This window comes from Lysinibacillus sp. NPDC096382, from assembly GCF_044762845.1.
Taxonomy (GTDB): Bacteria; Bacillota; Bacilli; order Bacillales_A; family Planococcaceae; genus Lysinibacillus.
The window spans coordinates 1-115343 of the sequence record NZ_JBIWFC010000012.1 but is presented as its reverse complement, the minus strand read 5'-3'; the positions used below and the strand labels follow the sequence as shown (position 1 = coordinate 115343).

The following is a 115343-nucleotide window of genomic DNA, read 5'->3' as shown; positions in this document are numbered from 1 at the left end:
TCTTCTTTAACAGCTTCTGCTTGTTCACTATCAAATGTTGCTACACGTTTAGCACCAATGTAACGAGAACCCCAATAATAAGGATCATCTACATTTGAGTAACTAACACCTTTACCTGTTTGTGAATGGATCATTTTCCCGTCACCAATGTAAATAGCTACATGCGAAACACCTTTACCACTAGTATTGAAGAATAGTAAATCTCCAACTTGAAGATCCTTCTTTGCTACCACAGTACCTTGTTGATATTGCGAGCCTGAAGTACGGTTTAATTCAATACCTAAATCTGCAAAGACTTTAGTTGTATATCCTGAGCAATCGAGCCCTTTAGTAGTTGTACCTCCATAAAGATATGGAACACCTAAATATTTTGACGCTGTATCAGTTACATCAGTTGTTGTGGCTGCTTCAGCTTTATCTATTTGAGTTGTTGTAAATAACATGAAAGATGCAAAAATCGGTAATAACCATTTCTTTTTCATATATTCGGTATACCCCTCTCAGAACTTTTTTTGCCTATAAATAGACTATCATAAAAGATGCTATTTTAACTTTTCAATTGTGTAACGGTTTTTAAAGCACAAAAAAACACTGATATACCAACGTTTCGTGGTTTATCAGCGCTAAAATATGGGTTTTAAATAATGGATAATCGGGATTTTTGTAACATTCCTGTAATATTCGCTACGCTTTGTCACAATAGATTACAGATTTTAGTGAATTTTCAATTTTTAGGGATCATCACCAAAACGTGTGGTTGATTTCCGTTCCGACTGGGCGCTTTGTTGCTGCCGCTTCGCTTTCGCACAGATAAAACATTACCGCTGACGCTTCGCTTTCGCGCAGAGCAGAGCTTCCTGGGGGCGTCCGATGAGCCGCTTTTGGTGTTGCTGTCGCTACGCTTTCGCACAGAAAACATCCGCTGCGCTGCAGGGTCTCGGGCCAACACGATGTTGGTCACGAAGGCGTTATCACAGGATGTGATGCTTTTAGCCTTCGTTCCTCTATCGCTGATCCCCGAGGAGTCGCCCAGTCTCCACTCCAATCAACAATTTACATAGTAGACGTTTTAACAAAAGTCATCCACAACTTTTGGTGATGAACCATTTTTAGTTGTTAAATATGCGCATTTCCGATTCAATTTTCCGTTTTATGATGTAGGGCTCGCGTGGTATTTAATTACCTTTCGCGGGTCATTCTTTTGCTTTGCGAGGGGATTTGCCTCTGCTTTGCGACGATTCGCCTTTGCTCCGCAAGTATTGGCATATGTTGAAATTGGCCGCTAAAAGTGTGAGTTGCGCCGCTAAAACCCGAAATTCCGCCGCTAACCAAGTAAGGAACGCCACTAAAACTTGAAATTCCGCCGCTAATTGGCCTATGCCCCGCGAGTATTTGCCTATGCTCCACAGGGATTCGCCTTTACTCCGCAAGTATCTGCCATTCTTTGCTCCGAGGGTATTCTCATGCTTCACGCGGGTCCCTTCTTCGCTTCGCACATTCTATTGACTAGAAAATAACTGCACCCAATAGTAATATCCATTGCTATCAACTGCAATTGCTACCCCGGTATTTGTGTAATTTTCTCGTAAAATATTTTCACGATGTGCTGGTGAAGCCATCCATGCTTTGACGGCAGCTTCGGGTGTTGGAATTTTTCTTCCTATATTCTCTCCTAAGCTCGTATATGGATAATCGAATAATGTTGCCAAATCCCAGGGCATACCGTAGTAAGGGGATTCGTGCTCAAAATAATGTCGATTCACCATATCCTGTGCCTTAATAACGGCAATTTGTGTTAAAGCTGCATCATAGTTAAGGGGGGGGAGCTTTCTTTTTTGTCGTTCGACGTTGACTAAACGTATTACATCATTAGACATGGTTGGTGAAAAACATTTTGTCGGAATATAAGACTTGGATAAATAATCGTAGGCTACCTCGAGATTTGTTACCTTCGTTGAAAAGTCGAGACTTCTTTCAACCAAAGAAGCAAATTGCGCACGTGTTACCAATCGATTTGGTGCAAATTGCTGTGCGTTAATCCCTTTAATAACACCAACATCTGCAAGTGATTCAATATAGTCTTTTGCCCAATGTCCCTCCTTAACATCGCTAAACTTACTATGATTTTGAGAATCGACTTCAATTTGATACGCGAGTGTTAACATTTTGGCAATTTGTGCACGTTGTAAAGGTGCATCAGGGTTGAAGCAATCACCATTTTGTAATATCTTTAATTCCACTAAGGCACAAATTTCTTTATAGTACGGATGATTATCCGATAAGTCCGTAAAATTAGGAGTGTAATTGGTATCCAGTTTTAGCTTCATGGAACGAGCAATTGCAGCGGCAGCCTCTGCCCTAGTAATCGGTTGTTCTGGTCTAAAGAAGCCATCCTGATAATTTGTCATATAATGCTTTTCTAGCATATGTTCTATTGAGCTTTTTGCCCAATGTGATTGTGAAACATCTTTTGCAATATTAGCTGCCAATACTTCTTCAGATGTGTTTGTCAGAGGCACAGCATATGATGTAGTCAGCAAAATTAGAGACATACCAACAACACTAGATACTTTTTTAAACATAGCTATCTCCTCCTTCGTTTAATTATGTATAGTACTCTAATGGCACAAATTCCCCACCACATGTTTTCCTAACGACCAAATTAGGGATCGTATCCAATTCAGTATACTTATGTTTGATTTCCCTCATGGGGAATAAAAGCACTGTCACCATTCTAATGCAGTTTACACCCAACTTTGGTTGATGCGACACCTATATTCCATTATTACCTAATTTTACCTTCAGTGTTTCAAAAAAACCACTCTAAGATTGAAAATAACTTAAGAGTGAGTTTTCCCATTTATTCAACGCTAATATATAGAAATCGTCTTCAGTTTTTTGCAAAGTGCGGTATAGGAATAAAGCCATTTGACCGCGTCGAACATCTGTATAAGGTGAAAATGTAGTCGCACTAGTTCCTTGTGTAATCCCATAATTTAATAACGTTTGAATATACCTATTAGTTTCATTTTCTTTTGTAAAATCTGAAAAAGGTGCAGATAATGTTGTTGCCTGCTGTAAATTAAAGCCGATTGTCAATATCTTTGCCATTTGACTTCGATTAATAAAATGATCTGGATTATAATTTGTACCTTTTTGAATAATACCCTTTTCAGCAAGCGCGGCAATATGCCCGTAATATTTATGAGAGGTCGGTACATCACTGAAGCCAGGATTTACTACATTTTTTGTCTCCAATTTTAGAGCTTCAGCCAAAAAGTATGCCGCTTCCCCTCGTGTTAAATTTTGATAAGGACTAAACGTAGTCGATGTTGTCCCAAATACAATTCCCTGGCTATATAATTCACTAACTGCCTTGTAAAGTTCAACTTCACTTCCGCTATTTTTTATATCTGTAAATGGCATTGCAGCTGCTTCCGCAGGCATGGCTGCAACACAGGGAACAACTAGTGCCGCGGTTGCAATAGCCCATGTTTTATGTACCTTCTTAGTCGACGAATGAACGCTTCCTTTCCTTATTATAAAGAAAGAAAAGAGGGACCTGCCCTCTCTCCTTAAATTAGACCTAATGTTTTTAAGTGATCTTGTAAAATACGATAATTATATACTAAATCCTGCTGCTCAAGAGTAAGTGCGTCGTATAATTTTTGTGCAGCCAGTACTTTCTTTTCAAACGTTTTAGCGTCTGGGTCCAGCTCACCAATCGCATTCACCACTTTTAACACTGCTGTTACATCTTTTTCTGCTTTCTTTAAAGCATCGTAGTTAAGAACTTGTCCTTTTACTTTAGAGTCTAATGCTTTATATGCAGCAGAAGCATTCGCTACATCTTGAATATATGTGCTAGAAGCCGGATTAAGACCAGCTATAATCCCAACAATTTTCTTTACTTCACTCATATTTTTCTCAGCTTCAAGCAAAATATTGTAATTAGATACTCTTTGCTTATCTACAGTACTTAAGCTATCGTAATCTTTTCGTACAGATTCTATCATACCAAAATACAATTTGTCGCTTGGCTTTAAGGCTGCAATACTTTGATAAACTTTAATAACGTTATCTAATGAAAGAAGTAGCTGCTCGTTATAAACATATCTACGTTGAGTGGCAGTAAGATTATCATATGCTTTTAACACCTTTTGATATTGGCTGTCCATATTTTTCGATGTCATCAGTTTATCAATCTCATTGACAACACTAATGACAGGCTTAATAATTTTTTCTTGCTCTTGCAATGTTTTATAGTTTTCAACCGCATATTGTTGATCTTTTGGTAATGCATTATATGCTGCACGTATCTCTTCAATACGTTTAATATATTGATTTGCCGGGACAGTCGGAAGCTCATCAATCATACGCTGTACATTTCCTGCACCTAAGATGCTTGCTTCAGCAGCTTGTAATAAATTGTAGTTTGTCACATATTGCTGCATATCCTTACTTAGAGCATCGTATAGTGCTCGAGCTTGTACTGTATCTGCATTGAACGTTTTACTAGAAGGCTTTAACTTGCCTATTAATTCAATCACTTTAGCAGTTGGCTCATAGCTTTGTAAAATAGCAATATTTTTGACATATAGCTTTTGGTCTTTTGTCAGCTTATCGTACGCTTTTCGCGCTGAGTTTACTTGACTGACAAATTTACTTGTGCCCGGCTCTATACCATCGATTTGCACCATAGTATTTAAAATTGTTTTTACTTCTTTTTCACGATCTGTTAACACCTTCACATTAGAAACAAGCTTTTTCTGTCCTGAATTTAGTTTATCGTAAGCAACGCGAGCATTCATAAGCTTCGTTAAATAATCTGGATCATTAGGCACTGCCTCATCTATTAATGCAATAACCGTATGTGCAGATTTCAGCTCAGTCTCAGCTGTGACAAGCTTTTCATAGTTTGTGACAACTTTTTGCTTTTCTGGTGGTAATGCATCGTAATTTTTGCGCGCAGAATCTAAATCATTTAAAAATGTTTTACTTGTCGGTTTCAATGTTTCAATCAAGCCTATTAATGTAGCAACATCCTCAACTGCTGTTAGCTGATTGTAGTTTGTTACGCGTTTTTGTGAGGCAGAGTCTAATGCATTATATGCCTTACGTGCTGCCAAAACCTTTTTTGTATAATCCTTATTTGCTGGATTTAAAGCTGCAATTGCATTAATAACCTTCACAACATTGGCATTATTTTTTTCATAAGTTGTTAATGTCTTCGATTGTGTTACTAATTTTTTTGCATTTTTATCCATCGTTTTATATTCTGCAGACATCGCTGCTACTTTCCCTACAAACGTAGTATCTGGCTCATTAGCTAAAGCGATAACACGATTGTCGAAATCTTTAGCTGTTGTAATATAGCCATTCGCGGTTTGAAGAGCAGGATAATTCGTTACAAGTTGTTGCCCGTTAGATGATAGTTTCCCATAATCTGCAGTTAACTGTGTCACTACTTCCGTATATGTTTTTTGCGATGGATTCAAAGCCATGATGCGTGTCACAATATCCATCGCCTCTACTTGATCCTTCAACGATTTATAGTTTTTCACATATTCACGTTTTGCAGGATCTAGCTTTAAGTAAGCAGTATTAGCAGCCTTCGCTTTTGTAGTATAATCCTTTGCAGTTGGGTCTAACTTTTCCACTAGCGCAATTACTTTATCAGCTGTAGATTGGTTGGCTAACACTTCTGTATATTTTTTGTATGGTGTAACCGCTGCACTATTTGGATTATGCGCTATAACAATTTTCTTTTGGTCAGCTGTGAGCTTGTTCAGTTCAGTCGTTATGCCATCTGTAATTTCCTTAATTTTAGTAGCATCAGAATTTGGATTACTTAGGGTTAATACAAGAGTTTCTAATTGTTTAACTGTTTTGTCTACTACAGTTGCATCATCAACCATTTTTAAAAGTTTCGCAATATCTGCCCCGTTACTTTTGAAATAAGCAATGAGTGCAGCCCCTTCAAAATCATATTGGAGGGATTTACCCGTAACATCTTTAACTATAGCTCTAGCCTTATTGTTGGTTGCAGTATTAACAGCACCTTTAAATGTTTGTTGAACATATAAATAAGTTTTATCAGCATCCGTTGCACCTAAAAATGTCTGATATCTATTCCATGCATCATTAACATCCTTAATGAAAGTTTTACTAGTATAAGAGATACCCTTAATACTTGTACCAATGTTCTTAAGATCGCTTAATAAAATTATTTGTTTTTCTATATAGTTGTATTTAGCTGTAATAAATTCGATTTCATCAACGTCAAAATTATCGCTTAAAAATGCTAAATCTCTTTTGGCAGCAGCCATTTCTGTCGTTGTCGATTTTTCAGATAGTTTTCCATATTGTGCAATAGTTTGTGATTTAGCGTTTGCATTTGTTGCTGCTATATTCACATTAGCTACTTGATTTTCCTGAGAGATTGTTTGAGGTTGCCCTTCTTGAGCATTGGCAATCGCCGTCGGAGTTAGTAATAGACTTGTTATTACACCAATCTGTATTTGTTTCTTCAAAATGCCCACCCTTTCTTTTATATAGGTAAATAGATATGTATCATTTATTTCTAATTTGCTACCTTTTGTATCGGTGCATTTTATCCTATTTCAAGCTAATCTATTAAAGAAGCTTATCCTCTTCACTAACAGAATTATTTTTTAGATTGAATAGTCTTTTTATAGGAAGTTATTGTTAGGATACTATATAATTGAATTATGTGCATTGTTCTGGAAGAAATTTTGGCAAAAGATGACTAATTGCGAGTAAAAATGCTATAGACTTTAGACGAACAAATTTACTACCTAAAAGAATATGTGCCGCTGACGACAGTTATCGTGTAAAAACGAAGCTTAGAGGAAACAGCGCTCGTCTGTTGAAAGCGCTACTCTATATATACTTGCACCTTATATTTTCCAGAAAATATTTTGTTGAAAACATTACTCAAATTAGCGAATAAAAGCTTTGTATAATTGTCTAAAATAACGATTAAATTTTCTCTTTTTCGAGGGAAATCCATGAAAAACTCAGCATTTCTACTATATTATTTTCCAGTAATTAGATGTATACTACAACTTTACGATTTAATTTACGAGAAAGGGAGCTATATATGTTTTATCAATATAAATTTTGGCACAGCTTAATGCATCCCACTTATTTTACCCAAGCTGTTGAGCAAGGAGAACTAAGAGGATATAAAAAGCGATCCTTCGCCGTTTTTATACTCTTTTTGCTTCTATTCGCCGTTCGTGAGTTTTGGGGCATGGGTACTGAAAGCTTAACAACCTTATTTGCATCGAATCATCCAACTGAATACTATACAGCCCGTTTATTATCAATGGTTGGGGTTATTGCCTGGGGAGTTATCTATTATAGCTTCCATTATTATGGCGTTACATACTTGTTACATCTATTAACAGACATTCCTTACAAATGGATTCAGAAGGTACAACTTTATGTAATGGTATTTTTACTTATTGAAAAGACAATTTTATTTGCTGTATTTTATGCTGTTGGTTACACTACTAACTTCTCGTTCTTCTCACTTGCACCTATAGCTCAGCAAGTAATTGATAAGGATTATGTACTATTTGCTATCAACCAACTAACCGTAGCAACTGTATTAACAATTATTGTACAATACACGTTCCTTTCAAAATGGGAGGAGTGGTCAGATCGAAAGGCATTATTAGCAAAAATTATTGGTCTTTATGTAGTAATGGCTATTTTTATCGGAATGATTAGTGTGTTACCACTACAAGAATGGATTACAAGGGGGTTAGGATGATGCGCTTTATTAAATCCAGACCTTGGACAAGTTTAAGTATTATTGTGATAGCGTTATTAATTGGTGTAAATGCTTATTTTGTATTTAAGGATGATAGTAAAGTAGCAAGATCCTACTTTATCAATGAATTCCAAAGAGCTACACCTAGTGATCGTGTAGAAACGGTTGAAAAGGATGCGATTGTTGCACCAACACAAACCTATACGATTTCAGCAGATGCGAAAAATCTTGCTGCAATAGATGTAACACGTGGACAGGAAGTACATGCCAATGATTTACTAGCTACCTACAAAACAGAGGAAGTTGACGGTGAATTAGCAAAGCTTGAGGCTGAACGCACTGCTTACGAAACTGAATTAAGTGATTTAGAATCTGCTTTAGCCGATATAGAATCTGAATACGGTGGAGGCAATGACCCAAAAAGCTCTATTAATACCGACCAAATTAGTGAGAAATTAAATGTCTCTGTTAAATTTGAATTAGGTCAGCAAGCTTCTCCATCAACTGCAGTGGCAATACTGAACCGTCATATTGCAGAGACCAATCGTCAAATAGCTTTAATGGATGCACAAATTGGCCAAATTAAAGCGCGCCAAGGTGTTATTTGCCCAGTAGATGGTGTAATCTCAAAAATCACTGAAGAAGCTGGTGCGGTAACATTTGAAATCTATTCATCTGAAAAGTCTATGCTTGCCTACTTATCCGAGGATGAATGGCAAAAGGTTGAAGATGGACAAACCGTTAGTTTTAAACTGCCGCATAACGACGATGATCTATCTGGTATTGTCTTTCAAAAACAAATGATACCAGCAAATAAGGAATCCCTTTGGGCAAATGAACTAGCTAAGTCTGCAAAGCTACCAAAACCTACAAGCTATGAGGTAATACTGCATCAAGATGACATACTAGAAAACATTCCATTTTCAACTGTCGGTAAAGCTTCTATTACCGTAAATCAGGCATCCAACGCGCTTAAGGTGAAATCCGCATGGGTGAAGGCTGGAAAGAATAATAAACATAGCGTTTATACGATTGATGCAAATGGTAAAATACGCCTTGAGGATATCGAGGTTGCCTTTAAAACGGCAGATTCTACGATCTTTACAGGCTATATGGATGCTGGAACACCTATTATCGCAAATGAACAACGCAATATTTTAGCTCGCTCCTTCCGTTCAATACCTCTTAAAAAAATCGAGTGGCGAAATTTTAAAGAGATCGGTTGGAAAGACTACGTAAAATATATTGTCTTTTAGTATATAAAAGCCTCCCCGCATGAAAAATTTGGGGAGGCTTTTGTGCTGTTAGCGTCTTTTTGATGTTTATCAGCGATTTATCTGGTTTTATCAGCGATTCTTTGATGTTTATCAGCGATGTTGTCTTTTCTACCGGTTTCTTAATTAAATGATGAATTCTCCATTTGTTCTTGTGTCACTAGTTCATAGTTCATTGCTGCTATACCACTTACCTCATGGATCATGCCATGTACATATAGTTTCTCACCATTTTCTCCATTCAGACGGACAGAAAAAGCAGAATTACCTTTTCCGACTCTTTTTACAGTGACACCATCTGCTGAAAGCTCGACATCAACTATTTTATGATCATGCATTGCACCTGTGTATTGCTCAATTTTGAAATCTTTCACCTTAAAGCCAATTTCACTTTTTGGAATGAACGCACTGCTTTTTTCAATCGCTGATGTTGAATACAATCCATAGCCATCAGATTCTGCATGGATACCTACACGTACCGAATGTCCTTTATTATCAGAGAAAGTCGCAATATAGTCACCTGCTTGCAATAACGACAGCACATAGTTACCGCCCTTAGGAATCGATTGTTCATCCCAGCCATCAAATTTATATGGCTTATAGCTGAAAACTTTATCACTAACAGCTTGTCCAGCAGCTGTAGTTAGCTGAATATTTTTCGGATCAAAGCCTAAATCTTGCTCAAAAATCAGTGCTGAGCCAGGTGTCACTTCATCTGTTGGTTGGCAGTTAATTTGTAATTTTCCATCTACTTTTGTTACATCAATTTTATATTTTTGCATTTCGACGATTTCATAATTTTCATCATGATCAATATTGTAGCCAACCAGCATGAAATAGCCCGATCCCTCTTGTAACGCCTCTATCTTCATATCGTTATTTGTTCGAAGAATACGGAAGAATTCATGCTCTCCATCTGGCGTTAGATTATCGTTAGAATAAGCATCAATATTAGTTGAATTAAACTCCTGTGCAGTAAATGTTTGGGTCACTCGTTTAGCCTGCATAGCTTCAAGACGATGAATAAATAACGCAAGCTGCGAACGATTGACAGTCTCTTTTAAACCAAAAGTAGTTGGTGTAATCCCCTTCGTTATATTATTCTCAAACAATGGAGCGACTGCGTAATAAGCATCTGAATATTTTACAATATCCTTAAATGGTAATGTCCGACCAATAGTAGATTCTAAATGATATGCCGTTGTTAGCATTCGCGCTAATTGTTCACGTGTAATCGCTTGATTGACACCGAAGGATCCGTCAGCAAACCCTGAGACAATCCCTTCACTTTCTAAGGCTGCTATGGCCCCATAATATTCATCGCTCGGTTTTACATCTGTAAATTGTGGGTCCATTACATTTTTAGTATCCAGCCCTAGAAGACCTGCTAAAATCTTCGAAGCCTGTCCACGCGTCACATCAACGAATGGCTTAAACGTGCCATCAGCATAACCTTTAATAATTCCGCGTTCAGCTAAATCCTTTACCGCTACACCATATTCCTTCGTGTAATCAACATCAGAAAATTTATCTGTTGCCTGTGCAGTTGGTACTACTACAATCGCACTTGTCGCTAATGCAGCAACTATTGCCCCTTGAAATAAAGTATGCTTCTTCATCACCAGCTCAACCCCTTAACATATTTTGTCTATCATACTATTATAATACGTATAAGGGAATCCAAATATTTCATAATCTTCAATTATGAAGAGTTTCTTTTTTCTATCGAATGTTAGGGTGAGGCACTGTGTGAAGTCTCATCTATTGACTACCAAGTTCATCGGTTCGAGATATATTTGACATTTTTGTGATTTTATTTAGCGTTACGACTTTTCTTTCCCTCATTCTCCCTCTTTTTCCGTCGTTATCACTCTTTTATCCATTACCCCTGCTCATCTAACCATCGTCTTAATTTTCCTCATAAGTAAAAAAACAGCGGAGAGTTCGATTTAACTCGAACCTCCACTGTTTAAAAAATATTTTTTAGTTTTTGAAGTCTTGTTTAGCTGTAACTTTTACAGGAGTTGCGCTTTGACCACCAATGTTTACACGAGCATTGAATACGTCTCCAGCTTTACCTGTAGCAGATGCTGTAGCTGTACCGTTATTGCTGAATACTACTTCACCAGAAACTTTAGATAAAGTTAGTGTTGCAGCAGCAGTTGGAACACCGTTAAATACAGCTTGGCCTTTAACTACGCCAGTAGCATCAGCTTCAGCAACAGTTGCCATTACGCCGTATTGGTCAGTAACAACTACGTCAGTTAATTTGAAGAATGCATCTAAGTCGAAGTCAGCAGCTACATTGTAAGAAGAAGTTGTTACGAAGTTAACAGCGTCACCATTAATGTATTGTTGAGCTTTACCATCTTCTACTACAGCTACTTTTTCTACTTTAGGAGCAGCTTTAGAGAGTGTTACTTCTTTCACGATTTCTTCACCAGTAGCATTGATTGTGATTGTTACTTTTGCAGTTGCAGTTTTAGCATCTTTATCGAATTCTACTTTAGCTGCATCATCAGTAGTAATATTACCATCTGCAACGTTTGTAAGAACTGCAGATTTTACTGTGTAGTCAGAACCTGCTTTAAGTGTAACTTCTCCACCATTAGCAGTTACTGCTTTCACTACGATGTCTTTGCCATACTTATCCGGAATTACTAAATCTGCTTTACCAGCTTCTTTTTCAGTTACGTAGATAGGTTTAATATCTTCTACTTTATAAGAAGTGAATGAGCTATCTTTTACAACTGAGAATTGTTTAGAGTAAGTGCTTGCTTCAATTGCAGTATTACCCTCTTTTACAAGTTTGAATGTTACATTAGCAGTTGTTTTAGTAGCGCCTGCTTTGTATGCTACTGTAATTTTGTTGTCAGCAGCACCGATTTTACCTGTTACTTCGAATGGTGCATTTTCATCTGTAGATGCTTCGATTGTGTATTTTGCTGTTGCAAGTTTTGCAAGAAGCTCATCAGTTGAAATAACTTGACCGAATTGATCTTCAACTACGATGTCTTTTGCAGTGATTTCTACTTTTTCACCAGCAATTTCACGGATAGCTGTGCTCACTTTGCTATTTAAGCCAGTGATTACTTTTGGTGCAGTTGTAGATTTAGGAATAACTGTTTGAGTTGCAACTTTACCAGTTGAAGATGTTACAACAACAGTTACTGGTGTGTTTTCTTTTACGTTAGCGCCTACTACTTTTGCATAAAGCTCGCCATCTTTTTCTACTAAAGATCCACCAGTAATAGAGATACCTTTAGTACCATTTAATACAGTAGTATCCTTAATTGAATTACCTTGTTTGTCTGAAACAAATAATGGGAATAGGATGTCTGCTTCAGCAGTAACAACTTTTGTTGGTGCGCCTAATGTAACTGAATCAGCACGTACACCTTCAGCAACTTTCACTGTCGCTTGTCCATTTTTACCAGTTGCTTTAGCGATAACAATTACGTTTGTTTCACCAGTTGCCACAATATTCTCAACTGGAAGAACAACTACATCTTTGCCTTCAATTGTTTGTTTTTCAAATTCACCGAATGTTGCAACAGCTTGGTTTGTATTTGTTACTAGAACTTCATCTTTTAGACGTTTTACGTCAGTAATTTCTTTACCGTATTGGTCTTTTACAGTAACAGGAAGATAGAATTTATCTTTTGCTAAAGCAGTATCTTCAGTTAAAGTTTTGCCATCTTTGTTGTAAAGAGCACCAATTGTTACGTCAGATGCTACAGTTTTTGCAGAAACTGTTACAGTTTGTGTTGTTGTAGTTGCAGTTGCACCATGGATCACTGTAAGTACTACTTTGTCGCCTTCTTTAAGGCCATCTTTAGTGATTGTAATAGAGCCGTTCGCATTTGGATCTGCCTTAGCGCCTGCTGCAGAAACTGTTAATGATGAAGCGTTTAATTTTGTAATATCTTCACCGTATTGGTTTTTAATTTGGTAACCGATTGTAGCTGTATTTGTATTGTCGATTAATGGAGCTACTTCACCAAGGATTTCAATAGAAGAAACTTTTTCGTCTTCTGTTTTCACCGAACCAGTTAGTGCTTCATCTGTAAGACCAGTTACGTTTACAGTGAATTCACCTTTTGTAATTTTGCTTGTTAATTCAATTGTTGCAACTGTTTTATCTTCGTTCCATGTAATAGAAGAGAAGTTAGATTTGAAGCCATCTTTTTTAAGCTCAAATTTAGCTTTTTCAGTTTCAACTGGTTTATTGAATGTTACAGCTAAAGTTTTTGCATTTACTGCATCAACAGATTTTACTTTTACCGCAGTTACATATGTAACTTCAGCAGAATAAGTTTTGCCATCGATAACGAACTCTACTTTAGTTTCTTTGTTTTCTGGAAGTGGAGTTGGTAATGTTACCGTATGTTTTTTGTCATCAGAAAGTGTTACTTCTAATGTTGTTGCATCTACAACTTTAACTTCTTTAACAGTTAAAGATGCTTGTTCACCCATAGTAATTGTACGGTGTAAGAATGATGCAAATTGACCGCGTGTTACTGAGTTTTTAGGATTGAACTGTTGTATAGTTTTAACGTTTGTAATACCAGCATATTCTAACGCGATGATTGCTTCGCGATTTTCTGTAGCTGTAGCTTTGTCTAAATCAGTGATAACTGATTCGAAGTCAGCATCTTTGTAATCAGCTACTAAATCTATGTTATAAACAGTTTTGATAGCACGTACTAAAACAACTGCCATTTGCTCACGGCTCATGTTATTAGCTTGCATTAATTGGTTATTTGAACCTTTGAATACGCCAGCATCTTTAACAAGTGCTGCATATTGTAATAACTCTTTGTCAGATGTTGATGTTGGTAAATCAGTGAAACGAGCTTTTGTTGCATAGTCTGCAGGAATTTCGTAATTTTCTGAAACTAACCATTTTCCTAAGAATTTAGTTACATTACCACGAGTAACTACAGCATCCGGTCTGAATGTGCCGTCTGGGTAACCTGCTACGATTTTAGCGTCTGCTAATGCTAAGATAGCGTCCTCATGGTCATTATCTTTAATATCAGAAAAGCTTGCTGCGCTTGCTGCTGGTACGATTGCTGATGCTACTAGGGCTGCTGATGCTGCGCCTACAACCCATTTACTATATTTTTGTTTCATATGAAATTACCTCCTAGATAAATTAGCCAATATTCATGACTACGACTTCATTATAAGAGTACGAGATGATAAATTTCAAAATGAAATACCTGGAATGAAAATTGTGGTAATGCTTTAGTTCTAAAGGTTTTTAAACCATAATTTGTATAAATATTGTTATTGCTACCATCCTGAAAATTAACAGACAAACCTTACTGCGACAAGGAAAATATACCATATTACCCATGTCATTTTTACCATCCAAATTTCTACAATTTTCGACTTTCAAGCAATAATTGATTAAAAACCATTAGTGAACAATTCGTGAACTCATGTCACAATTATGTAGGTAATTTATTCTTGTATTTCCTATATTCTATTATATTTTTCCATAAGTTTTATATATTATTAGTTTTTTGGTATATTACATAAGCCATTTTTCGTTCAGAAATTGACTTATGAATTGGCACTTTTTAATCAGCAATTGCAGTTGTTCTATCAATATTTGGTATTTTATCAGCGATCTTCTTGAGATTATCGTTGTCATAGCTTTTTAGCGATTCTAAGCTCTTTATTAGCGATCTTCTTAGGGGGTATCGGCGATTCTTGCTTTTTATCAGCGATCTTCTTGGAGATATCAGCGATTCTTAGCTTTTTATCAGCGATCTTCTTGGAGGTATCAGCGATTCTTGCTTCACGGGCTTTTAACACGGGGCGTGCTGGACATTTATAGCATGGGGTTCTTATTATATTAATTTGCTTTGAAAATGGGGCTTATTAAAATGGTTGGAACGCATGCCTCGTATCGTATGCCATATTCGTGAATCTATTGAAACTGCGGAATGGTAGATGCTATCGGCGATACTTCTATTCCTAGCGGTGCATCCCTATTTGCTATCGGTGAAACAAAAAAAGCAGTGATTTCTATAATTAAAGAAATCACTGCTTTTCCTATGCGGTACGCTTTTTTATTCTCCCAATTACAAACTGACTAAATGGAAGCATCGAAATTAACTTCGTCACCGTAATACAAACGATTAGCGCCCACAACATTAGCAATGGCACTCGCACAAGCGTACTATTAAAATGATCCACAAACCATCCTGTTGATATCCGCAGAACCTCCCAATGAATGAGATAGATCATAAACGCATATCGACTTAGCAATTGAACCGTTTTCGTATAAGGTAGCGACTGCCCCCAGGCAATTACCAACAAGGCGATACTTATAACAAGCGGTATTAAATCAAGTCGTCTCGAATGCGTCTCTGTATAACCGAGCTGCAGACGGATATATAAAAAGGTAGCAGATAACACGAACAACACAACCATCGCGTAACGATACTTTTTCGCAAGCGCAGCAATCTGCGTATAATACACACCCATCGCATATGCTATCGCAAAATAACCAAGCCAGCCCGTAAAGAGTAAACGCAACATGAGATCATTCTCTTCAAAAAATGGATATGGCAAGGCAATCAATGAATGATGGATTAACATAATCAGCACACATAACGGTAAAAACCAAGCCATAGACCATTTAAAACGCTTCATCAACGTAAAGACTACATATAACTGCATCATAACCACAACAAACCAGCCTACAAACCCACCGTAAACAACATTACTGACAAACTTTTCCCATACTAAGCCATTGTGATAAATTATCTCTACAATTACAGAATCAAGTATGGCCCACATTAAATATGGTAGAAAGATATATTGAATTCTATTCGGCCAAAAGTTATTCGGTATTTTAACCTGATAACGATTCGCCAAAATTAAAATAGACAACAAAATAAACGTCGGCGTTGCATAACAGAGCGCAATCCGTAAAAACAGATAAAACGACTGCTCTGGCTCTACACCTACCTCCATAATAATCCATGAAGAGGTGTGTAATAATAAGATAGACAAACACGCCACCACACGCAGTAAATCCCACTCTTTGATCACTAAACATTCTCCTAAAACTATTATATCTCATTTAAGTCTGTCATAGTTTGTCGATCAATGCAATGGAGATACTTGTTATCTATGCTATAATGAGGGGATATATTAAAGAGAGATAGATTAGCAAAATAGATATATTTAATAGAGAGATGAAATCGTCGATGGAGGAAGTTTTAAGCGAATTAAAGCAAATCAATCAACGTCTTGATTCAATGAGATTAGAATTTGAGATAAACAAACGCCACTTAACTTTGAAGTGGCGTTTTGAGTACTCTTCTCTATCAGAAAGTAATATTAAAAGTTTAAGTCACTGCATTAACAGTACTTTCCATCACCAAATCTTCTCCACCCATTCAGGATGGTCTATAAACGGATTTCGATTGCCTTGGATATCGTAAATTCTTTCATTTCTTTGTTTTTCATATTCATCTATAGGATCTTGCTTGTGCCATTGTAAAAGAACAGAAAGTTTACCGTGATAGGGGGCTGTTCCATTATTGACTTTATCGTTTAATTCAAGATCAACCTTATCTCCAAGCTCATAACGAGTTGCCATATATAATAATATGCGTGCTACATCACCTTTTACGCGATTAGGTGGTTCGAATGAATCTGAATCTTTAAAGCAGCCATTACAGCCAGCGACTGGACTGCCCCCATTGTCAAAGTCTAAATTTCCTCTTGAACTATTAACTTGTACATCGGTTGCGCGTAAACGATGGATATCTGTTCCGGGTCCTTTGCTTGTCCCAAAGTTTCCGTGTGATTTTGCCCACGTATGCTCTCGGTTCCAGTTTCCTACATTGCCGCCACTGTTTGTTTTTGGACTAGATTTCCCAGCATAAAATAAAATGATATTATTCGGATTATTAGGATCTTCATCTGTATACTTTAAAGCATCCCAAACATCATCATAAGAAAGTACCTTTTGTTCAGAAATGATATCATGAAGAGCCTTTTTTAGTGCTTGACCTTCCTTGTTATAGGCTCCAGCATAATAATCATTAACAATCACTGTAACGCTGAAACTTGTCGTGACACTTTTCTTGCCATCAGATGCTGTAACGCCAACAATATGACTACCCTCATCTAAATTGAGTACTAATAACTTTCCACTTATAGTGCCCTTTGTAGCCGTAAATGAAAGTTTATCACCATCAGAATCGGAAAAATGATCTGTTAAATCAATTCGAATTTCCTCTCCAACAGCTACAGTTTTGTTTGAAATCGGATTTTTAATGATTGGTTGTTTGTTTTCTGAAGGCAAAGAAGGATCCACAATGGGATCCCCCTTCGAATTTGTAAATTTAATTTGTTCAGGAGCTGCGCCCTTTTTATAGATTATCGATTGTATATCTATATTTTCAGCGCCTCTTATTTCACTGACATTTGGACCTTCAATTGTGAGTGTTTTCACGCTATTGCCTTTAAGGTCGATAATCATCCCTGCTTTAGCTGGACTAAGGAAAACATCAGTCGTCTTAAAGCCTTCTCCATGTAGTTCCGCATAGGCCCCTTTTAAGAAAACACCTTTTGGAATAACAGATTGAGCATCTAAATGCACTGCCACACTAGGTTTATTTATTGTCAATTTCTTTGTTTTGAAGTTCTTATAGTCATATACTATTTCAGGCTGAATCGGTTCAACAGTTGAACCTTTCTTAACATCGATTTGTACCATTACAGGATCATGGTCACTTGCACGACCAGCTATGTCCGTGAAATCAGCGTTAATATGAAGGATATCGACATCTGTTTTTTCTGCCAAATTGTTTGACACTAAAATATGGTCTAATACTTGTGAGTTCCCCTGATAAACATATGTGTAACGATCCGAAGCATCCACTTTATTAATCATATTTGTCATCAATTGACCTTCATGGATTTTAAGAGCATCAGCGAATTGGTAATCATTAAAATCACCTAAAGAAACAATATTTGCATCTGGATTTTTTGATTTAACGTCCTCAACAAAATTATAAACAATGTTGGCGATTTTTTTACGTTGCCCTTCACTTCCATACTTTGGAGGCTGAATCGCACCAAATAAAGGAGTATCTCCATTTTTAGAATTCCAATGATTTGCGATAACAATTACATCTTCACCTTGAAATTCAAATTGTGCTGCTAAAGGTTTACGGCTACTATTAAACGCTTCATTTGCCGGATCAATTCGACCAGGGTTCAATGTTAATTTCCCATCTTTATAGCCAACTGCTGTTGTAGCATCTCCTGATGGCATACCTTCTTTCAGCTTAACTCGCTTTGGATTATAAAGGAAACCAACTCGAATATTTGCATCCGGTGCTCCACCGTCTTGATTGTTGATTGGATCGATATTAACATACTGATACTCGACACCACCGACACCTTTAATAGCATCAATTAATCTTTTATAACTTTGATCCGCTTTGGAATCTCCTGCAGAGGGTCCGTTATTATCCTGCACCTCTGTTACGCCGACAATATCGGGGCTGCCCATATCAATACCAATTGCTCTTGCTAGTTTTCTCGCTTTATCATCAGTTGTAGAAGTTTTGTTATTAGAGAAGTTCTCCAAATTATACGAGGCAATTGTTAACTTATCTTCTGCCTTTACTATTTTCGTTGTTTCTGGTGCTGTATTACCTTTTTCATAAACTGCCTTCATCTCATCTAAAGAAGCATAGATTTTAAAGTTTTGATAGGAATAGCCAACGATTCCGGTAATTGGCCCTTTAAATTTATCACCTGTAGCCACTTCAAAATCACGTGCAGCGCCATTCGGTTCTAGTCGGAATTGAATTCTGTTCGGATTTGCATTTTCTTTCTCATACAATACCCCACCGTGAATTGTGTCCGTTGATTCATCCTCAAGTACTGTTACTAAATCTCCATGCTCCTGTGGTGCTACCGCCTTCACGTTGCCAACTTCTACTCTCATACCTTCAATACTTTCCCAAAAATCAATAGCATCAATTGTTGGATTAAAAATTTGGAGTTGATCACTGTCGATTTGACTAAATGACATTTTTAGCTTATCGATTTCAATTGCTTTTGGTAAAGCTACACTACTTTTAATAACTTCTACTTTTCCATCTTGATCGTCACGCACATTAATTTGAGTTGTTTTTAAATCTGTTTGCTGCCTATCATCATAGCCATCGTAAGCATATTCGCTTACTTTACCTTTAACAGATACTAAATCCCCTACCTTTATTGGCCATGGTTTCTTTCCACTGTACAGAAAAATTCCTTCAGAAGTATTCGGATCATGATCAGCCAATTCATCTGGCGTTTGAATCGTATAATACCAATTATTATTTAACGTAAATGAATAAGTTACGATTCCTTCAATTCCTTCAACTGTTTTACCATCAAATGTTGAAGCATGCCCCGCACCTTGAATATCATGAATTTGTAGTTGATCAGCAATGCGATAATCAAATGTAGTTATTTCGCTATATGTGCCATCTTTCGCTTTAACTATTGCTTTTAAAGTCGTATTTTTGCTAATTTCAATTGGTGTCTCATATTTAAGACTTTTATCAGTTGGCACCGTGCCATTTAATGAGTAATAAATTTCTGCATCGGCTGTCGGTGTTGTTAAAGTGACTGTTGTTTTCCCAACGAACGTCCCACTTCCAGGAGATGCGCTTGCAGGCTTTAATGCTGAACTATCCACTACAATATCTGCTTTTGATCGAGGAATTACTTGATAGTCTTTATCGAATTGTTGAACAATACCAGTGATAGATTCATAGTTTGTACCGACAGCTAGATCTAGCGAATTTGTTTCATCTCGTACGAGGAAATTCGTTCCGTCATTAGCAGTAAAGTTTGCCCACCCCGCCCCTTGTTGAACATCTGTGAGCGTAACATTTTTCACTGTTACTAACTGTGATTCGCTATCTTCATTTACTTGAGCACCTGTTACTACCTTTGGAGAAGGTACACCTGCATTTTCAATCTTTTCAACGATTGTAGCACCATCTAATTGTAGTAGCCCACGATAGTCAGCTAACTTACCTTTTAAAGTAACTTCATCACCGATAGACATAGCTAAACTAGTAGGTCTTACGGCAATACCACCTGTTTCGTCTTGGACGGAGAACGTATTTTTCAAACCTGCTGCAACTCTACCTTTAATAGTTACAGTTTCACCTACTCCTTTATTCCGAGCTTCTCCAATTGAAAGAATTCCCGGTGCTTCAGGGTCAACAGGCTGACCTGAATCAATATCCATAACGTGCTGCCCTAAATTAGAAAAATCATCTACCGGATATGAAGTCCATTCTAAAGCTGCATTAAATGGATCCTCCATATTTGTATCACCCAAAAAGACTGAACTCTTCCTTACTAAAGTTACATCTTTAGCAAAATCCGCTGAAGGACCAACTTGTCCAATGGAATCAACTATTTCACCAGCTTTCCTTAAAACGACTGGATCATTTCCATTAAAATTAATAGCAGTTGAGTTTTCTAGATTTCCTTTTGCTTTAATGTTAGGCGCTGCATCTTTATGATATAAAACATAAGTAGCTCCGCTTTCTAGAGTACCCGTCAGATTCACTTTATTTTTCGCGGTAACTTCCCCGTTCGTATGAAGCTCTAACGTATAATTGCTTAAATCAACCGCGTTACCTGTACCATTATATATTTCAATGGCTTTATTGAAGGAGCTTCCTTCTATATACTCTGAAATGATTAAATCCTTTGCTAATGTTTCAGCTTGTACAGTGAGTGGTGCTACTGGTGCGGCAACACTTGCGACTAGAGTTGTTGCTAAAAAGACGTTTATCGGCTTCTTCCAATTCTTCTTTGACATCCAGTCAATTCTCCTTTCAAATTTAGGAAAGTTAGTTTTTAAAATGCAAAGTCTTCTCTCTACAAAGAGAAGACTTTGCAAAAGAATACAGGGTTGTTAAATTGGTACATATGTCGTTTGAATGCATTAACAAGTAAACTTACTTTTGCTATCCCCTCCTTTTCCCGTCTCTCTCTATCAAGGCTGTCTCTACAGCCATAAATAGCCGAACTATTCAAAACATATTTCCTCACTCATATATATGTAAACATATTATTATTAATTCACTATTTTAATAGTATTTATATTATGTTAAAAAGTTGTAATATCAAGAATACGTATTTACTACAGGGAATTTAATAATTTAAAACGAATTATTAACACATAAATACAAATAACACTCTAATAAGGAGCCAATTTATCTTATTTGCTAAATTTTAAAAAGGACAAAATACTTTTATATCAAAAGAAATAGAATCTTATGGTGCCGTAGCCCAAAGTTAGAGTGTGTCAAACAATCGGGGCGCTGTTCAGAGCTAAAAAATCAAACATTGAAGTATTTTTTATATAGTAAAATATAGAAAAAGCGAAACAACTAGAAACCATTCATGAAAGCCAACACCGCATTATTGGACTAGTATCAGCACGGTCAACCTATCATTAGGCTAAGATGGAAACGATTACAATATACAATAAACGCCCACTTCAAATTGAAAATTGAAGTGGGCGTTTTGTGAACTCTTCTAAAGTTCTCACTTAATAAGGAAAGAGGAAGTATCACAAGTTTATTCTGTATATCACTTTCAGTTAATTATTTTTGACTGACAGATCTAATGGGGAATTGCCTAAATAGAAAAAGCCCTGTAGGAGATTTTTCTCCCACAGGACCATATTATAATCTAACTAATAATTTTAAATAGAATTATTTAGTAAGAACAGTAGATGTTTTTACAGTGTTACCACCAGCATCTTTAAGGGCAGCACCATTAAAGTTGATAGCAGTTAGAGCTTTATCTACTACTACTGATGCATTATATGCATGTGATACAGTAATAACTTTTTTATCTGCGCTAACTGTTGCTACTGTACCATTAACTTGTGTTCCGTCAACAGTTAAGATTACAGCGTCATTAGCAGCTAAAGCTACAGCGTCAGAGAATGTTAATGTTAAAACTCCGTCAACTGCTGTAATTTCTGCTTCATAACCACCTGCTGTTGTACCATTAGCTACTGCTACATCAGTACCTGCTACTGCTGCTGTTGCTGTAACTACTTTTTCAGCGCCAGTCAATGCATTAACCGCTGCTGCTACTTCACCTTGTGTTGTATTAGCTGCAAATGTAACTGTTAATTCTTTATTAGTTGCATCATATTTAGCTTCAGCTTTACCTGCAGCTGGTGTACCTGCTTCAAGTTTAACTGCAATTCCATTTCCGTTACCATCTGCAGCATCTGTTGCAGTAAATGTAACACCTGAAACCTCAACACTACCTTTAGTACCTGGAATACCTACTGCTGGTTTACCTTGTTTTGCTTCAGTAGTGATTTTAGCTGAGTTTAATACAGTTGCTGATACTGATGCGTTGATAGTATAAGTTGCTTTTGTTTTACCATCTTTTGCAGTTACTTCTACTGTCCAAGTAGCACCATTATTAGCAGTTGTTGCTGCCGCTACTTTTGCACCAGAGTTTGTAGTAGTCACTACTACATCTTCTGCTTTAATAGTAGTTAAATCTGTACCAACTGGGAATACTACATTATAAGTATTACCTGCTCCAGTTGCTGCAACATTTTTCACTTTAATAGATGATACTGAAGTATCTTCTTCTCCAACTGCAATTGTATCAGCTGGTTTATCTCCACCATTATTAATAGCAAGAAGATAGATTGTTACAGTATTATCTTTTACTTCGTAAGTTGCTTTTACACTTGAAGTTGCATCTTTAAGAGTTTTTACAAGTTGCTCTTCAGAAAGTGGTGCACCATTTACATTTTTATATACATATGTTTTACCAGTTTCACCAGCATATTTTACTGCCTCTTTATCACCTTTATTATCAGTGAATACAACAGTTTTCTTATCAGTATTGAATGATTTGATATCGCCAGTAAATAAGTTAGTTACTTCAGATGTAGAAGTAAATGTAGCTGTTGCTTCTTTAGCACTGAATGCAAATTCTTTTTCTACTACGTTATTTACAATTTTCTTAGCAACACCTGTAGCTAGAACTTTAACTGAAGTAGATTTATTGTCTTTTGCTTTAACTTCAATTGTACCATTATCAGCAATTACAGAAGTAATACGATTTGGAGGAATTTCCGCTGTTTTTACTTCTTTATTGTAAGTATATGTTACTGTAAGGTCGTTAGCACCAGTATTTTCAATTGAATAAGATACATCTTGAGTTGTGTATCCAGAGTTTTTCATTGTTTTACCGCTTTGGTTCACAAGAACTACTTCAAATTTTGCTGGATCATTACCAACGAATTTAGAATTTTCTTCATTTTTGCTATCTTTAGCAACTAATTTAGATCCATCAATAGTTGGAGCTTGGAAGTAAGAAATTGGTGCGATCGCTGATGGCTCACCTTTATCTAAAGTACCAACTTTTCCGCTTTGATAGTTAATGTCAATCCAAACGATTGGTGTAGCATATGAGTTTACTTTGTCATTACCAATAACGAAAGTTGCTTCACCTTTTGAGTCTGTTTTAACCACAATTTGTTTAGCGTTTTTATCGTATTTATCTTCATAACCTACTTGTTTACCATCTTCTACTTTAACAAATTTAGCGTCAGTAGTAGTTGAGATAACGCCATCAATATCTTCGTTAAATGCAACATTTACAGTTTCATTTGCTGCTAATTTACCGTTTTTATCTTTAACAATAACTTTATATTTACGTCCGTTGTCATATCCAGTAGCAGCTTCTTCACCACCGTCACGAGTTACTTCAAGAACATAATCAGCTTGTAATGCACCAAATTTCACTTTTGGAGCTGTTGTTTGTAATGCATCAGCATTGTATTTTTGAGATGTTTTACCAGAAACTGTTTCACCAGCAAATACAACAGGAGTTACTTCAGCATTTGAACCAGTCATAGTGAATGTTGCTTCACCTTTAGAATCTGTTGTAATTTGAGCAGCAGTAGTATTTGAGTTATTAGTTTGAGCTACTCGAACACCATTAATAGTAACATCTTGTAATTTATCAACAGTTACATCAATGTTTTCTTTAACAGAAACATTCAATGTTTTACCTGATACTGGCTTACCAGTTGCTGGATCTTTATAAGTTACTTTGTAAACTTTGTTAGCACCGTTGTTAACAGTAGCACCTGTAGTTACTTCAGTAATAGCGATTGTTGTATCAACAGCCCAGAATACATAGCCTGTAGAGAACTTAGAACGATCGCCGTTTGCATATACAGTTACTGTATCGTTTGTTGCAGCATAACGAGTGTAAGAGTAAGTAGCGATACCTTCATCGTTAGTTACAGCTTCAATTGTTACAGGAGCTTTTACTCCGTTTGCATCACCTGGGATGAAGAATGTTACTGGAATTCCAGCTTTAGAAGCACCTTCAGCTACAGTAACTTGTGCTTTAAGAGTTACTTGCTGACCAAGTTTACCTTGAACTGATTTTTCAACTAAATCAACTTTAGTTGGGATTACAGCGTTAACGCCTTTGAATTTACCGATTTCTTCGCCGCCAAGAGATACAGTGTACTCTTTGTCAGCTGTTTGAGGTGCAGTAGTTAAAACAACAACTTTTTTGTTAGTTAATTTTACAGCTGCGTTTTTAACTTCTAGATCTTTGATTTCGAAGTTAAGAGCTTGTACGTTGTCAACTTCTTGATCAAATGTTACTTCAACAGTTGTGTTGTTGATAGCTTTTACAGCAGCTTTTGCATGAGATGGTACTTCAAGTTTCATTGTACGATCTAAGAAAGAAGCGAATTGAGCACGAGTGATTGTGTCGTTTGGTTTGAATGCTTTACCTGGTAGTGTAGCTGCTTTTGTTAACTCAGCATACTCTAAAGCAGTGATTGCTTCACGTTGTTCTGTATTAAGACCGCCTAAGTCAGAGATTTCGCTAGTGAATTTAGCATCTTTGTACTCTTTAACTAGATCTACGTCTTGGATTTCTTTGATAGCACGAACTAAAACGATTGCCATTTGTTGGCGTGCCATGTTTTGTGAGTAGTTTAAGTTGCCGTTTGCACCATTAAATGCGCCTGCATCTTTAACAAGTGCAGCATATTGCACTAATTCTTTATCAGCAGTTGTTACTGGTAGATCGTTGAAACGTTGTTTTGTATTCCAGTCAGCTGGAATTTCATTACCTTCAGTTTCTAACCAGCGACCTAATAATTTAACCACTTGACCACGAGAAACATATTGGTCTGGTTTGAATGTGCCATCTGGATATCCTTTGATGATACCAGCGTCTACAAGAGAGCTGATTGCATCTTTGTGAGAGTTACTATTTGGTACATCTGTGAAACTTGCTGCAGAAGCCACTGGTACGATAGCTGATGCTACTAATGTAGCTGTAGCAGCTGTTGCTACGAATTTTTTGTATTTCTTTGGTTGGTTAGCCATAGAAAAATTTCCTCCTCTAAGTTCATAAAATATGTCTCTACTACAAATACATAGAAATGCAGTAAATAAACAACTACACATAAAAGTATAGTTGCATACCTAAAAGTTGTCAATCATATTTTGGGAAAGTTTCTAATTCATTTCCGGAAAAACATGGGCATACAACTCTCTTTTACCATTGTCATCTATTTAAGCTGATTTTTCAAGTATTATTACACATCTTTTCCAACAATAATTCGGTACACGACCCTTATGTATTCAATGTTTTTACATTAATAAACAATTATAGGTCATTAACCCATATTTATTACTATTAAAATTGGTAATTCTTTTTGCTTCTATGGAAAATGTAAGGGCGTAAAATAAGAAGACGTTTCGATGAATGTTCCGTGGGATTTTTGGATAATGCATCTATGTTTTAAGTGTAAAATTATATTTCTAGACACGAAAAAAGCTCAAGCATATATATGCTTGAGCTTTTTTCGCTTGGGCTACCAACCGTTGTTTCCTTGCAGGGAATTCTATTTATTTCATAGAGGAAATTCCTATACAAATACAGTCTAACACTTTCAATTTAAAACGACAATACCAATTTTTAAAATTATTGACGTTTCTTCCTTGCCACTTCCAATAAAAATAATGGAAGTGCAATTTGACGCTTGATACGCTTAGGTTCTTTCATTAATCGATAAAACCATTCAAGGCCAAATTTTTGGAAAATCTCTGGTGCACGTTTAACTGTACCCGCCAGCACATCGAATGATCCACCTACGCCTTGATAAATAGTTGGATGTAATTGATCGCGATTTGCATTAATCCAGTTTTCTTGCTTTGGACTGCCCATCGCTACAAAAAGTAGATCGGGCTGCGCTTCGTTAATGCGGTCAAATACCTTCTTTTCGTCCTTTTCATAGCCGTCCTGTGTGCCGACTATTTTAATAGAAGGAAATAATGATTCTAGTTTTGCTTTGGCCGCATCTGCAACACCCGGTTTTCCTCCGTAAAGGAAAATAGGCTTGCCACGTTTTGCCGCTTCCTCGCAAAGCTTCATCATCATATCGACGCCTGTAACACGTTCACGAATTTGCCCTTTTTGAATTTTGGAAGCAAGAATAACACCAATGCCATCTGGAATTTGAAATTCCGCTTCGTTAAGCAGCTTCTTTAGAGCAGGGTCTTCTTTTGCCTTGATAATCTTTTCTGGATTGATGGCAACAACGAGCGCCTTTTGTTTTGTTTCAATACGCTCGAATGCCATCTCCATTAATTCATCGTAGCCTTCCGTATTGACATTGATGCCAAGTACTGTTTCTTTCATCGGTTTTTCGCATCTCCTAAAAGGTGGAACTGGAAGCCTGCTTCTTCCCATTTATCGCGTTTTAAGCAGTTTTTCGTATCAAAGACGATTTTTGATTTCGCTGTAATTTCTGCAACGTCTAATGCTTTGAATTCATTATGATCCGTTAGAACAACAATGATATCTGCATCTTTTGTCGCTTCTTCTAAGCTTTGTGTTTGTGTAGCATGTTTGTTTTCTTTAATGTGTGGATCGTATGAAATAACTTCTAATCCAAGATTTTGTAACTCGTCAATAACGATTGTAGATGGACTTTCACGCATGTCATCTACGTTACCTTTGAAGGCTAGTCCAAGAACAGCTACTTTGCCACCAGCAATTTTGTTTTGATTTAAGATTGCTTGTGTTTTTTGTGCTGTAAAGCTTGGCATACTATCATTTGTATTACGAGATAAATGAATAATTTGTGCTGTCTCGCCACCTAGCTCAACTAGGAACCAAGGGTCAACCGCGATACAGTGACCACCTACACCAGGACCTGGGAAGTGAACATTTACACGTGGATGATAGTTCGCAAATTTAATCGCTTCCCAAATGTTTACGTCTAACTTCTCTGCTAATTTTGCAAGTTCATTGGCAAAAGCAATGTTTACATCACGATAAGTATTTTCCATTACTTTTACTAACTCAGCTGTAGTGGCATCTGTAAGGTGGATTGTACCATTCACAAATGTTTGATAAAGCTCTTTTGTCATTTGTGCAGACTTGTCATCAATCCCACCAACGATACGGTCGTTGTTCACTAATTCTTCAAAAATACGACCAGGAATTACACGCTCTGGTGAATGCGATACAAATAAATCTACACCAAATTCAAGATTTGCTTTGATTAACTCTGGTAGCATAATGTGCTCTACAGTTTTCGGTGGTACTGTCGATTCAAGAATGACAAGGTCACCTTTTTTCAAGAATGGCACGATCGAAGCCGTAGCTTGACGCACATATTCTAAATTCGCTGTATTATCAGGATTAATTGGCGACGGAACAGCAACGATGAATACGTCCGCTTCCTGTGGTGTCGTTGACGCCGTTAAGAAACCTTCATCTACTGCTTTGTTCAGGCGCTCCTGCAATCCATTTTCTTCAATATGAAGTTTTTTCTCTTGAATACTTTTTACTGCTGCCGGGTTTACATCCACCCCATGTACTTTTATGCCGTGGTTGGCAAACATTACAGCCGTTGGTAAACCGATGTAGCCAAGTCCAACGACACAAATTGATTTAGTCATTCTCTATTCTTCCTTCCGTTTCAAAAACGAGTAGTTATGTTATATGTTCTATAAATGCGTGATGCATTTTGTTCTGCATTATAGTATACATCTTTCCACTGAAAGTGTGAATCAATTTGTTATTTTGAAGCTGTTTTCTGTGTCCGATTAGCAAAAGTTTTGTCGGTTTGTGGAGGTTTGGCGCGTTTATCAGCGTTTTTTTGAGTTTTATCAGCGATTATATTAGTTTTATCAGCGATGTTCAGGGGTTTATCAGCGATTATGCTGGTCTTATCAGCGATTTTCAGGAGTTTATCAGCGATTCATCTATAAACCAGACAATTTGTAACTCGAGTATTTATTAGATCCGCTTCGTGGTAATTGTAATTTTTGTAATATACGTTTTGCTATATGCTCGCTTTCAATCATCAAAAAATCACGACATTCACGATTCGTTATCGTTTCGCCAACAAGCATATAATAATCTTTTAGCGCCTGAATATGAGCATCGCGACACCGATATTGACACATCTGGCAATGCCAACCTATTTTCAATTTCTCCATCCCAAACTCCCCACAGTTTTCACAATAAACACCACGCCGCAAAGCAGAGGCATCAATTTGATAGTAGTGGCAAAGCGGAAATGGTGTCCTGTTCCGCAAATGTGACAAAATAATGGTTTTGATTTCTGTCATTGTTGTCGTCTCTTTACTTTTCTTTAAATGTTGATGCAGAAATATCGGTAGCTCTTTTGCCATTAAAATCGGCAATCGTCCATCCTCTCGATGAATATTTACATTATTAAATGGGAAGACAACAGCCCCATAAATGGGTATAGAAATATGTTGGGTGTCTAAGAAATGTTTCATACCTTGAATATATTGTTCAAGTTGAATTTCAGGATGCGTAAAAACATGAACCTCCCCAGATTCCGATGTACGAATGAGCTGGCGTGGGTCACTTTTAAAATGTACAGTTCCTCGAATATTTTTAATTTCTAATAGAATAATAGCGTTGGGGACAATGAGTAAAATATCAATTTGCATGGGAAAAACAGAGGGAAGTATTACATTGTGAAAAATGTAGCAATCATTGAGCAGTGCTATTTGCTGTAGTTCCTTCATAACATATTGCTCACCAAAATCGCCTGCTTCTTTATTTTTAAGTTCCTGCTGAAAATTTTTATATTGTGGGTGCGTGGGCTGTAACCGAGTCACAAGGGCTTCAAGTCCTTTTGTCAATGGAGATGGTGCAAAGGGTTTTACTAGCAATCAATTCTCTCCTTTTCTATTTGAATTTTAATAGGTTTATCAGCTAGTTTAGGATTCTTTCAGCGATTATAGCATGTCTATCAGCGGTTTTCACTTTTTATCAGCGATTGTTGTACTCTTATCAGCGATGTTCTCTTCTTTATCAGCGATTGTTTCACTCTTATCAGCGATGTTCCTTCTTTATCAGCGATTGTTTCACTCTTATCAGCGATGCTCCCCTCTTTATCAGCGATTATTTCACTCTTATCAGCGATGTTCCCTTCTTTATCAGCGATTGTTTCACTCTTATCAGCGATGTTCACCTTTTTATCAGCGATTATTTCACTCTTATCAGCGATGTTCACCTTTTTATCAGCGATTGTTTCACTCTTATCAGCGATGTTCTCTTCTTTATCAGCGATTATTTCACTTTTATCGGCGACGTTCTCTTCTTTATCGATTGCTTCACTTTCCTCAGCGATTGTCCCACTTTTATCAACAGCTTTCCCTTCTCTTTCAGCGATTGCCCCTCTTTTATCAGCGACTTTCATTTTCTAACTCCCACTAAAAAAGGAATCTCCTTTAGTATCGGGGATTCCTTGTTGTTCCGCTTTCGAGTAGTTTTAGAATCGATTGTGCTTGTTGCATGTGCATTGCTAGTACATATTGGCTTGCTTGCATTAGGATTTGTGCTTTTACCATGTTCATCATTTCTTTTGCGATATCGGCATCGCGAATGCGGGATTCGGCATCTTGTAGGTTTTCTGCTGTGTTTATGTTTGCATTATAGGCGTGCTCTAGGCGATTTTGGTAGGCGCCTAGTCTTGAGCGCTCGCTTGATACACGTTTTAAAGCCTCGTCCATTGTGGAAATCGCTTTGTTGGCGTCGTCACGAGTTGCGATGGATGTCTTATCGTCCAAGCCAAGTGCTCCAGCCCCCATATTGCCAATATACAGCTCGATACTTTGGCCTGCGTTGGCACCTGCCTGAATTTTAATACCGTTTGTAGCATATTCCCCATCTAGTAATGTCTTTGTGTTAAACTCAGTCTCTTTCGAGATGCGTTGAATTTCTTTTTTCAATTCTTGAAATTCCTTATCGAGGTTCTCCCGATCACTATCTGTTAAAGTATCATTGCTCGCCTGGACTGCGAGCTCACGCATGCGTTGGATTATATCATGTACTTCATTTAGTGCACCCTCAGCTGTTTGAACAAGTGAAATACCATCCTGGATATTTTTCGCTGCCATGTTCAAGCCGCGTATTTGTGCACGCATTTTTTCGGAAATCGCAAGTCCCGCTGGATCATCCGCAGCACTATTGATGCGGTAGCCTGAAGAAATTCGAAGCATTGCCTTGTTCATTGCACCGTAATGTCTATTCATATTATTTAAAATTGACAACCCCGTTGCTGACCATTTTCCAAGCATCATTTCACCACCCCCATTGTTGTTTATATCGGTCTATGTTAGATTCCTTTAAGTTTTTTGGTAATGTATTCTAATTTAGTAGGTTCTATACATCAATAACTTTTAGTTCATTTTCACATTTTAGACTTTAGACCCATCGATATATAAAAGCACCCGCTTTTCACATATGAAAAGTAGGTGCTTAATTGCAATACCGTGTATTCAATTTTCGAAACCTCCGAGTTGATGGTTCTTTTGTCGTAGAAGTTCAAAAAAGAGATCTTTATTATGATCTAATAATGCCTGGTCTATTAAATTATCAATGTTTTGCTGCTCCAATTCTGTAATGAGCTGATCTACTTCGCCAACAGTCACTGAAGATACAAGTGGTAACTGAGGCTTTGGAGTAGCGCTTTCAAGAATCGGTGCTAGATGCTCATGAACATTTGTAATTAATAATAATTGATATAATGGCAGTCGGATAAAACGATTCCCTTTCTGGAAAACAAATACCTCGGATATATTTTCAATTTGTTGTGTATTCAAGTTGATAATCATCTCTTTACCTTCGATAGGAATGAAATGGAAAATCTCGTTCTCTTTTAAAATAGAGAAATATTGATAAGCAAACACTAGACGTAATTTATCTCCAGTGATTTTTGTGTAAAATGGCTTCATATATTGAACTTGCATCATCCTTATCCCTCCCTATTTATCTGATTATTCAGATTTTAACACAAATAAATTATCTTGTTAACTATCTTCTCCTCGATTTTTTTTATTTCAAATCATTCAGCTTATCATGTACGCATTTTAATCGTATAATGGAAGGACAGTCTTTTTTTCTTCATACTTACACATGCCCACTAGCTATACATTTTGAAAGGAGTGAGGTTATGGCATTGTCTATTGCCCAATTAGCTAAGGAACACCAAGAATTTATCCTTACCAAATTACAGGAAGCTGAACAGGCGTTACATCCTTCCTCTACTGAAGACGAAGAGCTAGTGCGTCGTGCTGTTTTTTCAGTGCGGAATAAATCAGTTGTCTTTGAACGTTTTAATGGAGCAAGTTCTACATTATATGCAAGCGTACAGGATGTCAGACCTGCAACTGTAGAAATTGATTTTGCTAAAGAGGAGCTGCACTGTAACTGTCCTCAGCTGAAATGGTGTAGACATCAGGTTGGCTCATTACTTGCTCTTTATCAGTATTTTGATTCGGTGCAAAATTGGTCAAGTGCTTGGCGCGCTCAAAAATCGGTGCAATTAAAATCATTAGCAGATGAACGAAGTCCAGAAAGCTGGAGATTGATGGTCGATGAAGTCATGAAACGTTTATTGCCACCTGGGCGAATTCTAGAAGGGTATGGCCTATCTGCTATACGAACAGATGCATTGGAGCGACTTCAACGGCATATGCCTTTCGAGCGTGAGTGGCAGCCACTTTATAAGCTATTTATGGAGCTATCGATCTTTAATACAATATGGCGTCATTTAAATGAAACAAAAGGACATTCTTTGGATTCTCCTTATATGAAATATTATATTGATCAAAGTGTCCAATCATTCGAAAGTACATTGACGGAGCTAACAGGACGATCACGACTTTTTGCCACTGATCCATTTTATGATGCGATTCAGGAGTTAGTTCGAGAACTTTTATTGGAACGACAAGGATTATTTGCTGATCGACTACAAATATATATGCTACTTTGGGCAATGCTTTTTTATGAAAAGCCCCGTCGTGAACAGGAATTAGCACTTATAAATAACCTTGAGAATCCTTCACCTGAGATTTCCTTGCAGTCATTGAAACTGCTATTTTATGTGCTGCTACAAAAAGAAAGTTTATTACAGGAAAGCATTGCACATATTGATGGACAACATATGCAGGACCTATTTGAGCTGGCTACTTTTGCAAAACGTGCTGGCGAATCACATGCACAGTCCATTATTTTACGTGCGATGCTACCATTTACCGAAGTCTTTTTACAGCAAACAGTACCAGTTGTAAAACGTGCTCAATATGTAAGGCAATTTCAGCTTTTATACGAGGACATACAGCTTACGGAAGAACAGGAAGTTACATTATATAGTGCATTTGGTGTTTATGGGCTTCAACCGTTTTCGTTCCTTCTTATTAAAAAAGGACGTTATCGTGAATGGGCAGCCCTCCATCAGTTAAATCTCTCCTCCCTTTCTTATTTAGAAATGTGTGGATTAAAAGATGTACTTCAGGTTGCGCCTGCAACAGTATTGCCCTTATATCATCTATATGCCATGGCTGAAATTACACAAAAATCACGTATGAACTATAAGCAGGCTGTACGAATCTGGAAAAGTATGCGCAGTGCAGCAAAGCGTGCTGGTAAAACTGCTTATTTTGAGACATATATGCAAACAATTCGCGCAGAGTATAAACGACTTCGTGCATTACAAGAAGAAATTGAGAAAGGAAACTTAGTATGATGACTATAAATGCTCCTTCCCCGTTTTCAAAAAAGCAACAGCTTCGTATTCATGCAGCACAGGAAGGATATTTTACGTTACAGGGATATACTGCTGATGGTGCAGCAATGGAAGCAGACTCACTCATTTCTTCATTATTTTTTAACTATGAAGCGAATGTCTATGGTTTATTAACCAATCGCTCAGAACGTACGATTGAAGTTTCAACCTCTGAGCTCCTTGATATTTTTTCACGGCGCTATCTGCATCCTTTTATTGACTGGCAAGGTACGGACACAGAAAGTCAGGTATGGCTAGAAAAAGTGTCTGCTTTACAAACGTATTGGCAGGAGCCCTCGCTCTGGTCACACGCAATGATTGCAGATGATTTTTCCGCGCTAACATTCCCTATAGAAGGTGAAGATACAGCTTTATTAGAAACGGCAGTGCAGCAAAAACTAGCTCAAGTAGGTCTTATACTGTCTGATTTACCAAAACTAATGCCTTTTTTCTTGCGTGGTGGTTGGCCACTAGAGCAGGAACGACAGGCAGGTGCAGTTACTGTCTCCCTACGCTTAGGTGAGCCTGAGGAAGATTCAGATGTTTGGCTTTTAGAAACAGTACTAAGTACGCCTACAGCCAAAAACTACTGGACGCCAGCTATGCGAAAGCAGTCACTACCAATTGCTGATGCTCTACCGGCAAAATGGCAAATGTATGCTGATGCTATTGAACAACAACAAAGACAAATTGTAGATCTTCTTTCTATTGAAGATTTACGTAGCGATATTTTCATCCGCATTATGCTTGACGATTTACAAGTTCGAACATTTTTACGTGAAGATTTAGCAAGATTACAAGCACTCGGCTTTGACGTTGTACTACCGGCTTGGCTAAAGGATTTAAAACAGTCAAAAATGCGTGTTCGCGTAAGTACTGGCAATGTAGCGACAAAAAAGGTTGCTGGACTAGATGATATTTTAACGTTCAAATGGCAGTTTTCTATGAATGGACAGTCCATTTCACCTGAGCAATTTAAAAAGCTTGTAGATGAGAAACGCGAATTCATTCGTATTGGTACAGAATGGTTCCGAGTTGATGCGAACTGGATGCAAGAAATGCGTGCATTGATGCAGCAAGCAGAAGATGAAAGCTGGACCGTTCGCGAATTACTATTCCGTGAACTACCAGAGGATTTATCCTTACCTCTTGAAGAAGAGGATGCCGATGATGCAATGCGAGATGACCCGATTTTTGCATTTGAATTACAAAAATCGCTGAAATCCTATATGGAGCAGCTTCAGGAGAAAAAAGGACTCCCTACTGTACAGGTTCCTACATCTTTGCAGGCAGAATTACGTCCTTATCAGCATGAGGGCTTTGAATGGCTTGTCTTTATGCGAGAACAAAAATTTGGTGCATGCCTAGCTGATGATATGGGTCTTGGTAAAACAGTTCAGCTTATTTCATATTTACTTCATCTTTATGAAACAACTGAGGATACAAAACCATCCATCATTATTTGCCCTACGTCTGTACTAGGCAACTGGCAAAAGGAACTTGCTCGTTTTGCTCCTTCCTTGAGTGTGCATACGCATTATCAGGCGAATCGAGCAAAGGAAGACGCTTTTAAACAGCTAGTAGGAAGAGAAAAACCACATGTAATTTTATCTACCTATGGCACGGTATCACAGGATGCAGAGTTTTTACAGGAAGTAGAATGGGCAACCGTTGTGCTAGACGAGGCTCAAAATATTAAAAATATGCAAACGCTACAATCAAGGGCTATTCGTAAATTACAAGGGACGCATCATATTGCTTTAACGGGTACGCCAGTAGAAAACCGTTTGTCGGAGCTATGGGCAATTTTTGACTTTATCCATAAGGGCTATTTAGGTAGCTTCGGTCGCTTTAATGAAGAATTTATTTTACCGATAGAACGAGATGAGTCTGAGTCACATAAACAGAAGTTACGTGCAAAAATTCAAGCATTTTTACTTCGTCGTACAAAGCGTGACCCACACTTACAGCTTAACTTACCAGATAAACAAGAGTCTCATGAATACTGCCCATTAACAACTGAGCAAGCATCTCTATACGAAGGATATATATTAGAGACGCTCGATCAACTGGAGCAATTAACAGGCTTTCAAAAGAAGGGACGCGTCTTAAAGATGCTCAGTAAGTTAAAGCAATTATGTAATCATCCTGCCTTGTATTTAAAAGAACCTTTCGAGGATGCCGAATCAATGCTTACTCGTTCTACGAAATTAGAACGTATCGTGCAAATGGCTACAGAAATCGTGGACAACGGCGAGCAGTGCCTCATTTTCACACAATATATTGGAATGGGGCAATTACTACAGCATTGTTTTAGTGAACTATATAATATTGATGCACCTTTCTTAACAGGTGCAATGCCTAAGCAGCAGCGTGACCGCTTAGTAGAGACTTTCCAGGCAGGAGATTTTCCTATATTTATCCTTTCCTTAAAAGCGGGTGGAACAGGGCTCAATTTAACAGCAGCAAATCATGTATTACACGCAGATCGCTGGTGGAATCCTGCCGTTGAAAATCAAGCGACAGACCGTGCATATCGAATTGGCCAAACACAATTTGTACAAGTGCATAAGTTTGTTACAATTGGTACTATCGAAGAGAAAATTGATAAAATGCTAGCCCAAAAATCTGCACTATCAGAAGAACTAATTCAATCAAGCCAGTGGTTAACTGAATTAGAAGATGACGAACTTCGTGATTTAATGAAACTCGATTTTTAAAGATGCGAGATGCGCCAAGAGCACAACGTTCTTGGCGCTCTTTTATTTCAGTGGATCTTACTGTTACTTCTTCCCCTACTTACTTCATATATATATTTAGTTGTGTTTAATATGCTCATTGCTGTGCGGTCTTCAGCAATGAACTTCGTTATGAAATGTAGACATCATCCTTTCTAAATCGATTACGGCGCAAGAATAGAAGGAGAATGGCGGATCAGACAACTTGTCCCTTGCCCCGTATGTAACAATTAGAGCTGCTATATTGCTGGCAATTGTACTTCTGCCTCAGGTAGCACAAAATCCTTTAAGCCTTCCTGCTCATCTGGTGGCTTTGGAGGCACAATTGCCCCTTCGCTATCCCTTTGCTTAAGCCGATAAAATCGGACATCTTCTACGACTACTTCTGTTATAAAAACCTTTGTGCTTTCTTCATTTAAAAATGATCTTGATTGAATTCGACCATTCACTCCAATTAATGAGCCTTTTCCGCAATATTTGACGATATGCTCTGCAAGCCTTCCCCATACTGTACAGAGAATAAAGTCAGCATCCACTTCCCCACGACTGTTTTTGTAATTGCGATTAATGGCTAGAGTAAAATGTGCTTGCACGCGATTTCCAGATAAGTGTCGTAACACTGGATCCTTTGTTAACCTTCCGACCAGTCCGACTTGATTCATTGATTCACCTCCTTTGCTTTTGATTGCTCTCATCTTACAAAAATTAATCCAACGTTGGCAAAAGTCGATTTTTATCATTTCCCTTAATTTTTAATCATAAATTGGATATATTAAGCATTTTACTTTTCATGTATTGAAAGATTTTTTGGGCAGAATGCTTTTCGCTGTAATAGCAAATGCTAATTGTTGAAATATGCAATTTCGCTGTTTTTGCAGATTGTGCGAAAACACAGCATTAATCTTATAATCAATGATGCATCGGCATAATTGATGCTGACGCTTCGCTTTCGCGCAGATATACAATGCGTCCGGAATCGGTGAAAGCGCAAGGCTAACTTAGCGGCAGCAACATGAGGTCCGACACGATGTCGGCCATTTCGGTAATGCCACGTGAGCTCCTCTATTTCAGCGGATGTTGAAAAGTGACTTAATACCGCTTCACCTCCCCCCTTTACCTGTCGCTACCAAAACACTTGCGGAATGAAGTAAAACAGAGCTAATTGAATATGTTATACTAAAAAGGATGACCGACTTAGGAGGATTTTACATAATGAAAACATTTAAGATGCTTTCCTTTGACCTTGTCACAAAAGACGGCATGCAACCTTTCCCTTTAGTCGATGGTGTTATTATTAACCAGGAGAATAGCCATCAATCTTGGATTCTCGAACTGTTTATGGACCGTCAATATCGTTCAATTTTTGATGAACTTTTAGCAAATGCTACTGTCTTTAATGTACGTGCGGTTATTTCATTTCCAGATAATGAGCCTGCTCCTTTCCAGGTTGTCGTACATACAGTTCAAGAAATCGGCGAGCACATCTCTGTCCTTTTAAAAGGGACACTAAAGACAAAACGCTCGAAATATGCTGAGCAATTACTAGCCGAATTACTAGTTGAGGGAGTTACGTTAGATAAGCTATTGGACCGTTTCTCACACGGTATGAAAGAACGACCAAAACTCAAAAATGATTGATCTCGATTTAACGATGCAAAAATTTGCATCGTTATTTTTTTATTGGACAGGTAGACTTTTAAGATAAATATACAAAAATTGTGTTTTCCAATTACCTGAAAACGCTCTTCCTAAGAATATTAGTAGTTCTTCGCGAGTGTTCACTTCTCTCCCGCGAGTATTGCTCTCCCACATTAAATGAAAAAAAGAGTGTTCCATTGGATGGAAACACTCTTTTTTATATTATCGCGTTACTTTTTCTTCGACGACCTTTTCTTTAACAACACCGTTTGCATTTGGTACATTATTATAGCCATTTGTACTATTTAAATCAGCATTTGTACCTGGTGTTGTTGTACCTGGTACTGTTGTTGTACCTGGTGTTGTTGTACCTGGAGTTGTAGTTCTTGGACCAGTAGTGCCTGGTGTTGTAGCTTCAGGTAGAACAGTGTTACGGTTAACACCATTAACGTCACGATTGTAAACGTCATTTCTTTCTTCTACTTTCTCAACACCTCGGCGAACGTCGTGTTTAACATTCTCCGCTGGTCTTGTTTCAACAGCTCTGTTTCCCCAGTTACAACCTCCAAGGAATAAAGCAGCAAGAATAATTGCCAAAAATGACATTCTCCACATAGAAAAATCCTCCTTTCTCGATGCTATGTCAACAAATACAATGTGTGTATTTGTGATCCTACATAGATTGCCCGGGAAAGGAGGGAACTATCCGATTTTTTTACAAACTATTTTTGTTTTTCTTTTAACAGTTGTTCAACGTATGCTGCTTCTGCTTTACAGTTGTAGCTATAATTTGTACCTAGCTCTTTTTGCATGGCCTCGATTGTTTCAATTTGCTTAGCTGTTGGTTCTTCATTTAAAATTTTTGCAATTACTTCATCAATTTTTAGCGCCATCTCTTCATGGAATTCAGTACTCATCAAAACATCTGCTGGGATTTTTTCGATCCATGCGGCATTATCTTGAAAATAAGTTTGCCAGCTAGCAATAAAGTCTTCCATAGAAAAACGCTCTTCTTTCCAATCGATACTTGCTAAGTATGATTCAAAAGATGTTGAAATCGAACGCGTAATGCTAATTTTAACACCTGAAGACAATTCCTTATACATCTATATAATCCTCCTACGTTTTAAAAACAAAACTAAAATTACATGTATTTCAATTTACAATCACATATACGCCATTGCATTTTTATAAAACATTTAAATAATCGTGATATCTTTAACTGCATTCACGTCACTAAAAGTACTGAATGTCATAAACTATTAAAAAGATTAACAGTAAAGACATTACTCGACATCATTATTTTATATCTTTTAGCCTATAATTGCAAATTAAGCCTGTTTTGGCTGTTCAGGCCCAATAGCAAATAAAATATCCGCTTCACATACTAGTTCTCCATCGACTGTGGCTACACCGTGACCTTTGCCCATTGCTCCACGTAGTTTCACGAACTCTACTTCTAATCGAAGTTGATCTCCCGGTACTACTTGGCGCTTGAAACGACAATTATCAATACCCGTCAAGAAAGCTAGACGACCTTTGAATTCATCTGCATTTAATAATGCTACACCACCAACTTGTGCTAGCGCCTCTACAATTAAAACCCCAGGCATTACTGGGTAGCCAGGGAAATGCCCATTAAAAAAGTCTTCGTTCATAGAGACGTTTTTTAAACCAACTGCACGCTTGCCTTCTTCTAATTCAACGATACGATCAACGAATAAAAAAGGATAACGATGCGGTAAAATTGCTTGAATTTGTTCTGCTGTTAACATTTTCTTTTCCCCCTTAATATCAATTTCGCCTTGGCGTAATGCGTTGAATAGAATCCGTGACATCCGCCGGAGGCTACATCTTTATTCATTAGGTGTTGGACACCTAATGAATAAAGATATTTTATGTAAACACAAAGCATGGTAAAGAATAATTTTATTCTTTACCATTCATAATATCAAATATATGCTGCCATGTTTCTGGTTTAAAAACGTCCATGGCTTTACCTTGTCCAATTACACTATAGCCAAACATTGCACCTACAACTGCGGCAATAACAACTAAGATGATAATAAGTACAACGCGAAGCCAAATCGGAATCAGCCGTATTTGCACCCAGCGAACCTCTCGTTGCTCTCCATTTGAGCGGTGTTCCTTCTCTTCTGGTGGCGTATCGGTTTCTTTTGTTTGCATAGAACCTCGACTTGAATCGTTTGTCATAGATTGTACTCCTCTTCATTACTTACTAAACAGTAATAACGGGTTTACTATCGAATACCATTAATGAGCCCAAGCATTTGGTCGGCTAAAGTTACAGCTCTTGCATTAAATTGATAAGAACGCTGCGTCTGAATTAAATCCGTCATTTCTTTTGAAAGATTTACATTCGACATTTCTAGCGAACCGCTCTGCATGCCAATTTGCTGACGATTTGCTCCTCGTAATTCAGTGACAACTTCAGCTTGTGTATATCCAAGCTGAGCTAGGTTATTCGGCAATCCAACATAGGCGCCAGAAATTTTCTCCATTAGCTGTGGCTTTTGGAACTCTGTCACTGCTACATCAGTACGAATAACATCTCCATTAGGATATGATGCTTCTAATACGCCTCCATCACGGATCGCGAAACTTTTTACATTATCCGGTAATGTAATAGCTTGTCCTGTTGAGTTTGCCAATGGATATCCATCTGCAGTTACAACCATTACTGTTCCATTATTTAATGGTGATAAATAAAAGTCACCTTGACGAGTATACACTGTTTTTGCGCCATTTTCACCATCTGGCATTAAAATATTGAAATATTGCTTTGGTTTTGTAAAGGCTAAATCAAGGTCACGATTTGTTGTTTGTAGAGAGCCTTGCTTTTGATTTGATTGGATTTGTCCAAGCATTGCACCTGATCCATAACGGATGCCAACAGGTGATTGTCGGTCAGCTCGGTCTTGCTTGTCATTATTATATTGCTGATAAAGCAATTCATTAAATGTAGCTTCTTGTGATTTATAGCCGAGTGTGCTGCTATTGGCAATGTTATTACTAATAGTATCTAGTTTATTTTGTAATTGCCCCATTGTGTTTGTTGCAGTCATCATTGTACGTAACATGTTCAAACGCCTCCAGTTTGCCTATTATACTTTCCCGATTTCATTTGCAGCCTTTTCCATACTGCGATCGTAAGCCTGTAACACTTTTTGGTTAGCTTCGAAAGCGCGATATGCTGTCATTAAATCAGTCATTGTACGACTAGAGTCTACGTTTGAGCCCTCTAGATAATTTTGACGCAGTGTAAAGGCTACGCCATTGGCACCGTAAGCTGTCGGTAAGTTCTCACCATCTTCTGTTCGAATTAAACCATTATCCTGCTTACGTAGCATGTTCGGATTCGCTGAAAATGATACTCCAACACGAGCTACTTGCTGATTATTAACATAAATTGCCCCGTTCTCATCTAGACGAAAATCATCATTCGGCAGCTGGATGCGTTGACCTCTGTCTGATAGCACATACAGTCCCTGTGGATTTACTAAATAGCCTTGGCCATCTAATGTAAAATTCCCGTTGCGTGTATATGCTTCGCCCCCATTTGGATGTGCTAAACGGAAGAAAATAGATCCAGAAGTGCCATCTTCATTTTGCGGTAAGTTTCCATCGATCAAAGCCATATCTGTCGTGAAATCAGTGCTATAGATTTGGCCTTGTATGTAATTTGGTAATGTTTCTTGCATATAAATCCCTGTATTTAATGCGCCAACTTGGCTCATATATTGAGAGCCTGCTTGCTGGTTAGCAGGTGCATTCGTTTTTCCTACACTTGACATGAGCATGTCAGGAAATGAGCGGATTGTTGATTGGTCTGCTTTAAATCCAGGTGTATTTGCATTTGATAAATTGTTGGTAAGTAATTCTGTTCGTCTTTGTTGTGCAATCATACCAGTTGCAACTGTATAAAACCCTTTAAACAAAGGAATCACCTCATTAAATTTTTATAAGGATGCGGGCACTCGATCAATGTTTTCAAGCATAATGCCTGTACCAATTGCTACACAATCCATAGGTTGATCTGCAATGAACACAGGTACTTTTAGCTCTTCAATTAATAGCTGGTCCATACCATGTAATAATGCACCACCGCCAGTAATAATAACCCCACGATCAATTATATCTGCTGATAGCTCTGGTGGTGTTTTTTCTAATACATTTTTTGCAGATTGAACAATCATAGCAACCGATTCATGTAATGCACGTTCAATCTCCTCTGAGTGAATCGTTATTGTACGCGGTAGACCTGTCACCATATCTCGACCACGAATGTCCATTGAATCATTTCGGCTACCTTTAAAGACTGTACCAATTGTAATTTTTATGGCTTCTGCAGTACGTTCACCTATTAGCAATTTATATTCTTTTTTAATATATTGTAAAATATCATTATCAAAAATATCTCCTGCCACTTTAATGGACTCACTCGTTACAATATCACCCATTGATAGGACTGCAATATCAGTTGTCCCGCCGCCAATATCAACTACCATATTGCCGCTAGGTTGGAATATATCCATACCTGCTCCAATAGCTGCAACTTTTGGTTCTTCTTCTAAGTATACTTTTTTTCCACCAGATTTTTCTGCAGCTTCACGAATCGCTTTTTGTTCAACACTAGTAATGTTTGTTGGACAGCAAATTAAAATACGTGGCTTAGCTAAAAATCCTTTGACGTTTAATTTGTTGATGAAATGTTTTAGCATCGCTTCTGTAACATCAAAATCTGCAATGACACCATCTCGTAGTGGACGAATTGCAGTAATATTACCCGGTGTACGCCCTACCATTTGGCGAGCCTCTTCTCCTACCGCTAACACTTTATTTGTTTTTTTATCAATCGCCACAACTGATGGTTCATTTAAGACGATTCCTTTGCCTTTAACGTGAATTAATACGTTCGCAGTTCCTAAGTCAATGCCTATATCTTTCGAAAACATTTTATAATTTCTCCTTCCCGCCATTTCCAACTACATAACGTTCGTTTTTATCTGTTTATCTAGAATATTTTATCATACTCAACTGGTAATTACACCTAATTTTAGTTAACCGAACTGCTTTCTTTCAATTATATGAACACTTCTTGAAAAGAAGAAATCGTTTCAGCACTTTTTTGACTCATCGCCTATCATGCGGTTGTTTTCCGTTCCGAATGGGCGCTTTGTTGTTGCTGCCGCTTCGTTACTCTGCGCTTTCGCACAGTTAAAACATTTGTTGCTGCCGCTTCGTTACTCTGCGCTTTCGCACAGTTAAAAAAATTTGTTGCTGTCGCTTCGCTTTCGCGCAGAGCAAAGCTTCTTGGGGGCGTCGGGGCAACAGGCGTTTTTTGTGCGAAAGCGTAGCGGTAGCAGGATGTTGGTCACGAAGCCGTTATCATAGGACATAATGCTTTTAGTCTTTTTACCCCTACACGCTTCGCTCTAGGGTCTCATCTATGACATTGTGATCTAAAAGGAATCGCCCATTATCCACTACAACCAACTAATATACACAATGTTTATCCCAATTTCGTACTCAGTCGATTTTATGTAAGGAAGCTTGTCCTTTGCATCAAAAAAAGAACGAATCAATCTTGACTCGTTCTTTCCTTCCACTTGTTTTTCGTTGCCTCTCCTCCACGAATATGACGTACGGCCTTATGGTAGGCGAGTATTTCCTTTACTTGCTCAGCTAATCCTTCATGAATTGTTGGCAGTCGCTCTGTTAAATCTTTGTGCACCGTACTTTTTGAATAACCTGTCATTTTCGCGAGGACACGCACAGTTTCACGCGTCTCAATCAATAATTCACCGAGGCGTATGCAGCGCTTCCGAATGTGCTCGTGCACGTTCTTCGTCCTTTCCACACAATTTCACAAATGGCATCAGATGCACGTCTGCGCATTTCTTCACCTTATGTGAGGACAAAGCTATTCAGAACACGTTTTACATTTTCACGATAAAATTCCGATTTTTTATGCATTTTTTAGTATTCATTTCTTTCAATGTAAAATTATCATTTACTATAGTTAAAATCTACGAATTTTCCTATCATCAATTATGCTAACGCTGAAAAGTGACTTAAACTAGCAGAAGTCTCCCACCTATAAAGGTGAGAGACTTCAATTAAAAGGCTAGTAATTTTTTCGGATTCATATATTTTCCGTTTTCTAGTACTTCAAAATGCAAGTTAACGCCAGCTGCTTGGTTCCACTCATTGTCAGTCGCTTTTCCAAGTAATTGACCTTGTGTTACCTCATCGCCTTCCTTGACAGCAATGTCTTTTACAGAGCTATAATGTGTTTCCTTACCATCTGCATGCTCAATAACAATTTTATTGCCTGTAAATGCGTCAAGTTTAACTTGTTTTACCTTACCACTTAGAGCAGCAAGTACTTCAAATTCTTCACCATTCATAGAAAGAGTAATACCGGAAGATGTCGTAAATGTTTGATTAAATACCATTAGTGCTTTTTCACGCGACTCTGCATTTGCTTCTACTTCATAAAACTCTTGTGAAACTTGCATCTTACTAAGATTCGCTTCCTTGAACGGGTACTTCATTGTTTCTGTTTTTGCATTTGTTTCAACTACAGGACCTGAATCTACTTCAGCTACGTTTGGTGACGGAGCTTCTTCTACTTTGGATACAAGACTATTGTAACCAAGTAGCAAACCTGCTAGCATTAGAGCACCACCAGCGTAAACTGCTGGCCAAAACCATGGTTTCTTCTGTAATTGAACTTTTTCATCTTGATTTTGAGAAGTTTTACTATTTTTATCCTCTCTCATTTTCATCACCTCTAGTGGCAGTGTGAACAACTAGAAGTTATTTTAAACATGCATCTATCTTTTTTATTTCAATATCTTGATAATAATAGTGTAAAATTTCGTCAGCAGTTTTCCCATCGCTAGCCATAGCCTCTGCTCCATATTGACTCATTCCTACCCCATGCCCGTATCCTTTCGTACTTACTTGCACTTTTCCAGCGGCAGAATTATAGGCAATTTTAAAATCCGTTGATGGTATTTCTAAAAGTGTTCGCACTTCTCGTCCTGACCACACATTCTTACCTAACTGCATGCGCTCAACACGTCCTGAATCATTTACAAATAACTGTACACGGTTGAAGTCACTTACCTGCCATTTCACAGGCCACAGTACATTCCATTCAGCTAATGTCCATTCTTTCATCGCTGAAAACTTTGGGGATGATAAATCCGAATTACTCGTAACACTTTGTAAATAAGGGACATCATTGCCACTAAAATCGTAGGCACTTTCTGTTTTTCCATTGCTCGTAGAATGAAACATTGCCGTAATTAATTCATTATTATATTGAAGAACTTGTCCTTTCGTTTCATTAATAGCCTCGACAATTTTCTTTTCATTCCCCGGGAAATTGCTAGTCCAATTCTCTTTTCTTTGCTCCTTATTGTAAAAAACTTGTCTAGCAACAGTAGGAGCGATAGCTATTTTACCGTAATTTGTCGATTTCAACGCGTAAGTCCGTGCTGCAATAGCTTGTGCCTTTAAAGCTTCTTTTTTAAATGAAACAGGCATTTCGGCAGCTACCACACCAGTTACGTAAGTTTCTAAAGGGATTTTCTCCTGTTGTCCCTCCACTTCTATGAATATTTCACAAGCTTGCTCTGTTGTTGCAGGCGAATCCTTAACCTTAAGTCTCTCACCAAATGCCACAGGGAGCATATATAATGCTCCAATCAAACAAATTATGCCTATACTCATTATCCATTTTTTCATAAGGAATAATATGCTGAAACTCTTCAAAATATGTGACCGTTGGTGAAGGGAACTTCAATATAGGATGGTAAACAGACTGAGGGCTGTATATGTAAAGGATGCTGAAAAGAAGCGTATTTCCGCCATATAAGAGGATGTTAATTCCTATTTATTAGAGTTTTTAAAACGTATGCCATGCTATTAGTTGATTGGAGTGGAGGCTGAGCGACTCCTTGGGGATCAGCGATAGAGGAACGAAGGCTAAAAGCATCACATCCTGTGATAACGCCTTCGTGACCAACATCGTGTTGGCCCGAGACCCTGCAGCGCAGCGGATGTTTTCTGTGCGAAAGCGTAGTGTTAACGTAGCGGCAGCACCAAATGTTTTCTGTAGCGAAAGCGAAGCGGCAGCTACAAATGTTTTGACTGTGCGAAAGCGTAGCGACAGCAGCACCAAAAGCAGCTCATCGGACACCCCTAGGAAGCTCTGCTCTGCGCGAAAGCGTAGCGTCAGCAACAAAGCGCCCAGCCGGAACGGAAATCAACCTCACGTTATGAAGATAACCAATTATAAAACTCTCCCCAGCATGGATTAAACTAAAAAGAAAAAACCCTCTGCTCGTAAGCAGAGGGTTTATAAATTTATTTACTTTGTTGGTAATTCAACAGTTGTTTTCTCTTTAATGATAACTTCCTCAACTGGTACACGTTCAATTTGCGCGCCAAGTGCAGCCAGCTTGCCATGGAAATCGACATAACCGCGATCTAAATGATGAAGCTTTGTCACTCTAGTCACACCTTCAGATACAAGACCTGCTAAAATTAATGCAGCCGCAGCTCGTAAATCAGTCGCCATTACTTCAGCACCCTGAAGATTTACAGGCCCTTCGATAAACACAGAACGTCCTTCTATTTTAGCACCGGCATTCATGCGACGGAACTCCTCAACATGCATAAAACGATTTTCAAATACCGTTTCCGTAATAATACTCGTACCTTCAGCAGTTAACATTAAGGCCATCATTTGAGATTGCATATCTGTCGGGAAGCCTGGATGTGGCATAGTTTTAATATCAACAGCTTTTAATGTTTTAGGAGCACGTACACGTATTCCTTCATCAAGCTCAGTTATTTCTACACCCATTTCACGCATCTTTGCAATTAATGCTGTCATATGTTCAGGAACAGCATTTACAATCGTTACATCCCCTTTTGTAATTGCTGCTGCAACCATAAATGTGCCAGCTTCAATACGGTCAGGAATAATATGATGTTCTGTTCCATATAATGTATCGACTCCTTCGATACGAATCGTATTCGTACCTGCACCGATGACACGCCCCCCCATACTATTAATGAAGTTTGCAAGATCAACAATTTCAGGTTCTTTCGCAGCATTTTCAATTACAGTTGTTCCTTGCGCTAAGGCTGCAGCTGTCATAATATTTTCAGTTGCCCCAACGCTAGGGAAGTCCAAATACACATTTGCGCCTTTTAAACGACCTTCCGCCTTCGCCTCTACATATCCATGACCAAAAGAAATTTTTGCTCCCATAGCTTCAAAGCCCTTTAAATGTAACTCAATTGGACGTGAACCGATTGCACAGCCCCCTGGTAAAGCAACACGAGCATAGCCATTTCGAGCAAGTAAGGAACCCATCACTAAAATTGATGCACGCATTTTACTGACAAATTCAAATTGGGCTTCACTAGAAAGTTCTTTTGTTGTATCTATATATACTGTATTATCCTCAGGTATATATGTAACTGCCGCATTTAGACTTTTAAGTACTTCATTTATAGTAAAGACATCTGCTAAGTTAGGGACTTCTTTAATTACATTTTCTCCTTTAGAAGCAAGTAAAGCCGCTGCTAGGATTGGTAACACCGCATTTTTTGCGCCCTCTACGCGCACTTTTCCCTGTAGCTTTTGGCCGCCAGTCACTATTATTTTTTCCACCCTATGTCCCTCCGAATTCAATCTATTAATCTATCAAAACTTTATTTTAAAAAGAAGTATAATGTCATAATCAGTAAACAAACAACTCTATAGTACAACTTTTCTTACGCTCGTTCAAGCTTCCAAATCACTATTTTACGTCATTTATTGATATTTTGCTATTTATTTATTGTACGCATGATTTTTTTTTTTGTGAATGACCAATAACACGGAAGAAAGGCGTTAATTTCTAATATCTACCCAAGTATTTGTGAACAAAAACCAAATCTAATGGATTTATATCAATTATTTCGAAGAATAATTGCGTCCGAATTCATCTCATCACCTTAAAAGATGGGAGACTTCTGTACCTGTCGCTACGACTGCTTTCGGTACAAAAAACATCTGTACCTGTCGCTACGCTTACGGTACAAAAAACATCTGTAGCTGGTGTTTCACTTTCGCTAAGAAAACACTTGTTGGAAAAATTTAACTAATTTTTACATATTTCAAAGGACCACATAAATTATATTATAAAGCCCTGTGAAACATGTAAATTTAATTACTAACGTATAGATAGTAATAAGGGGCTATTAAAATAAATATGGCAGCTTCCCTGACCAATTTGAAATTTGCAGAAAGAAATTAGAAACGGCTGATCCTATCGCAATACTCAATAAAATATAAATTAATTGGATTTGAAAAACATTATTCTTCTTAAAGATTTTTTCTAGCATAAACGCTTGTAGCGCATAAAAAGTTATAGCGATAAAAAATATATGCGATAAAATCCCTATTAAAGCTTCCTGTCCTATTGCCTCATATATTTCCATGTTGGTTCCTCCAAATTAATTCCTCTAGCGTTACTCTCAAACGGTAGCACAATGTTAAAAAACGGACAGATGTTGAATCTGCCCGTTAAAATTTGAATTAGATATTACCCTCATGAACGTTGATACGATTCAACGCACGTTTTAATGCTAGGTCAGCACGTTTGAAATCAATGTTATCTTGTTTACCTTGAAGACGACCTTCAGCACGTTTAACGGCTTCTTTAGCACGTTTAACATCAATGCTTTCAGCAATTTCAGCAGATGGCGCTAAAATTGAGATTTTTTCAGGGCGAACTTCAATGAAACCACCGCTTAAAGCAATAAGTTCAGTAGAACCGTCTTCTTTTTTAAGCTTCACTGCACCAATTGCAAGTGGAGCAACCATAGGAATATGGCCTGCAAGAACACCGATTTCACCTGAAGTTGTTTTAGCGATTACCATTGATACTTCAGAATCGTATACTGGGCCGTCGGGAGTGACAATATTGACTAGAACTGTCTTCATATTTTTTCCTCCTCGTCCCTAGTATTAAACCTCTACGCCCATGCTTTTCGCTTTTTCAACTACTTCATCAATAGAACCAACTAGACGGAAAGCATCTTCTGGTAGGTGATCCCATTTGCCATCAAGGATTTCCTTGAATGAGCGAACAGTTTCTTTAACAGGTACATAAGAACCTTTTTGACCAGTAAATTGTTCCGCAACGTGGAAGTTTTGAGATAAGAAGAATTGAATACGACGAGCACGTTCTACTGTTTGTTTATCTTCATCAGATAATTCATCCATACCTAAGATAGCAATGATATCTTGTAATTCACGGTAACGTTGGATTGTACGTTGTACGCCAGTAGCGATTGCGTAGTGCTCAGCGCCTACGATTTCTGGTGATAAAGCACGAGAAGTCGAAGCTAATGGGTCAACCGCAGGGTAGATACCCATTTCTGATAATTTACGCTCAAGGTTAGTAGTTGCATCTAAGTGGGCGAAAGTTGTAGCTGGAGCCGGGTCAGTATAGTCATCGGCTGGTACATAAATTGCTTGAATAGAAGTTACAGAACCTTTGTTAGTAGATGTGATACGTTCTTGTAATTTACCCATTTCAGTTGCAAGTGTTGGTTGGTAACCTACCGCAGAAGGCATACGACCTAATAGGGCAGAAACCTCAGAACCTGCTTGTGTGAAACGGAAGATATTGTCGATGAATAAAAGTACGTCAGCACCTTGCTCATCACGGAAGTATTCTGCCATTGTAAGACCAGTTAAAGCTACACGCATACGTGCACCTGGTGGCTCGTTCATTTGACCGAATACCATCGCTGTTTGCTTGATAACGCCTGAATCGCTCATCTCGAAGAATAAGTCGTTCCCTTCACGAGTACGCTCACCTACACCAGCGAATACAGAGATACCTGAGTGCTCTTGTGCGATGTTATTGATTAATTCTTGGATTAATACTGTTTTACCTACACCGGCACCACCGAATAGACCGATTTTACCACCTTTGATATATGGTGCTAATAAGTCTACTACTTTGATACCTGTTTCAAGAATTTCAACTGTAGTTGAAAGTTCATCGAAAGATGGTGCTTCGCGGTGAATTGAATCACGACGAACGTCAGCTGGAATCTCTTCACCTAAGTCGATTACTTCTCCTAGTACGTTGAATACACGACCTAGAGTAACTTCACCAACTGGTACTGAGATAGCTTTTCCTGAGTCTGTTACTTCTGCTCCACGTTGTAAGCCATCAGTAGATGACATTGCAATTGTACGAACAGAATCATCACCTAAATGAAGAGCAACTTCTAAAGCAAGAATTGTTGGTTCTTCATTAGGACGTTCAATCTTAACTGTTAATGAGTTATAGATTGCTGGTAATTGGCCATTGTTAAATTTTACGTCAACAACTGGACCCATTACTTGAATAACATGTCCTTTATTCATTACTGTGTACCCTCCTATCGTATTCTTATACGACATTGGGAAGCTGGGCCTATTCTAAGGCTGCAGCTCCACCAACGATTTCTGTAATTTCTTGTGTAATTGCTGCTTGACGTGCACGGTTATATTGCAATGAAAGGTCTGAAATAAGATCAGATGCATTATCAGTTGCATTTTTCATAGCAGTCATACGAGAAGCATGTTCACTTGCTTTCCCATCTAATAATGCGCCATAAACTAAGCTTTCCGCGTATTGTGGAAGTAATACTTCTAGAATTGCTTCACCAGATGGTTCAAATTCGTAAGAAGCATTACTGCTAGCAGGTGCAAGATCTGTTAATGGAAGAAGTTTTTTCTCTGTCACTTCGTTAGCAATTGCGCTGACAAAGTGATTGTAGTACATATAAAGTTCATCATACGTACCATCAGTGAACATACCAACAGCTTTACGAGCGATTTCTTTAATATCAGCAAATGATGGTTGGTCCGGAAGACCGACAACATCGCTGATGACATTATGATCACGTTTCACAAAGTAGTCACGAACAACACGACCTACCGCTAAAATAACGTATTCGTCTTTTGATTTATGACGCTCGTCAATTGTACGTTGTACTTGACGTAGGATACTTGAGTTGTAAGCACCTGCAAGACCACGGTCAGAACCAATGACTAAGTAAGCTGTTTTCTTAACAGGACGAGCAGTTAACATTGGATGTCCACTGTCTTTTGTTCCTGAAGCGATCGCGCCTACTACGTCCTGAATTTTTTCCATGTAAGGAACGTACGCTTTAGCGTTTTGCTCTGCACGACGTAACTTTGAAGAAGAAACCATCTGCATCGCTTTCGTAATTTGTTTCGTACTCTTTGTAGAATTAATACGACCTTTAATTTCGCGTAAGTTTACCACTGGTATTTCACCACCTTTTGTTTTTTAATCAAGTGACTAGCTCGAACTTATTCTGATTTAGCGAAAGTTTTTTTGAAAGCATTTAGTGCTTCTACATAATCCGCATCAGGAGCAAGCTCTTTTGTAGTACGAACGTGATCTAAAACGTTTGTGTGGTTTGTATCTAACCAGCTTAAGAATTCACCTTCAAAGCGAACGATATCTTGTACTGGAATATCATCTAAGTGACCTTTAGTTAATGCATAAAGGATGGCAACTTGTTTTTCAACTTTAAGTGGTTTGTTTAGGTCTTGTTTAAGAACTTCAACCGTACGTTTACCACGCTCAAGTTTAGCAAGTGTGATTTTATCTAAATCAGAACCGAATTGAGCAAATGATTCAAGTTCACGGAATGCAGCTAAGTCAAGACGTAGTGTACCCGCAACTTTTTTCATCGCTTTAATTTGAGCAGATCCACCTACACGTGATACAGAAAGACCGGCGTTGATCGCTGGACGTACACCTGAGTTGAATAAGTCAGATTGTAAGAAAATTTGTCCATCAGTAATTGAGATTACGTTAGTTGGGATGTATGCAGAGATATCCCCAGCTTGTGTCTCAACGAATGGAAGAGCTGTAATAGAACCATTTTGATATGTTTCATTTAACTTCGCAGCACGTTCAAGTAAGCGGCTGTGTAAGTAGAAAACATCACCAGGGTATGCTTCACGACCTGGAGGACGGCGTAGAAGAAGTGAAAGTTCACGGTAAGCTGATGCTTGTTTAGAAAGATCATCATACACGATTAATACGTGCTTACCTTGTAACATGAATTCTTCTGCCATAGAAACACCAGCAAATGGTGCTAAGTATAGTAATGGAGCTGGTTGAGATGCAGCAGCAGTTACAACGATTGTATAATCTAATGCACCGTGCTTACGTAACGTTTCAACTACACCACGTACAGTTGATTCTTTTTGACCGATAGCAACGTAGATACAAATCATATTTTCGCCATCTTGGTTTAAGATTGTATCGATTGCTACAGATGTTTTACCTACTTGACGGTCACCGATGATTAACTCACGTTGACCACGACCGATTGGTACTAAAGCGTCAATCGCTTTGATACCAGTTTGTAGTGGTTCGTGTACTGATTTACGAGCCATTACACCGAAAGCTGGACTTTCGATTGGACGAGATTTTGTTGTGTTGATTGGACCTTGTCCATCCACTGGTTGACCAAGTGGGTTTACAACACGGCCAATTAGTTCTTCACCAACTGGTACTTCCATGATACGACCTGTACGACGAACTTCATCGCCTTCTTTGATGTCAGCATATGGACCTAAGATTACGATACCAACGTTACCTTCTTCTAGGTTTTGAGCCATACCCATAACACCGTTAGAGAACTCTAGAAGTTCTCCAGCCATGGCGTTGTCGAGGCCATGAGCAAGAGCGATACCGTCACCAATACGGATAACTGTACCAACTTCGCTTACTTTAAGTTCAGATTCATAATTCTCAATCTGTTGTTTAATCAGACTGCTGATTTCTTCAGCCTTGATGCCCATGTATGTCACCTCTCACATTTCTAAATTATTAACCGATTAATTCACGTTTTAGGCGCTCAAGCTTGTTCGCTACTGAGCTATCATAAATATGATTACCGATTTGAACACGAATACCACCAAGAAGTGATGGATCAATTTCGTTTGTAATGTTTAATGTTTGTTTCCCTACAAGTTTCGCAAATGTTGTAGAAATATTAGCGCTTTCTTCAGCAGAAAGTGCACGAGTAGAGAATACTGTTGCATCTGCAGAACCTTGTGCCTGTGCAGCAAGCTCAGCATATGCGTTCGCAATAAGCTTCACTTCGTTTACACGTTTTTTCTCAACAAGTAGTTGAACTGTGTGTAAAACCTCTGGCGTTGCACTTGCAAAGATTTCAGCTACCATTTGTTTCTTACGTTCGATAGAGAACTTAGGAGCATTTAAAAGTTTTAAAAAATCAGGAGATTCTTTGACAACCTTTGTTAGCTCATTTAAGTCTGCTCCAACTTCAGCAAGAATGTTTTTTTGTTGCGCTAATTCAAAAAGCGCTTGTGCGTAACGTTTTGCTACAGTTGAATTACTCATCGAGCTTCCCCTGCCTTCGCAATCGTCTCTTCAATTAGAGCACGGTTGTCTGCCTCAGAAATCTCTTTGCTAAGGACTTTAGATGCTGCAAGTACAGATAATGAAACGACTTCATCACGTACAGCCGCAATAGCTTTTTCTTTTTCAGACTCAATTTCACGTAAAGCCGATTCTTTTAAGCGGTTTGCTTCATTGCGAGCTGCAGTAAGAATTTCTTCTTTTTGCATTTCGCCTTGCTTCTTAGCGCCTTCAACAATCGATTGTGCTTCCGTACGAGCTTCTTTAAGAAGGCTCTTTTGTTCTTCTAAATATTGATGCGAATCTTTGCGCGCTTTTTCAGCTGCTTCGATTTCACTAGCTACTAATTCTTCACGTTGTTGCATGATGCCCATAAGTGGACCCCAAGCGAACTTTTTAAGTAATAGCATTAGTAATAAGAAGATAACTAATGTTGCGGCGATATCACCACTATTGAAACCAGGACTAGCATTGCCTAGTACAAGATTATCTAAAAACACGATTGTTTCACTCCCTTCAAGAGCTTTAACTTCAACATAATAATTTAATTACTTGAAAAACTACCTATTTTAAAAAGCTATATTTACACATAGCTTTTATCCGTTACAAAATGAAGGGCGAAGTTTCATCTGGAGATTTCTGCTTCGCCACTAAAATTCAGTGTACAACTGAATTATTGTTTGTTCATTACGATGAATGCGATTACTACTGCGATGATTGGTAGGGCTTCAACTAATGCTACCCCGATGAACATTGTAGTTTGAAGAACGCCACGAGCTTCTGGTTGACGAGCGATACCTTCTACTGTTTTTGAAACGATAAGACCGTTACCGATACCTGCGCCAAGTGCACCTAGACCGATTGCGATTGCTGCTGCTAATAAACCCATTTGAAAATTTCCTCCTTGGAATTGTTTGTTTTTTTTGTTTAAGCATAAGATATATGCTTTATATTAATGGTCATCGCTCACTTTATGAGCCATGTAAACCATTGTTAACATTGTGAAGATAAAGGCTTGGATAAAGCCGATGAAAATAGAGAAACCTTGCCACGCCATCATTGGAACAATTGCTCCGATGAATCCGATTGGACCCGTAACAGCTAAACTTGCGATTAAGCCAAGTAAAATCTCACCTGCATAAATGTTACCGTAAAGACGAAGACCTAATGTTAACGTGTTCGCAAACTCTTCAACAATTTTTAGCGGGAACATGAATGACATTGGTTTGAAGAATGTACCAACATAATGGCCTGTCCCCTTCATTTTAATACCATAGAAATGTGTTAGGGCTAAAATCATTGCTGCAAGAGTCATTGTAACAGTTGGGTCAGCTGTAGGAGATTTCCACCAAAGTTCGCCGTTATAGGCGATAGAGAACGGAAGACCTAATAAGTTTGATACCGCGATAAACATAATTAGCGTGATACCTAAAATATGGAATCGTCCACCAGTTTTCCAGTCCATATTGCTTTTGATGATGCCCTTTACGAAATCCATAATCCATTCCATAAAGTTTTGCATACCTGTAGGTTTTAACTTTAGGCTTCTAGTTGAGATAAATGCGATTAAGAAAACGACTAGAGCCGCAACTAGTAACATCATTACAGTTGAAAGGTTGAATGTTAGATTAAAAAGACCAAAATCAACCACTTGCAATGGAGCTTCATGATTCATTGTTATTTTTCACCTCTCTTTCTAATTTAAAGCACATTAGCGGTTCCTTACACGTGACACAATTCTCTCGACAAAGAGAAAAACGTACGGAATCATTAGCCCTATGACCGTGCTAATTAAGTGAAAATAGTTTGGCAACGAAATGGCTAGAGCGACTGCCGCTACACCTGATCCAAAGCGAAACATTGTACCAAGCGAGCCTATTTTCTTCCCTTCACTAATGGATCGATCAAACTTCTCCATACGGCGAACTAAAATCCAAAAATTATACGTACCAAAGAATGCACCGATTGCGATGCCCGCAAAAAACGTCTGATAGGGCGTAAATCCCCAGCCTAATGCACAGAGTGCGAGCAAAAAAAATAACGCTCTCTTCTGCACAGCAAAAATGTGATGCAAATCTAGCATTGGTTTATAATCTCCTGAATCAATTTTTCGAGTAAAGAAACGTTTGCTGACCACTATGTGAAATCAGAAAAGAGCAGTGAAAAACACTACTCACAGCGGAATAGTAACGGGAGAGCGTCATTTTGAAATTACAGGTGTAAATCCCAAAAAATATCTTACACCCCGAAACGCACAAAACGTTGCAAATCGACAGTTTTTGGTTTGAACTGTCAATTTAGTAGAAACTTGATGTAACAAGTGTTTCAACCTCTATTTACGATTTGAAACCCTTATCATTATTACCCTTTGTAAGCATACAATAGGAGATATTTGAAGTCAATTAGTAAAGGAGAAAAACTTCACAGCCACTATACTCTTGTCAAATTGTTGACAAATTTGTGTATGAAAATTCATAGCTTCAAAATCAATGTTCACGTTTGTGCAAAAAAAAGCTAATCTACGACACAATTATGCTCGCAAATTAGCTCACCTATCACAATTAGTACATTAGACTTATTTTTCGATTTCAAAAAGGGATATTACTTGCTTTTTTGTAAAAATTCCAGAAGCGCCTTCACAATACGTTCAGAAGCATGTCCATCACCATAAGGATTTGATGCTTTTGCCATTACTTCATAGGCATTTTTATCTTCTATTAATTGCTTAGCTAGAGAGTAGATTGTTTCTTCTTCCGTGCCTGCTAGCTTTAGAGTCCCTGCTGCAATACCTTCTGGGCGCTCTGTTGTATCTCTAAGTACTAAAACTGGTTTACCTAATGAAGGGGCTTCTTCTTGAACGCCACCAGAATCAGTTAAAATCATATAAGAATTAGCCGCAAAGTTATGGAAATCGAAGACCTCAAGAGGTTCAATTAAATGTACACGCGGATGATCTCCTAAAATTTCATTAGCTATTTCTCTTACAGCTGGGTTCATATGAACTGGGTAAACAACTTGTACATCCTCATGCTCTGCTAAAATTCTAGTAATCGCTCTAAACATATGACGCATAGGCTCACCTAGATTTTCACGACGATGTGCTGTCAATAGAATCATACGATCTGACCCTATTTTTTCTAACACAGGGTGTGTGTAATGTTCATTTACTGTTGTAGCTAATGCGTCGATAGCAGTGTTACCAGTAACAAAAATTGTTTCTGGGTTTTTATTTTCATCTAAAAGGTTTTTCTTAGATACTTCCGTTGGTGCGAAATGAAGGTCAGCCATAACACCTGTTAACTGGCGGTTCATTTCCTCTGGGTATGGTGAATACTTATTCCAAGTTCGAAGACCTGCTTCTACATGTCCGATTGCAATTTGGTTATAAAATGCAGCTAGACTTGCAATGAAAGTTGTTGCTGTATCACCATGCACTAAAACAATATCCGGTTTTGCTTCTTTCATGACTTTGTCTAAGCCCTGTAATGCATTAGTCGTCACGTCAATTAATGTTTGACGATCCTTCATAATATTTAAATCGTAGTCTGGTGTAATTTTAAATGTTTCTAAAACTTGATCGAGCATTTGGCGATGTTGTGCTGTTACCGTCACAATCGATTCTATTTGCTCAGGATACTTTTGTAATTCCAATACAAGTGGAGCCATTTTAATAGCCTCTGGTCTCGTACCGAAAATCGTCATTACTTTCCATTTTTTCGTCAAAACGATTTGCACCGTCCTTTGTTTTATTTGTATGAAAAGTGCTTACCCCCATTGATCGTCATCATATGAAGCAAGTGTCGGACTTCAAGAGAAGTAATTCGCCTAACATACTATGAAACGTCCTTCAATATTGAAGGACGCTCCCAAAAGTTATAAGTTTCCTAAAAATTACATACTAAATCTATTTTTCATTGGTTTATCATATAACGTGAGGTGAACCTTGTTATTACCGTTGAAAACTGTTCAGTATTATTTCGTTCCGAATAAACGGTCGCCTGCATCACCTAAACCAGGGACAATGTAGCCATGGTCATTTAGTTTTTCATCAAGTGCTGCAATATAAATATCTACATCTGGATGATGTTCTTGAATTTCTTTTACTCCCTCTGGCGCAGCGATTAAGCACATAAATTTAATGCTCTTCGCACCACGTTTTTTCAGTGAGTTAATCGCTTCCACTGCTGATCCACCTGTTGCAAGCATTGGGTCTACAATGATGAAATCACGTTCTTCTACATCTGCAGGAAGTTTTGCATAGTATTCTACAGGTTTTAAAGTTTCTGGATCACGATAAAGACCGATATGACCAACTTTAGCCGCTGGAATTAAATTTAATACACCATCTACCATGCCAATACCTGCACGTAAAATCGGTACAATCGCAATTTTCTTACCAGAAAGTACTTTTGTTTTAGCAACTGTAACAGGTGTCTCAATTTCAATTTCCTCTACTGGCATATCACGTGTAATTTCGAATGCCATTAATGTTGCAACTTCGTCTACAAGCTCACGAAATTCTTTTGTTCCTGTATTCTTATCACGAATATAAGTTAACTTATGTTGGATTAGTGGATGATCAAATACGTATACTTTGCTCAAAGGGATTCTCTCCTAACAGTTCGGATTCATTTTTATCTCACCTAGTATAACAGAAAAAATGAGTCGTCTCAAAAATAAATTCGGGACAACTCCTTTTCAAGAATGTTCGCTACATATAATAGCGATTATTTATCGAGTATTGCATCTAACTGCTCTATTGTCATCGGCTTGTAATAGAAATAACCTTGTCCTACTGTACAGCCGAGTGCACGTAAAATCTCAACCTGCTCTTTATTTTCAATGCCTTCTGCGACGGAAGTCATTCCTAAGTTTAATGCTAACTGAATAATGGATCGGACAATAGCAAGTGTCGCAGCATCATTAATATCATTAATAAAGCTTCGATCTATTTTTAATTCAGTAAACGGCAGTCTTTGTAAATAACTTAGTGATGAAAAACCTGTTCCAAAATCGTCCACCGAAGTTTTAAAGCCGTACTCCTTTAATTCCTGGATAATAGAAAAAGCAGTCTGAAAATCAACTAATCCAATATTTTCTGTTACTTCTAAAATGATGTATCTCGGTTCAATATCGTATTTCTGAACGAGCTCCAGTGTATCCTGTACAAAATTTTCATAGTAAAAATGATTAGGCGAAATATTTACTGCTACCTTCACTAATTTTTTCCCTAATCTTTTGCGCTCTGCTAGCCACGAAAGGGCTATCTCTAATATTTGAATATCGATTTCGCGTACCTTTCCTGCACTTTCAGCCACTGGAATAAAAATTGCGGGAGACACGAAACCGAGTTTTGGAGAAATCCAGCGGGCAAGCGCTTCAATACTTTGAATTTCACCTGTCTGTAAATCAACCTTTGGCTGTAAATTCACCGAGATTTCTTTATTTTTTATTGCTTGTGCCAAATGGTTTAATACAGTCATTTGCTGCTCAAGCACATCATTTCTTTCTTGTGTGAATATTTCCATATGAGTACCTGGTTTATTGGTAGCGAAGGATACAGCATTATCTGCAAAGCGAATCGCATCAGCAATTTTTATGTCATGGTTATAAAAAGCAATTCCAGTCTTTAGTGTAATATAAATTTGCTTTCCACCCACAATAAAGGGCTGACGAATAATCTCTTTTATCCGCCTTTTATAATAGAAAAAATCTTCATCCGATGTCGCATTTGTAATGATTAAACTAGAGCTTGTAAATCTAGCAATATATTCGTTTTGATCATACTTCTCTTCATTTAGGCGTTTAGCAATTTGTCTTAAAAGTTCATCTCCCGCTTCACGACCATATAACTCGACAATTTGATGGAATTCGCTCGGCTTTAAGATTTTGATATTACCCTTTTGGCTGTATTCTTTTTCTACCATGTTTAAAAAACCATGTCGATTAGGCAGCCCTGTTGTGATATCGATATAGACTAAGTCCCATATCTTTTTTTGTGTTTTTGCATATGAGTTTGCCAATGCAACAAGTGCACCGATTTTTCGGAGCATGCTTTCAAAAGTCTTTTGATCAGTACTAGAATGTTGCCTTAAAAATATCGCGAACAATCCAATTGCTTGATGTTGTTGATTGTATATTGGCATAAACAAACCAAATGGCATTTCAGATGAATTAGCAAACATTTTATGTTCTATTGGAATATCAATTTCATCCAACCTCTTAACTAGAATAGATGTCTCCTCTTGCATAACTCTCTTGAAAAATTCTTTGTTATCACAACGCTCCGGCAAATCTTTTATTTTGTCGTTCCCTTTAAAAATTCGTAATTGATCTGCCTCTGTTTTAACAAGTACCATACTTGATATTTTCTGCATAAAAAATTGATCTAGACTACTGCAAATAACGCTCATCTTTTTATCGAAGGAATAGTCCTTTTCAATCGCTTCGTACATCGTTTTCTCAAGGCGCATTAAAAATTCTTCGGTCTGATAGTAAGTAACTTCCTTAACAACTACTAGCACAAATAATGTTTCATTTTTATTATTTTGAAATGGGAGTGCTTGTATCTCTGCCCGAAAAGGAGATTTATCGAAGCAACTATGATGCAACTTTTCTTGTACTATGGCTCCGCTATGTATTTTATTTTTAATCATTTCAATAGTTGTCTGTTCTTCGTTTGACATCAATGAAAAATAATCGATATTTATTATTTGCGAATGAGTAGTATTTGTAAGTGTACAAAAAGAATCATTACATTCTAATATGCAATTGTTATTTGTTGCATCAAAAATAACGTAACTTTCTTTAGAATTATCACCTAACCTACGAATTGTATTTAAAAGAATTGCATGTTCTATGATCATTGTATTAGTAACCATTCAGCCCCTCCTCCCTTTATCTCCATCAATATACCTCGACATAATCGCTGAAAGAAGTTAAATCTCTCTTACATTGTATATAAATATTCAATAAATTGTCACTTTTTTGAACATAGTTCTGGACATTATTTGTCTCTCTCTATTATATAATATATCCTTTCCTACTAAGTTTATGTAAATAAATTCAAAAATTAGAGTATTTTATTTCCAAATCAGCAAAAACAGCTCACCACCGAAACGGATCGTCAATTCCATTCCACTTTAGATAACATATTTCTGTGCGAAAGCGAAGCGACAGCCACAATAAGAAGTGGGTCACGAGGAATCCTTAAAGGATATCACCCCCACTCTATAGCCCATCCGTGACGCAATCCTCAATAAATCGCCCAACCTTCACTAAAGACAATTGCAAAAAAAGCTGTGGTTAAAGTGCATTTACCACTTTAACCACAGCTTTATCTAATCAATTATGCACCGGCATAACTACGTCCGGAGGCTTTAATTCTTTCAGCATGCTGAAAGAGTTTAAATTAAACGTATAATGGATGTTTATCAGTTAATGCTTTTACGCGAGCTTTTGCTTCAGCTTTTACTGCTTCATCTTCCGGATTTTTAAGAACCGTAGCAATAATACCACCTACTTCTTTCATGTCTTCTTCATTGAAGCCACGAGATGTTACTGCCGGTGTACCAATACGGATACCAGAAGTTACGAATGGAGATTCTGTATCGTAAGGAATTGTATTTTTATTTGTTGTAATGCCTACTTCATCAAGTACGTGCTCTGCTACTTTTCCTGTTAGACCAAGAGATTTCACATTAAGAAGTAACAAGTGGTTATCTGTACCACCAGATACAATTTCAACACCTTCTGCAATTAATACTTCTGCTAAAGCTTTTGCATTCGCTTTAATTTGTTTTGCATACTCTTTGAATTCTGGTTGTAATGCTTCACCGAATGCTACAGCTTTTGCTGCGATTACGTGCATTAATGGTCCACCTTGGATACCTGGGAATACAGATTTATTAAGCTTTTGTTCCCATTCTTTCGAAGCAAGGATTAAACCACCACGTGGGCCACGTAATGTTTTATGTGTTGTAGATGTTACAAAATCAGCGTATGGCACTGGTGATTGGTGCTCACCAGCAGCTACAAGACCAGCGATATGTGCCATATCCACCATGAAATATGCTCCTACTTCATCAGCGATTTCACGGAATTTAGCAAAATCGATTTCTCGTGGGTACGCAGATGCACCTGCAACAATTAGTTTTGGCTTATGTTCTAACGCTTTTTGGCGTACATCTTCATAATCGATTACTTGAGTATCTTTTGTTACGCCATATTCAACGAAGTTATATAGAATACCTGAGAAGTTTACAGGAGATCCATGTGTTAAGTGACCGCCATGAGAAAGATTCATCCCAAGTACAGTATCACCCGGTTCTAAAATCGTGTGGTATACAGCCATGTTTGCTTGTGCACCAGAGTGTGGTTGTACGTTTGCATACTCTGCTCCAAAGATTTCTTTCACACGATCACGTGCGATATCTTCCACAACATCTACGTGTTCACAGCCGCCATAGTAGCGTTTACCTGGATAACCTTCAGCATATTTATTTGTTAGAACAGAACCTTGTGCTTCCATTACTGCTTCAGATACAAAGTTTTCTGATGCGATTAACTCAATATTTGCTTGTTGACGTTTTTTTTCCGCAAGAATTCCGTCTAATACTGCTTTGTCTTGTACTGCTAATTTTTCGTATGCCATGTTTGAAAAAGCCTCCTAAGTATAATCGTTCTTTGTATACCACTGATTTCAGAGGTAATTTTATTTATATACTGCACGCTCTCCGCCAATCAGCTTTGGACGTGTTGTTGCAATTGTCACAACCGCTTCTCCTACCATTCGCACAGAAGTACGAACTGGAACAGCTACTGCCTTTAAATGCATACCTATGAGCGTTTGACCAATGTCAATACCTGCATTTGCTTGCACAGCTTCCACAACAACTGGATTTGTAAATTGCGTAAACGCATAAGCAGACATCGAGCCACCTGCTGTACGAACTGGTACAACTGTTACTCGTTCATAACCAAATTGGTCTGCCGTTGTTGCTTCCATTGTAATAGCACGATTAATATGCTCACATCCTTGGAACGCTAGATGTAGTTGATGTTTCTTTGCAAATGCCTGCAACGGCTCAAAAATCGCCTCTCCAATTTCAAGCGCGCCTGCTGTGCCAATTTTCTGACCAATCACTTCAGATGTCGAGCAGCCTACAACAAAAATAGTATTTGGTCGTAGGGTTACCTGCTCTTCAAATTCACTGAGTAACTGAGTCAAATGTGTTCGTATTTGTTGAACAACCACTATGCTCAGCCCCTTTATTTCTAGATTTATTTATGTCACATAGCTAAAAATACTCAAATTTCTTTGATGACACTTTTTAGCTTAGGACATATGTTAAACAAACTTAATTGCTTTTCTTACTGCTCAAGCTCTGCGATTTTTTCAATGCGGCGCGTATGACGGCCACCTTCAAAATCTGTTTCAAGCCATACTTTAGCGATTTCACGTGCAAGGCCTGGCCCAATAACACGCTCACCCATTGCTAAAATGTTGGAATCATTGTGGCAACGCGTTGCTTTTGCGCTAAATAAATCATGCACTAAAGCACAACGAATCCCCTTAATTTTATTTGCAGCAATGGACATACCAATGCCTGTACCACAAATTAAAATACCTTTATCAAATTCCCCGCTAGCAACACCTTCAGTAACTGGTTTTGCATAATCAGGATAGTCTACTGAATCCGCAGATTGTGGACCAAAATCTTCGTAGCTAATATGTAGCTCATCTAACAGCTGCATAATCTCACGACGTAAGTTATTGCCTCCGTGATCAGAAGAAATTGCTATTCTCACTGGGTTCCCTCATTTCGAAATTATAGTCAACACTAGTGTACCACTTCTATCTCAAGAATAACATGATTTTTCTTGCATTTTTATGCTGATTTCCCCTAAAAGACGAACATTTCTTGTAATCACACATTAAAACATTCACTTTTAAAGTTATTTTCCTGTGGATAATGTGAATATCATGTTGATAAATTCGGATAACGGTCTTTTGTCGTAATATTCTATCTTCTAAAGTTTTTTTACCTTTGCAATTGCAGTGGACATGCTATATCAATATTTTTTCCATGCATTGCCAGTAGTTAACACTATAGAGGGATTCTATGCAAAATGCGAGTGTGGCGTAATAGATGAGAAGCTTTTTTAGTTTGATGTACTATCCGTCGCTTCGCCTGTTCTTTCCGTCGTTGCTGCTCTTCTTTCAGTCACTTTACGGGCTATCCTTCACTTTGCCTCTTCTATCTGCCACTATCATCTATGCGGGCATCAAATACAAACCTTCATACAACATATAAAAAAACTGTAGTAAACTCGAACTTCACTCGAGTTTATCTACAGTCTAAATTCTTCACATTTATGCTTGTCTATCAAATTGTTGAATCATTTTATGCAGCTCTTCAGATTGTTTCTTTAAACCTTCTGCTAGTTTTTCTACTTGCTCAATTGCGTATGCTTGTTCTTCTGCTGCACTGCGAACTTCTTGTGCACCCGCTGATGTTTCTTGAGCAATGGCTGCAACTTCTTGAGATTGACGAGCAGTTGTTTCAATATTATGCATTTGCTGCTCAATAAGTGTAGAAATTTCTACAATCGCTGTCGCCATTTCGTGTACACTTGAAGACATCCCTTCTACTGCTGTCGTTGTTTCTGATACACGTGCAGCTTCTTTTGTCGCAAATGTCACCTGTTGATTCATTTGTTTTACAACAATTTCAACGTTTTGTTGCATGGATTGAATAAGGGAAGTAATGCCCTGTACCGCTTTCGCACTTTCATCCGCTAAACTACGAACTTCTTCAGCTACAACGGCAAAACCTTTCCCATGTTCTCCAGCACGCGCTGCTTCTATCGAAGCGTTTAAAGCTAGTAAATTTGTTTGTGCTGCAATATCGCCAACTAAGCTAATGATGCGCTCTACCTGTCCGGCATTTTCCTCTAATAGACGAATGCTTTCTAATGCCTCAGTATTGCCAGCCGCGATTTGCTGAATACTATTCACTAATGTTTCGATCGCTTTTGTTGTTGTCGTTAAATTATGTAAAATCTCTTTAGATTGCGTTGCCGATGCCTCTGCTCTACTATTAACTTCTGTCGCGAGAGCTCGTACATCTTCAATAGCTTCAGCTGTATCTTGGACTGCCGTTGCAGATGTCTCTGCACCAGAAGAAATATGCTTTACTGTAGAAGCAATATTCTCTGCTTTTTTTGTTGCAACAGCTGCTTCATCCGAAAGTTGGATAATGGATTGATTGGTTTGCTGGAAGTTATTATCTATACTTTCCACCATTCCTCTTAAATTCAACACCATTTGTTGGAATGCCTCTGCAACAGAGCGAATCTCATCACTTGTTTTCGGCATTTCTACATCTTGACCAATTTTCCCTTCTGCTACACGGGAAGCTGAATTTTCCAGTTTTTGTAAAGGTTTAATTAAGATCACACTGAAAATTCCAGCCAAAATGCATGACCATGCAATCCCCGACAGATAAGTAAAAATTTCAAACAGTTTACGATCAATTCCTGGGAAGAAGGTAGGTTGTAAATATTCGATAAATATAAAACTAATACTGTACGTGATCAGTGCAAGAATACCGACAAATAATACTAGTTTAAGTCGTAAGCCAAACTGTTTTTTCATAGAGACCCTCAATTCTCTTCAATTTTTTTTACTAATCGTTCTACCAATTCCGTTAATTCTACAAATGTTTCTTTATATATTTCTTTACTACCACCGTAAGGATCGACAACATTTCCTTCGTTACCTTCGCTTGTATACTCTTTTAAAGTAAAAACTTTTTGTTCTGCATTTGGATAATTAGCAATAATTGTAGCTTTGTGAGCTGTTGTCATTGTTAAAATTAAATCAGCCCACTCCATTTCAGTTATTGATAATTGCGTTGCTAAATGCTGATGCGTCATATTTGCTTCATATAATACTTGTTGTGCATGCGCAGACATTTCCGCATTTGGCATGGCATAAATGCCCGCTGAACGGACCTCAACATTGTCAGTTTGTTTATGTTTTAAAATAACTTCTGCCATGGGACTGCGACAAGTATTTCCTGTGCAAACAAATAGTATTTTCATACTTATCACCCTCCATTGTTTTCTCTATTGCCGGATGGCTAGTACACTCATAATGATAAAAAAAATCCCTGTAATGATTTGGAATTTATCGCCAAGTAAGACCTGACTTCTTCGTGCAATGACTAATGACCCATAAGAGCAAATAAGCGCACTTACACCTGCACTTATAATAAATACTGATTTCTCTAAGTGTAGCATACCAAAAGAAATACTTACTGAAAAGGTATCTAGGCTTGCAGTCACAGCTAAAAGTATTGGTGAAATAGTAACCTTTTCATCTTTTCGCGTAAATAATAGTAAATGTAAGCCCATGCAAAATAATAAAATACTTGAAATCCATTGTCCCCACTCTAAGAAGAAATGCACTAAAAAGTGTCCTAATTCGAAACCTAATAACGGGAACAGCATATGCAAAGCAGCTGTCCAAACTGATAAAAAAAATCGATATCTAACATTTGGTATTAATACATATAAACCAATCACATCTACAGACGTTAATATACCTGCAAGAATCCCCTGCAAGAAAGCACTCCTTCGCTCTCTAATATTTTATCATTTTATGCTCGAAAATACAGTATTATCATAATACATTTTCCTTACGACTAAGTGTTAAAAGTCACTCCAACAATGAACAATACCTTCATTTATAGTAAAAACTTGCTACGTTTTCAACAGCTATAGATCAAGTATAAAAGTCTAAGCAGCTTTTTATCCCGCATTAACGGGCAGTAATTGATCTGTACTAAAAAGCGAAGCATCAGTACATACAGAGAGATTTACTGCCCGTAAAAGCCCGATTGGTGAAGACTAATAATCAGTGGGATGATGTTAAAGTTTCACGTTATCTTGAATACAAAAATAGCATGCCAGAAGTTACTTCTAGCATACTATTTTTATAGGTATTTTATTAACGAGTATACCATTTTCCTCCGGCTGCTTTCTCAAGACGATTCATAATTGCAGCGCCTACCCCTTCAGTCGATGTAGTAGTCGCCAGGATAATTGTAGCTGTTGTTTTATCGCAAGCTCTTAGCGCATGATACAATGTCGCACCCATTTCTTCTTTACTACCGGCCTCTCCTACTGAGAAATAAAAATCAGCCTTGCTGTCAGCAAAGCTAGCTGGTGCAAGTAGCGCTACCTTATGCCCTTGTTTTTGTAATTGATATACAGCCCCATGGACTTTCTCTAAATCACAGTCAATTAATAGCACAGGGGCGTTAGGTGCATAGTGTGTATATTTCATACCAGGGGCTTTTGGAGTAGCCTCTAATTTTTGCTCTATTTTTGAAGGTTGCAGTACTTGACCAATCTTAGCCTCTAACATTTCCTTTGTAATTCCGCCTGGACGCAAAATTACTGGAGGTTCGTGTGTAACATCTAACACTGTGGATTCGAGTCCAATCCCAGTAGAGCCTCCATCTAAAATATAAGGTATGTACCCTCCCAAATCATCCTGAACATGTATTGCTTCTGTAGGACTTGGCTTTCCACTACGATTAGCACTCGGCGCAGCAAGTGGCTTTTTTAATTGTTGAAGTAAGGCAAGTGCAACCGGATGATCCGGCATACGAATGCCTACAGTCGATAGACCAGCTGTCACACTGTCCGCCAGCACATTTGGCTTAACGGGCATTACAAGTGTCAGTGGACCCGGCCAAAATAGATCCATGCATTTTTTGGCTACTTCAGAAATATGCTCAATATAAAGTTCAACTTCCTCTTTCGTGCCAATGTGGACAATTAGCGGATTGTCAGAAGGACGACCTTTTGCTTCAAATATCTTTTTTACTGCCGTGTCATTTGTTGCAACAGCTCCTAGGCCATAAACCGTTTCTGTTGGAAATGCCACGACCTCACCTGCATTTAAGATATCCACAGCTTGTGTATAATTTGTCTGACTATTCACATTACTGTCCACAATCTTGCAAACGGTTTCCATCATTAAAACCTTCCTTCAATTATTCGTTTTTACTGAATTATCCACATAATGTTTATAACTTATTAAAAATTGTGCATAAGTTGTCTGAATTTGTGAACAATTCATTCAAAAAAACCTTTAATCCATTCCCATATAAAAAATGTAACGTGTTCCTTCTCTTCTTTTACTTCTTCTTTCGCTTCTTCTTTCGCAGGCTCACAAATTGATGGGAATACGCTACACCACCAGTTATCACCACGTGCATCACCGATTTTCACAACAATCGAATGATACAAATTTTGTGGATAAAGTACAGCGTCCTTTCTCTTTGGTGGAAATAAGTTATCCCCAAGTACAACTTGTGTATCCATCTGTGGATAATTTTCTTTTATTTCTGCTTCAATTTCTTGTTTTAATAAAAGTATTTGCTCGTTATCCACAGTTTTAGCTCCAGCACTAGCTACTACTTGCGTAAAATAGGGCTTTAAATTTTTGACAAGCTCCTCTTTTTCAAGCTGATCCTGATTCGTATTGCTATTGGCAATAACGCGTATACGAAAATCATGTTCTTGCTCATGATAGATAGACGCTTTTGCGAAACCTACTAATGTTGGAATATATAAAACACATAATTGTAAAGCAATCGCAATAAATACTAATCTTGCAAAAGCTAGAATGATATTTCGTTTAGGTAATCTAATAATCTTGTATTCGTTTAGCATAAAAATCCCTCCTTGCTCAACATTGTTGGCAAGAAGTAGATACTTTATACATAAATTTCACAAAAAATCATTCGAGGCTTACCATTTATATCTTTTTCTATCGAAATTGTCGCCTGCGGAAAACTATTTTTAAAGAATTGAGCCACCTGCTCCCCTTGTGTATAACCGATTTCAAGACCAATGAGCGCAGGTTTATTCATAAGGGGCGGAAGCTGCTCAGCCAACTTTCTATATAAAATAAGTCCGTCTTCTTCTGCAAAAAGAGCACTATGCGGTTCATGCTCTAGCACGGTACTCGACATCTCTTTCGCCTCATCAAAAGCAATATACGGTGGATTCGATAACACGATATCAAATTTCTCACCTGCCAGAGGCTTCGCTAAATCCCCTAGTCGAAAATCAATATCCGCCGCTAATCTTTGAGCATTTCTTTGTGCTGTAGTTAAAGCAGCTTCGGATAAATCAGTGGCAACGACTGTTAGCTCTGGACATTCTAGCTTCATAGAAATAGCAATTGCACCACTACCAGTTCCGATGTCTGCAAGCTTCACTGCTTGATCATTAAACATTTTGTTCATATGATTAATTGTTCCAAGCACTAATTCCTCGGTCTCAGGTCTAGGAATAAGTACTGACTCATCGACAATAAATGAACGGCCATAAAATTCTTCACTACCGAGGCAATACTGTACAGGTCTTCCACTCGCATGCTCTTTGATGAGTTCTTTAAATTTTTCTTTTTGTTCAGCCGTTAATTCATCTTGAAGGTGTAACATTACTTCTGAATAGCTAGTGCCAAGTATATGCTGCATGACAATACGTGCTGCCGTTTCCTCACGATCATTATCCACTAAAAAAGAAGAAGCCCATTGAAGGGCCTCCATTACACTATTATAGGTCATCATTTAATCGCTCTAACTTTGATGCTTGCTCCTCTAAAATGAGCGCATCAATAATTTCGCCTAGTCTACCTTCGACGATTTGATCTAGTTTTTGAATCGTTAAACCAATACGGTGGTCTGTTACACGGTTTTGTGGATAATTGTATGTGCGAATACGCTCAGAGCGATCGCCTGAACCTACAGCTGATTTACGTGTGGCATCGATTTCCTTTTGTGCTTCTTGCAAATACATATCAGCAACACGAGCACGCAGAATTTTCATTGCCTTTTCACGGTTTTTAATTTGTGATCGTTCATCCTGCATCGAAACAACAACACCTGTCGGTAAGTGAGTCATACGAACAGCTGACATCGTAGTATTTACCGATTGACCACCGGCACCAGAAGATGCAAATGTATCAACTCGGATATCTTTTTCATGGATTTCAACATCCACTTCTTCGACCTCTGGTAAGCAAGCTACTGTCGCTGTCGATGTATGAATACGCCCTTGAGATTCTGTCGCAGGTACACGTTGTACACGGTGCGCACCATTTTCAAATTTAAATTTTGAATATGCACCTTGACCGTTAATCATAAAAATAACTTCTTTATAGCCGCCCATTGCGTTTGGCGTCGCTTCCATTATGTCAATTTTCCAGCCTTGTGTCTCTGCGTAACGAGAGTACATACGGAACAAATCTCCAGCGAAAATATTCGCCTCGTCTCCACCAGCTGCTCCGCGAATCTCCATAATAACGTTTTTATTATCATTAGGATCTTTTGGAATCAATAAGATGCGTAAACGTTCTTCTAACTCTTCTTGCTGTTCTTTTAGTAGGTTGAATTCTTCTTTCACCATCTCGTGCATATCAGGATCTTTTTCACTATCTAGCATTTCACGTGTTTCAACTAATTGCTCTTTTACACTTTTATATTCACGATAAGCATCAACAGTTTCCTGGATATCTGATTGTTCTTTGGAATATTCACGTAATTTTTTACTATCATTCACAATATCGGGATCACTTAAAAGTTCTGTTAGCCTTTCATAACGATCCTCCACTGCTTGTAATCGATCGAACATGGATTTCACCTCTATTAAGTTTTTATGAAGTTTGCTCTTTTGTATTTGCAGAGAAACTTTAAATTTGAATTACGCTAAGCGCGTAAGAATATTTTTGAACATTTTTCATTTCCACTACTTAGTATAAGGAAATTTCCGCATGTATGCTACTTTTTATTAGTTCTATCAACTGAATCAGTTTGCATTATAGCGGCGGATGCACGTGACATTTTCGACAAACCGGATAGTAGGAATCATTTCCTCCAATTTGAATTTGATCACCTGTATAAACAGGCTTTCCACTTTCATCAACACGCAAATTCATTGTCGCTTTTTTATGACAGAACCAGCAAATCGTTTTCATTTCCTCAATTTTATCTGCATATGTAAGCATGTACTGACTGCCTTCAAATAGCTCATTTTGGAAATCATTTTTTAGACCGAAGCCCATGACTGGAATATCTAACTCATCCACGATATTTGCCAACTGTAAAACATGTTCTTTTTTTAGGAATTGTACTTCATCAACAAGTACACAATATGGTTTTACAGTATTATTTTTTACTAGTTCAAAAATATTTGTATCATCATTAACAGGAATGGCTTGTTGACGTAAGCCTACTCGACTTGAGATAAAACCTACTTCATCTCGCGTATCTAAGCCTGATGTAAACATCATTACAGGTTTTTGTTGTTCTTCATAGTTATGTGCAACTTTTAAAATTTCTATGGATTTACCACTATTCATTGCACCATGTTTAAAATATAGCTGTGCCATTTTGTCTTCTCCCTTTCTTCATGTCGATCTAGATACTGAAAAGACTCGCATTAGGCATTTAACTTCTTTCAGCTACAGCAGTCTCCCACCTCTATAGCTGGTGAGATGAATGCGGATTTAAGCTACTTTTCAGCTGTATCCAAACACCCACTGAAAGAAGTTAAGCCTCCGGCGGATGTCACGGAATCGGAAAGGAGTTCTTAGAGGATGTTCGCCTAAAATCATCGCATCCATGCGATAACGGCTAACTGACCTGCATCGTGCCGCAGACGCTACGCTTTCGCGCAAAAAACATTTGCAGGCCTAAGCACAAAGCCGATTCCGGACGCAATTATACCGAGGCATAATTGATTATACTGAAAAAAATACCTGCCAAGCACATGCTTGGCAGGTATTAAACTAACATTAGTTTTTAAGACCGTATTTTTTGTTGAAACGATCCACGCGACCATCAGCAGACGCGAATTTTTGACGGCCAGTATAGAATGGGTGACAGTCGTTGCAGAACTCGACAACGATGTTTTCTTTTACTGAACCAGTTTTGAAAGTATTACCACAAGAGCAAGTTACTGTTGCTTCTTTGTAATCTGGATGAATTCCTTGTTTCATATTCGTTTTCTCCTCTCGCCCTGAACCATCTGGAACAGAGTATTATCGAACTGTACCTTACATAGCCCGAATATGTCGGCTACATATGTACACGTTGCATACTTTGCAATATTACCATATGAAATATACATTTGACAATAGTATTGTGTGTATTAACAATTAGTTATTTATAACAAATATCTAAACACTTCTCCTATTAAAGAGTCCATCATAAATGAAAAAACAACCGAAAATAAAACCGTAAAATCTATCAATATTTTTAGATTTATTATTTAACAACTTAATCATGACAAACATAGGGATAATACCAATAGCAAATGCGGTCCAATATATATCATCATATTTACGGAAATGATCTCACATTTTGTGAAACTTAGACTTTCAGAAAATAGTTTTACCGTTATAAGTTTAGCAAGATATGTTGTCCATTTTAAGACGAAAAGATATATATTTTTTTATGTTCATAATTAGTGGAATCTTCTTTATGGCTCGATTGCAACTTTACCACTGTATGTGCAAAACAATACTTCCTCACGATTTTGCTCCACGTTATTGTGATAAATCCATTTTTAGATGAATACTTTGAAGATTTATCGGAATAACTTCCGTTTTTAGACTCCTCTATCACCCCTAGAAAAGCGCATCACCCACACGGTGTGGTAAAAAAATCACCATCAACTATTGCTAGTCGATGGTGACTCATGTTTAGAGTAGGCTTTAGATTTTTATTAAACTTCCCTTCAAAAAAATTAATAGTTAACCACGCACTTCACGATAGTCATTATCCACTAATCCTATTTTTTTATTTCGTTCTTTGAATCGAATATTATGGGAAGACACGTACGCCACTTTTGGTGCATCCGGCTCTAAATAAAGCTTTGCGCTATTCAATGCTAGAATACCATCCGTAAATGCACCTGCTATTAATCTTACCTTTGAAGGATGATCTACAAAATCTCCTGCACCATAAACACCTTCTATATTTGTTTCACGCTTTTCATTGACAATAGCTACTCCTTCTTGAATATTTAAGCCCCATTCTTCAAGTGCGCCATAATCACATTTTAAGCCGTGATTAACGATGACTACATCCACTTCTAATTGTTCTATTTCGTCCGTTTCTTTATTTGCGATTGACACTGACTGTATTAAATCACCATCACCATGCAATTGCACCACTTCATAAGGCGTTTTTATAGATATAGAGGATTCGCGCATTTTTATAACATTTTTTTCATGACCACCAAATTCATCACGTCGGTGAACAATTGTTACACTAGCAGCAATTGGCTCTAGCTCATTTGCCCAATCTACAGCGGAATTACCACCACCAGAAATTAAAACATGCTTATTACGGAAAATTTCTAACTCCTGTACTGTGTAATATAAATTTGTCACCTCATAGCGATCTACTCCTTCCAGCTCGAGCTTTTGCATCGAAAGTACACCGTATCCAACTGCTAAAATGACCGTTTTCGAATAGTGTTTTTCACCTGTTGAGGACGTTAAAATAAATGTACCATCACTCTGCTTTTCTAACTTTTCAACTTTTTGATTTAATACTATCGTTGGATCAAATGTTTTTGCCTGTTCAACTAGTTGCTCAATTAGCTGTCTACCTAATATTGGTGTTACAGCCCCAACATCCCAAATCATCTTTTCTGGATAAATTAACATTCGACCACCAAGCTGAGAGCTATATTCTATAATTTTCGTCTTTAAATCGCGCATCCCACTATAAAAAGATGTATAAAGACCTGCGGGTCCCCCACCAACAATCGTTACATCATACATTTCTATCGTCATATTCGTCATTCCTCATTTCATCTTTAGTACGAACAAAACCATTTATTTTTCACTCTTTTTCTTTTCTAACAGCCAATTTGTCACTTCTTCTACTTGTGCAAGTACAGCAATCGGGTCAAACGGCCAAAATCTTTTAGCATCTAAATAAAATACATTATTATTTTTCACTGCATCCATTGACTTCCACAGAGAATCTTCTTTGTTTAACTCGGCACCATTTGATTCATCTATGAAAATATAATCTCCCGCATATTCAGGTAATACTTCATAAGAGACTTGCTTGAACGTTTCCCCTGTTTCAATTAACTCCTTTTGAATATTTTGGGGTGCTTTTAGTTGTAATTGCTTATAAATTGCTTGCCCACCACGATAAATACCATCACCGTATAAATAAAAATCTTTGCCATATGCCCCAAAGATAGAAAACGTTTCATTTTGATCTAAAACTTCTGCTAACTTTTCACGATTTTCTGATACTTTCTCTGCAAACATTTTTAGCCAAGCTTCTCCTTCAGCTTGTTTTCCTAAAATTTCAGCTAGCCCCTTTACTTCTTCTTCCACACTACGGTAGGTTTCATAGGGCAAAACAACAGTCGGTGCTATTTTGGATAACTTTTCATACGATTCTGCATCCGCTTCAGCTGTAATAATTAAATCTGGCTTCAAAGCTAAAATTGATTCAATTGCACTTTCCCCTGTATTTTCTATATCATTAATTTGGTCTTGAATGTGGACATTTTCTAAATCACGTTGTGTCGCACCTACTGGCTTTACTCCTAATAGTAATGAAGTTGGCAAATATGCATCCACTACAAGTCGCTCAACTTTTGTAGGAATTTCAATTTCTCCATTAATAGTGGATATCTTTTTCGTCGTTGCTTCTGTCGCTGCTTTAGTATCACTGTTCACTTTTTTATCTTCTGGTGTCTCGTCATTATTACTACATCCCACAAGCATAAGTACTAAAATAATTAAAAATATAGTTCGTTTTTTCATCATTCTACTCCTTATTTGATAATAATTTTCATTCTCAATAAAAAAAGATTGCAGTACTCCCTTTTATTCCTTTAATCGTGCTAATAAATATAAGAAATATGGTGCCCCTAAAACTGCTACAACAATCCCAGCTGGAATTTCTGATGGCTCTAAGATTAAGCGACCAATTGTATCAGCCATTAAAACTAATAAGCCCCCTAAAAGTGCGGCGGCTGGCAATAAAAGTTGATGTTTAGCCCCAACGAGCTGACGTGCCAAATGTGGAGCAATTAACCCTACAAATCCAATCCCCCCACTTACTGACACACTTGCTCCAGCTAATCCTACAGATGCTGCAAGAAGCCAACGACGCTCCCTTTCAATAGAAGCTCCCAAACCGACTGCTGTTATTTCTCCTAAATTTAAAACATTCAATACGCGGGATTTTGAATACACAAATGGTAGTAAAATTAGTAACCATGGCAATAAAGATAATACGAATCTCCAATTTGATCCCCAAATACTCCCCGCAAGCCACGTTGCAACGAATTGGTAATTTTCAGGTGATAAACGTAGCGTCAGCACAATCATCGCTGAGCTAATACCCGCTGCTATTGCAATCCCTGTTAATATTAAGCGCATTGGGGTAATCCCTTCATGACGTCGATAAGAAAGTATATAAATTAAAACAGCTGTTATCCCTGATCCTACAAATGCTAACACTGGCAGTAAGAATACAGGTGCTACTTTAGTCGAAGGAAAAAATGAAATATAAAGCATAACGGCAAGTCCAGCTCCTGCATTTATACCCAAAATGCCTGGGTCAGCTAGAGCATTTTTAGAAATGCCTTGTAAAACAGCCCCTGAAACTGCTAAGCCCATCCCCACTAAAACAGCGATAACAATACGAGGTAGCCTAAATTCAAATAAAATAAGTTGCTGTTGGGCATCGCCCTGACCAAAAAGTGTTCGAATAACCTCCATTGGTGTTAGCTTTATAACCCCTGTATTCATACTAATGACAAATGTGATGACTATTAGTAAAACTAGCGTACCCAGAATTAAGAAGTTTTTCTTTTTAGCTTTTTGTTGAGTTACCGTTAAAAAACTATTACTCATAGTTCTTTTCCTCCTTTACGGGCTATATATAGGAAGAATGGAACTCCAATAAAGGCAATAAGCGCCCCAATTGGTGTTTCGTAAGGTGGATTGACCATCCGTGCAACAAGATCGGCCAGCACAACAAGTAATGCTCCATATATTAGTGAACATGAAATAATCCAACGATAATCGTGTCCAACTATGTATCTCATAAAATGCGGAATTATTAACCCAACAAACCCGACTGCCCCTACGACTGATACTGCCGCTCCTGCCAATACTAAAACAATCACCATTCCCCATATTTTTACTACGTTAGTACGTTGCCCAAGTCCTACGGCAATTTCTTCACCTAAACTAAGTAATGTTATGGAGCGTGATAAAATTAGTGCTCCAATCATTGCCGCCAGTATCCATGGCGATAATATTTGAAGATGATACCATTTTGTACCTGATACACCTCCTGCATACCAGAAGGCTAAGTCTTGTCCAATACGATAATAAAGGGCAACGCCTTCCCCTAGAGCACCTAATAGAGCACTTACAGCAGCACCTGCCAACACTAATCGCATTGGCGTTAGACCACCTTTTGACAGCGAACCTACGCCATAAACAATCGCAACACCTAAGCCCGCTCCAACAAATGACCATAAAACTATATACATGTACGATAAATTAGGGAAAAAAGCAAAGCAGATTGCTAACATAAACGCGGCCCCAGAATTTAGCCCTAATAATCCAGAGTCAGCCAATGGATTGCGTGTCATGCCTTGCATAATCGCACCTGCGACCGCAAAGCATCCACCTACTAATCCAGCGCCTAACACTCGTGGTAATCGAATATCATGTATAATTTGATGTGTTGTTAAATCCGGTGAAAAATGAGTAATAGCTATCCATACAGTACTCAATGATATATCTGCTGCACCAAATGAAATAGACAAACCGATTGCAAATATTAACCCTATCACTCCAACAATTAAAGCTACTACACCACGGACTGGATGAGATCGCTGCTGTAATTCCTCTAAATCTCTAAGCCCTCCTACTCCTGTCGACGTAGTCATATACTTCCTCCTTAATCCTTACGATTTCAATTTCCTATTTAATGCTATTCTTTCATGTCGTACAGTTGGTAAGATAAGCAGATTGGATTTTTACTATATGGGCAGATTGCCATTTCTGCATCAATATTGAACACCTTTTGTAAGTTTTCCTTTGTCATCACTTCATTTGGCTGACCATTCACAATTAATTGTCCATCTCTCATAGCAATCATAAAGTGAGAAAAACGAGAAGCATGGTTCAAATCGTGTAATACCATCACAATAGTTCGTCTTTCCTCTATATTTAACTTTTGTAACAACAATAAAATATCAAGCTGATGTGCTAAATCTAAATAAGTTGTAGGTTCATCAAGTACTAGAATATCTGTTCCTTGAGCTAATGCCATGGCAATCCATACTCGTTGACGTTGCCCACCTGATAGTGCCTCTAAAGGACGGTCACTAAACTCTCTAAGGCCAGTAACATCAATAGCCCAATGAATATACTCATAATCTTCCTTCTGCAATGTACCAAACCCTGCTTGATGGGGAAAACGGCCGTAGGATACTAGTTCAAAAACTGTTAAACCTCCCGGGGCTGTTGCTGTTTGAGGCAAAATTGCCATTCTTTTCGCCACTTCTTTTGTCTTTAATTGATGAATTGCTTTTCCATCTAAGTAAACTGCTCCGTCTTGGGTCCGTAGTACACGCGCAACAGCCTTTAATAAGGTAGATTTGCCACAGCCGTTTGGACCAATAATCGTTGATATTTGTCCTTTTGGAATTTCCACACTTAAATCATGTACAATGAGCGTCGAGGAGTAACCAATAGCCACACGATCTATCTCAAGAACTGACATATAAAACTTCCTTCCCTTTTTGAATTGATAAATTACTGCTTAAATTTGTAAACCGAATTGCGCTGTATACAAGCCATAGTAAGCATTCTTTCTTTCCATTAATTGCTCATGAGTACCTTCTTCAATAACGCCTTTCTTCGATACAACGACAATTCGATCGGCGTCTTTTATCGTTGCTAAACGATGTGCAATTACTAATGTTGTACGCCCCACCGCAAGCTCGTTTAATGCTTGTTGAATTGCCTGTTCGGTTTCTGTATCTAATGCAGATGTAGCTTCATCCAAAATTAATATTTTGGGGTTTTTCAAGAAGATACGTGCAATCGATAATCTTTGCTTCTGTCCACCCGATAATTTCACGCCACGTTCACCAATTAATGTATCCATGCCATCAGGAAGAGCTTTAATGACATCTGTAAGTTGCGCTCGCTGTGCAGCATCCCAAATATCTTGCTCATTTGCGTTTAAATCCCCATAAGCGATGTTTTCTCGAATTGTGCCATCAAATAAAAAGACATCCTGTTGAACAATTCCTATATGTGAACGTAACGACTGTAGCTTAAAATCTCGTATATCAACACTATCAATACTAATTGATCCTTCATTTACTTCATAAAAACGTGGTAGTAAACTGCAGATAGTAGATTTCCCTGCACCAGATGGACCTACTAGCGCAACTGTTTCACCAGGACGTACCTTTAAATTAATATGATGTAAGGCCCGATTATTTTCAGAGTAACCGAACGATACTTTATTAAAAATAATTTCCCCATCAATTTCATCGATATCTTTTGCCTCTGAACGATCTGCAATTTCAGGCGCTGTTTCTAAAAATTCAATGTACCGTCTAAACCCTGCCATCCCTTTCGGATAGCTTTCAATAAACATATTAATTTTATTAATTGGTTTTAAAAGAATACTTGATAATAAAATAAATGCGATAAATTCACCATTTGTTAAATGACCCTTTAAAACGAAATATGCCCCAACAAATAGTGTAAATAATGATAAAACCCTTGTGAGAATGCCTGAAATTGCTTCATTCCAAGCCATTACTTTATAGGAAAAGAGTTTTGTCATTCGAAATCTTTCATTGTTTACTTTAAAACGTTTTATCTCATGTTCTTCATTCGTAAATGCTTGTACGACACGAATGCCACTTACATTGTTTTCAACACGTGCATTAAAATCTGCGATATCTCCAAACATTTGACGGAATGCTTTAGACATTAACTTTCCAAAAATAATCGTTAAAATTAAGATAATCGGTACAAGTAGAAAAATAAGTATTGTAAAGGTTGGATCAATGTAGAACATAACACCGAATGTACCCACAATTGTCATCACAGCAATGAACATATCCTCGGGACCATGGTGTGCAAGCTCTCCAATATCCATTAAATCGTTCGTTAATCGTGAGACAAGATGACCTGTTTTATTATTATCAAAATATCGAAATGATAATTTTTGGATGTGACTGAAAGCTTCCTTTCGCATGTCTGTTTCGATATTAATGCCAAGCATATGTCCCCAATAGGAAACGATAAAATCTAAAATTGAATTGAATATGTAAAGCATTAGGAGCAATATGCTAGCCATAATTATCCATTTCATTTCACCGTCAGGGAGAATATCATCAATGACCTTATTTAAGACGAGTGGAAAAGCTAGTTCAATAAGGGCTACTAATATGGCACAGGAAAAATCTAAAATAAATAATCCTTTATAGGGCTTGTAATATGAAAAGAAACGCTGTAATAACATTGAGAGACCTCCTATTATTAATATCATTCATAGTTCTCTAGTAAATAAGCTACCTGATCATACACAGGTAGCTCACGTTTTTGTAATCTTTATTATTGTTGTTGAGCTTTTGTAAACTCTACTATTTTGTCAGCCATATCTTCAGCTTGGCGTAATCCAGAGAGTGGATCAGATGCGAAATAATATTCTGGTTCTAATTTGATTGTTTTATTATTTTTTACAACATCTAAATTTGTCCAAGTGGGAGGGAATTTCTCCTCTTTATTAAAGAAATTTATAACAAAAACATAATCCCCAACATAGTCTCCTACCACTTCATAGGAAATTTCATAACGCCCACCTGTAGATTCTTTTGTATCAAAAAGCTCCTGTACCTTTTCCTGAGGCTTCATATTAAGGATTTGATAAAGTGCTCTACCACCTGACACACTTGAATTCCCTACAACCGTTGCATTTTTTTCGAATACGTCATAAATAGTAAAAGTTGCTCCTTCTGGGATAACGTTATATATTTTTTCCTGTGCTTGCGCTATACGTTTCTCAAAATCTTGAACAAATGCGCTAGCTTCGTCCTGACGACCTAAATATTCTCCCATCGCTTTAATTTCCTTGGTAGCCGATTTATGCTCTGTTTCCGAAAATACAATAGTTGGTGCAATCTTTTCATATTTTTCTACATCTTCTTTATTCCATGTAATGATTAAATCTGGCTTTAATTCTAAGATTTTTTCTAATGACGCACTCCCATCTGTACCAATGTCGGCAATTTCCCCTTCCTTATAATACGATTTTAAAAATGCTGCATAGTCTAAATTAGCTGTCACTGCTCCTACTGGGACAACATCCAACGCTAAAATTTGTCCAAGATACCAGTCTGTCACTACCCGTTCTGCTTTTACTGGAATCTCTACTTGTCGTCCACTATCATCTGTCACAGTTCTAGTTTTTACTTCTTCTGAATTAGGCTCATTCTCATTATGTTCAACAGATTGTTTTGTATCTTCTCCACATGCTGCAAGTAAAACGAACAAACTTAGCAAAAATGGTATCTTTACATGCCTACTTATTTTTTTCATCATTATGTTATTTTCCTCATTTTCAAATTGTTTTGCTTGCGCGAGCTGATTCTTATTGTATTGAAAATGATTCTCATTTGTAATAGCAATTTCGGACATGCTAGATGTATATTTCAGCCTAAAATTACTTGGCGCCATATTTGTTGCTTTCTTAAAAGCTCGACTAAAATAGTTTTCATCTTCAAATCCAAGTGAAATAGCAATTTCTTTTATGCCATAATGATTGGCTATTAAATAATGCTTGGCCTTTTCTATTCTTAGCTCCTGTAAGTAAATTTGTGGACCAACTTCATAGCGAGCTTTAAAAATGCGTAATAAATGACGTGTACTAATGTTCAGTAAATCGGCAAGAGCTTGGATGGATAAAGGTTCATGAATGTGTTGCTCTATATACAGACGTGCTACTTCTACCTTATCAATGTCATGTGGTTTCCCCTGTCCCTCTGCTAATTCTTGAAAAATGCGATAGATGAATTCATAAAACGATACTTTCACCGATAAATGCTCTTGAATAGAACCTGACTGCCATTTGCTGTACATATCTTGCAGAATTGTATGTATGGCTATTGGGTTTGCTGGTACACAAGAGAAATTTGTTTGGAATGGCTGATATTGCATCTGTAAGTGTTGCATAAATGCGTCTTTGTATAGCACATCCCCTTTATAGGAAATGAGGAAGTAGCTAATGCTATTTGGTGCTGTAATATGGAGAGATTGGGACTTTCCAATGTGGAAAATACTAAAATGCTGAACATGATAAGGTTGCTCATCAATGATAATTTTTGCATCTCCTGCTGTCATAACAAGAAATGTGCTATTTTTTAAAACCTTTGCCATTCGTACAGCGGTATTACTGACATAATCAATTTGCTTCAATTGGATAAATGCATTTTGCCATAGAAGCATATACGCATCATAATTCATCTCTGTCTCCTTAAAAATAAGATTTATGCTACCATTATATTGATAATGATAATGATTATCAATATCATTTTGTGAGATGAAAAATATACGACTAGTCAAGCGAGCCTATATTTATCTGAACAATTTCAGCATTTATCTGAACATTATCTTGTTTTAGCTGAACAATCTCAGTTTATATGTAACGCTATGCCCTTTTTAATCAAAAAAATCACCATCGACTATTGCTAGTCAACGGTGATTCATGTTTTATAGTAAGCCTTTACCTTTAGTAGCTTTTTTCATATCTTCATTTAACTTTTCAAAGAATTCTTCATTTGAATTTGTCGTACGTAATTTTTTCATGAAGCGCTCCGCGAAATCAGATGCGTCCGAGAATGTTTTACGAATTGCCCATAGCTTTTCAAGTTGCTCAGGCTCAAGCAGAAGCTCTTCCTTACGTGTACCTGAACGGCGGATATCAAGCGCAGGGAAAATACGACGCTCTGCTAATTGGCGATCAAGATGAAGCTCTAAATTACCTGTTCCTTTAAATTCCTCATAAATGACCTCATCCATACGAGATCCAGTATCCACTAAAGCTGTCGCTAAAATTGTTAAGCTACCGCCTTCTTCAATATTACGTGCAGAACCGAAGAATCGTTTTGGTCTATGGAATGCAGCAGGATCAATACCGCCTGAAAGCGTACGACCGCTCGGAGGAATAACTAAGTTATACGCTCGTGCTAAACGTGTAATAGAGTCCATTAAAATAATAACATCACGCTTATGCTCAACTAAGCGGCGTGCACGTTCTAATACAATTTCTGCAACTTTCACATGATTTTCTGGAACCTCATCGAAAGTCGAGCTCACTACATCTGCATTCACAGAACGTTCGATATCAGTTACTTCCTCAGGGCGTTCGTCAATAAGTAAGACAATTAACTCTGCATCCGGATAATTTGTTGTAATAGCATTCGCGATTTCTTTTAATAATGAAGTTTTCCCTGCCTTTGGTGGTGCAACAATCAATCCACGTTGCCCAAAGCCTACAGGTGCCACTAAATCCATAATACGAGTCGATAAATTACGTTGTGTTGTTTCAAGCTTAATTTGACGATCAGGATATAAAGGCGTTAATGCTGGAAAATGCACACGTTCCTTTGCTACTTCTGGGTCTTCGCCGTTAACAGCATCCACCTGTAGTAGTCCATAATAGCGTTCGTTTTCTTTAGGTGGACGTACTTTACCAGATACCTTGTCCCCATTTCGTAAGTCAAAGCGACGAATCTGAGACGCAGAAATATAAATATCCTCTTTACTTGGTGAATAGTTAATTGGTCGAAGGAAGCCAAAGCCCTCTTGCGAAACAATTTCTAGTACACCTTCCATAAAGAAATAACCCTCTTGCTCTGAACGTGTTTTCAAAATAGCAAATATTAATTCTTTTTTCGTTAGCTTGCTATAATATGAAATTTTGTATTGGCGTGCAAGGGCGTAAAGCTCTTTTAACGTCATGTTTTCTAATTGAGCGATTGTCAATGTAGACATATGCACAACTCCAGTCTTTTTCAAAATATAATTGCTGTTTTTGGGGTTAACAAAGAAGTTTTTTTTACGATAGGCTCTGTAGTCTATTCGTACCTATCAGCTTGAAGCAGAGCGATAGGTATTTGAATTAACTATGCAAAACAATGAAGCATAATATAGCCTTATAAAACTATGGGATGGTTGAAAATTTAGAAGAAGGTACCTAGCGCAAAAAGATGCACTAGGTATATTTTAGAAGAAATTTTTATTAATAGCTAGGTTTTTTATCAAGAGCGTGTCGACCTTCTACAAAACGCACAGTTCCAGATTTCGCTCGCATAACAACTGAATGTGTTAATGCATAAGCTCCTTTATACTGCACACCTTTTAAAAGCTCACAATCTGTTACAGCAGTCGCTGCAAAAATAGCATCGTCACCTTTAACTAGGTCATCTAAATAAAGAACTTTATCTACATCTACACCCATTTTTTTGCAACGTTCTAACTGTTCTTCATCTTCTGGGACTAGCTTCGCTTGGAAGTCTCCACCTAGACATTTTAATGCAACAGCTGAAATTACACCCTCTGGTGCACCACCTGTACCAAACATAATATCAATGCCAGTTTCATCAAAAGCAGTATTAATAGCTGCTCCAACGTCGCCGTCTTGAATAAATTTAATACGTGCCCCAGCTTCTCGGATTTCATCAACAATTGCTTGGTGACGTGGTCGATCTAAAAGTGTAGCTACTACATCTGAAATATCTTTATTTTTAGCTTTTGCTACCTGTAATAAATTATACGTAACAGAAGCGTTAATATCTACCTTACCTGCTGCTTCCGGTCCTACTGCAATTTTCTCCATGTACATATCAGGTGCGTTTAACAGATTACCTTTATCTGCAATAGCAAGAACTGTCATTGCACCATTTGTACCCTTCGCTACAATATTTGTACCTTCTAATGGGTCAACGGCGATATCTACTTGAGGACCTCCATTACGTAGGCCAAGCTCTTCACCAATATAAAGCATTGGTGCTTCATCCATTTCGCCTTCACCAATCACTACTGTAGCATGCATTGGAATTGTATCGAACATCACGCGCATCGCTGTCGTCGCTGCATCATCTGCCTCAATTTTCAAACCACGACCCATCCATTTCCCGGATGCGATTGCTGCTGCCTCTGTTACTCGTACTACTTCCATCGATAAACTACGTTCCATTGTTTTATTTGCCTCCCGTTATCGGCATATTTCTTCACCGAAACATTCAAATTACCCCTATTGTAACATAGTTAGTTCAAAACTTTTAGCTCTCATTATTCCTTTGCCTCTGCTACACGGGCCATTATTGTTTCACGTCGAATATCAGCGCCTAAATCACGTAATTTCTCAATAAGTGAGCTATAACCACGTTCAATATGATAGATATCATGAATTTCCGTTTCGCCTTCAGCTAAAAGGCCTGCTAATACTAATGCGGCACCAGCACGAAGATCTGTAGCTGTTACAGTTGAACCATGTAATTTGCTAGGACCTGTAATAATAGCTGTGTTTCCTTCAACGCGTGCATTGGAATTCATACGACGAAGTTCATCAATATGCTTAAATCGAGCTGTATAGATTGTATCTGTTATCTTTGAGGAACCAAATGCTTGAGACATTAAAACAGAAAGTGGTTGCTGAATATCAGTTGGGAATCCAGGATACACTAAAGTTTTCACATCAACGGCGTGCAATGTAGAGAGATCCGTTTTTGGCACAAAAATACTTTCTTCACCGATTTCAATTTTTACACCCATTTCACGAAGCTTTGCAATAATAGCCTCTAAATGCAATGGGATAACATTATCAATTGTAATGCCCTCACCTAAAGCGGCAGCCATAATCATAAATGTAGCAGCTTCAATACGATCTGGAATAATCGTATGCTCCGTACCATGAAGTTCCTCTACGCCTTCAATACGGATAACACTTGTACCTGCACCTTTAATATTAGCTCCCATGTTAGTGAGAAGAGTAGCTACATCAATAATTTCCGGTTCTTTTGCTGCATTTTCAATAACCGTACGTCCCTTTGCAAGGACTGCAGCTAACATAATATTAATTGTTGCGCCAACACTGGCAACGTCTAAATATATTTTTGCGCCAATTAATTCATCAGCACGTAAATAAATTGCTCCATGCTCATTAGTGATTTTCGCACCTAATGCCTCAAAGCCTTTTATATGTTGGTCAATAGGACGTGGCCCTAAGAAACAGCCTCCTGGTAAACCAATCACAGCTTTTTTAAAGCGGCCAAGCATTGCTCCCATTAAGTAATAGGAGGCACGAAGCTTTTTCACGTTGCCGTTTGGTAATGGCAAAGCAATCATTTCCGTCGGATCAATGGTCATTATGCCATCCTCAAATGAAACCTCTCCACCGATTTCCTCTAATAATGCCTTTAACGTCCATGCATCAGAAATTTCTGGTATCCCTCCAATTGTCACTGGAGAGTTCGCCAAAATTGATGCTGGAATTAAGGCGACTGCACTATTTTTTGCACCACTAACTTTTATTGTACCCTTTAGACGATTTTCGCCTGTAATTTTATAAACATCCATTTCGCGTTCTCCCTCATGATTGGAAAGTAATTTTTTCTGCAATTGGCTCACTATATAATCTTATTATTTGCCTTTTCTCTTATTCCAATCCGTTAAAAATCCTTCAATTCCTTTTTCCGTTAATGGATGATGGAAAAGTTGCTTTAATACTTTAAAAGGAGTAGTTGCAATATGTGCACCAGCAAGTGCTGCCGCTGTTACATGCTGCGGATGACGAATAGATGCAGCGATAATTTGCGTATCGATATTATGAATTGTGAAAATATCTGCAATCGTTTCAATTAGTTCTACACCGTTTTGACCTATATCATCTAGACGACCGATAAATGGTGATACATATGTAGCACCCGCACGAGCAGCCATTAATGCTTGGTTGGCACTGAAGATTAATGTTACGTTCGTTTTAATACCTTTGTCTGCAAAGAAACGACATGCCTCTAATCCAGCTGGAGTCATTGGCAATTTAACTGTAATATTCGGAGCAATTGCTGCCAATTCTAAGCCTTCTTTAATCATACCTTCCGCATCTAGAGCAATTACTTCCCCACTCACTGAGCCATCTACAAGCTCTGTGATTTCACGAAGTCGATCATGGAAAGAAACGTTCTCTTCTTTAGCAACTAACGATGGGTTTGTCGTAACACCTGATAAAATACCCCATGCGTGTGCTTCTTTAATCTCTTCAAAGTTTGCTGTATCAATGAAAAATTTCATTATATTCCCTCCTGATCATTGTTTGGCTTATTGCCATAACGTAGAGTTGATTTCCGTTCCACCTGGGCGCTTTCCTATGGCCGTTCAGTTGGATTGAAAATCAACTACTATACATTACATTCGTTTTCACACAAATGCCATCCCCAACTTTTGGTGATGAACCTTATATTTACTTCTTTCAACGAGTAAACACCCGCTGAAATAAAGGAACTCAGCCTTAGAACGCCACGTCCTGTGGCAATTTATCTGTGCGAAAGCGTAGCGTTAGCACTACGCTTTCGCGCAATAAATATTTGTTGGCCTAAAGCCTCCGGCGAATTCACGGAATTTATGCCGAGGCATATTTGATATTATTTTCGCCAAAAATTTATCATTTCAAAAACAAGAGAAGGTCGATAACAGCATCAACACTTCTCTTATTTGTGTATTCATCTGTGCTTTTGTAGCATTTTAGATACAAAAATTATGCTTTTTGTGCACTACCAAATTCACGAATTTTCCCGATAACTGTTGATTTAATCGCTTCACGTGCTGGAGCAAGGAATTTACGAGGATCATAAACAACTTTATCATTATCAAGAACTTCACGGATTACTTTAGTAGCAGCAATTTGATTTTCAGTATTGACGTTAATTTTTGCTGTACCTAATGAAATCGAGCGTTGGATATCTTTTGTTGGAATTCCTGTACCACCATGTAATACTAATGGTAAATCTGCTAATTTAGAGATTTCTTCCATTTCTTTAAAACCTAAATTTGGTTCTCCTTTGTAAGGACCATGTACAGAGCCAAGTGCTGGTGCTAAGCAATCGATATCTGTTAGCTCAACCATTTTACGGCATTCCTCTGGATCAGCGTACATAATACCACCAATAACGCCATCCTCGTCGCCACCTACTGTGCCAAGCTCAGCTTCAACAGAAACACCTTTCGCATGAGCATACTCAACTACTTTTGAAGTAGTCGCAACATTTTCCTCAAATGGATGATGAGAAGCATCAATCATAACCGAAGTAAATCCTGCATCAATTGCTTCTTTACATTTTTCAAAGCTTGAACCATGGTCAAGATGAATAGCTACAGGTACTGTAGTGCCATAAGATTCCATCAAACCTTTTACCATGTGTACAACGGAGATGAATCCGCCCATATATTTACCTGCGCCTTCAGAAACGCCTAGAATAACTGGAGATTTTTCTTCTTCTGCTGCTTGTAAAATTGCTTGAGTCCACTCAAGGTTGTTGATGTTGAACTGACCAACCGCATAACCTTCTGCTTTTGCTTTAATTAACATCTCTTTCATAGATACTAATGCCATACTAAAAATCCTCCTCTTAGGACTATTCTTTTACATAGATATGCTATTTAATCATAGCAAAAACAAAGTAACCTGAAAAGCATTTCAGGTTACTTTGTTTTCTGCACGTAAGCGGAGTGGAACGCAGGGGCAGTGCACAACCGTAGTGTAGTGTAACGGAACGAAGGTTTCAGCCCCTGAAAAGCAGGGGCTGTTATTTTCTACGCGAAAGCGGAGTGCAACGTAGCGACAGCGTCAACAGCTCATCAGACGCACTCAGTCGGAACGGAAATCAACTTCATGTTATGGTGATGAGTTATATATTTTGGCAGCTAGTGATTATAAAACGGTAAAAAATTACTAAAAATCTTATAACAATCATGAAAAACAGGCGGTGTTGACCACTGCCTGTTTTTCTATACTTTTAATGTTTTATTAACTTCATCTCGCACTTCAAAAATATCAAAAGGCTTAGTAAAATATCGGATTGCTCCTAAATCTAATGCCTCCTGTACAACGTCCAATTCACCATATGCAGTCATCATGAATACTGGAAGTTGTGGCCACTTCTCTTTTAAGCGCTTTAAAATTTCTATGCCATCCATCCCTGGAATTTTCATGTCTAATAGGACACAATCCATTTCCTCCTCAGCATATTTCAGCGCTTCCATACCATTTGCAGCTAAATATGTAACATAACCTTCTTTTTTCAACACTTCATTTAAAAGCAAACGAATTCCTGGTTGATCATCGACAATTAGTAATCGTTTCACATTTCATTCCGCCCTTTTTGAGTTATTATTCTTACACAAAACTTCCTATATTATGTATTATTCTCCTTTAACCTCTTAATACCTTCTAGTATTATAAATTATCTGCTTTTGCTTTATGCTCTTATCATACCTATAATATTGATTGAGGTGGGATCATGTCAAAAATTCTAACAACACAATTAAGTGGATTATTACAAAGAATAACACAAACTGAAGAGGAAGCTATTGAAGAAACAGCGCGATTACTTGCACAAGCGGGTATTGGTGAAGGCAATGTCTATTTCGCATGTTTTGGCGAAATGCAAGTAGTCGAATTAAATGCATACCAAGCTGTTGAACGTTTTACCAAGTTAGTCCCTTGGACAAAAGATACAGTGATCACCGAGGCTGATCGTGTATGCATTTTTACACGTAGTGCACACGATGAGGATGCATTAGCCTTAGCACAGCAATTAAATAATCAGTTTATTCCATTTGCAGCAGTTGCTAGCGAAGTTGATAACTCTGAAAATCCACTAGCAGATTTAGCGTATACGTATATTTCAACACGCATGCGCGGTGGTTTATTACCGAACAATTTAGGCAAGCGCATAGTCGTGCCACATGCTATTGCTGCCCTTTTTGTTTATGAAGCAGTAAAAATTGCGTATGATGAAATGCTTGGCCTTGATGACGAAGAGTTGTAAAGAATCTAACATTACAGAAATACTTTGAAGAATTATCGAAACAAAATCGCTCTTTATCGAAACTATTTGAGCTTTTATGGAAACAAAATCTCATTTTATCGAAACATTTTGGACTTTTATCGAGAAACAAGTTCTTTCTATCAAAAAAAGAGTTGTCTCAGCACTTGAGACAACTCTTTTTTCATTATTTAAATGTTGCTCCGATAAAATCACGGAACAATGGCTGTGGACGGTTTGGTCGTGATACCAACTCTGGGTGGAATTGACATGCTACGAAGAAATTATTTTCTGGTAACTCGATAATTTCCACTAATTTACCGTTAGGACTTGTACCTGAGAAGACAAGACCTTCAGCTTCCATCGCCTCACGATATTCATTGTTAAATTCATAACGATGGCGGTGACGTTCATAAACAAGTTCTTGACCATAGGCTTGGATTGCCTTTGAGCCTTCTTTTAACTTACATGGATATAAACCTAAACGTAATGTACCACCGATGTCTACACTGTCGTTTTGATCTGGTAGGAAATCGATAATAGGATATTCTGTTTCTGGATCAAGCTCTGTAGAATGCGCTCCTTGTAAACCAAGTACGTTACGAGCAAATTCCACTGTTGCAAGTTGCATACCTAGGCAAATACCTAAGAATGGTACATTATTTTCACGAGCATATTGTGTCGCTAAAATTTTACCTTCAACTCCACGATCACCGAAGCCGCCTGGAACTAAAATTGCGTCAGCACCTTTTAATAGTGAAACAACATTGTCAGCATTCACGTGTTCTGCATTGATCCAGTCAATCTCAATATCAGAATTAAATGCATAGCCTGCATGCTTTAATGCCTCTACAACAGAAATGTAAGCATCTTGTAGCTCTACATATTTTCCTACTAATGCTACTTTTCGTTTATTTGGTAAGCTCTTCACTTTTGCTACAAGCTCGCGCCATTCTTCCATATCCGCCTCTGGAGCTTCAATGCCAAAATGGTCAAGCACGATATCATCGATATCTTGTGCATGAAGGTTTAGTGGTACTTCATATAAATGTTCTGCATCACGAGATTCGATAATTTCGTGTGGCTGAACATCACAGAATAAAGCTAATTTTTCTTTCATATCCTGTGGCACTTCTTGCTCTGTGCGTACAACGATAATATTTGGTTGAATACCTAAAGAACGTAATTCTTTTACAGAATGCTGAGTTGGTTTTGTTTTTAGCTCACCCGCAGCTTTAATATAAGGAATAAGCGTACAGTGAACATACATAACATTGTTATGACCTAAATTCGTTTTCATTTGGCGAATTGCTTCAAGGAATGGTAATGACTCAATATCCCCAACTGTTCCGCCTACTTCTGTAATAACTACGTCCGCATTTGTTTCGCGACCAGCTCGTTGAATACGATCTTTGATTTCATTTGTAATGTGAGGAATTACTTGTACTGTTCCACCGTTGTAATCACCGCGGCGTTCTTTTTGTAATACAGACTGATAAACACGCCCTGATGTTACTGTAGAATGTTTTCCTAGGTTAATATCTATGAAACGTTCGTAGTGACCTAAGTCTAAGTCAGCTTCTGCGCCATCATCTGTTACGAAAACCTCACCATGCTGATAAGGACTCATTGTACCTGGATCAATATTGATATATGGGTCAAATTTTTGAATCGTTACTTCTAATCCACGATTTTTTAATAAACGACCTAGAGATGCTGCTACAATCCCTTTTCCAAGTGAAGACACAACCCCACCTGTTACAAAAATATACTTCGTCATGAAAAAATTCCTCCTTATGTTGTTCTAGAAATTACTAGTAAGAAAAGTGCATTCACGTCCTAAGCTAAGTAATCTTGAGCATTGGTGCAAATGTCTCTACGGCCTAAGAAATTGATATTTCTTATCCCTAAAATAAGAAAAGCCGAGAATGCCTACAAAATTGTAGTCGATTCGAAGCTGTAATCGTTTCTATCTCTTTTCTACTTTCCTTTTAAAAAAATCATCCTAACATATACGCAGTCACCGATTATTATACATCATGAATAATTTAGAGCATTTATATTCATTCCGTAGCTATAAACATGGGAGAACTTGACTGAATATAGTTAAAAAAATAAAAAAACGCTCCTCCTGCATAGGTTTGCAGGGGGAGCGTATTACATACACGGTCTTTCTCCTTTAATTAAGGAGCCCAAGTAAAAGATTAAACGGAACCGCGATAGAAGTCAAGATTTTTTACTACAAGGATAAAAGAAAGAAAATTTCAAAGAGTAATTATCATCAATTATGCGTCGGCATAATTACGTCCGGAATCGGCTTATTTCAGAAGTTGTTTGCTGAAATAAGTTAGACTTCGTCCTCTTCTTCAAATTCTTCTTCATCTTCATCAGTAAAGTCCTCGTCGATTTCTTCATCGATGTCCTCTATATCTTCTTCTTCAAAATCGATATCTTCTTTATCTTCTTCTTCTTCATCTAGATCATCTTCTTCTTCAACGAATTCTTCATAATCTTCATCGAAGTCAATATCTTCTTCATCTAGATCTTCATCTAAATCATCTTCTTCTTCAACGGCAGCTTTAGATTTTTTCTTATGAGTTTTAACAGATGGAGCTGTTTCTTCTTCAATCTGTTCAACTTTATACCATTCACGTAAGCCCCAGCCTGTTTCTTGATTAAATAAGAAGCGGCCTTCTACATTTAAATCTGTGTAAAATTGTAGTAGGCGGGCTTTCATTTCTTCATCACTATAGCCCACAAGCTCTTGCATTATTGTTAATAAATCATTAAAAGACACTGAGGCACGTTTTTCATTTAAAATTGCATAAGCTAAGTTAATTAACGATTCTTCCGCTAATTGTTCTTTTGTCATTTCACGAAAATTCATTCGTGCACTTCCTTTCTCTCATCACAATGGACGTTTTAAAATTCATATAGCTTTATTTTCGGAGCGCAGCAAAAAAAGGCCGCACAAAAGTAACTTCCCATCATAAGCATAATACCCATTATATACAAAGTATTATCCTCATTGCTAGCTTCAATTACTGTTTTTTATATCACGCATTTTTTTTATCCCCATGTAAAACAAATAGACAGATAATAATAGTAAAGGAACAGCGCCAATTTGCTTATCATACAGGAAAATAACTCCTACCACCAAAGCTAAAATAATGATGTAGTTAATTGCCGATTTCATCATCTATTGCGCCTCCCCTTTTTTTTACATTTCTATTATAACGGAAATAAAAAGAAGTGCCTAATCCTAAGACTAGACACTTACAACTACACCAACATTTTGTACAAAATGGAATAATTGTTATACAGCAAGAAGATCGTTACATATTACGACGATATTGCCCGCCTACCTCGTATAAAGCATTTGTGATTTGCCCTAAGCTAGCGACTTTGACAGTTTCCATAAGCTCCGCGAAAATATTACCGTTGTTTACAGCTACTTGTTGTAAACGAGCAAGAGCCGCTTCGTTCTCTCCTTCATGTTGCTTCCAGAAGGCTTGTAAATTATGAATTTGCGTCTCTTTTTCTTCCGTCGATGCACGCGCAATTTCCATATTGTTAATGTCATCTTCAGAAGGCGGATTCGGATTTAAGTATGTGTTTACACCAATGATTGGTAACTCACCTGAATGCTTTAGCATCTCGTAGTGCATAGATTCCTCTTGAATCTTACCACGTTGATATTGTGTTTCCATTGCACCTAGTACGCCACCACGATCATTGATACGATCAAACTCTTCTAGTACCGCTTCTTCTACAAGGTCTGTTAACTCTTCTACGATATACGCTCCTTGTAATGGATTTTCGTTTTTCGCTAAGCCATGTTCCTTCGTAATAATCATTTGAATAGCCATCGCACGACGGACAGATTCTTCCGTAGGCGTTGTAATGGCCTCATCATATGCATTTGTATGCAATGAATTACAGTTATCTTGCAATGCCATTAACGCCTGTAACGTTGTACGGATATCATTAAAATCAATCTCCTGTGCATGCAAACTGCGTCCAGATGTTTGGATATGATATTTTAATTTTTGTGCTCGTTCATTGGCGCCGTACTTATCACGCATTACAACTGCCCAAATACGACGGGCTACACGTCCAATAACCGTGTACTCTGGATCAAGTCCGTTAGAGAAGAAGAATGATAGATTTGGCGCAAAGTCGTCAATATTCATTCCTCGACTTAAATAATATTCCACATACGTAAAGCCATTTGCTAATGTGAAGGCCAATTGTGATATTGGGTTCGCACCAGCTTCGGCAATATGGTACCCAGAAATAGATACTGAGTAATAATTACGAACTTTATGATCGATAAAGTATTGCTGAATATCTCCCATCATTCGTAACGCAAACTCTGTTGAGAAAATGCATGTATTTTGCCCTTGGTCTTCTTTTAAAATATCTGCTTGCACGGTTCCACGTACAACCTGTAATGTTTTCTCTCGTGTCTCCGTAAATTCTTCTACTGATAAAGGTCGACCAAGTTCTCCCTCACGTAGTTTCACTTGCTGATCAATAGCCGTGTTCATGAACATCGCCAAAATAACCGGTGCTGGACCGTTAATTGTCATTGATACTGAAGTTGATGGTGCACATAAATCAAAGCCTGCATAAAGCTTTTTCATATCCTCTAGCGTACAAATTGAAACACCCGATTCTCCAACCTTTCCATAAATATCTGGTCGGTAATCTGGATCCTCTCCGTATAACGTTACTGAATCAAATGCTGTTGATAAACGTTTTGCATCATCATCCTTCGATAAATAATGGAATCGTTTATTCGTACGCTCAGGCGTTCCTTCACCAGCAAATTGTCGCTTCGGATCTTCACCTTCACGTTTAAATTGGAATACCCCCGCTGTATATGGGAATTCACCAGGTACATTTTCTCTATAAACCCAGCGTAAAATTTCACCATAATCTACGAATTTCGGCAAGGCAACTTTAGGTATTTTTGTACCTGAAAGGCTTATTGTCTTTAAAATTGTTCGAATTTCTTTATCACGAACTTTCGTGACAAATTCGTCTCCTGCATACGCTTCTTTTAAAGCATGCCAATTGTCTAATATACGTTTAGACTCAGCCGTTAATTCATCTCTAACGCCTTCTGCTAAAGAACTGAGAGATGCGATAAGTGCATCATTTGGCGCTTTTTCCTTAACCGCTGCAATAGCTCCCTCTAATTGGAATAGACGACGAGCAAATTCTACCTGTTGCTCTGATTTTTTATGATAGCCACGCACAGTATCTGTCAGTTCTCGTAAATAATAACGACGATTGTTTGGAATGATAACATCTTGCTTTTGCGTTTTCGCAAATTGCTCATATCCCGTTTCCCAATTACTTCCTGTCTTCGTATTAATGATATTTATTAATGCAGCAAATAAAGCATTCGTTCCTTTATCATTAAATTGACTGGCAATCGTACCGTACACAGGCATATTATCAAGTGATTCATCCCAAAGCTCACGTGAACGTTGATATTGTTTCTGCACTTGACGTAGCGCATCCTCAGAACCTTTGCGTTCAAATTTATTGATGGCGATCACATCTGCAAAATCAATCATATCAATTTTCTCAAGCTGTGTTGGAGCACCAAACTCACTTGTCATAACGTACATGGATAGATCCGTGTATTTTGTAATCTCGGCATCACCTTGACCAATACCGCTTGTTTCAACAATGATTAAATCATAGCCCGCTACACGCGCTACATCTAGCACGTCCCCAATTGAAGCCGTAAGCTCTGTACGAGATCCACGAGTTGCTAAACTACGCATATATACTCGATTATTAAAAATCGCATTCATACGAATTCGGTCACCAAGTAAAGCCCCACCTGTTTTTTGCTTTGTCGGATCGACAGAAAGAATAGCTACGTGTTTATCCGGAAACTCCTTTAGGAAACGACGAATTAATTCATCCGTTAAGGAAGATTTACCCGCACCACCTGTTCCTGTAATACCTAATACAGGTGTTCCTTTTGAGTGTTTGCGAGCTTCTTCTAGCATCTTTTTTGTTTCTTCATCATCATTCGACTCAGCAGCAGTTATTAAATTTGCTAATATTTCTGGTGTTTCTGTCGTTATGGCATCCAACTTTTCTTGATAGTTACCTGTAGCAGTTGGGAAATCAGTCCCTTTAATTTTCTCATTAATCATCCCTTGTAACCCTAAGACACGACCATCCTCCGGCGAGAAAATCCCTGCAATCCCGTAAGCATGTAGCTCTTTAATTTCACGTGGTAAAATAACACCACCGCCGCCACCATAAATTTTAATATGTGGCGCCCCTTTTTCACGCAACAAATCATACATATATTTAAAGTATTCCATATGTCCGCCTTGATAAGAAGATATCGCAATGCCTTGTGCATCCTCTTGAATCGCAGCATTTACGACTTCTTCTACGGAGCGGTTATGTCCTAAATGAATTACCTCTACACCACTTGATTGTAAAATACGTCGCATAATATTAACCGAAGCATCATGTCCATCAAAAAGACTAGATGCTGTAACAAAACGTACGTGATTTTTTGGGCGATATACTTCTACCTTTGTCATATGAAATCCCCACTTTCTCCCCTTAATGTTCTTTATCTGCTCACCTTCATAACGTGGGGTTGATTTCCGTTCCGACTGGGCGCTTTGTTGCTGTCGCTTCGCTTTCGCACAGAAAACATTTGTTGCTGTCGCTTCGCTTTCGCACAGAAAACATTTGTTGCTGTCGCTTCGCTTTCGCACAGAAAACATTTGTTGCTGTCGCTTTGCTTTCGCACAGAAAACATTTGTTCTGTCGCTTCGCTTTCGCACAGAAAACATTTGTTGCTGTCGCTTTGCTTTCGCTACAGAAAACATTTGTAGCTGTCGCTTTGCTTTCGCTACAGAAAACATTTGTAGCTGTCGCTTCGCTTTCGCACAGAGCAAAGCTTCCTGGGGGCGTCCGATGAGCCGCTTCGCTGCAGGGTCTCGGGCCAACACGATGTTGGTCACGAAGGCGTTATCACAGGATGTGATGCTTTTAGCATTCGTTCCTCTATCGCTGATCCCCGAGAAGTCGCCCAGTCTCCACTCCAATCAACTTATTTACATAGCATACGTTTTTACCAAAAACTATCCCCTACTTTTGGTGATGAGCTTTTTTATACATCAATTTCGCCTTGGCGTAATTGCGTCCGGATTTTGAAATGTGCGGGCACAAGTCATTCCTTTCAAAATCCGTGCCATCCGCCGGAGGCATTAGGCCAACATGATGTTGGTCACTCAGTCGTTGCCACAGGACGTGGCGTTCTTAGACTGAGTTCCTCTATTTCAGTAGGTGTTTGGACACCCAATGAAAAGGATCCACATCGGCATTCATCTCCTCACCTTCAAAGATCGGAGTCAACTGCTGGATGAAGATAAAAAAAGTCGGTAATTGCAATGTCGCACTATGCAATTACCGACAACCCCTTTACGGAACTTATTAGAACCCCTTTATGCCTGAAATAAACAATGTTATTTGCATTTCAATAAATTCGTCAATAGAGTGCTGACGATGAAGCGCCCATTTACGGAATGCCCAGCTTTGTCCAGAAACGACTAAGTTATTTGCTGCCAAGTGAATTTGTTGATCCGTCATCGTTATTTCACCTGATTGCACACAGCGTTGTAGTAATCGCTCAAAAGTACCAACCATTTCAAACTCTTTACTAAATACATAGCGTTGTGCTTCTTTTGATAATGATTTAGTTTCCTGATACATGATTGTCATCTCATCAACCATACGATCAATTTGCAAGAAATACTCTCGAATCATTTCCTTTAACTCTTCTATAGTTCCTGCCTTAATCTCATAACTTGAAAGTCGCTCCATCGCCTGGTGATAAATACTATCACATACAAGATAAAGGACATCTTCCTTAGTACGAATATATTCATATAATGTTCCGATACTAAAGCCTGCAGCTTTTGCGATTTCTCTCGTGGTAGCACGATGAAAACCTTTTTCTTTAAATAATTTAATGGCTCCCTCTATCATTTGTTCTCGACGAATGGCGATGAGATTTTCATCTTTTACCGTCGACTGTACTTGGGGTCTTTTATCTCTTTCTGTCATACGTTATTTTGTCAACATACGAGAGATAACAAGTCGTTGAATCTCTTGTGTACCTTCATAAATTTGTGTGATTTTTGCATCACGCATGAAGCGCTCAACAGGATAATCTTTCGTATATCCATACCCACCAAAGACTTGAACCGCCTCAGTCGTTACATTCATCGCAGTATCGCCAGCCATTAATTTTGCCATTGCAGATGCTTTACCATAAGGTAGACCATTTGATTCCAACCAAGCCGCTTGGTATGTAAGCAGTCGAGATGCTTCAATTTGAGTTGCCATATCCGCTAGTTTAAAGGAGACACCTTGGTTAGCAGTAATCGGTTTACCAAATTGCACGCGCTCTTTACCGTATTCAACCGCTGCATCCAATGCGCCTTGTGCAATCCCTACAGCTTGTGCCGCAATACCATTACGTCCTCCATCAAGTGTTGTCATCGCAATTTTAAAGCCTTCTCCCTCAGCTCCAAGCATGTTTTCTTTCGGAACGCGACAGTTATCAAAAATAATTTCAGTTGTAGGAGATGAACGAATTCCTAGTTTTTTCTCCTTCTTCCCTACCGAGAAACCTTCAAAGCCAGCTTCAACGATAAAAGCAGTTGTGCCATGTTTAGCTTCTGGATCTGTTACTGCAAATACAACATATGTATCTGCTACTCCACCATTGGTAATGAAAATCTTCGAGCCGTTTAAAATATAATCATCACCATCACGTTTTGCATATGTTCTCATGCCACCAGCATCAGAGCCTGATCCTGGCTCTGTTAAGCCATATGCACCGATATGTTTACCTTCTGCCATTGGACGAAGATATTTTTGTTTTTGTTCTTCCGTACCGAATTTAAAAATCGGCCAACCAGCAAGTGAAGTATGTGCTGATAAAGTTACCCCTGTTGAAGCACATACACGTGATAATTCTTCTACAGCAATGACATATGCAAGATAATCAAAGCCTGCACCACCGTATTCTTCTGGCCATGGAATACCTGTTAACCCTAGCTCCGCCATTTTATCGAAAATTGCACGGTCAAATTCTTCGTTCTCGTCACGTTCAGCTGCTGTTGGTGCTACTTCATTAATAGCAAAATCACGAATCATTTCGCGTAATTGCTCATGCTCTTCTGATAATTGAAAGTTCATTATCCATTTCCCCTTTTCGTTAGACTCTATTAGTGCTATATTGTTTATTTCAATTTTTGATAATGTTCCTGCTATATTGCTTCGAGAAACTGAGCAAATCTTTTGGTTACCTGATCCGTTCTTCGAGGTACCTGAGCGATTCATTGCATGACCTGACCGGTTTTCCGGGTTACCCGAGCGTTTTATTTTAGCAATCGACATCACCTTTGAAAAATCAACAATGCAACAAACATCAAATCTTATTTAAGTAAATGTTTACTAATGACTAGCTTTTGAATTTCACTTGTACCCTCGTATATTTCTGTCACTTTTGCATCTCGGAAATAACGCTCTACTGGATAATCTTTTGTATAGCCATAGCCACCAAAAATCTGTATAGCGTCTAGCGCTGTTTGCACTGCTGTACGAGAGGCAAAAAGTTTTGCCATCGAGGCCTCCGCTCCACACGGTAACCCTTTTGTGCGTAAATCCGCTGCCCGATAGACTAATAATTTCACTGCTTCTACAGCAGTCGCCATATCAGCAAGCTTGAAGCCAACACCTTGTTGCGCCGCAATAGGCTTTCCAAATTGAACACGTTCTTTGGCATATGCAGTGGCTGCCTCTAGCGCTGCTTCAGCAATACCTAGAGCTTGTGCTGCGATTCCAATACGTCCAACATCTAAATTGGCCATTGCAATTTTAAAGCCTTCCCCTTCCTCCCCAAGAAGGTTTGCGGCTGGAATGCGACAGTTGTCGAATGTTAGTTGAACTGTACGTGAGCCGTGTAAGCCCATTTTATGTTCATCTTTACCTACGATTAAGCCCGAAGTTCCTTTTTCAACAATAAATGCTGAAATACCATGTGTTTTTTCAGTAGGTTTCGTTGAGGCAAAGACAATATAAACATCCGCTTCTCCACCGTTTGTAATAAACACCTTGGAACCGTTGATGACATATTCATCTCCATCTCGCACCGCTTTGGATTGTAAAGAGCCAGCATCTGAACCAGCGCTAGGCTCCGTTAAACAAAATGCCCCTAAATATTCACCTGCAGCAAGCTTTGGAACATAACGTTTCTTTTGTTCATCGTTGCCGAAATAAATAATGGGATTTGTTCCAACCGAAGTATGCACAGATAAAATAACCCCCATTACTGCGCTAACCTTCGATAGTTCATTGATAGCAATTATGTACGATGTAAAATCCATCGCTGAGCCGCCTAATTCCTCAGGCGCCGTAATCCCCATTAAACCTAATTCTCCCATTTGTGCAAGGAGCTTACGCGGAAACTCTCCTGCCTCCATTCGTTCTACCCACGGTTCGATTTTATCCTGAGCGAAATTACGAACCATATCACGCATCATTATTTGTTCATCTGTAAATTGTAAATGCATCTATAATGTCACCCCTGTACGTTGTCCCGTAGCATTACACTTCGTTTTGAATCGTCCCATCCCCATAGGATTATTCGTAAACGTAAAAGCCTCTTCCAGATTTTTTACCTAGCCATCCTGCTGCCACATATTTACGAAGCAATGGACAAGGTCTATATTTACTATCACCTAAGCCCTCATGTAAAATCTCCATGATGGATAGACATGTATCAAGACCAATGAAATCTGCTAATGTTAATGGCCCCATCGGATGATTCATTCCGAGCTTCATTACATCATCAATAGCTTCTTTCGATGCTACACCCTCATACAATGCGTAGATCGCTTCATTAATCATTGGTAATAAAATACGATTCGAAATAAAGCCTGGGAAGTCATTTACTTCCACTGGCGTTTTCGATAATTTTACTGTCATGTCTTCAACCGCTTTGTAGACTTCATCACTTGTAGCTAACCCTCTAATAATTTCTACTAGCTTCATAACAGGTACCGGATTCATAAAGTGCATACCAATTACTTGCTCTGGACGATTTGTTACAGCTGCAATTTCCGTAATTGGTAAAGATGATGTATTCGTAGCTAAAATGGCATGTGCCGGTGCAATCTGATCAATTTGCTTAAAGATGGATTGCTTTACTTCCATATTTTCCACTGCTGCCTCGATGATAATATCTACATCACTAGCATCCTGTAAATCTAGTGACATATTAATACGGCCTAGAATGGCTGCCTTCTCTTCCTCAGTTTTACGACCCTTTTCGACATCACGTGTCAGGTTTTTCGTAATGACTCCCAAACCACGTTCGAAAAATTCTTGCTTCATGTCGTTCAGTTTGACATCATAACCAGCTTGTGCACAAACTTGTGCAATGCCGGAGCCCATTTGCCCAGCACCAATAACCATTACTTTTTGAATTCCCATCATTCATGTCCCCCTGTTTTCGGTACTTCAATCATAATTGCATCGCCTTGCCCGCCACCTGAGCAGATAGCAGCAATTCCGATACCACCGCCACGGCGCTTTAATTCATGAGCAAGTGTTAAAATAATGCGTGCTCCAGATGCTCCGATTGGATGACCTAGTGCAACTGCACCACCGTTAACATTGACCTTTTCAGCATCTAAATCCGCCAACTGCTCGCTAACAAGAGCTACAGCTGCAAATGCTTCATTGATTTCGATCAAATCAATGTCAGCTAATGATTTCCCCGTCTTTTTCAGTAATTTGTTAATGACAAGCCCTGGTGTTTGTGGGAAGTTCTCTGGCTCAATAGCAATCTCTTCATGGCCGATAATAACCGCAAGTGGCTCTCTGTCTTCACGAGTTGCACGTTCCTCACTCATTACTACTAAGGCACATGCACCATCGTTAACGCCAGGTGCATTACCTGCTGTAATTGTTCCATCCTTGTCAAAGGCTGGTTTGAGTTTTGCAAGTACCTCCATTGATGTACCAGCCCTTGGTGCCTCGTCTGTATCGACTTGAAGCGGTTCTCCCTTACGTTGTGTAATTTCCACAGGCACGATTTCTTCAGCAAAGTAACCTTTTTCAATTGCTGCAAGTGCACGTTCATGACTGCGAACCGACCAAGCATCCTGCTCCTCACGGCTTAACGAATATTCTTTCGCCGTTGTATTACCGTAGCTTCCCATATGCGGCCTTGCCTTATTAAAAGCACATGTTAAGCCATCATATAGCATGCCATCCACCATTGTTGAGTCGCCCATGCGTAAGCCTGTTCGACCATTTTGTAGATAATACGGTGCATTGGACATGGACTCCATACCACCAGCGATCATTACTTCTTCGTCCCCTAATCGAATTAGCTGATCTGCTAGTGTTACAGCACGCATCCCTGACGCACAAACCTTGTTAATCGTTTCTGTTTTCACTGCTATTGGTAAATTTGCTTTGATCGCAGCCTGCCTTGAAGGAATTTGGCCCTGTCCCCCTTGTAAAACGGAGCCTAAAATTACTTCATTCACTTCATCAGGCGAGATATTCGCTTTCTCAAGTGCCCCCTTTATGGCGATTGCACCTAAGTCACTTGCACTTAATGCTGATAGTGAACCTCCAAACTTACCAAATGCAGTTCTTGCTCCTGCTAAAATTACAGCTCTATTCAAGTAAAACACCCCTTTTGTTTTACGTTTCCAGAAGAAGTATTAGAGCTTCTATGTTGACTGAACGCTCGCTCGACCTCTAACTATGAAAAATGGGAGTTTATAGTTCAACTCCCATCTCCATTTAATCTTATTCTACAAAACAATTATTTATTGTGCAATTTATATTTTTCAGATAACTAAAATATTTCTGCAATAACCATCATTTTTCTGCGTTCGTTTCTGCATTTTCGTTTTGTTCGACACTGTCCACAGAAGCTACTACTTCTTCAGCCATTACATCCGCTGCTTCTCCAACAGATTCCTCGACAGCTTTCACTTTTTCACCAAATACAGAACGCTCTAATAGTTCTGCAACATCGAATGTACCGATTGAATCCTCAACCTCTTTTGCCTTTGTTCCATCCTCAAGCATTGTTAAGCAGTAAGGACATCCAGAAGAGATAACAGATGCATCAGTTGCTAAAGCTTGTTCTGTTCGTGCTACGTTAATACGGTTGCCGACATGCTCTTCCATCCACATTAAACCGCCACCTGCGCCGCAGCACATTGCCGTTTCACGATTACGCTCCATTTCCACAAGCTTAACACCCGGTATGCCACGTAATATCTCGCGTGGTGCATCATATACATCGTTATAACGACCTAAATAACAAGAATCGTGGAAAACAATCGTTTCATGAACTTCGTAATTTAACGCAAGACGATTTTCTTCAATCAATTGATTCAATAGTTCAGTATGGTGATAGACCTCGCCCTTCCAGCCAAAGTCTTGGTATTCATTTTTAAAGATATTGTAAGCGTGCGGGTCAATCGTAACGATTTTCTTCACGTCGTTTTTCTCAAATTCATCAATATTTGCTGTTGCCAGCTCTTGGAATAAAAATTCATTTCCTAAACGACGAGGAGTGTCCCCTGAGTTTTTCTCTTTATTTCCTAAAATTGCAAACTTCACACCCGCCTCGTTTAATAAACGACAGAAAGCTAATGCAATTTTTTGCGAGCGGTTATCAAATGCCCCCATGGAACCTACCCAGAATAAATATTCCATTTCCTCGCCTGACTTTTTCAGCTCTTTCACTGTTGGAATATGAATTGTTGGATCGAGATTACGCCAATTTTCTTTTTCTTTTCGATTTAAGCCCCAAGGATTGCCTTGACGCTCGATATTTGTCATCGCGCGTTGTGCATCAGGGTTCACTTTTCCTTCAGTCATCGTTAAGTAACGACGTAAATCAATAATTTTATCGACATGCTCGTTCATAACAGGACATTGATCTTCACAGTTACGGCAAGTTGTACATGCCCAAATCTCAGATTCTGTAATAACATCGCCAATTAAAGAAGGGCTGTAGATATCTTCAATGACTGCCCCCTCAGCACCAGCTGCCATCGCTAGCTGATTCCCCTTTGTATTAGCAAAGAATTGATAAGGAACCCATGGCTTTTGCTTTGTTACAACAGCACCTGTAAATGTTAAATGATCACGAAGCTTCACGATTAAATCCATTGGAGATAGCATTTTCCCTGTTCCTGATGCTGGACACATATTTGTACAGCGTCCGCACTCTACACAAGAATATAAATCTAACATTTGTTTTTGTGTAAAATCTTGAATACGTCCAACACCAATTGCCGGAATATCCTCTTCATCTTCAGCATTTTCTAATGCCTCAAAGTCGATCGGTGTTAAAGTACCTGTACGATCTAAACGATTCATGTACACATTAATCGGGCTTACAATCAAGTGGAAGTGCTTCGATTGTGGTACATACACTAAGAATGTCAAAAGAATTAATAAGTGTGCCCACCACATTACATAGAAAACAACAGCCGCTGCTGCTGCTGGTAAGAAACTAAAAATAGCAGCAATGCCAGAGGCAACTGGCTCTGTATAAGTTAGTCCTTCACCATGCCAAATTATTCCCATACCATTTGCAAGTAATGTGGATACCATTAACCCACCAATGAAAATTAAGACAAGACCATTTTTCCAGCCTCGTTTTAGACGTACTAGCTTTTCTACATAGCGTCGGTAAAATGCCCACACAACCGCCACTAAAATCATTAATACCACAAGCTCTTGGAAAAATGTAAACACACTGTAGAAAACACCGAGCGGTAAATGTGATCCAGGTACTAACCCCTTCCAAATTAAATCAATGGCACCTAGCTGCACCATCAAAAATCCATAGAAGAACATGACATGAATTAAACCACTCTTTGGATCTTTTAATAGCTTGTTTTGGCCAAGTACATTGACCATAAGATAACGAATTCGTTCTTTAACACTTTCATCAAATTCAATCTTTTTCCCCAATTGTACAAACTTATAGCGTGTTTTTAACAGATAGAAGAACAATCCTACTGCATAAAGCACAACCACGACTGTTAGAACAATGTTTGCAATTACTAATGGACTCATGGTTGGTCCCCCCTTTAGTTTGTCGTAACTTTCTCTCTTTGTGATAAATTTGCTAGCTCATACGTAAATGTACGCCATTCCATGATTATATTCCTATTCTAATAAATGAGTGAGCATTCAGTCAACATAAAACGGAAATATTTCTGATAATTTTATATTCTTACATTTTACTAGAAAAAATGCCACCCTGAATTTTAAGAGCGTTTTAAAACACTAAAGAAATTCATTTTTAATATAAATTTGTCTTCTTTTGTAGTGTTTAAATACCCCAAAAAGCCGATTTGCATCATGTTAAGATGGCAAATCGGCTTTTTCAGTTTGAGATGATATTTGTTAAAAGCTATCCCACGTATATAGGTTGCTTGAAGTGAAGACTAGGCGACTTCTTGAGGATTAGCGATAGATGAATGTGCCCAACATCGTGCTATCGCTTCGCTTTCGTACAGTCAAAACGCCCAGTCGGAACGGAAATCACCCCTACGTTTTGCTAACGAGCGTAATTGTCTATCAATAACAGGCTATTTTTTAAAAACATTGCCGCTTCGAATATATTCAACATCCGCGACATTTAATCTAAAATTAACAACCCTTGCAGCTGCAAATAAATAGTCAGATAGACGGTTTAAATATTTTTGTACAATTGTCGGTACATCTTCGATTTCCTTCATAAGCGTTACCATTTGACGCTCTGCTCGACGTGCTACTGTGCGAGCAATGTGTAAGGTTGCAGCTGCTGGTGCACCACCTGGTAAAATAAAACGCTGTAACGGCGGTGCTTCATCTGATAATGCATCAATACGCGTTTCCAACACTTCGATTGGCTGCTCTGTTAGCTTATAATGACGTTCCTTCATGACGTTAGCAAGATCGCCACCCGCATCAAAAAGCTCATGCTGAATTGTTTCTAAATCAATTAAAATATCCTTAAATAATTCACGATCTAGTTCACTGACAGCCTTACCAATAAAAGAATTTAATTCATCAATGGCCCCATATGTTTCAACGCGTAAGCTATCCTTATCAACGCGTCCACCGATAAGACTTGTTTTCCCTGTATCGCCTGTTTTCGTGTAAAGCTTCATTTCTCTCATCTCCTAAAGTTATTTTATAATTTCGCCTTGGCGTAATTGCCGCTGTCGCGCAGATAAACAATGCGTCCGGAGGCATTATCTTCATTCAGCAGGAGTATCTGCTGAATGAAGATAATTTTTTATTGCCTGTACAGTTGTTTCAAAAACACCTTTACCGATAATCTTACCTACATCAGTAATGGGACCTCCATACAGCATTTCTTCCCCTTTTTGTGTAGCTGCAATTAATAAACTATCCGTAGCAGTACCTGTCGCAATTGTACCACTAAGTTCATCGCGAATATTTTCCGATTGCAATGCCTTTGTTTTCGCCTCGGTAGCCGTCATCATTGCTTGGAAAAACGCTTCTTCTGATAAACAACCATTAATAATAACCCACGTATTTATAGTACCAATATGTGGTTCATCTTGTCTGTCATGTGTACGAGACACATCAACTGCATTGCCAACTCCGGCCGTAACAGCAACAAGGACACTACCAAAGGAAGCTTTAAATTCATTTATAGCTACAAGATTTGTTGGAACAGCTGTTAACATGACGACGGTACTTGTAGATGAGAAATGATCTTTTAGTAAAAATCCAGCGACCTCTTTCTTAACATCACTAATGACATAATCTATTGGTACAGAGCGATTTAACAGACAATCATACCAACCAATACCCGGATTATGGACAGCTGAGGACACTGTTTTTAACGGAAACTCTGATTGAAGCTTAATATAACGATCTGTAACAGTGAAATTTTCTTTTGTAATGACAGCACGCTGCTGATGTTCAACTGAGGCTGGCATCATGGTAATTTGAGGCTTTGGAATTTCTGGATGTGCGTAAGTTTCAACTCGGGCCTGATAGACGTCTTCGATTTGCGAAGCGATTAATACTTCATGCGGCGCCCCCAATGCTCGCATCCGACCTTCCTCCATTAGCAATAATTCATCACAATAGAGGGAGGCTAAATTCATATCATGCAGTACCATAATAACGGTCAAACCACTTTCAATTGCTTCCTTTCGCACCATATCTAAAATTTGACGTTGATGAGCAATATCTAGATGGTTCGTTGGCTCATCTAGCAGCAATATTTCAGCTGTTTGTGCAAGAGCTTGGGCTACAAAAACTCTTTGCTGCTCACCGCCCGACAAAAATTCCATCGGTGTCTGTTCATAGCGTTTCACACCAGTTTGCATCATGGCATGTTGGACTGCTTGTTCATCGCGATCAGTCCAGCTTGAAAAGAAGCCTGTTTGATGTGGATAACGCCCAAGTGATACTGCCTCCCGTACACTATTTGAAAAAGCATTAGCATGTAATTGTGGTAGCACTGCCATTTTTTTTGCTAATGCACGAGCATTGTAAGAGCTGCTACTTTTACCATCTACTAATATAGTGCCTGCAGTTGCTGGTAGAATACCACTTATTACTTTTAACAGTGTGGATTTCCCGCTACCATTCGGCCCTAAGATCCCTAGTATTTTGCCTTTTTCAACTGAAAAACTTATATCCTGGACGATAGGTACGTCTTCATAGCCACCGGAAAGATGTTCAACAACAATCATGCCCGTACCCCCTTGCTTCTACGTTGCTTGTAAAAAATATAGGAAAAAACGGGTGCCCCAATAAATGCAGTAATGACACCAATCGGTAGCTCTCTTGGCATAATAATTGTTCGCGCTATTAAATCACAAATAATTAGCAAAGTTGCCCCATTTAAAAATGATAATGGCAATAAGTGTCGGTGATCAGAACCCCAAATCATTCTCGTCATATGAGGAACGACTAAACCAACAAAGCCAATCGTTCCAGAAACAGCTACCGCAGCTCCTGTCAACATTGATCCACCCACTAAAATAATATATTTACTGCGCTTAACATTAACACCTAAATGCTTCGCGCGTTCTTCACCATATAGCAGAACATTTAACTCGCGCCTTTGTGTCCAAAGCATAATGGTGCCAATTATGACAAACGGGATAATCATCTGAACATAAGGCCAACCACGCATCGATACTGAACCGAGCAGCCATCCGATAACTTGGCGAAGCTCTTCACCAGATAATGCAATCATTAAAGAAATCAAGGAACCTAAAAATGAACTAAATATAACCCCCGTTAAAATAAGAGTTTCCATTTTTAACGAGCGGTCTACTATTCTAGCAAAGCCCATAACAGCTACCATCGTTAATATGGCACCTATCATACTAAAGGTCGGCAATGTAAAATGACCTACTACAGGTATTGATATACTAAAAAAAATCGTCATAACTGCGCCAACTGATGCACCAGAGGAAACACCTAACGTATAAGGGTCAGCCAAAGGGTTTTTTAATAAGCCTTGAAAAGCTGCCCCTGCAATTGCAAGTGACGCCCCTACAAGCCCTGCAAGCAAAACTCGAGGTAATCGAATTTTCCATAAAATATTGGCGGCTGTTTCATCAGCCGCCTTATTCCACAATACTTCTAGCGGAATATGAACCGAGCCTATCGCCACACCACACCAGATGCTAATGATTAGAAGCGTAATTGCTGTTACATAGGCTACAATTTTTTTACTCATTTAAACGCCTCAGGGTAGACGGCCTTCGCTAATTCCTCAAGACCATCTGCTAAACGGGGACCTTGACGACTTGTTATATTTTCATCCACTTGTACTATGGCTTTATTTTTCACGGCAGAGATTGTCTCAAATCCTGCACGTTGTGGAATTTTCGTTAAAATATCAGGTACGTAATTATATGCCACAACAATGACATCTGGATTTTTTGCGATAATTTGTTCAGCATCAATTTTATACCAGCTATTTGAATCTGCTGCCACATTTTCGGCATGAATCATTTCTAGCATTTCATTCATAAATGTACCTTTACCAGCTGTATAAATTTCTGGCTCATCAGACGACTCTACAAAGACTTTTTTCGCCTCAACACCGTCAAGTTTTGTTTCAACTTCTTTAACTTTTGCCTTCATATTTGCCACAATTTTTTTAGCCTCTTCTAGTTTTCCTGTTGCACGACCAAGCTGTTCAATTGTTGTGTAAGTTTCATTAAAGTTTTTTGTATCCGCTACAACAAATACTTTTACACCTGCCGCCTCAAGCTGTTCAATAGCTCCTTTTGAATAACCCATACCCGACGCATGCGCAAAAACGATATCTGGCGTTAAAGCAATAATTTTTTCAATATTATAATCCATACCGCCAACCTTTTCTTTTTTAGTAACCTCTGGTGGATAATCGTCATTATCTGTCACACCAACTATTTCATTATTTAAGCCTAGGCCAAATAAAATTTCTGTGTTACTCGGAATGAGTGAGACAATTTTTTCAGGAGGTGCCTCTAGCGTAATATTCTTGCCAGTAGCATCCGTTATCGTCATTGGGAATGTTGCTTGTTCTACTTTTGTTGTCTCTTGTTGCTCAGAAGATGACGGCTTTTCATTTGTCGCCTCTTTTGTATTACATGCAGCAAGTAAGCCAATAGCTAAAAATGCTGATAACCCTATTTTCCAAATTTTCTTCATGTGAATCCTCCTTAGTCTATTTGTGCGTATAGTTTTTATTGTTTTTTTGATTTATCGATACGTTTTAGTTTTTGATCGCCTAACATTTTGGATTTATCGCCCAACTTTTTGAGTTTATCACCTAACATTTTGGATTTATCGCCCATGTTTTCAAATTTATTGACATTCATCTTCCAAAACAAATACCCCTCATCATAAAATAATGAGGGGGTCAAATTTGCACAAAAATACATATACAAAATCCACCATCCTATCCTCGTAGGCTACAACGTGTTTTCTATAAAGGCAGGTCTCCTGGCTCGTGCTCCATACGCTTTTTCAAGCCTTCCCGAAATTTTCAGTGGCGCAGATTGAAAAAACTCACACATACAGTGGCGGGACCGCATCGGAATTACACCGATTTCCCTTTTCACTTTACTAAAGTAAAGAACCTTTATAATATTCAGTTGATTTTATTATACATGAAAATGAAAGAAGTCGCCTCCATTCGAGACGACTTCTAAACAATCAATTATACCTTGGCATAATTGCGTCCGGGATCGGCTTTGTGCTTAGGCCTGCGTGATGCAGGTCAGTTAGCCGTTATCGCATGGATGCGATGATTTTAGGCTAACATCCTATGTGAACTTCTTTCCGATTCCGTGACATTCGCCAGAGGCTTTGGGCCAACGTGATGTTGGTCACTCAGTAGTCGCCACAGGACGTGGCGTTCTTAGACTGAGTTCCTCTATTTCAGCAGGTGTTTGGACACCTGCCGAAATAAGTTAGACTATATCTGAAAAATACTGTACCGTTTTCATTGGTGCACCCATTTCTCGTAATGCCCATGTGTGCTCTAAATAAATATCTGCTAGCTTCTCATATTTGCCGCCGAATCTTTGTGCCCATTCGACAGCTACAACACTTTCATATAAATGTGCCATTTTCTCTGCAACCCTTTTTGCCTCAAACGTTTTCGTTGCATCATCTAAACGGCTAAATGTTTGCAAAGTTGCACCTAGTTTTGCTAATTGCTCCGCTACAATTTCGACTAATGGACTGTCAGGTAGTTTTTCTAGGCGCTCTTCCATGACACGAACAAACAAATCATGCACATGAAACTTATCAACTAAGCGAATGAGCTCTAAAGCTAAAATATTCGCAGTCCCTTCCCACACAGTAAGTACCTGTGCATCTCTTAATAACCTAGGTGTAACAAAATCTTCAATATAGCCGTTTCCGCCATGTAATTCAATGGCTTCACTAGCATAATGTACAGCTTGCTCTGCCGTTTCTTTTTTCATGATCGCAATATACAAGCGGTTTAAAATAATGTCTTCTTTATTCCCTCGCCCACTAGTTACTTTATCGTACAGCTGAATAAGATCAAAAACTGTGGCAACTTCTACATGAAGCTTGGCAGCGAATTTCCCTAGTGTATCCTGAATCATAGGATATTGCGTTAAAGACTTACCAAACGCATAACGATTTGTCACATAATGCTTCGCCTCTAAATATCCACGGCGCATAATACCGATAGAAGCAACCGCATTGCAAATTCTTGATAAATTAAGTGCCTCCAGCATATAATAAATTCCTTTATTCGGATCACCTACGACATAAGCTAGTGCACCATCAAATTCCACCTCACCTGAAGGCACTGCTTTAACGCCAAGTTTATCCTTTAAACGCCGAATGCGTAGGTTATTAACTGTGCCATCCTCATTTCGCCATGGAACTGCAAACAATGTTAAGCCCTTTGAGCCTGCCTGAGCCTCTTCCATGCGCGCCAATACCATGGTTACTCCACACATTCCTGCATTAGATGCAAAATATTTCTCTCCATATAAAAGATACTGATTGCCGTCCTGTCTTGCCTTCACAACATTCGCTCCAACATCAGAGCCACCTTGACGTTCCGTTAAAAACGTGGCCCCCTCATATAGCTCTGTCTCTCCTGTTGCACAAACATGTGGTAAAAAGCGCGCTTTCACCTCATCACTCGCATAATGATCAAGGAGATAAGCCGTTGCCATCGTTAAAGTAACAGGACAGTAAAAGCCTGGCTCAGCATGTGATAGTATATAGCCTTGAGCAAAGCTATAGACATAGTTACCCTTTCTACCTAATTGCGGAATATCCTTATGCACATAGCCAACAATGCCGGTATTGTACGTCTCTTCAATTGTTCTTTTATAGCCATCATTGACCCAAACCTCTGACACTTCTTCACCATAGGCATTATACCTTTGTAATCGAGGTTCACCCTCTCTATCCGTATGCTTGGCTCTCACATCAATATCTCCAGCACAAAGCTCACCAAAATCTGTTAGCTCACGTTTTGCATAGTCCACAAACTCTTTATCTAGCATCATTTCTAAAACTTTATGAAGTGTATCATTTTCGTTAAAAAAGTTTGTTGTTTTCATTTCTTCCTGCTGTAAAACTTTCATGCTATCTCACCTCTTGTCCCTTCAAGGATTGTTTTAGTATTTTGCCCGATGCATTTCGTGGTAACGCTTCCACACGTTCAAAGATGCGTGGAATTTTATATTTAGCAAGACGCTCCTCCAAATAAGCTTTAAGTTCGTCCTCGTCAGTTTCCGTTTTGGCGGCATAAACGGCCTTCACCGTTTCTCCCCACTCCGGATGTGGCACACCGATTACAGCCACTTCAAATATCCCCTCATAGCTCAACATACGATCTTCTATTTCTTTCGGATAAATATTCACACCGCCTGAAAAAATAACATCCTTTTTACGATCGATAATCCAAATATAGCCGTCCTCATCTATGCGAGCTAGGTCACCTGTTTTCAGCCACCCATCTATAAATGCACCCTTTGTTGCAACATCATCCTTATAATAGCCCAGCATGTTACCCTCACCGAATATCACGATTTCTCCTACGTCACCAACACTGACATCTTCTCCATTGTCGTTAATAATCCGTAGCTCCGCCCCAAGTGGTGCACGCCGACCAATGCTCCCCGCCTTCGTTGCATGCTCTTCACCAAACAATAATGAACCATTTGGACCAGCCTCTGTTAATCCATAGACACAGGTTACATTATCCGTTCGGAAAGCTTTTTGGATAAAGCGAATTTCATTTTGCGATAACGGCGCTCCACCATAAACCCACCATTTCATCGATGATATATCAGCTGTTTGCAATCTTGGCATTTGGGCAGTTAACAAATAAGCGACAGGTGCTCCGAAGAAATGCGTTGTCTGTTCCTCCTCGATTGAATCTATCAATAAATCAGCTGTAAATGTTGGCGTTAGTATATTTGTCGAGCCTACAAGTACTCCTGCCATTAAAAATAAATGTAATGGAGCTGAATGCGTCAATGGCATCATAAGAAGAATCCGACTTTCTGGCTTTACTTCCATTTCTATTGCAATCATTTGCGCTACAGTTAAAATATTGCGATAGCTAAACAACACGCCCTTTGGTTTTCCCGTTGTACCCGAAGTATATAAAATCGTTGAAACATCATCTTCATTCAATTGGCAATCAATTGTTTGACTGCTTGCATGTTGAATAAGTGTTTCATAGTTTAGCCAACCAGCCTGCTCTTGGCCTGTTTTGATTTTCAAAGGGACTACCTTGATGTTTTCGACTGCTGCAAAAATCGCCTCATGCACTAGAATAGCTTTAGCATCAGCATGCTGCGCTACATACTCAACCTCTTGCAGCGTAAATTTCGCATTTACTGGAACGACAATGGCTCCAATGCGCTGAATAGCAAAATAGCTAACAACAAACTCTACAACATTTGGCATAAAAACAATAACTTTGTCACCTTGCCAGACCCCCTGCTCTAACAAAGCATGACTAAGACGTGTCACTTGCTCATCTAAATCACAATAAGTCACACGTCTGCCCTGACAAACAACAGCTTCACTCATAGGGTACTTTCGCGCATTACGTGCTAACAAATTCGAACTATTCATCGTGCATCTCTCCCTTTAAAGTCGCTAATTTTTCTGTAAATATGCCTTGTAAATGCTGTAACTCCTTTTTCATCTGTACAAGCTCTGCAATTTTGCCATCGATTTCTTGTATTTTTTGCTCCCCATATTCGACCGTGCGTTCTAACTGCTGAATGCCCGTGCGATCATCATCAAACAGCAATACCATCTCCTTGATCTCCTCAAGTGAAAAACCGTACCGCTTCCCCCGGAAAATAAGCTTAAGCTTCGCTAATTCTTTTTTTGAAAAGGTTCGCTGATTAGTAGATGATCGATTAGGATTAAGCAGCCCTAGTTCCTCATAATAACGAATTGTCCGTGTTGAAACATTAAACTCCTTAGCCACTTCTTGAATCGTCTTCAACACCATCCCCCCTTTCCGTTTCCCATCAGTATATCATTGACGCTAACGTAAACCACAACAAGATTTCTGAATTTTACAGAAAATAATCGCTTTAAGTAGCTGAATTAATTTATTGGGTGCTGTTAGTCAGTTTAGCTGGTCTATCCGTCGCTCTGGTGGGGCTTTCCGTCGCTTCGACGATTCTTTCCGTTGCTTTGACTGTTTCTTCCGTCGCTTCGGCAGGGTGTTTGATTGCGCCGCTAAATGATGAGTTGCGCCGCTAACTAAGGAAGGAACGCCGCTAAATCCTGATATTCCGCCGCTAACCATGCAAGGAACGCCGCTAAATCCTAATATTTCGCCGCTAACCATGCAAAGAACGCCGCTAAATCCTAATATTTCGCCGCTAAGAGCTTCGGATTCTATCCGTCGATTCAACACCTCTAGCTATCATATCTATTTCAACACAAAAAACCCCCGGCACATTGTCGTGCCAGGGGCTAGAAAGATTATTATTACATTTTTTCCGGTGCAGATACGCCGATTAAGCGTAATGCGTTGGCAATCGTTGTACGTACAGCAGTAATAAGGGCTAAACGAGCTTCTGTTAGCCCTTTATTTGAAGCATCTAACACTTTTTCAGCGTTATAGAAACTGTGGAAAGTAGCTGCTGTTTCTTGAATGTAGTTGGCGATACGGTGTGGTGTACGGTGCTTCGCAGCATCTGCTACCACTTTCGGGAAGTCGCCCACTTTTTTCAGTAAATCAATTTCTTTTTCTGCAGTTAACAGCGTTAAATGATCTGTTGTTGCAGCAAAGCCTTGCTCATTCGCTGAGCGTAAAATTGAAGAAATACGTGCATGCGCATATTGTGCATAATACACTGGATTTTCATTTGATTGAGATACAGCAAGATCAAGGTCAAAGTCCATGTGAGAATCGCCCGCAGTTTTCACGAAGAAATAACGAACTGCATCTAAGCCAACCTCTTCTACAAGCTCACGCATTGTAACAGCGTTTCCTGTACGTTTAGACATTTTAAACTTCTCACCGTTTTTATAAAGTTGAACCATTTGGATGATTTCTACTTCAAGTGTATCACGGTCGTAACCAAGCGCTTGAATAGCAGCTTTCATACGTGGGATATAGCCGTGGTGGTCAGCGCCCCAAATATTAATTAATTTATCGAAGCCACGTACAATTTTATCCTCATGATATGCGATATCTGGAGTTAGATATGTGAAAGAACCATCATTTTTAATTAACACGCGGTCTTTATCGTCGCCAAATGTTGTTGAACGGAACCAAGTAGCACCGTCTTCTTCAAATACATGGCCATTCGCTTTCAGTTTATCTAACGCTACTTCGATTTTACCGTTTTCATATAGTGAAGTTTCTGAATACCACACATTAAAGTTTACACGGAAGTTAGCAAGGTCTGTTTTTAACTTGTCTAATTCTAACGCTAAACCATGTTGACGGAAGAATGCAAAACGTTCTTCATCAGATTTTGCTAAAATTGCATCGCCATGCTCGCTTGTTAGTTTACCAGCGATTTCAATAATATCTTGACCGTGGTAGCCGTCCTCCGGCATCTCAGCATCCATTCCTAAAGCTTGCTTATAACGCGCTTCTAGTGAATACGCTAAATTATTAATTTGGTTACCCGCATCATTAATGTAGTACTCACGAGATACTTCGTAACCTGCCATATCAAGCACGTTACATAATGAATCCCCTACAGAAGCTCCGCGTGCGTGACCCAAATGTAGATCACCTGTTGGATTCGCAGATACGAATTCAATTTGAATTTTTTCTCCTGCACCAGCATTAGAACGACCATAGTCAGCACCTTGCTCAAGTACTGCTGTTACTACACCTGATAAGAAATCTTTACGCACAGTAATATTCATGAAGCCAGGACCAGCAATATCGATTTTCTCGATATCTGTACCTGCTGTGTCAAGATTATCCAAAATAGCTTCTGCAATTGCACGAGGTGGTTTTTTTGCTAATTTCGTTAATTGCATAGCAATATTTGTTGCATAATCTCCGTTTGCTTTATCCTTCGGTGTTTCAAGGTGAATATTTAATTGTGTGCCAGCCTCGACTAAGCCAGCTTTTTCAACAGCCTGCGCAATCGCTGCTTTAATGGCTTGTTGTACTTGTTCTACTGCGTTCATCATTGTACCTCCGTAAATGTAATGTCTAATGTATAATTGCCAACGGATTGCCCACCCATTAGTAAATCGTACTGTACATGGAAATCTCCGCTTACTGCCTGCTTTGTAAATGTCATTTCTTTCGTGTCAATGACGAGTGGCATTGAACCTAATTCACTTTCATAATGACCCATTTGTTGTTCAATTATGTTAAGTGGTAGTCGCATTTTTACTGCTCCATTACGCATAATTAATGCCTGTTCATTGCCTAGCTTCATAGTTGTGCGGATGGTTTTATCCTCCTGCACCTCTTCATATTTCAAATATATGCTTCCTGCTTTTTCAAGTAGCTGCCCTGTCAGCCACATTTCATAACTTTCAGACTCCCCATCAATCGGATGAATCTTAGAAATGAGCTTAATGTTCACCTGCGATCTTGCTTCGTTCGCCATTATGGACGCTCCCTTTTATTGTTTTTACTATAACCTTTTTATTATAGGATGAATCCTCATATTTTTTCAAGGTAGAAGTAAGTATTCTATCCGATGTGGCAGTAATTTGTTCATTATTGGATCATCACCAAAACGTGTGGTTGATTTCCGTTCCGACCGGGCGCTTTGTTGCTGCCGCTTCGCTTTCGCACAGAAAAAACATTTGTTGCTGCCGCTTCGCTTTCGCACAGAAAAAACATTTGTTGCTGCCGCT

The 115343-nt window shown here is 38.4% G+C and carries 91 protein-coding genes and 1 riboswitch (1 of these 92 running past the window's edge); of the genes, 6 read left to right on the top strand and 85 right to left on the bottom strand.

Annotation, left to right across the window (positions count from 1 at the left end):
* The 4 genes from ACIQZA_RS16780 to ACIQZA_RS16765 form a co-directional block, all read right to left on the bottom strand.
* Positions 1–482: the 5' portion of a C40 family peptidase gene (locus ACIQZA_RS16780; RefSeq protein ID WP_400936066.1), read on the bottom strand. Its footprint begins 442 nt before the window's first position; only the first 482 of its 924 coding nucleotides appear in the window; its start codon is at positions 480–482; its stop codon lies off the left edge, out of view.
* A gap of 1017 nt (positions 483–1499) precedes the next feature.
* A complete protein-coding gene (locus ACIQZA_RS16775; protein ID WP_402882864.1) occupies positions 1500–2582 on the bottom strand; it encodes a CAP and S-layer homology domain-containing protein in 1083 nt (360 codons plus the stop codon).
* 241 nt (positions 2583–2823) lie between these two features.
* Positions 2824–3426 (bottom strand): S-layer homology domain-containing protein, encoded by a 603-nt coding sequence (locus tag ACIQZA_RS16770; RefSeq protein ID WP_403009926.1) that lies wholly within the window; start codon positions 3424–3426, stop codon positions 2824–2826.
* A 149-nt stretch (positions 3427–3575) separates the two neighbouring features.
* Positions 3576–6533 carry a hypothetical protein gene (locus tag ACIQZA_RS16765; RefSeq protein ID WP_402882870.1) on the bottom strand — a complete coding sequence of 986 codons (2958 nt, stop codon included), beginning with the start codon at positions 6531–6533 and terminating at the stop codon, positions 3576–3578.
* 590 nt (positions 6534–7123) lie between these two features.
* Here ACIQZA_RS16765 and ACIQZA_RS16760 point away from each other — a divergent pair.
* Together ACIQZA_RS16760 and ACIQZA_RS16755 are read left to right on the top strand one after the other, a co-directional pair.
* Entirely contained in the window at positions 7124–7801 is a 678-nt protein-coding gene (locus tag ACIQZA_RS16760; RefSeq protein WP_402882872.1) for a hypothetical protein, read from the top strand.
* Complete coding sequence (locus ACIQZA_RS16755) at positions 7798–9057, top strand: efflux RND transporter periplasmic adaptor subunit (RefSeq protein ID WP_400936056.1); 1260 nt, start codon at positions 7798–7800, stop codon at positions 9055–9057. Before ACIQZA_RS16760 ends, ACIQZA_RS16755 begins: the two co-directional genes overlap by 4 nt.
* A gap of 140 nt (positions 9058–9197) precedes the next feature.
* On the opposite strand, the gene ACIQZA_RS16750 is transcribed toward ACIQZA_RS16755, so the two are convergent.
* The 11 genes from ACIQZA_RS16750 to ACIQZA_RS16700 form a co-directional block, all read right to left on the bottom strand.
* Positions 9198–10694, bottom strand: coding sequence for an S-layer homology domain-containing protein (locus ACIQZA_RS16750; RefSeq protein WP_402882954.1), 1497 nt, complete (start codon positions 10692–10694; stop codon positions 9198–9200).
* A gap of 364 nt (positions 10695–11058) precedes the next feature.
* Entirely contained in the window at positions 11059–14211 is a 3153-nt protein-coding gene (locus tag ACIQZA_RS16745; protein ID WP_402882875.1) for an S-layer homology domain-containing protein, read from the bottom strand.
* A 930-nt stretch (positions 14212–15141) separates the two neighbouring features.
* Positions 15142–16146 (bottom strand): acyltransferase family protein, encoded by a 1005-nt coding sequence (locus tag ACIQZA_RS16740; protein WP_402882877.1) that lies wholly within the window; start codon positions 16144–16146, stop codon positions 15142–15144.
* 328 nt (positions 16147–16474) lie between these two features.
* Entirely contained in the window at positions 16475–20950 is a 4476-nt protein-coding gene (locus tag ACIQZA_RS16735; RefSeq protein WP_402882879.1) for an endonuclease, read from the bottom strand.
* A gap of 901 nt (positions 20951–21851) precedes the next feature.
* Complete coding sequence (locus ACIQZA_RS16730) at positions 21852–25535, bottom strand: S-layer homology domain-containing protein (protein ID WP_402882882.1); 3684 nt, start codon at positions 25533–25535, stop codon at positions 21852–21854.
* Positions 25536–26136: 601 nt separating this feature from the next.
* Positions 26137–26853 (bottom strand): WecB/TagA/CpsF family glycosyltransferase, encoded by a 717-nt coding sequence (locus ACIQZA_RS16725; protein WP_400936041.1) that lies wholly within the window; start codon positions 26851–26853, stop codon positions 26137–26139.
* Entirely contained in the window at positions 26850–28121 is a 1272-nt protein-coding gene (locus tag ACIQZA_RS16720; RefSeq protein WP_402882884.1) for a nucleotide sugar dehydrogenase, read from the bottom strand. Before ACIQZA_RS16720 ends, ACIQZA_RS16725 begins: the two co-directional genes overlap by 4 nt.
* A gap of 306 nt (positions 28122–28427) precedes the next feature.
* Positions 28428–29342, bottom strand: coding sequence for an NERD domain-containing protein (locus ACIQZA_RS16715; RefSeq protein ID WP_402882885.1), 915 nt, complete (start codon positions 29340–29342; stop codon positions 28428–28430).
* A gap of 110 nt (positions 29343–29452) precedes the next feature.
* Positions 29453–29902, bottom strand: a complete 450-nt coding sequence (locus tag ACIQZA_RS16710) for a hypothetical protein (protein ID WP_402882887.1) — start codon at positions 29900–29902, stop codon at positions 29453–29455.
* A gap of 31 nt (positions 29903–29933) precedes the next feature.
* Positions 29934–30782: a flagellin N-terminal helical domain-containing protein gene (locus tag ACIQZA_RS16705; RefSeq protein WP_402882955.1), complete on the bottom strand. Its 849-nt coding sequence runs from the start codon at positions 30780–30782 to the stop codon at positions 29934–29936.
* 201 nt (positions 30783–30983) lie between these two features.
* Positions 30984–31457, bottom strand: coding sequence for an IDEAL domain-containing protein (locus ACIQZA_RS16700; protein WP_402882889.1), 474 nt, complete (start codon positions 31455–31457; stop codon positions 30984–30986).
* 200 nt (positions 31458–31657) lie between these two features.
* Between ACIQZA_RS16700 and ACIQZA_RS16695 the strand changes: the two genes are divergently transcribed.
* Together ACIQZA_RS16695 and ACIQZA_RS16690 are read left to right on the top strand one after the other, a co-directional pair.
* The gene (locus ACIQZA_RS16695) at positions 31658–33232 is read left to right on the top strand and encodes a hypothetical protein (protein WP_142509170.1); all 1575 of its coding nucleotides are present in this window, start codon (positions 31658–31660) and stop codon (positions 33230–33232) included.
* The gene (locus ACIQZA_RS16690) at positions 33229–35991 is read left to right on the top strand and encodes a DEAD/DEAH box helicase (RefSeq protein WP_402882892.1); all 2763 of its coding nucleotides are present in this window, start codon (positions 33229–33231) and stop codon (positions 35989–35991) included. The genes ACIQZA_RS16695 and ACIQZA_RS16690 overlap by 4 nt, the downstream gene beginning before the upstream one ends.
* 257 nt (positions 35992–36248) lie before the next feature.
* Here the strand turns inward: ACIQZA_RS16690 and ACIQZA_RS16685 are convergent, their stop codons facing one another.
* Positions 36249–36671, bottom strand: a complete 423-nt coding sequence (locus ACIQZA_RS16685) for a single-stranded DNA-binding protein (protein WP_400936026.1) — start codon at positions 36669–36671, stop codon at positions 36249–36251.
* A 550-nt stretch (positions 36672–37221) separates the two neighbouring features.
* On the opposite strand from ACIQZA_RS16685, the gene ACIQZA_RS16680 reads away from it, so the two are divergent.
* Positions 37222–37647, top strand: a complete 426-nt coding sequence (locus tag ACIQZA_RS16680; RefSeq protein WP_402882895.1) for a YwpF family protein — start codon at positions 37222–37224, stop codon at positions 37645–37647.
* A 222-nt stretch (positions 37648–37869) separates the two neighbouring features.
* Here the strand turns inward: ACIQZA_RS16680 and ACIQZA_RS16675 are convergent, their stop codons facing one another.
* The 49 genes from ACIQZA_RS16675 to ACIQZA_RS16435 form a co-directional block, all read right to left on the bottom strand.
* On the bottom strand, positions 37870–38262 hold the full coding sequence (locus tag ACIQZA_RS16675) for a hypothetical protein (RefSeq protein ID WP_185903486.1): 393 nt from the start codon (positions 38260–38262) through the stop codon (positions 37870–37872).
* Between the two features lie 107 nt (positions 38263–38369).
* Positions 38370–38753: a hypothetical protein gene (locus tag ACIQZA_RS16670; RefSeq protein ID WP_400936023.1), complete on the bottom strand. Its 384-nt coding sequence runs from the start codon at positions 38751–38753 to the stop codon at positions 38370–38372.
* Positions 38754–38978: 225 nt separating this feature from the next.
* Positions 38979–39422: a 3-hydroxyacyl-ACP dehydratase FabZ gene (gene fabZ, locus ACIQZA_RS16665; protein ID WP_132360390.1), complete on the bottom strand. Its 444-nt coding sequence runs from the start codon at positions 39420–39422 to the stop codon at positions 38979–38981.
* A gap of 154 nt (positions 39423–39576) precedes the next feature.
* Positions 39577–39861, bottom strand: coding sequence for a DNA-directed RNA polymerase subunit beta (locus tag ACIQZA_RS16660; protein ID WP_132360388.1), 285 nt, complete (start codon positions 39859–39861; stop codon positions 39577–39579).
* Between the two features lie 47 nt (positions 39862–39908).
* Positions 39909–40748, bottom strand: a complete 840-nt coding sequence (locus ACIQZA_RS16655; RefSeq protein ID WP_142509175.1) for a flagellar hook-basal body protein — start codon at positions 40746–40748, stop codon at positions 39909–39911.
* Between the two features lie 24 nt (positions 40749–40772).
* Entirely contained in the window at positions 40773–41606 is an 834-nt protein-coding gene (locus ACIQZA_RS16650; RefSeq protein WP_400936021.1) for a flagellar hook-basal body protein, read from the bottom strand.
* A 21-nt stretch (positions 41607–41627) separates the two neighbouring features.
* Complete coding sequence (gene mreB / locus ACIQZA_RS16645; protein ID WP_132360382.1) at positions 41628–42623, bottom strand: rod shape-determining protein; 996 nt, start codon at positions 42621–42623, stop codon at positions 41628–41630.
* A gap of 626 nt (positions 42624–43249) precedes the next feature.
* Positions 43250–43510 carry a sporulation transcriptional regulator SpoIIID gene (locus ACIQZA_RS16640; RefSeq protein WP_049668034.1) on the bottom strand — a complete coding sequence of 87 codons (261 nt, stop codon included), beginning with the start codon at positions 43508–43510 and terminating at the stop codon, positions 43250–43252.
* A 277-nt stretch (positions 43511–43787) separates the two neighbouring features.
* Complete coding sequence (locus ACIQZA_RS16635; protein ID WP_142509177.1) at positions 43788–44453, bottom strand: M23 family metallopeptidase; 666 nt, start codon at positions 44451–44453, stop codon at positions 43788–43790.
* A gap of 37 nt (positions 44454–44490) precedes the next feature.
* On the bottom strand, positions 44491–45426 hold the full coding sequence (gene spoIID / locus ACIQZA_RS16630) for a stage II sporulation protein D (protein ID WP_402882901.1): 936 nt from the start codon (positions 45424–45426) through the stop codon (positions 44491–44493).
* A gap of 625 nt (positions 45427–46051) precedes the next feature.
* A complete protein-coding gene (gene murA / locus ACIQZA_RS16625) occupies positions 46052–47365 on the bottom strand; it encodes a UDP-N-acetylglucosamine 1-carboxyvinyltransferase (protein ID WP_402882903.1) in 1314 nt (437 codons plus the stop codon).
* A gap of 572 nt (positions 47366–47937) precedes the next feature.
* A complete protein-coding gene (locus ACIQZA_RS16620; RefSeq protein ID WP_400936016.1) occupies positions 47938–48177 on the bottom strand; it encodes a DUF1146 family protein in 240 nt (79 codons plus the stop codon).
* 97 nt (positions 48178–48274) lie between these two features.
* Positions 48275–48682, bottom strand: coding sequence for a F0F1 ATP synthase subunit epsilon (locus tag ACIQZA_RS16615; RefSeq protein WP_323648674.1), 408 nt, complete (start codon positions 48680–48682; stop codon positions 48275–48277).
* A gap of 24 nt (positions 48683–48706) precedes the next feature.
* Positions 48707–50122, bottom strand: a complete 1416-nt coding sequence (atpD, locus tag ACIQZA_RS16610) for a F0F1 ATP synthase subunit beta (protein ID WP_079559414.1) — start codon at positions 50120–50122, stop codon at positions 48707–48709.
* 49 nt (positions 50123–50171) lie between these two features.
* The gene (atpG, locus tag ACIQZA_RS16605) at positions 50172–51029 is read right to left on the bottom strand and encodes an ATP synthase F1 subunit gamma (RefSeq protein ID WP_142509182.1); all 858 of its coding nucleotides are present in this window, start codon (positions 51027–51029) and stop codon (positions 50172–50174) included.
* A 47-nt stretch (positions 51030–51076) separates the two neighbouring features.
* Complete coding sequence (atpA, locus tag ACIQZA_RS16600) at positions 51077–52585, bottom strand: F0F1 ATP synthase subunit alpha (protein ID WP_142509183.1); 1509 nt, start codon at positions 52583–52585, stop codon at positions 51077–51079.
* Between the two features lie 28 nt (positions 52586–52613).
* On the bottom strand, positions 52614–53150 hold the full coding sequence (locus tag ACIQZA_RS16595; protein ID WP_402882907.1) for a F0F1 ATP synthase subunit delta: 537 nt from the start codon (positions 53148–53150) through the stop codon (positions 52614–52616).
* Positions 53147–53668: a F0F1 ATP synthase subunit B gene (gene atpF, locus ACIQZA_RS16590; protein ID WP_132360364.1), complete on the bottom strand. Its 522-nt coding sequence runs from the start codon at positions 53666–53668 to the stop codon at positions 53147–53149. Before atpF ends, ACIQZA_RS16595 begins: the two co-directional genes overlap by 4 nt.
* A 173-nt stretch (positions 53669–53841) precedes the next feature.
* The gene (atpE, locus tag ACIQZA_RS16585) at positions 53842–54057 is read right to left on the bottom strand and encodes a F0F1 ATP synthase subunit C (protein ID WP_400936011.1); all 216 of its coding nucleotides are present in this window, start codon (positions 54055–54057) and stop codon (positions 53842–53844) included.
* A 63-nt stretch (positions 54058–54120) separates the two neighbouring features.
* Entirely contained in the window at positions 54121–54843 is a 723-nt protein-coding gene (gene atpB / locus ACIQZA_RS16580; RefSeq protein ID WP_402882910.1) for a F0F1 ATP synthase subunit A, read from the bottom strand.
* Between the two features lie 36 nt (positions 54844–54879).
* Positions 54880–55251, bottom strand: a complete 372-nt coding sequence (locus ACIQZA_RS16575) for an ATP synthase subunit I (RefSeq protein WP_400936009.1) — start codon at positions 55249–55251, stop codon at positions 54880–54882.
* A 518-nt stretch (positions 55252–55769) separates the two neighbouring features.
* Complete coding sequence (gene wecB, locus ACIQZA_RS16570; protein WP_142509187.1) at positions 55770–56891, bottom strand: non-hydrolyzing UDP-N-acetylglucosamine 2-epimerase; 1122 nt, start codon at positions 56889–56891, stop codon at positions 55770–55772.
* A gap of 249 nt (positions 56892–57140) precedes the next feature.
* Positions 57141–57770 carry a uracil phosphoribosyltransferase gene (upp, locus tag ACIQZA_RS16565; RefSeq protein ID WP_132360354.1) on the bottom strand — a complete coding sequence of 210 codons (630 nt, stop codon included), beginning with the start codon at positions 57768–57770 and terminating at the stop codon, positions 57141–57143.
* A gap of 125 nt (positions 57771–57895) precedes the next feature.
* Positions 57896–60049, bottom strand: a complete 2154-nt coding sequence (locus ACIQZA_RS16560) for an EAL domain-containing protein (RefSeq protein WP_402882914.1) — start codon at positions 60047–60049, stop codon at positions 57896–57898.
* Between the two features lie 530 nt (positions 60050–60579).
* Entirely contained in the window at positions 60580–61821 is a 1242-nt protein-coding gene (glyA, locus tag ACIQZA_RS16555; RefSeq protein ID WP_142509189.1) for a serine hydroxymethyltransferase, read from the bottom strand.
* 60 nt (positions 61822–61881) lie between these two features.
* Positions 61882–62424, bottom strand: a complete 543-nt coding sequence (locus ACIQZA_RS16550) for a TIGR01440 family protein (RefSeq protein WP_400936002.1) — start codon at positions 62422–62424, stop codon at positions 61882–61884.
* 116 nt (positions 62425–62540) lie between these two features.
* Positions 62541–62978, bottom strand: a complete 438-nt coding sequence (gene rpiB / locus ACIQZA_RS16545; RefSeq protein ID WP_132360346.1) for a ribose 5-phosphate isomerase B — start codon at positions 62976–62978, stop codon at positions 62541–62543.
* Between the two features lie 565 nt (positions 62979–63543).
* Positions 63544–64827: a methyl-accepting chemotaxis protein gene (locus tag ACIQZA_RS16540; RefSeq protein WP_400936000.1), complete on the bottom strand. Its 1284-nt coding sequence runs from the start codon at positions 64825–64827 to the stop codon at positions 63544–63546.
* An 8-nt stretch (positions 64828–64835) separates the two neighbouring features.
* Complete coding sequence (locus ACIQZA_RS16535) at positions 64836–65276, bottom strand: low molecular weight protein arginine phosphatase (protein ID WP_400935998.1); 441 nt, start codon at positions 65274–65276, stop codon at positions 64836–64838.
* 24 nt (positions 65277–65300) lie between these two features.
* Complete coding sequence (locus ACIQZA_RS16530) at positions 65301–65798, bottom strand: manganese efflux pump MntP (RefSeq protein WP_323654267.1); 498 nt, start codon at positions 65796–65798, stop codon at positions 65301–65303.
* 385 nt (positions 65799–66183) lie between these two features.
* On the bottom strand, positions 66184–67218 hold the full coding sequence (locus ACIQZA_RS16525) for an L-threonylcarbamoyladenylate synthase (protein WP_400936190.1): 1035 nt from the start codon (positions 67216–67218) through the stop codon (positions 66184–66186).
* A 101-nt stretch (positions 67219–67319) separates the two neighbouring features.
* The gene (locus tag ACIQZA_RS16520) at positions 67320–67919 is read right to left on the bottom strand and encodes a stage II sporulation protein R (RefSeq protein WP_402882917.1); all 600 of its coding nucleotides are present in this window, start codon (positions 67917–67919) and stop codon (positions 67320–67322) included.
* Between the two features lie 44 nt (positions 67920–67963).
* Positions 67964–68824, bottom strand: a complete 861-nt coding sequence (gene prmC / locus ACIQZA_RS16515; protein WP_402882920.1) for a peptide chain release factor N(5)-glutamine methyltransferase — start codon at positions 68822–68824, stop codon at positions 67964–67966.
* A complete protein-coding gene (gene prfA, locus ACIQZA_RS16510; RefSeq protein WP_142509196.1) occupies positions 68811–69887 on the bottom strand; it encodes a peptide chain release factor 1 in 1077 nt (358 codons plus the stop codon). Before prfA ends, prmC begins: the two co-directional genes overlap by 14 nt.
* 184 nt (positions 69888–70071) lie before the next feature.
* Complete coding sequence (locus ACIQZA_RS16505) at positions 70072–70644, bottom strand: thymidine kinase (protein WP_400935990.1); 573 nt, start codon at positions 70642–70644, stop codon at positions 70072–70074.
* Positions 70645–71049: 405 nt separating this feature from the next.
* Positions 71050–71253, bottom strand: coding sequence for a 50S ribosomal protein L31 (gene rpmE, locus ACIQZA_RS16500; RefSeq protein WP_010857976.1), 204 nt, complete (start codon positions 71251–71253; stop codon positions 71050–71052).
* 756 nt (positions 71254–72009) lie between these two features.
* Entirely contained in the window at positions 72010–73059 is a 1050-nt protein-coding gene (locus ACIQZA_RS16495; protein ID WP_400935987.1) for an NAD(P)/FAD-dependent oxidoreductase, read from the bottom strand.
* Positions 73060–73101: 42 nt separating this feature from the next.
* The gene (locus ACIQZA_RS16490) at positions 73102–74058 is read right to left on the bottom strand and encodes an ABC transporter substrate-binding protein (RefSeq protein WP_400935985.1); all 957 of its coding nucleotides are present in this window, start codon (positions 74056–74058) and stop codon (positions 73102–73104) included.
* 60 nt (positions 74059–74118) lie between these two features.
* Entirely contained in the window at positions 74119–75153 is a 1035-nt protein-coding gene (locus ACIQZA_RS16485) for a FecCD family ABC transporter permease (protein WP_400935983.1), read from the bottom strand.
* A complete protein-coding gene (locus ACIQZA_RS16480) occupies positions 75150–76202 on the bottom strand; it encodes a FecCD family ABC transporter permease (protein WP_400935981.1) in 1053 nt (350 codons plus the stop codon). Before ACIQZA_RS16480 ends, ACIQZA_RS16485 begins: the two co-directional genes overlap by 4 nt.
* Before the next feature lie 44 nt (positions 76203–76246).
* Positions 76247–77041, bottom strand: a complete 795-nt coding sequence (locus ACIQZA_RS16475) for an ABC transporter ATP-binding protein (protein WP_402882925.1) — start codon at positions 77039–77041, stop codon at positions 76247–76249.
* A gap of 39 nt (positions 77042–77080) precedes the next feature.
* Positions 77081–78805 carry an ABC transporter ATP-binding protein gene (locus ACIQZA_RS16470; RefSeq protein WP_402882927.1) on the bottom strand — a complete coding sequence of 575 codons (1725 nt, stop codon included), beginning with the start codon at positions 78803–78805 and terminating at the stop codon, positions 77081–77083.
* 92 nt (positions 78806–78897) lie between these two features.
* On the bottom strand, positions 78898–80805 hold the full coding sequence (locus ACIQZA_RS16465; protein WP_402882929.1) for an AraC family transcriptional regulator: 1908 nt from the start codon (positions 80803–80805) through the stop codon (positions 78898–78900).
* 246 nt (positions 80806–81051) lie between these two features.
* Positions 81052–82335, bottom strand: a complete 1284-nt coding sequence (gene rho, locus ACIQZA_RS16460; protein WP_142509198.1) for a transcription termination factor Rho — start codon at positions 82333–82335, stop codon at positions 81052–81054.
* Positions 82336–82582: 247 nt separating this feature from the next.
* On the bottom strand, positions 82583–83539 hold the full coding sequence (gene glpX, locus ACIQZA_RS16455) for a class II fructose-bisphosphatase (protein ID WP_100546229.1): 957 nt from the start codon (positions 83537–83539) through the stop codon (positions 82583–82585).
* Positions 83540–83634: 95 nt separating this feature from the next.
* On the bottom strand, positions 83635–84921 hold the full coding sequence (locus tag ACIQZA_RS16450) for a UDP-N-acetylglucosamine 1-carboxyvinyltransferase (protein ID WP_142509199.1): 1287 nt from the start codon (positions 84919–84921) through the stop codon (positions 83635–83637).
* Between the two features lie 63 nt (positions 84922–84984).
* Positions 84985–85635, bottom strand: a complete 651-nt coding sequence (gene fsa / locus ACIQZA_RS16445; RefSeq protein ID WP_142509200.1) for a fructose-6-phosphate aldolase — start codon at positions 85633–85635, stop codon at positions 84985–84987.
* Positions 85636–86098: 463 nt separating this feature from the next.
* Entirely contained in the window at positions 86099–86953 is an 855-nt protein-coding gene (locus ACIQZA_RS16440; protein ID WP_132360322.1) for a class II fructose-bisphosphate aldolase, read from the bottom strand.
* Positions 86954–87348: 395 nt separating this feature from the next.
* The gene (locus ACIQZA_RS16435) at positions 87349–87705 is read right to left on the bottom strand and encodes a response regulator (protein WP_132360320.1); all 357 of its coding nucleotides are present in this window, start codon (positions 87703–87705) and stop codon (positions 87349–87351) included.
* Positions 87706–87860: 155 nt separating this feature from the next.
* On the opposite strand from ACIQZA_RS16435, the gene ACIQZA_RS16430 reads away from it, so the two are divergent.
* On the top strand, positions 87861–88391 hold the full coding sequence (locus ACIQZA_RS16430) for a DUF2529 family protein (RefSeq protein WP_402882934.1): 531 nt from the start codon (positions 87861–87863) through the stop codon (positions 88389–88391).
* 184 nt (positions 88392–88575) lie between these two features.
* Here ACIQZA_RS16430 and ACIQZA_RS16425 read toward each other — a convergent pair whose 3' ends face one another.
* The 20 genes from ACIQZA_RS16425 to ACIQZA_RS16330 form a co-directional block, all read right to left on the bottom strand.
* Complete coding sequence (locus ACIQZA_RS16425) at positions 88576–90168, bottom strand: CTP synthase (RefSeq protein WP_142509203.1); 1593 nt, start codon at positions 90166–90168, stop codon at positions 88576–88578.
* Positions 90169–90735: 567 nt separating this feature from the next.
* On the bottom strand, positions 90736–91275 hold the full coding sequence (gene rpoE, locus ACIQZA_RS16420; RefSeq protein ID WP_400935967.1) for a DNA-directed RNA polymerase subunit delta: 540 nt from the start codon (positions 91273–91275) through the stop codon (positions 90736–90738).
* 150 nt (positions 91276–91425) lie between these two features.
* Positions 91426–91587 (bottom strand): hypothetical protein, encoded by a 162-nt coding sequence (locus ACIQZA_RS16415; protein ID WP_185903488.1) that lies wholly within the window; start codon positions 91585–91587, stop codon positions 91426–91428.
* Between the two features lie 136 nt (positions 91588–91723).
* On the bottom strand, positions 91724–94972 hold the full coding sequence (icmF, locus tag ACIQZA_RS16410; RefSeq protein WP_400935964.1) for a fused isobutyryl-CoA mutase/GTPase IcmF: 3249 nt from the start codon (positions 94970–94972) through the stop codon (positions 91724–91726).
* Positions 94973–95873: 901 nt separating this feature from the next.
* Positions 95874–96506, bottom strand: a complete 633-nt coding sequence (locus tag ACIQZA_RS16405; RefSeq protein WP_400935960.1) for a TetR/AcrR family transcriptional regulator — start codon at positions 96504–96506, stop codon at positions 95874–95876.
* 3 nt (positions 96507–96509) lie between these two features.
* On the bottom strand, positions 96510–97646 hold the full coding sequence (locus ACIQZA_RS16400) for an acyl-CoA dehydrogenase (protein ID WP_248717812.1): 1137 nt from the start codon (positions 97644–97646) through the stop codon (positions 96510–96512).
* Between the two features lie 239 nt (positions 97647–97885).
* Positions 97886–99022, bottom strand: coding sequence for an acyl-CoA dehydrogenase (locus ACIQZA_RS16395; protein WP_400935957.1), 1137 nt, complete (start codon positions 99020–99022; stop codon positions 97886–97888).
* A gap of 70 nt (positions 99023–99092) precedes the next feature.
* The gene (locus tag ACIQZA_RS16390; protein WP_142509232.1) at positions 99093–99944 is read right to left on the bottom strand and encodes a 3-hydroxybutyryl-CoA dehydrogenase; all 852 of its coding nucleotides are present in this window, start codon (positions 99942–99944) and stop codon (positions 99093–99095) included.
* Positions 99944–101149, bottom strand: coding sequence for an acetyl-CoA C-acetyltransferase (locus tag ACIQZA_RS16385; RefSeq protein ID WP_402882939.1), 1206 nt, complete (start codon positions 101147–101149; stop codon positions 99944–99946). The genes ACIQZA_RS16390 and ACIQZA_RS16385 overlap by 1 nt, the downstream gene beginning before the upstream one ends.
* A gap of 199 nt (positions 101150–101348) precedes the next feature.
* A complete protein-coding gene (locus tag ACIQZA_RS16380; protein ID WP_402882941.1) occupies positions 101349–103571 on the bottom strand; it encodes a (Fe-S)-binding protein in 2223 nt (740 codons plus the stop codon).
* A 518-nt stretch (positions 103572–104089) separates the two neighbouring features.
* A complete protein-coding gene (locus ACIQZA_RS16375; protein ID WP_248717808.1) occupies positions 104090–104653 on the bottom strand; it encodes a cob(I)yrinic acid a,c-diamide adenosyltransferase in 564 nt (187 codons plus the stop codon).
* A 90-nt stretch (positions 104654–104743) separates the two neighbouring features.
* On the bottom strand, positions 104744–106219 hold the full coding sequence (locus tag ACIQZA_RS16370; RefSeq protein WP_402882944.1) for an adenosylcobinamide amidohydrolase: 1476 nt from the start codon (positions 106217–106219) through the stop codon (positions 104744–104746).
* Positions 106216–107217: a FecCD family ABC transporter permease gene (locus tag ACIQZA_RS16365; protein WP_402882946.1), complete on the bottom strand. Its 1002-nt coding sequence runs from the start codon at positions 107215–107217 to the stop codon at positions 106216–106218. Before ACIQZA_RS16365 ends, ACIQZA_RS16370 begins: the two co-directional genes overlap by 4 nt.
* Positions 107214–108179 carry an ABC transporter substrate-binding protein gene (locus ACIQZA_RS16360; protein WP_402882948.1) on the bottom strand — a complete coding sequence of 322 codons (966 nt, stop codon included), beginning with the start codon at positions 108177–108179 and terminating at the stop codon, positions 107214–107216. Before ACIQZA_RS16360 ends, ACIQZA_RS16365 begins: the two co-directional genes overlap by 4 nt.
* Before the next feature lie 35 nt (positions 108180–108214).
* The gene (locus ACIQZA_RS16355; protein WP_400935944.1) at positions 108215–108418 is read right to left on the bottom strand and encodes a hypothetical protein; all 204 of its coding nucleotides are present in this window, start codon (positions 108416–108418) and stop codon (positions 108215–108217) included.
* A 28-nt stretch (positions 108419–108446) separates the two neighbouring features.
* Positions 108447–108629: riboswitch (cobalamin riboswitch) on the bottom strand.
* 314 nt (positions 108630–108943) lie between these two features.
* Positions 108944–110611 carry an acyl-CoA dehydrogenase family protein gene (locus ACIQZA_RS16350; RefSeq protein WP_400935942.1) on the bottom strand — a complete coding sequence of 556 codons (1668 nt, stop codon included), beginning with the start codon at positions 110609–110611 and terminating at the stop codon, positions 108944–108946.
* 1 nt (position 110612) lies between these two features.
* On the bottom strand, positions 110613–112115 hold the full coding sequence (locus tag ACIQZA_RS16345; protein WP_400935940.1) for a class I adenylate-forming enzyme family protein: 1503 nt from the start codon (positions 112113–112115) through the stop codon (positions 110613–110615).
* The gene (locus ACIQZA_RS16340; protein WP_400935938.1) at positions 112108–112497 is read right to left on the bottom strand and encodes a MerR family transcriptional regulator; all 390 of its coding nucleotides are present in this window, start codon (positions 112495–112497) and stop codon (positions 112108–112110) included. Before ACIQZA_RS16340 ends, ACIQZA_RS16345 begins: the two co-directional genes overlap by 8 nt.
* 494 nt (positions 112498–112991) lie before the next feature.
* The gene (gene argS, locus ACIQZA_RS16335) at positions 112992–114659 is read right to left on the bottom strand and encodes an arginine--tRNA ligase (RefSeq protein WP_402882959.1); all 1668 of its coding nucleotides are present in this window, start codon (positions 114657–114659) and stop codon (positions 112992–112994) included.
* Entirely contained in the window at positions 114659–115090 is a 432-nt protein-coding gene (locus ACIQZA_RS16330; RefSeq protein WP_400935936.1) for a YwiB family protein, read from the bottom strand. The genes argS and ACIQZA_RS16330 overlap by 1 nt, the downstream gene beginning before the upstream one ends.
* Positions 115091–115343: the final 253 nt, after the last annotated feature.

What these genes read in the sequence shown, in the direction of transcription:
- ACIQZA_RS16450 (WP_142509199.1), bottom strand. Translation starts at nt 84,921, where the DNA reads ATGGATGTTTATAAAATTACAGGCGAAAATCGTCTAAAGGGTACAATA.
- ACIQZA_RS16660 (WP_132360388.1), bottom strand. Translation starts at nt 39,861, where the DNA reads ATGACAAACGATTCAAGTCGAGGTTCTATGCAAACAAAAGAAACCGAT.
- ACIQZA_RS16365 (WP_402882946.1), bottom strand. Translation starts at nt 107,217, where the DNA reads ATGAGTAAAAAAATTGTAGCCTATGTAACAGCAATTACGCTTCTAATC.
- fabZ (WP_132360390.1), bottom strand. Translation starts at nt 39,422, where the DNA reads ATGTTAACAGCAGAACAAATTCAAGCAATTTTACCGCATCGTTATCCT.
- rpmE (WP_010857976.1), bottom strand. Translation starts at nt 71,253, where the DNA reads ATGAAACAAGGAATTCATCCAGATTACAAAGAAGCAACAGTAACTTGC.
- ACIQZA_RS16760 (WP_402882872.1), top strand. Translation starts at nt 7,124, where the DNA reads ATGTTTTATCAATATAAATTTTGGCACAGCTTAATGCATCCCACTTAT.
- glyA (WP_142509189.1), bottom strand. Translation starts at nt 61,821, where the DNA reads ATGGCATACGAAAAATTAGCAGTACAAGACAAAGCAGTATTAGACGGA.
- ACIQZA_RS16750 (WP_402882954.1), bottom strand. Translation starts at nt 10,694, where the DNA reads ATGAAGAAGCATACTTTATTTCAAGGGGCAATAGTTGCTGCATTAGCG.
- ACIQZA_RS16745 (WP_402882875.1), bottom strand. Translation starts at nt 14,211, where the DNA reads ATGAAACAAAAATATAGTAAATGGGTTGTAGGCGCAGCATCAGCAGCC.
- ACIQZA_RS16480 (WP_400935981.1), bottom strand. Translation starts at nt 76,202, where the DNA reads ATGACTACGTCGACAGGAGTAGGAGGGCTTAGAGATTTAGAGGAATTA.
- ACIQZA_RS16575 (WP_400936009.1), bottom strand. Translation starts at nt 55,251, where the DNA reads ATGCTAGATTTGCATCACATTTTTGCTGTGCAGAAGAGAGCGTTATTT.
- ACIQZA_RS16755 (WP_400936056.1), top strand. Translation starts at nt 7,798, where the DNA reads ATGATGCGCTTTATTAAATCCAGACCTTGGACAAGTTTAAGTATTATT.
- ACIQZA_RS16375 (WP_248717808.1), bottom strand. Translation starts at nt 104,653, where the DNA reads ATGAAGCTTTACACGAAAACAGGCGATACAGGGAAAACAAGTCTTATC.
- fsa (WP_142509200.1), bottom strand. Translation starts at nt 85,635, where the DNA reads ATGAAATTTTTCATTGATACAGCAAACTTTGAAGAGATTAAAGAAGCA.
- ACIQZA_RS16635 (WP_142509177.1), bottom strand. Translation starts at nt 44,453, where the DNA reads ATGAGAGAGGATAAAAATAGTAAAACTTCTCAAAATCAAGATGAAAAA.
- rpoE (WP_400935967.1), bottom strand. Translation starts at nt 91,275, where the DNA reads ATGAATTTTCGTGAAATGACAAAAGAACAATTAGCGGAAGAATCGTTA.
- atpE (WP_400936011.1), bottom strand. Translation starts at nt 54,057, where the DNA reads ATGGGTTTATTAGCAGCAGCAATCGCAATCGGTCTAGGTGCACTTGGC.
- ACIQZA_RS16415 (WP_185903488.1), bottom strand. Translation starts at nt 91,587, where the DNA reads ATGATGAAATCGGCAATTAACTACATCATTATTTTAGCTTTGGTGGTA.
- ACIQZA_RS16540 (WP_400936000.1), bottom strand. Translation starts at nt 64,827, where the DNA reads ATGAAAAAACAGTTTGGCTTACGACTTAAACTAGTATTATTTGTCGGT.
- ACIQZA_RS16345 (WP_400935940.1), bottom strand. Translation starts at nt 112,115, where the DNA reads ATGAATAGTTCGAATTTGTTAGCACGTAATGCGCGAAAGTACCCTATG.
- ACIQZA_RS16380 (WP_402882941.1), bottom strand. Translation starts at nt 103,571, where the DNA reads ATGAGTCCATTAGTAATTGCAAACATTGTTCTAACAGTCGTGGTTGTG.
- ACIQZA_RS16680 (WP_402882895.1), top strand. Translation starts at nt 37,222, where the DNA reads ATGAAAACATTTAAGATGCTTTCCTTTGACCTTGTCACAAAAGACGGC.
- ACIQZA_RS16670 (WP_400936023.1), bottom strand. Translation starts at nt 38,753, where the DNA reads ATGTATAAGGAATTGTCTTCAGGTGTTAAAATTAGCATTACGCGTTCG.
- ACIQZA_RS16770 (WP_403009926.1), bottom strand. Translation starts at nt 3,426, where the DNA reads ATGCCATTTACAGATATAAAAAATAGCGGAAGTGAAGTTGAACTTTAC.
- rho (WP_142509198.1), bottom strand. Translation starts at nt 82,335, where the DNA reads ATGTCTACATTGACAATCGCTCAATTAGAAAACATGACGTTAAAAGAG.
- ACIQZA_RS16490 (WP_400935985.1), bottom strand. Translation starts at nt 74,058, where the DNA reads ATGATGAAAAAACGAACTATATTTTTAATTATTTTAGTACTTATGCTT.
- ACIQZA_RS16470 (WP_402882927.1), bottom strand. Translation starts at nt 78,805, where the DNA reads ATGTTATTACAGCGTTTCTTTTCATATTACAAGCCCTATAAAGGATTA.
- ACIQZA_RS16700 (WP_402882889.1), bottom strand. Translation starts at nt 31,457, where the DNA reads ATGATGCAAGTTCAATATATGAAGCCATTTTACACAAAAATCACTGGA.
- ACIQZA_RS16615 (WP_323648674.1), bottom strand. Translation starts at nt 48,682, where the DNA reads ATGAAGACAGTTCTAGTCAATATTGTCACTCCCGACGGCCCAGTATAC.
- atpA (WP_142509183.1), bottom strand. Translation starts at nt 52,585, where the DNA reads ATGGGCATCAAGGCTGAAGAAATCAGCAGTCTGATTAAACAACAGATT.
- ACIQZA_RS16730 (WP_402882882.1), bottom strand. Translation starts at nt 25,535, where the DNA reads ATGGCTAACCAACCAAAGAAATACAAAAAATTCGTAGCAACAGCTGCT.
- glpX (WP_100546229.1), bottom strand. Translation starts at nt 83,539, where the DNA reads ATGGAACGTAGTTTATCGATGGAAGTAGTACGAGTAACAGAGGCAGCA.
- ACIQZA_RS16520 (WP_402882917.1), bottom strand. Translation starts at nt 67,919, where the DNA reads ATGCTAAACGAATACAAGATTATTAGATTACCTAAACGAAATATCATT.
- ACIQZA_RS16775 (WP_402882864.1), bottom strand. Translation starts at nt 2,582, where the DNA reads ATGTTTAAAAAAGTATCTAGTGTTGTTGGTATGTCTCTAATTTTGCTG.
- prfA (WP_142509196.1), bottom strand. Translation starts at nt 69,887, where the DNA reads ATGTTCGATCGATTACAAGCAGTGGAGGATCGTTATGAAAGGCTAACA.
- ACIQZA_RS16475 (WP_402882925.1), bottom strand. Translation starts at nt 77,041, where the DNA reads ATGTCAGTTCTTGAGATAGATCGTGTGGCTATTGGTTACTCCTCGACG.
- ACIQZA_RS16390 (WP_142509232.1), bottom strand. Translation starts at nt 99,944, where the DNA reads ATGGGAATTCAAAAAGTAATGGTTATTGGTGCTGGGCAAATGGGCTCC.
- ACIQZA_RS16655 (WP_142509175.1), bottom strand. Translation starts at nt 40,748, where the DNA reads ATGTTACGTACAATGATGACTGCAACAAACACAATGGGGCAATTACAA.
- ACIQZA_RS16465 (WP_402882929.1), bottom strand. Translation starts at nt 80,805, where the DNA reads ATGAATTATGATGCGTATATGCTTCTATGGCAAAATGCATTTATCCAA.
- atpB (WP_402882910.1), bottom strand. Translation starts at nt 54,843, where the DNA reads ATGAATCATGAAGCTCCATTGCAAGTGGTTGATTTTGGTCTTTTTAAT.
- ACIQZA_RS16405 (WP_400935960.1), bottom strand. Translation starts at nt 96,506, where the DNA reads ATGACAGAAAGAGATAAAAGACCCCAAGTACAGTCGACGGTAAAAGAT.
- ACIQZA_RS16690 (WP_402882892.1), top strand. Translation starts at nt 33,229, where the DNA reads ATGATGACTATAAATGCTCCTTCCCCGTTTTCAAAAAAGCAACAGCTT.
- ACIQZA_RS16675 (WP_185903486.1), bottom strand. Translation starts at nt 38,262, where the DNA reads ATGTGGAGAATGTCATTTTTGGCAATTATTCTTGCTGCTTTATTCCTT.
- ACIQZA_RS16535 (WP_400935998.1), bottom strand. Translation starts at nt 65,276, where the DNA reads ATGAAAATACTATTTGTTTGCACAGGAAATACTTGTCGCAGTCCCATG.
- ACIQZA_RS16525 (WP_400936190.1), bottom strand. Translation starts at nt 67,218, where the DNA reads ATGGAAACCGTTTGCAAGATTGTGGACAGTAATGTGAATAGTCAGACA.
- icmF (WP_400935964.1), bottom strand. Translation starts at nt 94,972, where the DNA reads ATGACAAAGGTAGAAGTATATCGCCCAAAAAATCACGTACGTTTTGTT.
- ACIQZA_RS16430 (WP_402882934.1), top strand. Translation starts at nt 87,861, where the DNA reads ATGTCAAAAATTCTAACAACACAATTAAGTGGATTATTACAAAGAATA.
- ACIQZA_RS16725 (WP_400936041.1), bottom strand. Translation starts at nt 26,853, where the DNA reads ATGAAAGAAACAGTACTTGGCATCAATGTCAATACGGAAGGCTACGAT.
- spoIID (WP_402882901.1), bottom strand. Translation starts at nt 45,426, where the DNA reads ATGAAAAAATGGATAATGAGTATAGGCATAATTTGTTTGATTGGAGCA.
- ACIQZA_RS16440 (WP_132360322.1), bottom strand. Translation starts at nt 86,953, where the DNA reads ATGGCATTAGTATCTATGAAAGAGATGTTAATTAAAGCAAAAGCAGAA.
- ACIQZA_RS16595 (WP_402882907.1), bottom strand. Translation starts at nt 53,150, where the DNA reads ATGAGTAATTCAACTGTAGCAAAACGTTACGCACAAGCGCTTTTTGAA.
- ACIQZA_RS16720 (WP_402882884.1), bottom strand. Translation starts at nt 28,121, where the DNA reads ATGACTAAATCAATTTGTGTCGTTGGACTTGGCTACATCGGTTTACCA.
- ACIQZA_RS16370 (WP_402882944.1), bottom strand. Translation starts at nt 106,219, where the DNA reads ATGATTGTTGTTGAACATCTTTCCGGTGGCTATGAAGACGTACCTATC.
- ACIQZA_RS16360 (WP_402882948.1), bottom strand. Translation starts at nt 108,179, where the DNA reads ATGAAGAAAATTTGGAAAATAGGGTTATCAGCATTTTTAGCTATTGGC.
- ACIQZA_RS16485 (WP_400935983.1), bottom strand. Translation starts at nt 75,153, where the DNA reads ATGAGTAATAGTTTTTTAACGGTAACTCAACAAAAAGCTAAAAAGAAA.
- ACIQZA_RS16620 (WP_400936016.1), bottom strand. Translation starts at nt 48,177, where the DNA reads ATGGAAATATATGAGGCAATAGGACAGGAAGCTTTAATAGGGATTTTA.
- mreB (WP_132360382.1), bottom strand. Translation starts at nt 42,623, where the DNA reads ATGTTTTCGAAAGATATAGGCATTGACTTAGGAACTGCGAACGTATTA.
- argS (WP_402882959.1), bottom strand. Translation starts at nt 114,659, where the DNA reads ATGAACGCAGTAGAACAAGTACAACAAGCCATTAAAGCAGCGATTGCG.
- ACIQZA_RS16505 (WP_400935990.1), bottom strand. Translation starts at nt 70,644, where the DNA reads ATGGCACAGCTATATTTTAAACATGGTGCAATGAATAGTGGTAAATCC.
- ACIQZA_RS16710 (WP_402882887.1), bottom strand. Translation starts at nt 29,902, where the DNA reads ATGAAAGTCGCTGATAAAAGAGGGGCAATCGCTGAAAGAGAAGGGAAA.
- atpD (WP_079559414.1), bottom strand. Translation starts at nt 50,122, where the DNA reads ATGAATAAAGGACATGTTATTCAAGTAATGGGTCCAGTTGTTGACGTA.
- prmC (WP_402882920.1), bottom strand. Translation starts at nt 68,824, where the DNA reads ATGATGACCTATAATAGTGTAATGGAGGCCCTTCAATGGGCTTCTTCT.
- ACIQZA_RS16705 (WP_402882955.1), bottom strand. Translation starts at nt 30,782, where the DNA reads ATGCTTGGAAAATGGTCAGCAACGGGGTTGTCAATTTTAAATAATATG.
- ACIQZA_RS16350 (WP_400935942.1), bottom strand. Translation starts at nt 110,611, where the DNA reads ATGAAAGTTTTACAGCAGGAAGAAATGAAAACAACAAACTTTTTTAAC.
- ACIQZA_RS16330 (WP_400935936.1), bottom strand. Translation starts at nt 115,090, where the DNA reads ATGGCGAACGAAGCAAGATCGCAGGTGAACATTAAGCTCATTTCTAAG.
- ACIQZA_RS16495 (WP_400935987.1), bottom strand. Translation starts at nt 73,059, where the DNA reads ATGACGATAGAAATGTATGATGTAACGATTGTTGGTGGGGGACCCGCA.
- ACIQZA_RS16425 (WP_142509203.1), bottom strand. Translation starts at nt 90,168, where the DNA reads ATGACGAAGTATATTTTTGTAACAGGTGGGGTTGTGTCTTCACTTGGA.
- ACIQZA_RS16695 (WP_142509170.1), top strand. Translation starts at nt 31,658, where the DNA reads ATGGCATTGTCTATTGCCCAATTAGCTAAGGAACACCAAGAATTTATC.
- ACIQZA_RS16560 (WP_402882914.1), bottom strand. Translation starts at nt 60,049, where the DNA reads ATGGTTACTAATACAATGATCATAGAACATGCAATTCTTTTAAATACA.
- ACIQZA_RS16400 (WP_248717812.1), bottom strand. Translation starts at nt 97,646, where the DNA reads ATGAACTTTCAATTATCAGAAGAGCATGAGCAATTACGCGAAATGATT.
- ACIQZA_RS16735 (WP_402882879.1), bottom strand. Translation starts at nt 20,950, where the DNA reads ATGTCAAAGAAGAATTGGAAGAAGCCGATAAACGTCTTTTTAGCAACA.
- ACIQZA_RS16685 (WP_400936026.1), bottom strand. Translation starts at nt 36,671, where the DNA reads ATGAATCAAGTCGGACTGGTCGGAAGGTTAACAAAGGATCCAGTGTTA.
- ACIQZA_RS16395 (WP_400935957.1), bottom strand. Translation starts at nt 99,022, where the DNA reads ATGCATTTACAATTTACAGATGAACAAATAATGATGCGTGATATGGTT.